Annotated in this window: 130 protein-coding genes, 1 tRNA gene and 2 pseudogenes (2 of these 133 only partly in view); 62 read left to right on the forward strand and 71 right to left on the reverse strand. The window is 28.8% G+C overall.

Annotated features, from left to right (window positions below):
• The 18 genes from ACIJYG_RS06515 to hspQ form a co-directional block, all read right to left on the reverse strand.
• Positions 1-1,076 carry the 5' portion of a TRAP transporter substrate-binding protein gene (locus ACIJYG_RS06515; protein ID WP_435088219.1) on the reverse strand. Its footprint begins 82 nt before the window's first position, so the window shows 1,076 of its 1,158 coding nt (coding positions 1-1,076); its start codon is at positions 1,074-1,076; its stop codon lies off the left edge, out of view.
• A gap of 188 nt (positions 1,077-1,264) precedes the next feature.
• Positions 1,265-1,684 carry a c-type cytochrome gene (locus tag ACIJYG_RS06520; protein WP_435088221.1) on the reverse strand — a complete coding sequence of 140 codons (420 nt, stop codon included), beginning with the start codon at positions 1,682-1,684 and terminating at the stop codon, positions 1,265-1,267.
• The gene (locus ACIJYG_RS06525; RefSeq protein ID WP_435096545.1) at positions 1,684-2,079 is read right to left on the reverse strand and encodes a hypothetical protein; all 396 of its coding nucleotides are present in this window, start codon (positions 2,077-2,079) and stop codon (positions 1,684-1,686) included. The genes ACIJYG_RS06520 and ACIJYG_RS06525 overlap by 1 nt, the downstream gene beginning before the upstream one ends.
• A 79-nt stretch (positions 2,080-2,158) precedes the next feature.
• Positions 2,159-3,445, reverse strand: a complete 1,287-nt coding sequence (locus ACIJYG_RS06530) for a PQQ-dependent sugar dehydrogenase (RefSeq protein ID WP_435088225.1) — start codon at positions 3,443-3,445, stop codon at positions 2,159-2,161.
• A gap of 127 nt (positions 3,446-3,572) precedes the next feature.
• On the reverse strand, positions 3,573-4,526 hold the full coding sequence (locus ACIJYG_RS06535) for a 2-hydroxyacid dehydrogenase (RefSeq protein ID WP_435088227.1): 954 nt from the start codon (positions 4,524-4,526) through the stop codon (positions 3,573-3,575).
• Between the two features lie 2 nt (positions 4,527-4,528).
• Complete coding sequence (glcF, locus tag ACIJYG_RS06540; protein WP_435088229.1) at positions 4,529-5,824, reverse strand: glycolate oxidase subunit GlcF; 1,296 nt, start codon at positions 5,822-5,824, stop codon at positions 4,529-4,531.
• A complete protein-coding gene (locus ACIJYG_RS06545) occupies positions 5,824-7,104 on the reverse strand; it encodes an FAD-binding protein (RefSeq protein ID WP_435096548.1) in 1,281 nt (426 codons plus the stop codon). Before ACIJYG_RS06545 ends, glcF begins: the two co-directional genes overlap by 1 nt.
• A complete protein-coding gene (locus tag ACIJYG_RS06550; RefSeq protein ID WP_435088233.1) occupies positions 7,058-8,554 on the reverse strand; it encodes an FAD-linked oxidase C-terminal domain-containing protein in 1,497 nt (498 codons plus the stop codon). Before ACIJYG_RS06550 ends, ACIJYG_RS06545 begins: the two co-directional genes overlap by 47 nt.
• 5 nt (positions 8,555-8,559) lie before the next feature.
• On the reverse strand, positions 8,560-9,723 hold the full coding sequence (locus ACIJYG_RS06555; protein WP_435096551.1) for a pyridoxal phosphate-dependent aminotransferase: 1,164 nt from the start codon (positions 9,721-9,723) through the stop codon (positions 8,560-8,562).
• Between the two features lie 21 nt (positions 9,724-9,744).
• Positions 9,745-10,896 carry an alpha-hydroxy acid oxidase gene (locus ACIJYG_RS06560; protein ID WP_435088237.1) on the reverse strand — a complete coding sequence of 384 codons (1,152 nt, stop codon included), beginning with the start codon at positions 10,894-10,896 and terminating at the stop codon, positions 9,745-9,747.
• An 8-nt stretch (positions 10,897-10,904) separates the two neighbouring features.
• Complete coding sequence (locus tag ACIJYG_RS06565; protein ID WP_435096554.1) at positions 10,905-11,405, reverse strand: acyloxyacyl hydrolase; 501 nt, start codon at positions 11,403-11,405, stop codon at positions 10,905-10,907.
• 19 nt (positions 11,406-11,424) lie between these two features.
• Positions 11,425-11,787, reverse strand: coding sequence for a cytochrome c-type biogenesis protein (locus tag ACIJYG_RS06570; RefSeq protein ID WP_435096557.1), 363 nt, complete (start codon positions 11,785-11,787; stop codon positions 11,425-11,427).
• Positions 11,784-12,302, reverse strand: a complete 519-nt coding sequence (locus ACIJYG_RS06575) for a DsbE family thiol:disulfide interchange protein (RefSeq protein ID WP_435096560.1) — start codon at positions 12,300-12,302, stop codon at positions 11,784-11,786. Before ACIJYG_RS06575 ends, ACIJYG_RS06570 begins: the two co-directional genes overlap by 4 nt.
• Complete coding sequence (locus ACIJYG_RS06580) at positions 12,292-14,172, reverse strand: heme lyase CcmF/NrfE family subunit (protein ID WP_435096563.1); 1,881 nt, start codon at positions 14,170-14,172, stop codon at positions 12,292-12,294. The genes ACIJYG_RS06575 and ACIJYG_RS06580 overlap by 11 nt, the downstream gene beginning before the upstream one ends.
• A gap of 1 nt (position 14,173) precedes the next feature.
• Positions 14,174-14,593, reverse strand: a complete 420-nt coding sequence (gene ccmE / locus ACIJYG_RS06585) for a cytochrome c maturation protein CcmE (protein WP_435096566.1) — start codon at positions 14,591-14,593, stop codon at positions 14,174-14,176.
• A gap of 10 nt (positions 14,594-14,603) precedes the next feature.
• Positions 14,604-14,831, reverse strand: coding sequence for a heme exporter protein CcmD (locus tag ACIJYG_RS06590; protein ID WP_435096568.1), 228 nt, complete (start codon positions 14,829-14,831; stop codon positions 14,604-14,606).
• Positions 14,828-15,535: a heme ABC transporter permease CcmC gene (gene ccmC, locus ACIJYG_RS06595; protein ID WP_435096571.1), complete on the reverse strand. Its 708-nt coding sequence runs from the start codon at positions 15,533-15,535 to the stop codon at positions 14,828-14,830. The genes ACIJYG_RS06590 and ccmC overlap by 4 nt, the downstream gene beginning before the upstream one ends.
• Positions 15,536-15,695: 160 nt before the next feature.
• Positions 15,696-16,016, reverse strand: a complete 321-nt coding sequence (hspQ, locus tag ACIJYG_RS06600; RefSeq protein ID WP_435088252.1) for a heat shock protein HspQ — start codon at positions 16,014-16,016, stop codon at positions 15,696-15,698.
• 87 nt (positions 16,017-16,103) lie between these two features.
• Between hspQ and ACIJYG_RS06605 the strand changes: the two genes are divergently transcribed.
• The gene (locus ACIJYG_RS06605; protein ID WP_435096574.1) at positions 16,104-16,655 is read left to right on the forward strand and encodes a septation protein A; all 552 of its coding nucleotides are present in this window, start codon (positions 16,104-16,106) and stop codon (positions 16,653-16,655) included.
• Positions 16,648-16,992: a DUF2794 domain-containing protein gene (locus ACIJYG_RS06610; RefSeq protein WP_435088254.1), complete on the forward strand. Its 345-nt coding sequence runs from the start codon at positions 16,648-16,650 to the stop codon at positions 16,990-16,992. The genes ACIJYG_RS06605 and ACIJYG_RS06610 overlap by 8 nt, the downstream gene beginning before the upstream one ends.
• A 2-nt stretch (positions 16,993-16,994) precedes the next feature.
• Here ACIJYG_RS06610 and ACIJYG_RS06615 read toward each other — a convergent pair whose 3' ends face one another.
• Positions 16,995-17,756 (reverse strand): Bax inhibitor-1/YccA family protein, encoded by a 762-nt coding sequence (locus tag ACIJYG_RS06615; RefSeq protein ID WP_435096577.1) that lies wholly within the window; start codon positions 17,754-17,756, stop codon positions 16,995-16,997.
• An 84-nt stretch (positions 17,757-17,840) separates the two neighbouring features.
• Between ACIJYG_RS06615 and ACIJYG_RS06620 the strand changes: the two genes are divergently transcribed.
• The 7 genes from ACIJYG_RS06620 to ACIJYG_RS06650 are packed head-to-tail and all read left to right on the forward strand — an operon-like array spanning position 17,841 to position 23,238.
• A complete protein-coding gene (locus tag ACIJYG_RS06620) occupies positions 17,841-18,878 on the forward strand; it encodes an NADP(H)-dependent aldo-keto reductase (protein WP_435096580.1) in 1,038 nt (345 codons plus the stop codon).
• Positions 18,869-19,381 carry an invasion associated locus B family protein gene (locus ACIJYG_RS06625; protein ID WP_435096583.1) on the forward strand — a complete coding sequence of 171 codons (513 nt, stop codon included), beginning with the start codon at positions 18,869-18,871 and terminating at the stop codon, positions 19,379-19,381. Before ACIJYG_RS06620 ends, ACIJYG_RS06625 begins: the two co-directional genes overlap by 10 nt.
• Positions 19,382-19,385: 4 nt before the next feature.
• Positions 19,386-20,573, forward strand: coding sequence for an argininosuccinate synthase (locus tag ACIJYG_RS06630; RefSeq protein WP_435096586.1), 1,188 nt, complete (start codon positions 19,386-19,388; stop codon positions 20,571-20,573).
• A 5-nt stretch (positions 20,574-20,578) separates the two neighbouring features.
• Positions 20,579-21,196 (forward strand): DsbA family oxidoreductase, encoded by a 618-nt coding sequence (locus tag ACIJYG_RS06635; RefSeq protein ID WP_435096589.1) that lies wholly within the window; start codon positions 20,579-20,581, stop codon positions 21,194-21,196.
• A gap of 54 nt (positions 21,197-21,250) precedes the next feature.
• Positions 21,251-21,709, forward strand: coding sequence for a UbiA family prenyltransferase (locus tag ACIJYG_RS06640; protein ID WP_435088265.1), 459 nt, complete (start codon positions 21,251-21,253; stop codon positions 21,707-21,709).
• On the forward strand, positions 21,709-22,089 hold the full coding sequence (locus ACIJYG_RS06645; protein WP_435096592.1) for a phosphate-starvation-inducible PsiE family protein: 381 nt from the start codon (positions 21,709-21,711) through the stop codon (positions 22,087-22,089). The genes ACIJYG_RS06640 and ACIJYG_RS06645 overlap by 1 nt, the downstream gene beginning before the upstream one ends.
• A 6-nt stretch (positions 22,090-22,095) precedes the next feature.
• Positions 22,096-23,238, forward strand: a complete 1,143-nt coding sequence (locus ACIJYG_RS06650) for an FAD-binding domain-containing protein (RefSeq protein WP_435096595.1) — start codon at positions 22,096-22,098, stop codon at positions 23,236-23,238.
• Here the strand turns inward: ACIJYG_RS06650 and ACIJYG_RS06655 are convergent.
• Genes ACIJYG_RS06655 through ACIJYG_RS06700 form a run of 10 tightly spaced genes read right to left on the reverse strand, consistent with a single transcriptional unit; the run spans position 23,235 to position 28,583 of the window.
• Positions 23,235-23,843: a MarC family protein gene (locus ACIJYG_RS06655; protein ID WP_435096598.1), complete on the reverse strand. Its 609-nt coding sequence runs from the start codon at positions 23,841-23,843 to the stop codon at positions 23,235-23,237. The genes ACIJYG_RS06650 and ACIJYG_RS06655 overlap by 4 nt on opposite strands.
• A gap of 40 nt (positions 23,844-23,883) precedes the next feature.
• The gene (locus tag ACIJYG_RS06660) at positions 23,884-24,105 is read right to left on the reverse strand and encodes a hypothetical protein (RefSeq protein ID WP_435096601.1); all 222 of its coding nucleotides are present in this window, start codon (positions 24,103-24,105) and stop codon (positions 23,884-23,886) included.
• A gap of 18 nt (positions 24,106-24,123) precedes the next feature.
• Positions 24,124-24,504, reverse strand: coding sequence for a GNAT family N-acetyltransferase (locus tag ACIJYG_RS06665; protein WP_435096604.1), 381 nt, complete (start codon positions 24,502-24,504; stop codon positions 24,124-24,126).
• Positions 24,489-24,794, reverse strand: a complete 306-nt coding sequence (locus ACIJYG_RS06670) for a hypothetical protein (protein WP_435096607.1) — start codon at positions 24,792-24,794, stop codon at positions 24,489-24,491. The genes ACIJYG_RS06665 and ACIJYG_RS06670 overlap by 16 nt, the downstream gene beginning before the upstream one ends.
• A complete protein-coding gene (locus tag ACIJYG_RS06675) occupies positions 24,791-25,510 on the reverse strand; it encodes a type 1 glutamine amidotransferase (protein WP_435096610.1) in 720 nt (239 codons plus the stop codon). Before ACIJYG_RS06675 ends, ACIJYG_RS06670 begins: the two co-directional genes overlap by 4 nt.
• Positions 25,511-25,516: 6 nt before the next feature.
• Positions 25,517-25,645: a DUF2256 domain-containing protein gene (locus ACIJYG_RS06680; protein WP_435096613.1), complete on the reverse strand. Its 129-nt coding sequence runs from the start codon at positions 25,643-25,645 to the stop codon at positions 25,517-25,519.
• A gap of 2 nt (positions 25,646-25,647) precedes the next feature.
• Positions 25,648-26,373 carry an LrgB family protein gene (locus tag ACIJYG_RS06685; RefSeq protein WP_435088278.1) on the reverse strand — a complete coding sequence of 242 codons (726 nt, stop codon included), beginning with the start codon at positions 26,371-26,373 and terminating at the stop codon, positions 25,648-25,650.
• Positions 26,357-26,737, reverse strand: coding sequence for a CidA/LrgA family protein (locus tag ACIJYG_RS06690; protein WP_435096616.1), 381 nt, complete (start codon positions 26,735-26,737; stop codon positions 26,357-26,359). Before ACIJYG_RS06690 ends, ACIJYG_RS06685 begins: the two co-directional genes overlap by 17 nt.
• Positions 26,738-26,763: 26 nt before the next feature.
• Positions 26,764-27,093, reverse strand: coding sequence for a hypothetical protein (locus tag ACIJYG_RS06695; protein WP_435096619.1), 330 nt, complete (start codon positions 27,091-27,093; stop codon positions 26,764-26,766).
• A complete protein-coding gene (locus tag ACIJYG_RS06700; RefSeq protein WP_435096622.1) occupies positions 27,093-28,583 on the reverse strand; it encodes a cryptochrome/photolyase family protein in 1,491 nt (496 codons plus the stop codon). Before ACIJYG_RS06700 ends, ACIJYG_RS06695 begins: the two co-directional genes overlap by 1 nt.
• 27 nt (positions 28,584-28,610) lie before the next feature.
• Between ACIJYG_RS06700 and ACIJYG_RS06705 the strand changes: the two genes are divergently transcribed.
• Complete coding sequence (locus ACIJYG_RS06705; RefSeq protein ID WP_435088286.1) at positions 28,611-29,321, forward strand: SDR family NAD(P)-dependent oxidoreductase; 711 nt, start codon at positions 28,611-28,613, stop codon at positions 29,319-29,321.
• A 47-nt stretch (positions 29,322-29,368) separates the two neighbouring features.
• Here the strand turns inward: ACIJYG_RS06705 and ACIJYG_RS06710 are convergent, their stop codons facing one another.
• The 7 genes from ACIJYG_RS06710 to hemC form a co-directional block, all read right to left on the reverse strand.
• Positions 29,369-29,629, reverse strand: coding sequence for an SHOCT domain-containing protein (locus ACIJYG_RS06710; RefSeq protein WP_435096625.1), 261 nt, complete (start codon positions 29,627-29,629; stop codon positions 29,369-29,371).
• A 3-nt stretch (positions 29,630-29,632) separates the two neighbouring features.
• Positions 29,633-29,836: a hypothetical protein gene (locus tag ACIJYG_RS06715; RefSeq protein WP_271483938.1), complete on the reverse strand. Its 204-nt coding sequence runs from the start codon at positions 29,834-29,836 to the stop codon at positions 29,633-29,635.
• Between the two features lie 81 nt (positions 29,837-29,917).
• Complete coding sequence (gene folD / locus ACIJYG_RS06720) at positions 29,918-30,763, reverse strand: bifunctional methylenetetrahydrofolate dehydrogenase/methenyltetrahydrofolate cyclohydrolase FolD (protein WP_435088289.1); 846 nt, start codon at positions 30,761-30,763, stop codon at positions 29,918-29,920.
• Between the two features lie 9 nt (positions 30,764-30,772).
• Positions 30,773-31,063 carry a YggT family protein gene (locus tag ACIJYG_RS06725; protein WP_435096628.1) on the reverse strand — a complete coding sequence of 97 codons (291 nt, stop codon included), beginning with the start codon at positions 31,061-31,063 and terminating at the stop codon, positions 30,773-30,775.
• Complete coding sequence (locus ACIJYG_RS06730) at positions 31,060-32,145, reverse strand: mechanosensitive ion channel family protein (RefSeq protein WP_435096631.1); 1,086 nt, start codon at positions 32,143-32,145, stop codon at positions 31,060-31,062. Before ACIJYG_RS06730 ends, ACIJYG_RS06725 begins: the two co-directional genes overlap by 4 nt.
• A 2-nt stretch (positions 32,146-32,147) precedes the next feature.
• The gene (locus ACIJYG_RS06735; RefSeq protein WP_435096634.1) at positions 32,148-32,846 is read right to left on the reverse strand and encodes a uroporphyrinogen-III synthase; all 699 of its coding nucleotides are present in this window, start codon (positions 32,844-32,846) and stop codon (positions 32,148-32,150) included.
• A 1-nt stretch (position 32,847) separates the two neighbouring features.
• Positions 32,848-33,765: a hydroxymethylbilane synthase gene (hemC, locus tag ACIJYG_RS06740; RefSeq protein WP_435096637.1), complete on the reverse strand. Its 918-nt coding sequence runs from the start codon at positions 33,763-33,765 to the stop codon at positions 32,848-32,850.
• A 54-nt stretch (positions 33,766-33,819) separates the two neighbouring features.
• Here hemC and tsaD point away from each other — a divergent pair, with 54 nt between their 5' ends.
• Genes tsaD through acs form a run of 3 tightly spaced genes read left to right on the forward strand, consistent with a single transcriptional unit; the run spans position 33,820 to position 37,370 of the window.
• A complete protein-coding gene (gene tsaD / locus ACIJYG_RS06745; RefSeq protein ID WP_435096640.1) occupies positions 33,820-34,893 on the forward strand; it encodes a tRNA (adenosine(37)-N6)-threonylcarbamoyltransferase complex transferase subunit TsaD in 1,074 nt (357 codons plus the stop codon).
• Positions 34,893-35,306, forward strand: a complete 414-nt coding sequence (locus tag ACIJYG_RS06750) for an EVE domain-containing protein (RefSeq protein WP_435096643.1) — start codon at positions 34,893-34,895, stop codon at positions 35,304-35,306. The genes tsaD and ACIJYG_RS06750 overlap by 1 nt, the downstream gene beginning before the upstream one ends.
• 15 nt (positions 35,307-35,321) lie before the next feature.
• Positions 35,322-37,370 (forward strand): acetate--CoA ligase, encoded by a 2,049-nt coding sequence (gene acs, locus ACIJYG_RS06755; RefSeq protein WP_435096646.1) that lies wholly within the window; start codon positions 35,322-35,324, stop codon positions 37,368-37,370.
• Here the strand turns inward: acs and ACIJYG_RS06760 are convergent.
• A complete protein-coding gene (locus ACIJYG_RS06760; protein WP_435096649.1) occupies positions 37,367-37,804 on the reverse strand; it encodes an esterase in 438 nt (145 codons plus the stop codon). The two genes, acs and ACIJYG_RS06760, sit on opposite strands and share 4 nt — an antisense overlap.
• Positions 37,805-38,121: 317 nt before the next feature.
• Here ACIJYG_RS06760 and ACIJYG_RS06765 point away from each other — a divergent pair, with 317 nt between their 5' ends.
• The 6 genes from ACIJYG_RS06765 (at position 38,122) to purH (ending at position 44,479) form a co-directional block, all read left to right on the forward strand.
• Positions 38,122-38,382, forward strand: a complete 261-nt coding sequence (locus ACIJYG_RS06765) for a DUF4212 domain-containing protein (RefSeq protein ID WP_435088309.1) — start codon at positions 38,122-38,124, stop codon at positions 38,380-38,382.
• Positions 38,382-40,190: a sodium:solute symporter family protein gene (locus ACIJYG_RS06770; RefSeq protein WP_435096652.1), complete on the forward strand. Its 1,809-nt coding sequence runs from the start codon at positions 38,382-38,384 to the stop codon at positions 40,188-40,190. Before ACIJYG_RS06765 ends, ACIJYG_RS06770 begins: the two co-directional genes overlap by 1 nt.
• Before the next feature lie 76 nt (positions 40,191-40,266).
• Entirely contained in the window at positions 40,267-40,623 is a 357-nt protein-coding gene (locus tag ACIJYG_RS06775; RefSeq protein WP_435088313.1) for a hypothetical protein, read from the forward strand.
• 28 nt (positions 40,624-40,651) lie between these two features.
• On the forward strand, positions 40,652-41,311 hold the full coding sequence (rpe, locus tag ACIJYG_RS06780) for a ribulose-phosphate 3-epimerase (protein WP_435096655.1): 660 nt from the start codon (positions 40,652-40,654) through the stop codon (positions 41,309-41,311).
• 4 nt (positions 41,312-41,315) lie between these two features.
• Positions 41,316-42,944: a heparinase II/III domain-containing protein gene (locus ACIJYG_RS06785; protein ID WP_435096658.1), complete on the forward strand. Its 1,629-nt coding sequence runs from the start codon at positions 41,316-41,318 to the stop codon at positions 42,942-42,944.
• The gene (gene purH, locus ACIJYG_RS06790; RefSeq protein ID WP_435096661.1) at positions 42,944-44,479 is read left to right on the forward strand and encodes a bifunctional phosphoribosylaminoimidazolecarboxamide formyltransferase/IMP cyclohydrolase; all 1,536 of its coding nucleotides are present in this window, start codon (positions 42,944-42,946) and stop codon (positions 44,477-44,479) included. Before ACIJYG_RS06785 ends, purH begins: the two co-directional genes overlap by 1 nt.
• Here the strand turns inward: purH and ACIJYG_RS06795 are convergent.
• The 3 genes from ACIJYG_RS06795 to ACIJYG_RS06805 all read right to left on the reverse strand — a co-directional run bounded on the left by ACIJYG_RS06795 (position 44,469) and on the right by ACIJYG_RS06805 (position 45,734).
• A complete protein-coding gene (locus ACIJYG_RS06795) occupies positions 44,469-44,816 on the reverse strand; it encodes a 4a-hydroxytetrahydrobiopterin dehydratase (protein ID WP_435096664.1) in 348 nt (115 codons plus the stop codon). The genes purH and ACIJYG_RS06795 overlap by 11 nt on opposite strands.
• On the reverse strand, positions 44,809-45,654 hold the full coding sequence (locus ACIJYG_RS06800; protein WP_435096667.1) for a sulfotransferase domain-containing protein: 846 nt from the start codon (positions 45,652-45,654) through the stop codon (positions 44,809-44,811). The genes ACIJYG_RS06795 and ACIJYG_RS06800 overlap by 8 nt, the downstream gene beginning before the upstream one ends.
• 5 nt (positions 45,655-45,659) lie before the next feature.
• Positions 45,660-45,734, reverse strand: a tRNA-Gly gene (locus tag ACIJYG_RS06805).
• Positions 45,735-45,830: 96 nt separating this feature from the next.
• On the opposite strand from ACIJYG_RS06805, the gene ACIJYG_RS06810 reads away from it, so the two are divergent.
• The 4 genes from ACIJYG_RS06810 to ACIJYG_RS06825 are packed head-to-tail and all read left to right on the forward strand — an operon-like array spanning position 45,831 to position 49,166.
• Positions 45,831-47,132, forward strand: a complete 1,302-nt coding sequence (locus ACIJYG_RS06810; RefSeq protein ID WP_435096670.1) for a tetratricopeptide repeat protein — start codon at positions 45,831-45,833, stop codon at positions 47,130-47,132.
• 15 nt (positions 47,133-47,147) lie between these two features.
• On the forward strand, positions 47,148-47,366 hold the full coding sequence (locus tag ACIJYG_RS06815) for a tetratricopeptide repeat protein (protein ID WP_435096673.1): 219 nt from the start codon (positions 47,148-47,150) through the stop codon (positions 47,364-47,366).
• 26 nt (positions 47,367-47,392) lie between these two features.
• Positions 47,393-48,475, forward strand: coding sequence for a sulfotransferase family protein (locus ACIJYG_RS06820; protein WP_435096676.1), 1,083 nt, complete (start codon positions 47,393-47,395; stop codon positions 48,473-48,475).
• A gap of 46 nt (positions 48,476-48,521) precedes the next feature.
• Positions 48,522-49,166, forward strand: coding sequence for an LON peptidase substrate-binding domain-containing protein (locus ACIJYG_RS06825; RefSeq protein WP_435096679.1), 645 nt, complete (start codon positions 48,522-48,524; stop codon positions 49,164-49,166).
• A 1-nt stretch (position 49,167) separates the two neighbouring features.
• Here the strand turns inward: ACIJYG_RS06825 and ACIJYG_RS06830 are convergent, their stop codons facing one another.
• Positions 49,168-50,247 carry an FAD-dependent monooxygenase gene (locus tag ACIJYG_RS06830; RefSeq protein WP_435096682.1) on the reverse strand — a complete coding sequence of 360 codons (1,080 nt, stop codon included), beginning with the start codon at positions 50,245-50,247 and terminating at the stop codon, positions 49,168-49,170.
• Positions 50,248-50,309: 62 nt separating this feature from the next.
• On the opposite strand from ACIJYG_RS06830, the gene ACIJYG_RS06835 reads away from it, so the two are divergent.
• Complete coding sequence (locus ACIJYG_RS06835) at positions 50,310-52,394, forward strand: DNA translocase FtsK (protein WP_435096685.1); 2,085 nt, start codon at positions 50,310-50,312, stop codon at positions 52,392-52,394.
• Positions 52,394-52,939, forward strand: coding sequence for a LolA family protein (locus ACIJYG_RS06840; protein ID WP_435096688.1), 546 nt, complete (start codon positions 52,394-52,396; stop codon positions 52,937-52,939). The genes ACIJYG_RS06835 and ACIJYG_RS06840 overlap by 1 nt, the downstream gene beginning before the upstream one ends.
• Here the strand turns inward: ACIJYG_RS06840 and ACIJYG_RS06845 are convergent.
• The 7 genes from ACIJYG_RS06845 to hisB are packed head-to-tail and all read right to left on the reverse strand — an operon-like array spanning position 52,936 to position 56,769.
• A complete protein-coding gene (locus ACIJYG_RS06845) occupies positions 52,936-53,439 on the reverse strand; it encodes a GNAT family N-acetyltransferase (RefSeq protein WP_435096691.1) in 504 nt (167 codons plus the stop codon). The genes ACIJYG_RS06840 and ACIJYG_RS06845 overlap by 4 nt on opposite strands.
• Entirely contained in the window at positions 53,436-53,801 is a 366-nt protein-coding gene (locus tag ACIJYG_RS06850) for a histidine triad nucleotide-binding protein (protein WP_435096694.1), read from the reverse strand. The genes ACIJYG_RS06845 and ACIJYG_RS06850 overlap by 4 nt, the downstream gene beginning before the upstream one ends.
• Positions 53,798-54,070: a phosphoribosyl-ATP diphosphatase gene (gene hisE / locus ACIJYG_RS06855; protein ID WP_435096697.1), complete on the reverse strand. Its 273-nt coding sequence runs from the start codon at positions 54,068-54,070 to the stop codon at positions 53,798-53,800. Before hisE ends, ACIJYG_RS06850 begins: the two co-directional genes overlap by 4 nt.
• Position 54,071: 1 nt before the next feature.
• The gene (gene hisF / locus ACIJYG_RS06860) at positions 54,072-54,827 is read right to left on the reverse strand and encodes an imidazole glycerol phosphate synthase subunit HisF (protein ID WP_435096700.1); all 756 of its coding nucleotides are present in this window, start codon (positions 54,825-54,827) and stop codon (positions 54,072-54,074) included.
• Positions 54,820-55,545, reverse strand: coding sequence for a 1-(5-phosphoribosyl)-5-[(5-phosphoribosylamino)methylideneamino]imidazole-4-carboxamide isomerase (gene hisA, locus ACIJYG_RS06865; protein WP_435096703.1), 726 nt, complete (start codon positions 55,543-55,545; stop codon positions 54,820-54,822). Before hisA ends, hisF begins: the two co-directional genes overlap by 8 nt.
• Position 55,546: 1 nt before the next feature.
• Positions 55,547-56,173 (reverse strand): imidazole glycerol phosphate synthase subunit HisH, encoded by a 627-nt coding sequence (gene hisH / locus ACIJYG_RS06870; RefSeq protein ID WP_435096706.1) that lies wholly within the window; start codon positions 56,171-56,173, stop codon positions 55,547-55,549.
• A gap of 5 nt (positions 56,174-56,178) precedes the next feature.
• Positions 56,179-56,769: an imidazoleglycerol-phosphate dehydratase HisB gene (hisB, locus tag ACIJYG_RS06875; RefSeq protein ID WP_271497201.1), complete on the reverse strand. Its 591-nt coding sequence runs from the start codon at positions 56,767-56,769 to the stop codon at positions 56,179-56,181.
• Between the two features lie 88 nt (positions 56,770-56,857).
• On the opposite strand from hisB, the gene hslV reads away from it, so the two are divergent.
• On the forward strand, positions 56,858-57,373 hold the full coding sequence (hslV, locus tag ACIJYG_RS06880; RefSeq protein WP_023649225.1) for an ATP-dependent protease subunit HslV: 516 nt from the start codon (positions 56,858-56,860) through the stop codon (positions 57,371-57,373).
• Positions 57,373-58,746, forward strand: coding sequence for an ATP-dependent protease ATPase subunit HslU (gene hslU, locus ACIJYG_RS06885; RefSeq protein WP_435096710.1), 1,374 nt, complete (start codon positions 57,373-57,375; stop codon positions 58,744-58,746). The genes hslV and hslU overlap by 1 nt, the downstream gene beginning before the upstream one ends.
• A 4-nt stretch (positions 58,747-58,750) precedes the next feature.
• On the opposite strand, the gene ACIJYG_RS06890 is transcribed toward hslU, so the two are convergent.
• From ACIJYG_RS06890 to ACIJYG_RS06900, 3 genes are read right to left on the reverse strand one after another with little or no spacing between them, the layout of a single operon-like run.
• Entirely contained in the window at positions 58,751-59,611 is an 861-nt protein-coding gene (locus tag ACIJYG_RS06890) for a sulfotransferase domain-containing protein (protein ID WP_435096713.1), read from the reverse strand.
• Positions 59,608-60,036, reverse strand: a complete 429-nt coding sequence (locus ACIJYG_RS06895) for a Smr/MutS family protein (protein WP_435096715.1) — start codon at positions 60,034-60,036, stop codon at positions 59,608-59,610. The genes ACIJYG_RS06890 and ACIJYG_RS06895 overlap by 4 nt, the downstream gene beginning before the upstream one ends.
• Complete coding sequence (locus tag ACIJYG_RS06900) at positions 60,037-60,633, reverse strand: Tim44/TimA family putative adaptor protein (protein ID WP_435096718.1); 597 nt, start codon at positions 60,631-60,633, stop codon at positions 60,037-60,039. It lies immediately after the preceding gene.
• 58 nt (positions 60,634-60,691) lie between these two features.
• Here ACIJYG_RS06900 and ACIJYG_RS06905 point away from each other — a divergent pair, with 58 nt between their 5' ends.
• On the forward strand, positions 60,692-61,117 hold the full coding sequence (locus ACIJYG_RS06905; protein ID WP_435096721.1) for an FxsA family protein: 426 nt from the start codon (positions 60,692-60,694) through the stop codon (positions 61,115-61,117).
• Positions 61,101-61,523: a protein-export chaperone SecB gene (locus ACIJYG_RS06910; RefSeq protein ID WP_435096724.1), complete on the forward strand. Its 423-nt coding sequence runs from the start codon at positions 61,101-61,103 to the stop codon at positions 61,521-61,523. Before ACIJYG_RS06905 ends, ACIJYG_RS06910 begins: the two co-directional genes overlap by 17 nt.
• Here the strand turns inward: ACIJYG_RS06910 and dnaQ are convergent.
• The 5 genes from dnaQ to ACIJYG_RS06935 are packed head-to-tail and all read right to left on the reverse strand — an operon-like array spanning position 61,516 to position 64,943.
• Positions 61,516-62,181, reverse strand: a complete 666-nt coding sequence (dnaQ, locus tag ACIJYG_RS06915; RefSeq protein ID WP_435096727.1) for a DNA polymerase III subunit epsilon — start codon at positions 62,179-62,181, stop codon at positions 61,516-61,518. The two genes, ACIJYG_RS06910 and dnaQ, sit on opposite strands and share 8 nt — an antisense overlap.
• The gene (coaE, locus tag ACIJYG_RS06920; protein ID WP_435096730.1) at positions 62,182-62,751 is read right to left on the reverse strand and encodes a dephospho-CoA kinase; all 570 of its coding nucleotides are present in this window, start codon (positions 62,749-62,751) and stop codon (positions 62,182-62,184) included.
• Positions 62,751-63,542, reverse strand: coding sequence for a shikimate dehydrogenase (aroE, locus tag ACIJYG_RS06925; protein WP_435096733.1), 792 nt, complete (start codon positions 63,540-63,542; stop codon positions 62,751-62,753). The genes coaE and aroE overlap by 1 nt, the downstream gene beginning before the upstream one ends.
• Entirely contained in the window at positions 63,539-64,126 is a 588-nt protein-coding gene (locus ACIJYG_RS06930; RefSeq protein ID WP_435096736.1) for a Maf family protein, read from the reverse strand. The genes aroE and ACIJYG_RS06930 overlap by 4 nt, the downstream gene beginning before the upstream one ends.
• The gene (locus tag ACIJYG_RS06935) at positions 64,116-64,943 is read right to left on the reverse strand and encodes a pyruvate, water dikinase regulatory protein (protein WP_435096739.1); all 828 of its coding nucleotides are present in this window, start codon (positions 64,941-64,943) and stop codon (positions 64,116-64,118) included. Before ACIJYG_RS06935 ends, ACIJYG_RS06930 begins: the two co-directional genes overlap by 11 nt.
• Positions 64,944-65,216: 273 nt before the next feature.
• Between ACIJYG_RS06935 and hemE the strand changes: the two genes are divergently transcribed.
• From hemE to ACIJYG_RS06985, 10 genes are all read left to right on the forward strand, one after another.
• Positions 65,217-66,218: a uroporphyrinogen decarboxylase gene (gene hemE / locus ACIJYG_RS06940; protein ID WP_435096742.1), complete on the forward strand. Its 1,002-nt coding sequence runs from the start codon at positions 65,217-65,219 to the stop codon at positions 66,216-66,218.
• Positions 66,218-67,252 carry a ferrochelatase gene (gene hemH / locus ACIJYG_RS06945; protein WP_435096745.1) on the forward strand — a complete coding sequence of 345 codons (1,035 nt, stop codon included), beginning with the start codon at positions 66,218-66,220 and terminating at the stop codon, positions 67,250-67,252. Before hemE ends, hemH begins: the two co-directional genes overlap by 1 nt.
• Complete coding sequence (gene hemJ / locus ACIJYG_RS06950) at positions 67,245-67,679, forward strand: protoporphyrinogen oxidase HemJ (RefSeq protein ID WP_435096748.1); 435 nt, start codon at positions 67,245-67,247, stop codon at positions 67,677-67,679. Before hemH ends, hemJ begins: the two co-directional genes overlap by 8 nt.
• Positions 67,680-67,743: 64 nt before the next feature.
• Positions 67,744-69,012 (forward strand): transcription termination factor Rho, encoded by a 1,269-nt coding sequence (gene rho, locus ACIJYG_RS06955; protein ID WP_435085929.1) that lies wholly within the window; start codon positions 67,744-67,746, stop codon positions 69,010-69,012.
• A gap of 30 nt (positions 69,013-69,042) precedes the next feature.
• Positions 69,043-70,608 carry a tetratricopeptide repeat-containing sulfotransferase family protein gene (locus ACIJYG_RS06960; RefSeq protein ID WP_435096751.1) on the forward strand — a complete coding sequence of 522 codons (1,566 nt, stop codon included), beginning with the start codon at positions 69,043-69,045 and terminating at the stop codon, positions 70,606-70,608.
• A gap of 21 nt (positions 70,609-70,629) precedes the next feature.
• Positions 70,630-71,961: a tRNA uridine-5-carboxymethylaminomethyl(34) synthesis GTPase MnmE gene (gene mnmE, locus ACIJYG_RS06965; protein WP_435096754.1), complete on the forward strand. Its 1,332-nt coding sequence runs from the start codon at positions 70,630-70,632 to the stop codon at positions 71,959-71,961.
• Between the two features lie 117 nt (positions 71,962-72,078).
• Positions 72,079-73,950, forward strand: a complete 1,872-nt coding sequence (gene mnmG / locus ACIJYG_RS06970) for a tRNA uridine-5-carboxymethylaminomethyl(34) synthesis enzyme MnmG (RefSeq protein ID WP_435096757.1) — start codon at positions 72,079-72,081, stop codon at positions 73,948-73,950.
• Positions 73,950-74,615 carry a 16S rRNA (guanine(527)-N(7))-methyltransferase RsmG gene (locus tag ACIJYG_RS06975; protein ID WP_435096760.1) on the forward strand — a complete coding sequence of 222 codons (666 nt, stop codon included), beginning with the start codon at positions 73,950-73,952 and terminating at the stop codon, positions 74,613-74,615. The genes mnmG and ACIJYG_RS06975 overlap by 1 nt, the downstream gene beginning before the upstream one ends.
• Positions 74,616-75,410: a ParA family protein gene (locus ACIJYG_RS06980; RefSeq protein ID WP_435096763.1), complete on the forward strand. Its 795-nt coding sequence runs from the start codon at positions 74,616-74,618 to the stop codon at positions 75,408-75,410.
• Positions 75,410-76,252 carry a ParB/RepB/Spo0J family partition protein gene (locus ACIJYG_RS06985; protein WP_435096766.1) on the forward strand — a complete coding sequence of 281 codons (843 nt, stop codon included), beginning with the start codon at positions 75,410-75,412 and terminating at the stop codon, positions 76,250-76,252. Before ACIJYG_RS06980 ends, ACIJYG_RS06985 begins: the two co-directional genes overlap by 1 nt.
• Here ACIJYG_RS06985 and holA read toward each other — a convergent pair.
• Genes holA through ACIJYG_RS07005 form a run of 4 tightly spaced genes read right to left on the reverse strand, consistent with a single transcriptional unit; the run spans position 76,242 to position 80,786 of the window.
• Entirely contained in the window at positions 76,242-77,234 is a 993-nt protein-coding gene (gene holA, locus ACIJYG_RS06990) for a DNA polymerase III subunit delta (RefSeq protein WP_435096769.1), read from the reverse strand. The two genes, ACIJYG_RS06985 and holA, sit on opposite strands and share 11 nt — an antisense overlap.
• Positions 77,234-77,683: a hypothetical protein gene (locus ACIJYG_RS06995; RefSeq protein ID WP_435096772.1), complete on the reverse strand. Its 450-nt coding sequence runs from the start codon at positions 77,681-77,683 to the stop codon at positions 77,234-77,236. The genes holA and ACIJYG_RS06995 overlap by 1 nt, the downstream gene beginning before the upstream one ends.
• A gap of 1 nt (position 77,684) precedes the next feature.
• A complete protein-coding gene (gene leuS, locus ACIJYG_RS07000) occupies positions 77,685-80,219 on the reverse strand; it encodes a leucine--tRNA ligase (RefSeq protein ID WP_435096775.1) in 2,535 nt (844 codons plus the stop codon).
• A gap of 18 nt (positions 80,220-80,237) precedes the next feature.
• Positions 80,238-80,786 carry a DUF3576 domain-containing protein gene (locus ACIJYG_RS07005; RefSeq protein ID WP_435096778.1) on the reverse strand — a complete coding sequence of 183 codons (549 nt, stop codon included), beginning with the start codon at positions 80,784-80,786 and terminating at the stop codon, positions 80,238-80,240.
• A 212-nt stretch (positions 80,787-80,998) separates the two neighbouring features.
• Here ACIJYG_RS07005 and ACIJYG_RS07010 point away from each other — a divergent pair, with 212 nt between their 5' ends.
• Complete coding sequence (locus ACIJYG_RS07010) at positions 80,999-81,946, forward strand: porin (RefSeq protein WP_435096781.1); 948 nt, start codon at positions 80,999-81,001, stop codon at positions 81,944-81,946.
• Between the two features lie 52 nt (positions 81,947-81,998).
• On the opposite strand, the gene ACIJYG_RS07015 is transcribed toward ACIJYG_RS07010, so the two are convergent.
• Complete coding sequence (locus ACIJYG_RS07015; RefSeq protein ID WP_435096784.1) at positions 81,999-82,517, reverse strand: thiamine phosphate synthase; 519 nt, start codon at positions 82,515-82,517, stop codon at positions 81,999-82,001.
• A 6-nt stretch (positions 82,518-82,523) separates the two neighbouring features.
• Here ACIJYG_RS07015 and ACIJYG_RS07020 point away from each other — a divergent pair, with 6 nt between their 5' ends.
• Positions 82,524-83,183 carry a YggS family pyridoxal phosphate-dependent enzyme gene (locus ACIJYG_RS07020; RefSeq protein ID WP_435096787.1) on the forward strand — a complete coding sequence of 220 codons (660 nt, stop codon included), beginning with the start codon at positions 82,524-82,526 and terminating at the stop codon, positions 83,181-83,183.
• Here ACIJYG_RS07020 and ACIJYG_RS07025 read toward each other — a convergent pair.
• On the reverse strand, positions 83,180-83,674 hold the full coding sequence (locus tag ACIJYG_RS07025) for a L,D-transpeptidase family protein (protein ID WP_435096790.1): 495 nt from the start codon (positions 83,672-83,674) through the stop codon (positions 83,180-83,182). The two genes, ACIJYG_RS07020 and ACIJYG_RS07025, sit on opposite strands and share 4 nt — an antisense overlap.
• A gap of 17 nt (positions 83,675-83,691) precedes the next feature.
• On the opposite strand from ACIJYG_RS07025, the gene ACIJYG_RS07030 reads away from it, so the two are divergent.
• The gene (locus tag ACIJYG_RS07030) at positions 83,692-84,249 is read left to right on the forward strand and encodes a winged helix-turn-helix domain-containing protein (RefSeq protein WP_435096793.1); all 558 of its coding nucleotides are present in this window, start codon (positions 83,692-83,694) and stop codon (positions 84,247-84,249) included.
• A gap of 102 nt (positions 84,250-84,351) precedes the next feature.
• On the opposite strand, the gene ACIJYG_RS07035 is transcribed toward ACIJYG_RS07030, so the two are convergent.
• The 6 genes from ACIJYG_RS07035 to ACIJYG_RS07060 all read right to left on the reverse strand — a co-directional run bounded on the left by ACIJYG_RS07035 (position 84,352) and on the right by ACIJYG_RS07060 (position 90,565).
• Positions 84,352-85,281, reverse strand: a complete 930-nt coding sequence (locus ACIJYG_RS07035; protein WP_435096796.1) for an adenosine kinase — start codon at positions 85,279-85,281, stop codon at positions 84,352-84,354.
• 1 nt (position 85,282) lies between these two features.
• Positions 85,283-85,936 carry an endonuclease III gene (nth, locus tag ACIJYG_RS07040; RefSeq protein WP_435096799.1) on the reverse strand — a complete coding sequence of 218 codons (654 nt, stop codon included), beginning with the start codon at positions 85,934-85,936 and terminating at the stop codon, positions 85,283-85,285.
• Complete coding sequence (gene dapB / locus ACIJYG_RS07045) at positions 85,936-86,712, reverse strand: 4-hydroxy-tetrahydrodipicolinate reductase (protein WP_435096802.1); 777 nt, start codon at positions 86,710-86,712, stop codon at positions 85,936-85,938. The genes nth and dapB overlap by 1 nt, the downstream gene beginning before the upstream one ends.
• Before the next feature lie 37 nt (positions 86,713-86,749).
• Positions 86,750-87,877 (reverse strand): molecular chaperone DnaJ, encoded by a 1,128-nt coding sequence (gene dnaJ / locus ACIJYG_RS07050; RefSeq protein WP_435096805.1) that lies wholly within the window; start codon positions 87,875-87,877, stop codon positions 86,750-86,752.
• Positions 87,878-87,909: 32 nt separating this feature from the next.
• Positions 87,910-89,868 (reverse strand): molecular chaperone DnaK, encoded by a 1,959-nt coding sequence (dnaK, locus tag ACIJYG_RS07055; RefSeq protein WP_435096808.1) that lies wholly within the window; start codon positions 89,866-89,868, stop codon positions 87,910-87,912.
• Positions 89,869-89,929: 61 nt separating this feature from the next.
• A complete protein-coding gene (locus tag ACIJYG_RS07060; RefSeq protein ID WP_435096811.1) occupies positions 89,930-90,565 on the reverse strand; it encodes a nucleotide exchange factor GrpE in 636 nt (211 codons plus the stop codon).
• Positions 90,566-90,607: 42 nt separating this feature from the next.
• Between ACIJYG_RS07060 and rdgB the strand changes: the two genes are divergently transcribed.
• A complete protein-coding gene (gene rdgB, locus ACIJYG_RS07065) occupies positions 90,608-91,204 on the forward strand; it encodes an RdgB/HAM1 family non-canonical purine NTP pyrophosphatase (RefSeq protein ID WP_435096814.1) in 597 nt (198 codons plus the stop codon).
• Here the strand turns inward: rdgB and ACIJYG_RS07070 are convergent.
• The gene (locus ACIJYG_RS07070) at positions 91,188-92,384 is read right to left on the reverse strand and encodes an ABC transporter substrate-binding protein (protein WP_435096817.1); all 1,197 of its coding nucleotides are present in this window, start codon (positions 92,382-92,384) and stop codon (positions 91,188-91,190) included. The two genes, rdgB and ACIJYG_RS07070, sit on opposite strands and share 17 nt — an antisense overlap.
• Here ACIJYG_RS07070 and rsmI point away from each other — a divergent pair.
• Together rsmI and ACIJYG_RS07080 are read left to right on the forward strand one after the other, a co-directional pair.
• A complete protein-coding gene (gene rsmI, locus ACIJYG_RS07075) occupies positions 92,377-93,240 on the forward strand; it encodes a 16S rRNA (cytidine(1402)-2'-O)-methyltransferase (protein WP_435096820.1) in 864 nt (287 codons plus the stop codon). The two genes, ACIJYG_RS07070 and rsmI, sit on opposite strands and share 8 nt — an antisense overlap.
• Positions 93,230-93,823, forward strand: a complete 594-nt coding sequence (locus tag ACIJYG_RS07080; protein ID WP_435096823.1) for a BON domain-containing protein — start codon at positions 93,230-93,232, stop codon at positions 93,821-93,823. The genes rsmI and ACIJYG_RS07080 overlap by 11 nt, the downstream gene beginning before the upstream one ends.
• On the opposite strand, the gene ACIJYG_RS07085 is transcribed toward ACIJYG_RS07080, so the two are convergent.
• Positions 93,824-96,109: an NADP-dependent malic enzyme gene (locus tag ACIJYG_RS07085; protein ID WP_435096826.1), complete on the reverse strand. Its 2,286-nt coding sequence runs from the start codon at positions 96,107-96,109 to the stop codon at positions 93,824-93,826.
• A 50-nt stretch (positions 96,110-96,159) separates the two neighbouring features.
• Between ACIJYG_RS07085 and murJ the strand changes: the two are divergent.
• The 4 genes and pseudogenes from murJ to ACIJYG_RS07105 all read left to right on the forward strand — a co-directional run bounded on the left by murJ (position 96,160) and on the right by ACIJYG_RS07105 (position 100,346).
• Positions 96,160-97,688 (forward strand): annotated as a pseudogene (gene murJ / locus ACIJYG_RS07090) (murein biosynthesis integral membrane protein MurJ).
• A 4-nt stretch (positions 97,689-97,692) separates the two neighbouring features.
• Positions 97,693-98,694 carry a tryptophan--tRNA ligase gene (gene trpS / locus ACIJYG_RS07095; protein WP_435096829.1) on the forward strand — a complete coding sequence of 334 codons (1,002 nt, stop codon included), beginning with the start codon at positions 97,693-97,695 and terminating at the stop codon, positions 98,692-98,694.
• A 52-nt stretch (positions 98,695-98,746) separates the two neighbouring features.
• Entirely contained in the window at positions 98,747-99,286 is a 540-nt protein-coding gene (locus ACIJYG_RS07100; protein ID WP_435096832.1) for a NifU family protein, read from the forward strand.
• A 4-nt stretch (positions 99,287-99,290) separates the two neighbouring features.
• Positions 99,291-100,346, forward strand: coding sequence for a glucosaminidase domain-containing protein (locus ACIJYG_RS07105; protein ID WP_435096835.1), 1,056 nt, complete (start codon positions 99,291-99,293; stop codon positions 100,344-100,346).
• Here ACIJYG_RS07105 and ACIJYG_RS07110 read toward each other — a convergent pair.
• Positions 100,343-101,197, reverse strand: coding sequence for a polysaccharide deacetylase family protein (locus ACIJYG_RS07110; RefSeq protein ID WP_435096838.1), 855 nt, complete (start codon positions 101,195-101,197; stop codon positions 100,343-100,345). The genes ACIJYG_RS07105 and ACIJYG_RS07110 overlap by 4 nt on opposite strands.
• A gap of 154 nt (positions 101,198-101,351) precedes the next feature.
• On the opposite strand from ACIJYG_RS07110, the gene ACIJYG_RS07115 reads away from it, so the two are divergent.
• The 13 genes and pseudogenes from ACIJYG_RS07115 to pnp form a co-directional block, all read left to right on the forward strand.
• Positions 101,352-101,738, forward strand: coding sequence for a peptidase M22 (locus tag ACIJYG_RS07115; protein WP_435096841.1), 387 nt, complete (start codon positions 101,352-101,354; stop codon positions 101,736-101,738).
• Between the two features lie 8 nt (positions 101,739-101,746).
• Entirely contained in the window at positions 101,747-102,154 is a 408-nt protein-coding gene (locus tag ACIJYG_RS07120) for a Fur family transcriptional regulator (RefSeq protein ID WP_435096844.1), read from the forward strand.
• Positions 102,155-102,156: 2 nt separating this feature from the next.
• Positions 102,157-102,780 carry a putative 2OG-Fe(II) oxygenase gene (locus tag ACIJYG_RS07125; RefSeq protein WP_435096847.1) on the forward strand — a complete coding sequence of 208 codons (624 nt, stop codon included), beginning with the start codon at positions 102,157-102,159 and terminating at the stop codon, positions 102,778-102,780.
• Positions 102,755-104,116, forward strand: coding sequence for a tRNA (N6-isopentenyl adenosine(37)-C2)-methylthiotransferase MiaB (miaB, locus tag ACIJYG_RS07130; protein ID WP_435096850.1), 1,362 nt, complete (start codon positions 102,755-102,757; stop codon positions 104,114-104,116). The genes ACIJYG_RS07125 and miaB overlap by 26 nt, the downstream gene beginning before the upstream one ends.
• Positions 104,117-104,119: 3 nt before the next feature.
• Positions 104,120-105,115, forward strand: coding sequence for a PhoH family protein (locus tag ACIJYG_RS07135; protein ID WP_435096853.1), 996 nt, complete (start codon positions 104,120-104,122; stop codon positions 105,113-105,115).
• Positions 105,108-105,569, forward strand: coding sequence for an rRNA maturation RNase YbeY (gene ybeY, locus ACIJYG_RS07140; RefSeq protein ID WP_435096856.1), 462 nt, complete (start codon positions 105,108-105,110; stop codon positions 105,567-105,569). Before ACIJYG_RS07135 ends, ybeY begins: the two co-directional genes overlap by 8 nt.
• 1 nt (position 105,570) lies before the next feature.
• A complete protein-coding gene (gene lnt / locus ACIJYG_RS07145; RefSeq protein ID WP_435096859.1) occupies positions 105,571-107,115 on the forward strand; it encodes an apolipoprotein N-acyltransferase in 1,545 nt (514 codons plus the stop codon).
• The gene (gene metK, locus ACIJYG_RS07150) at positions 107,108-108,277 is read left to right on the forward strand and encodes a methionine adenosyltransferase (protein WP_435096862.1); all 1,170 of its coding nucleotides are present in this window, start codon (positions 107,108-107,110) and stop codon (positions 108,275-108,277) included. The genes lnt and metK overlap by 8 nt, the downstream gene beginning before the upstream one ends.
• Positions 108,278-108,375: 98 nt before the next feature.
• Entirely contained in the window at positions 108,376-109,929 is a 1,554-nt protein-coding gene (nusA, locus tag ACIJYG_RS07155; RefSeq protein WP_435096865.1) for a transcription termination factor NusA, read from the forward strand.
• Between the two features lie 10 nt (positions 109,930-109,939).
• Positions 109,940-112,158 (forward strand): annotated as a pseudogene (infB, locus tag ACIJYG_RS07160) (translation initiation factor IF-2).
• A complete protein-coding gene (gene rbfA, locus ACIJYG_RS07165; RefSeq protein ID WP_435088435.1) occupies positions 112,158-112,526 on the forward strand; it encodes a 30S ribosome-binding factor RbfA in 369 nt (122 codons plus the stop codon). Before infB ends, rbfA begins: the two are co-directional and overlap by 1 nt.
• A 12-nt stretch (positions 112,527-112,538) precedes the next feature.
• Complete coding sequence (gene rpsO, locus ACIJYG_RS07170) at positions 112,539-112,787, forward strand: 30S ribosomal protein S15 (RefSeq protein WP_435088436.1); 249 nt, start codon at positions 112,539-112,541, stop codon at positions 112,785-112,787.
• A gap of 57 nt (positions 112,788-112,844) precedes the next feature.
• Positions 112,845-113,833 carry the beginning of a polyribonucleotide nucleotidyltransferase gene (gene pnp, locus ACIJYG_RS07175; protein WP_435096868.1) on the forward strand. 1,084 nt of this gene lie beyond the right edge of the window, so 989 of the gene's 2,073 nt are visible here — the first part of the coding sequence; it begins with the start codon at positions 112,845-112,847; its stop codon lies off the right edge, out of view.

Below are 113,833 nucleotides of genomic sequence, written 5' to 3' on the forward strand. Positions count from 1 at the left end.
ATTGTTCTCTTAGCGTATGCTTTTTGTGAGTCTACTACTTTCTTGAAGAAAGCATCTTTAGCAGAGAACTCACCAACGATTTTATCCCAACCTTTTAACTGTTCTGCTAGGATAGCATCAGATGTTTGGTAAACATTAACCTTATGCTCATTCATCAATTTAGCTAAGTCAGTAGAATATCTAACTAGCGCTTTGAAGTAGTTATCTGAGTTTGCAGCGTAAGCAGCATTCTTCAGAATAGCTTGATGAGCAGGTGAAAGGCTGTTTAGTCTCTTAGTATTCATAGGAATTTCAAACATTTCCTGAGATTGGTGGAAACTTCCTAAGTGATAGTGTTTAGAGACATCTTGCATTCCAAACTGTGAGTCTGATGTAGGGTTGTTAAACTCTGCAGCATCAATCAAACCAGTTTTCATAGCTGGTTGGATTTCACCACCTGGTAATTGTCTTACGACCATTCCCATAGCAGTTAAAACGTTAGTCGCAAGACCAACTGTTCTATACTTCATACCTTTAACATCAGATACTTTTGTTACATTCTTTTTAAACCAACCAAATGGTTGAGCTGGCATTGGCATATGAAAGAAACCAGTATAATTAAATCCTACACTTTTTACTGCTTCTTCGTATAATGCTCTTCCTCCACCATACTCCATCCATCCCATTACTTCTTGAGATGACATTCCGTATGAAGGACCAGTTCCAAAAAGTGAAGCTGCAGCATTTTTACCATACCAATATGCAGTCACCCAGTGACCCATATCAACTACGCCTGAACTTACTGCTTGTCCAATTTCTGAAGTTTTTACAATTGCTCCAACAGGCTGAAGATCAATTTTTAATTCTCCTCCTGACATGTCGCTAACCATTTTTGCATAATCTCCTGCCATTTCAAAAAAGATGTTAGCGCCTGATGGCCAAGCTGCTTGCATCTTTAAAGTTAATGGAGCACCAAAAGCTACATTTGGCATTGCCACAGCTGTTGCTGCTGCCGCACCTGTTGCTGCTGCTGCTTTGAAGAACTTACGTCTTGAAGGTGTTTTTGAACCCTTCAATGATTTCTTATCTTTAATCATTAGTATCTCCTCGTTTAGTTAATTAACTTTTAAAGTTAATTACATACAACGATTAGAGTCTATAACATTAACGGCACATGTTGATTTAGATACAATCCTTACTAGAATAGCTTGATTCATATCAATTTATTTTACAATCTTAGGTAGAATTAAATTCTGTATTTAATCAATTATATTAATCTTAATAATTATTTGCTTGGCTTAGCTAAAATTAAATTTGGATCAAAAATTCTTATCTTTATTCTTGAATACCATTCAGAAACATATTCAATTTCGTCATCAGTTAACATTTGAGCAATTATAGTCATTTGTGGATGGTTAACTTTACCTGATTTGTAATCTTTTAATTTGGCAATTAGATAATCCTTATGTTGTGCAGTTAAATTAGGTATTATAACCGAATTTCCACCAGAAGCTGCTACACCATCTAATCCATGACATGCCGAACATATAGTTTCAACTTTTTCTTTACCTCTTCTTAATTCTTCGGTCAAATTTTTTGAAACTGTAGCAGCAACCGATCCTGTTTCTGCTTGTTTTGTATCAGCATTAACTGATGAAAAAGTTAACAAAAAAAAACCAGTTAAAATAAAAAAAATCTTTTTCATTAATTCATTCTTGTGTGACTAATAATGGCAATTGCCTCTACCAATTTCAGCTCACCTTCTTTCAATTTTCCAGCTTCACACAAAGCTTTACCTTCAGCCTTAAGAGTATTAATTTTTGCTAAACTTTTTTCAGTATATTTATATTGTTTTTTTCCATAAGCTCTCTCAGATTCTTTCCAGATAGATTTTTGATAATATTTACATAGATAATCTGGTGCATTTAGTGATGCCTGGTATTCTTTTTCAGTAATACATTTGCTTCTAACGACTTTGTATTCGCCATCTTTTGTCCACTTACCAAATCCTGTACATATTTTTTTTTCCTCAGTGTCTGAAAAACTTGTTCCACTACAAACTACTAAAAAAGATACAATCAATATAATTTTTTTAATCATAATATTATTATTTATAAATTAATTTTAATTTAGTTAAAAAAAAAGGCCGGTTATCACACCGGCCTCTAATTTATATTATTTATCCTTCGTATTTTATTCTATAAACTATTCCAGCTTTATCATCTGAAACTAGAATTGAACCATCAAAGTATTGTTGAACGTCTACTGGTCTACCTAAGTAAGTACCCATTTCAGTCATCCAACCATCAGCAAAAGGCTCTGTTTTTTTTGCATTACCTTTTGAGTCTAGATAAGTAACCATTACTCTGGCACCTCTTGGTTTTACAGCATTCCAAGAACCATGTTGTGCACTAAATATTGCATTATGGTATTTTTTTGGAAACTGTTTTCCAGTGTAAAACATCATACCTAAGTCAGCAGCATGAGCAATCATCTCAACTTGAGGTTTTACATATCTGTCAGCATCTTTTTTAGGAATTGTTTTTCCTTTATACTCGTTAGTTCTCACTTCTCCACCACCAGTATACGGGTGACCATACCACATACCCATTTTAGGCATTTTATTCAGTTCACCTGGAGGAGTTTCATCTCCCATACCGTCAACCTGGTTATCAGTAAACCACAAAGATCCATCTTTTGGATTAAAAGCATGTCCAACTGAATTTCTTATTCCAGTTGCAACAACTTCTCTATCAAGATCTCCTGGGAATCGATTAAATCTAATCATTCCACCAATTCCAACTTCTTGATATAAGTCCAACTTATTAGCTGGAGCTACATTATGTGGTTGACCCAAACTAACGTAAAGTTTGTTATCTGCTTTACTAATAGCACAAACCCTAGCAGTATGGTTATACGACTCTTCTTCTACAGGTATCAAATTTCCCTGACCTATAATTGGCACTGCTACTGTATCTGGACTTTCCATAAAATATTCAGCAGCTGGAAACCATAAAACTCTATTTCTTTCTGCCACATATAAGTGTCCGTCATCGCTGAAACAAACACCATTAGGGATATCAAATTTAACTGTTGGAGCAAACTGCTCTACAGTATCTGCAATATCATCCATATCTCTATCTGTTGCTTGCCAAACTTTATCTTTTCTTGTTCCAATCCAAACAGTTGTTTTATTTCTTGCAACTGCCATGTGTCTTGCATCCGGCACTACTGCAAATACACTGATGCTAAATCCAGCAGGTAAATTAATATTTGGTAAAATATTTTTCTTTACATTTGCTGCAAATTTAGTGTCTTGTGGAATAACAATAGCTTGCGTGTCATCACCCGACTTGTACATACTACTCAATTTTTTAATAGTTGCCTCATCCCCAGCAGAAAAAACTTGTGTAGTTATTGAGCTTAGAAACAAAAAAGCACTTATTATTAAAAATGTTTTTTTCATTTTCCCCCCTCTTTTAAGTTATGTTTGGAGATATCCTCTCAGGATTTTTAGAACATGTATAGGTAATAATGCAAAAATGTCACAGGTAAAACGGCAATATTGAATTCTTATTCAATTTGAGATTGTATTAATTAACTTTATTTCTACAATTTCCTGTGTTGAAAAACTCATCAATATTATCTATCGCTAAGTTAGCCATTGCTGTTCTAGTATCTTTAGTTGCGCTACCAAGATGAGGTAAAATGAAAGCAGTTTTAATTTTTAGGTAACCAGGATTTAAATTTGGTTCCCCCTTATAAACATCTAAACCAGCTGCATAAATTTTTCTTCTATTTAAAGCATCAATTAAAGCTTCATCATCTACAATATCACCTCGTGCAACGTTTGTGATTACTGCACCTTTAGGAAAATATTCTACTGTTTCCTTGTTAATTAAATTTACAGTTTCTTTTGTAGCAGGGCAACAAATCGACAAAACATCTGATACTGAAAAAAGGCTTTTTAAACTATCATGATAAATAGCACCCTGTTCTTTTTCTTCACTTAATTTAGAACGATTATGATAATGAATTATCATTCCAAGTGACTTTGCAATTTTTGCAATTTTTTGTCCAATTCTTCCCATTCCCAAAATACCAAGTCTAGTACCTGTTAACTGCTTCCCAATTAAATAATCTGCAGACCATTTCCAGTTACTTTCTTTAGCAGCTTCAATTCCCTCCGCTGCTCTTCTGCATGCTCCTAAAATGAGAAGAATTCCTATTTCAGCAGTTGCATCTGACAAAACTTCTGGTGTGTTGGTTACAGCTATTCCTCTTTTTTTCGCGGCTTCTAAATCTATATTTCCAAATCCAACAGCAAAATTTGAAATTACTTTAACAGTATCGGGTAGTTTATTGATTGTTTCTTCATCCATTTTATCAGTCAAAGATGTCAACACAGCATCACAACCCTCACTTAGTTCAATTAATTTTGACTGTGAATAAAGTTCGTCATTTGAATTTAATTTTGCATCAAAAGTGTTTTGAGCTTTATCTTCGCAATCTTTAAGTAGTCTTCTTGTAACCAATATCTTCTTCATAATTAATTCCTTAGTAGTGCTTGTGGTTTTGGGCCTCCTGTATACCAATCTAAAACTTCAATTGTATGTACAATTGGAACTTTTGTACCATGAGAAATTTGGGTAATACAACCAATATTTCCTGTTGAAATAAAATCAGGTTTCAAACTTTCAATATTATTTACTTTTTTAGATAATAATTTTTTAGCTATTTCTGACTGTAAAATATTGTATGTCCCTGCAGAACCACAACAGATATGACCCTCTGGGATTTCAAGAATTTCATTATTTGTTTTTTCTAGAAGAGATATAGGTTGAGAGTGAATTTTTTGACCATGCTGCATAGAACACGCTGAATGATATGCAACTTTATATTTTTTATTTTTTTCTTTAAGGTCTAATTTTAAACTCTCAAATATATATTCTGATATATCTCTAGTCAGCTCAGAGATAACTCTCGCTTTTTTGCATAATTCTTTATCGTCTCTAAATATAAATCCATAATCCTTCATTGTCGTACCGCAGCCTGATGTATTAGATAAAATTGCATCTAAATTTCCTTTTTGGTGCTCATCATACCAAGTATTAATATTATTTTTAAAGTCTTGATGTGCATCTTCTTCTTTTCCCAAATGATGATTTAAAGATCCACAACATCTAATTTTTTTTGGAACTACAACTTCAACCCCATGCCTATTTAGCAATCTAATAGTTGCCTCATTAATTTGTGGAGATATTTCTTTTTGTACACAACCTGTCAATAAAGCAACTCTTGCTATTTTCTTTTTTCCTTTAGCTTTATAAATTTCTTTATTTGGAAGTTGTTTTTTTGGAAAATGAGTAGGCATAAGCTCTATCATGTCCTTAATCTTTGACGGAAATAAAAATTTGAAAGGTTTGCTTAATTTAACTAAGAAACTGGATAATCTAAAAATTTTTGTATTAGGTAAAGTGATTGATAAAAAATATCTAATCAGTTTGTCAAAAAAAGATCTTTCATAATTTTTTTCGATATATTTTTTACCATGATCTATAATGTGCATATAGTTCACTCCTGCAGGACATGTGGTCATGCAGCTATAACAAGATAGACATCTGTCAATATGCTTAACAACTTTACTTGTTGGTTTTTTATTATTTTCCAACATATCTTTAATCAAATAAATTCTACCTCTAGGTCCATCAAGTTCGTCTCCTAACAATTGATGAGTGGGGCACGTTGCATTACACATTCCGCAATGAACACATTGTTTGAAAATTTTTTCGGTAGCTAAATTATCTTTATTTTCTAACTGTTTTTTTGAAAAATTTGTTTGCATTAAACTCCTCTATACATCTTTCCAGGATTTAAAATTCTTTTTGGATCAAAACTTTGTTTAATCTTTTTAGAAATCATCAGCCTAACATCATCAATTGTAAAAATTGACTCTTCATAATCATATTCAGGAGATGCCTTAATAATTGTTAGGTATCCACCATGCTCTTTAGTAATTTTCTTAATTTCCTTAATTTTCATATTTTTTTTTGCAGGCATCTCAATCCAAAATAATGAACCACACCAATCGATATAATATTTAAATTTATTACTTAAATACCTCATCATTTTAGACCCGTTAGAAGGTTCAATAACTATTCTCACCAAATTATTTTTTGTCTTTTCAAAAAGCTCTAGATTATTTATTTTTTTCCAAAAAGGTTCAGATTGATAACTATCCAATAAAAATGTCTTATAAGTGTTTAATTGCAACTCTTCTGTCAAAGATTTTATTTTTTCATTAATAGAAATTTTATCTCCCTCAACTCTAAATGCTAAAAATGAGCCTTTAAAATCCAAATCATTGAATTTGAATATTTTATCTCTATTCTTTAAGTAACTGTCGTCCTTAGGTTCTTCAGGGATAAATACAGCGCCTGATACCTCGCTACTTGAACCAGATATTTTGTTAAATAGGTCATAAATCAATTGATTGTTTTTTGCGTCAATTACGATTGTATTAGAAAATTTTTTCTTTGGTAAAACTTTAAGAGTTATTTCAGTTAAAACGCATAAGGTTCCAAAAGAACCTGTAATTAATTTTGACAAGTCATAACCCGTTACATTTTTTACAACAGTTCCTCCAGATTTAATAATATCTCCTTTGCCATTTACTCCTTTAAACCCCAAGACATGGTCTCTTACACTTCCAACTTTAAATCTTCTTGAACCTGCATAATTACATGACAAATAGCCAGCAACAGTACCTTTGTTAGATTGTCCATTTTCTATAAAACCAAAATCAATTGGTTCAAAAGCTAATTCTTGATTGTTTTTTTCTAAAGCTTTCTCAACATCCTCTAATAGAGTACCAGCTTTTACTTTTATGTATAGTTCCTCTGGAAAATAATCAATGATACCCGTTAATTTGGAAAGTGAAATTTTATTAGATGTTTGTGTTTTATTTCCAATAAAATTTTTTGTATTAGTTCCAATAATTTCAGTTGGAAGATTTTTTTTATAAAATTCTTTAATTAAAATTGATACTTCTTCCTCATTTTTTGGGAAATAAGTGTTGTTAGAATCTTGGAAGATCTGGGAATTTATTTTCGACCTTATGGACATGAACCCTTCCTTCCTCTGTGCATTTTCTTAAGATAGGATAAACTTTTCCTGGATTTAATAAATTTTTTTCATCTAATGATTTTTTAATATCAAGCTGTTGTTGAATATCCTTGTCATTAAACATTTCACACATTAATTCTCTTTTTTCTATACCAACTCCATGTTCACCAGTAATAACCCCACCTAATTTCACACAAAGTTTAAGTATTTCTGCCCCAAACTCCTCTGTTTTTCTTAGTTGCTCTTTATCGCTTCCATCGAACATTATCAATGGATGAAGATTTCCATCTCCTGCATGAAAGCAATTAGCAACTAATAATTCATATTTTTGAGATAATTTTTTAATCTCTAATAAGGCTACTGCAAGCTTCCCTCTTGGAATAACACCATCCATACAATAATAATCAGGTGCCATCGCACCACAAGCTGGAAAAGCTGCCTTTCTTCCAGCCCAAAACGATAATCTTTCTTTTTCATTTTTACTCAACTTTAAACTTGAGCAATTATTTTTTTTTGAAATTTCACTTACTTTCTTCAATAATTCATTTACTTCTGACTCGGTCCCGTCTAACTCAACTATTAATAATAATTCTGCGTCACGTGGATATCCTGCTTTACTAAAATTATCAGTTGCTTCAATTAAAGCTTTGTCCATTATTTCCATTCCAGCTGGGACAATTCCATTAGATATAATATCTGAGGCTGCATTACCTCCTTCTTTAATTGATGGAAACCCTATCAATGCTGCTTTAACTACTTGAGGTTTTTTTAAAATTTTAACAGTTACCTCCGTCACAACTCCAAGCAATCCTTCAGAGCCACAAATCAAACCCATTAAATCATATCCCTCTTGATCTAATGTTTTTCCTCCAATTCTACAAATAGTTCCATCCATCAAAACCATTTCAACACCTAAAATATTATTCGTAGTTGTTCCATATTTTAAAGAGTGAACACCACCAGAATTTTCAGCAACATTTCCTCCAATAGAACAAGCTAATTGACTAGATGGATCTGGAGCATAATAAAAATCTTTATGTTGTACTGCATGAGTTATTCCTAAATTAGTAACACCTGGTTGAGTTACTACATATTTATTTTCATAATTAATGTCTAAAATTTTATTAAATTTTCCTAATCCTAATACGACCGCATCCTGCAGTGGTAAAGCACCTCCTGACAAGCCTGTACCTGCGCCTCTTGGTATTACTTTTATATTTTCTTCATAGCAATATTTTAAAATCTCACTAACTTCTTTTGTATCTTTTGGTAAAATTACAGTTAATGGACTTTGTGTGTAAGCTGCTAAAGCGTCTGTTTCATAAGGTTTAATTTCATCAGGATGACTTAACACATTTTCTGAACCAGAAATTTTAGATAAGTTTTTTACAATTTCATCTTTACGTTTGATTGTATTTTTATCAATTTTCGGCAGCACTAGATCAGTCATTAATACTAGCCTAGCATTTTTTTGATATTTTCCAATGCGTTAGAAATGTTATCTTGAGAGGCTGCAAAACTAAATCTTACATAATCTTTAGAAGTTTTACCAAAAGCAGTTCCTGGAACTATTGCAACTCCAGCTTCATGCATTGCTCTTTTACAAAATTCTGAACCATTCATTCCAGTTCCTATAACTTTAGGAAAAGCGTAAAATGCTCCACCTGGCAAACTACATTCAACACCTGGCAAACTATTTAGCCCTTCATGAATTAATTTTCTTCTTTGGGTAAATTTTTCCATCATTTCATTTATAGAGTCGTCAGGCCCATCTAAAGCCGCAATACCTGCAAACTGCGCTGCTGCATTAACACATGACACGCTATTAATTAACAATTTATTAATATGTTCAACTAATTCCTCTGGCCAAAAACTCCAACCCAATCTCCAACCAGTCATTGAATAGGCTTTACTCCAACCTTCAAGAACTATTAATCTATCTCTTAATTCTGGATAGTTAAAAAATGAAGGCATTTCTTTTCCATCAAAAATTTGTCTGCTATAAATTTCATCACTTAGAATTGTTACATGAGGATATTTTTTTAGTCCCTCTGCTAATTTGTCGATTTCTGATTTTTCTACAAAGCTTCCTGTGGGATTATTCGGATTAATTAAAATTAACAATCTAGTTTTATCAGTTATCAAAGACAAAATCTTTTCAGCACTAAATTTTAAATCTTTGTCTTCAGTCAAATCATAAGGGACTGATGTTGATCCAGTATAATTAATCATAGACTCATAAATTGGAAATGCAGGTGTTGGGTGAATAATTTCTGCCCCAGGTTCACCAAAACATTGAATGGCGTAATGCATTGTAGGTTTTCCACCTGGCATTATAATAATTCTCTCTGGATCTATATCTTGATTATAAAGTTTTTTAATTTTTCTAGTGACTGATTGTCTGCACTCAAGAATTCCATTTGAAAGAACATACCCATGATGACCATCATCTAGAGCTTTTTTAGCTGCTTCAACTATATGTTTTGGCGTTTTGAAATCAGGTTGACCAAGTCCTAGATGTATCATTGGGTTTCCTGCTGCTTCTAATTTTTTAGCTTCTGCTAAAACACTGAAAGCTGACTCGGTTCCCAAGCGATTTAAACTTGCTGCTAATTTCATTTTTTAATTCTCCTTAATTATTTATTTTCGATAAATTATTTTTGATCTATTCAATTCTTGAATAGTTTTGCATCCCATTAGTACCATATTTCGATTAATTTCATCGTGCATATTCTGCAATAGACGTTCTACTCCTGCTTGACCCCCAGCACCTAGAGAAAATAAGAACATTTTACCGAAACTGCACGCTGTAGCCCCTGCTGCTAAAGCCTTTAAAACGTGAGTACCTCTTCTAATTCCACCATCTAAAATAATTTCAAGTTTATCACCAACCGCATCTGAGATTTCTTTTACTTGATCAAAAGGTGATCTTGAGCCATCAAGCTGCCTTCCACCATGATTTGAGATCATTATAGCCGTACAACCAATATCAATTGCTCTCTTAGCATCCTCTACTGACATTACACCTTTCAATGCAAAAGGTTTGTTCCATTTTTTTGCACAATACTCAGCATCTTTCCAGTTCATTGCTGGATCATACTGTTCGTTAATATATTGTATTACTGATTTTGAAATATTAGTTCCTTTATCAGTCTTAGTTTTTACATTCGACAATTCAAATTTTCCATGCGTAAAATAATTAAATACCCATTCTGGATGCAATGCAAAACTCATTAAACTTTGTAGTGTAAGTTTTGGTGGTGTAGTAAATCCTGTTCTGTGATCTCGCTCTCTATTCCCAGCAACCAATGTGTCAACGGTTAAGCACATACCATCATAGCCTGATGTTCTACATCTCTCAATTAAATCATCCGTGATTGATTGATCTTTATGAACATAAAGTTGAAATAATTTTGGTCCTTTTGAAATTTCGGCAATTTCTTCAATTGTGTTGTTTGCCATTGTAGACATACTATAAAAAGTTCCAAACTTTTCAGCGGCTCGAGCTGAGGCTTTATCACCGTCGTGATGATAAAGTCTTTGCATAGCAGTTGGAGATAAAAATATAGGCATATCAATTTTTTTACCAAAAACAGTTGTTGATAAATCAGGTTTGCCTACACTTGCTAAAACATTGGGAACTAAATCACAGTCATTAAATGCTTCTGTATTTCTTTTAAGAGTAGCCTCATCATCTGCACCGCCATCAATGTAATGAAAGATGGGTGAAGGTAGTCTTTTTTTTGCTAACTTTCTAAAGTCACTAAAATTATAACAATCTTTTAAATTCATAGTCGTTATCAAAAATTTTTAATTAAATTAAACATATAACTATTCGCACCAGGATTTTTGTCTCCAATGCTTGCATTAGATACGTGATTGTAGGATATACCAATTTTAGAATTTTCAGATAAATCATAAGAAAACTGAATTTCAGATTTAAATTCAAGAACATGACCTAAGTCTTTTCCATCTCCTTTGAAGTACAAGCCAGGTGCAAAACTAGGTGTGAATGTTAAAGCACCCATATCAACGTTCCACTCAAATCCTGTATAAACATATGCAGCAGAATTTTCAGTTATGAAACCACCAGTAATTGGTGAAATATTTCCTAAAAAAGTATCTTTTTCTAAATTTTCATTCTGATGTTGAATACCAAACAACATTGCTGCTTGTTTATCATCACTAAAATCAAAATTGCCTGTAAAAAAATTATACTGATGACTGCTGTTTTCTGCTGCAAGCAATCTAGTGGCAGTAAAAAATATAGTTAAAATTATAATTAATTTTTTAAAACTCATTATTGTTAATAGCAGATTATTATGGTTTTTTTATAAATTTATTAAATATTATTGCACCACCAACAAAGAATATCAATAGAGGTAATAGCCAAAGAAAGTAGGTATTTCTATTAAACAAAGGATCATATAAAATCCATTCACCATATTTACTTTGAAAATAAGAATAAATTTGTTTTTCAGATAATCCTTCATCAATTTTACTATCAACTACAATTTTCAAACTATTTGCAAATTCTGAGTCAGAATCGTAAACTGATTGTCCCTGACAGATCAAACAACGTAAATTTTTTGTAATTTTATTTTTTAAAATTTCATTGTCGGCTTTCAAACTATTAATAGGAAAAATAAAAAAAATGATTAAAAATAATTTAAATATTTTCATTTTATAAATAATTTAATTTCTTCCATAGACTCTTTGCTAAGTGGCCCTATATATTTTTTAATAATTTTATTTTTATTGATTAGAAAAGACTCCGGAACACCATAAGCGCCCCATTCAATAGCATTGGTGCCATCATTATCAAAAATTATCTTATCATAAGGATTTCCAAGCTCTTCAAGGAATTTTTTTGCATTTTTTTTTGTGTCTTTGTAGTTAATGCCAATAATCTTTAAATTATCGTTTTTTATTAAATCCATTAAAATTAAATGTTCTTGCCTACAAGGAACACACCAAGATGACCAAATATTTAATAAATAAAATTTATCTGTATTAAAAATTTCAAGTGTATTAACTATTTTGCCTGAATCAAATAATTCGACTGAAACTGAAGGCACTTCATAATTTGTTTTTACTTCCGGGGTATAAATATTAGTGTCCTGCAAACCTTTATAAAAAATAATAAAAATTGTTATAAAAATTAAAACGATTGAAAATGGTAACAATTTATTTTTCATATTCTTTTTTAACAAAACTCACTAATCCACCAAAGCTGATCAAAATTACTGAAAGCCAAATCCACAACATAAATGGTTTAACCTGATACCTAACATTAAAAAAGTCCTGATTTTGAACCATGTTAATAACAATAAACTTATCTGACAATAGTGTCGTTTTAATATCAGCCTCACTAGTGGCAATATTTGGTTGATTATATATCCTCAGCTCTGGTGATAGATTTTCTATTTTACCTTTAGAATCTTGCACAATGAAATTACCTATAATCGATCTATAATTTTTTTCTTTTTTTTGACTAATACTTTTAAAAACTATTTTTGTTTTTGTGTTCTGAAAAATTTCTCCCACTCTTAAATTTGTAATAATTTCATTTGAAAATAAACTGTTAAAAAGAATACTTAAAATTAATAAACTAAAACCAAAATGAGCTATATTTTGTGCTAGATTTTTAAATCCTTTAATAAAAAAATCTCTTAAAGTAATAAAAAACAAATATAAAGCACTTGAAATTAAAATTGTGTTTATCAAAAAATTAGGGCTGAAGTTTTTAACAATTAAAATGGATAAAAAAATCGAAATGATTAATAATGAAATTAAATAAATTTTGTCATCTAAGTTTGATTTAATCCATTTCAACTTTGGTCCAATCGCCATAATCAGTAAAAAAGGAACTAAAAAAGGTATAATAAGCTTATGATAAAAAGGTGGTCCTACAGATATTTTTTGAGAAGACAAAACATCAAGAAAAATAGGATAAATAGTACCAATCAAAACAACTGATAAAAAATACATCATAAACCAATTGTTAACTATTATAGCTGTTTCTTTGCTTAACCAGAAAAAACTACTTAAATTATTTTTATCAGTTTTATGAAAAAAGAAAAAAATAAATAATGAAAGAAAAATTAAAGAAAATAAAAAAATTAAAATAAATAAACCTCTTTCTGGATCATTTGCAAAAGTATGTACAGAGTTAAGAATTCCTGATCTAACCAAAAATGTACCGCTCATGCTTAGTGCAAATGTTGATATTGATAATATTATAACCCAAGAAGTTAAGATTAATTTTTTCTCTAAAACCAAAATACAGTGTAAAAGTGTTGTTAATGCAAGCCATGGCATTAAAGAGACATTTTCGACTGGGTCCCAAAACCAAAAACCACCCCAACCTAACTCATAATACGCCCAAATGGATCCCAATAAAATTCCTAGAGTTAAAAAAATCCACGAACTTAAAGCCCATTTTTTTATATGAGACGCCCATTTTTGTGAGACAATATTTAAAGTTGTTGCAGCCAAAACTGAAGAAAAAATTATTGAAGAACCTACATAACCTAAATATAAAATTGGAGGGTGAATTGCTAAAGCTGGGTCTTGTAGTATTGGATTAAGCCCCAACCCTTCTGTTGGTATTGGATAAATATAATTAAAAGGGTTTGATGTTTTGATCAAAAAAATAAAAAAACCTATAATTATAATCTGCTGAAACATTAAAGTTAAAATTCTATACTTTATAGGTTGATTTTTAGTTCTTATTAAAAAAATAAGAATAAATAATGTTAAAACAAGTAACCACAATAATAAACTTCCTTCATGATTGCCCCAGGTTCCAGCAATTTTATAGAAAAATGGTTTTGTTGTATGTGAATTATTAAAAACAGTTTCGTTACTAAAGTCAGATAATACAAATGATAAAACTAAACATAAAAAACTAATTACAACTAAAAAAAATTGTAAAAATGTGAATGATAAAATCTTAGTATCTAATAATTTTGGATTTTTAAAATTTTTTACAGAAAGATAAATAAGAACCAATCCAAAAAAAAGTCCAAGAAATAATGAATAATTTCCTATAACACTAAATAGCATTTTATCTTTCTCCAAGCGCCTCTTTTACCTCTGGAGGCATATAATTTTCGTCATGTTTTGCTAAAATTTTTGTGGCAGAAAAAAAATTTCTGTCTTTTAAAAAACCTTCTGCAACCACTCCTTTATCTTCTGCAAAAAGATTTGGGATTGCGCCTGTGTAAGTGACATTAATTTCATTTTTGAAATCTGTAATTATGAACTTAACTTCACTGGCCTCTACTAAAATGGAATTTTTTTTTACCATTCCACCTATTCTAATTTTTTTTTTATCTAATTCTGATAAAGCTTTAATCTCCGAAGGTGATTGAAAATATACTACGTTTTCTTCAAGTGATTTTAAGACCAGAAATACCGTAAGTATTAAAGTAATTAGAATAAGAGCTACAAACAAAAATCTTAATTTAACTTTACGACCATACATGGTTTAAAAGTTAATTATTTGTGGCGTTAGCTAAAATTTCTTTATTTATTTTTTGTGATTTTGCAGATTTAGCTTTCTCAGAGTTTAGAGATCCAAATTTAGCTACAAATTTATTTTGTTCCTTAATAAATTGAACTTTTGTAATCAAGTATAGTGCTGAAAAACTTAAAAGTGTAAAACTGAAAGCAGACAATACGTAAGTCTCATATCCGTTCATAAAAAATAGTTCATTTATCATAGTCTATCTAGGCCTTTATTTTTAATTTTTATCAGTTCTGTATTATATTTCATTAAAAAAATTAGCAATGAAAAAAGAGCAAATGCCGCAGTCATTATTAGCAAAGGGAAAAGCATTGATGAATGAATTGAGCTTTTTGATAAAATATTGATTGATGCTGGTTGATGAAGTGTATTCCACCAATCTACTGAATATTTAGTAATAGGAACATTGACTATACCTATTATCGTTATAAATGTTGTAATCTTAAAAACCTTTTCTTCACTTTCATAAATTCTCCACGAAACTAGATACATTGCATAAAAAAGTGCCAATATTAACATCGATGTAATTCGAGCATCCCAAGCCCACCATGTTCCCCAGGTTGGTTTTCCCCAAATAGAACCAGTAACTAATGCAATTATATTAAAAACAAAACCAGACGGTGCCAAACTTTTAGAGATTAAAAAAAAATTTTTATTCTTAAAAATAAAACCACTAATAGATAATAAAGTAATAGATGAAAAAATTCCTAATGTTATCCAGGCAGCTGGAACATGTACATACATTATTCTAACAGCATCATTTTGTTTATAATCTTCTGGAGATAATATTAGGGCTTCAGTTAATCCAATAGAAAGCACAACCACAAATAAAAATAAAATATATTTCGGAGCTTTTGAGGTTATTCGAAAAATTCTATTTGGTTGAAAAAGTTTAAACATAATTAGTTAACGATGTTTATTACGAAAAGGATTTCTGATCAAGAATGCAGAGGGAGATAATAATTTTGAATTAAAATTTAACATCCTTGATCAGAATATAAGCTTTTACTCAATTTATATGGCTTAGATTTGAGCTAAATGTGTTTGAAAAATGATAGATTTAATTAGACATCTTAAAATAACTTGACCCTTTTTTTCCTGAAAAAATTTCCTCAATTAAAGGATGTTTTATTGGCTCGTCAGAGTCGTCCATTAATAGATTTTGTTCTGAAACGTAAGCTTCGTAAGTTATTTCCTCATTTTCAGCCAGCAAATGATAGAAAGGCTGATCTTTTCTTGGTCTAACATTTTTGGGAATAGACTGATACCACTCCTCAGAATTATTAAATTCAAAATCAACATCATATATAACCCCTCTAAATTCGAAATGTTTGTGTTTTACGATGTCCCCAATTGAGAACTTGGCTTTTTGAATTGGCATATTTATTAGTATGGGTATTTAAAAATAAAAATCAATGCTAAAAATATTAATGTTTTGTGATGTGGCAAATATGTTATTATATTTTAAGTGAATAAATCTTTTTTAAAATTTGTTACAGACTTTGGACCATTAGCTATATTTTTTTTTTATTATTATAATAATGATAAAAATTTATCAGTTGCTATTCCTCCACTTATAGTTGCAACTTTAATTGCATTAGCTGTTGTTTGGTTTTTTGAAAAAAAAATACCAATGATGCCCTTAATAAGTGGAATATTAATTACTTTTTTTGGTGGCTTAACTATTTATTTTAATGATCCAATATTTATTTATATTAAACCAACAATTATAAATATTTTATTTGCTTTAGCATTATTTTTTGGGAAATATTTTACTAAAGAGCCTGTTCTAAAAAAAATTATGGGTAAATCAATCCCACTAACAGATATTGGTTGGGAATTATTAAATAAAAGATGGATGTTTTTTTTCTTGGGACTTGCAATATTAAATGAATGTGTTTGGAGAACTCAAACGGAGGAGTTTTGGGTTAACTTTAAAGTATGGGGAATGTTGCCAATAACTATAATTTTTACCGGTTTCCAGATACCATTAATCAATAAGCATAAAATTGATGCCTAGTAATTTAAAACTAGTAGTCAATAATCCCCATAAACAAATAGAAGAAAGACAATTTTTTGAGCGAGATGAACTAAAGGTTATCTTAGATCTATATGCAAAAATGGTCTCTGAAGGATCATGGAAAGATTATGGTTTAAGTATCTCAAGTAAACAAGTAAGTTTTAGTGTTTTTAGAAATGCTGCTGAAAATGCTTTATATAAAATTTGTAAAAATTTTAAGCCTAAAAATCAAAATCTAAAATATTTAATAACAGATACCAGTGGAAAGATTTTAAAAAACTCTTTTGATCTAAAAATATTATTCAAAAATACTAACTGGAAAAAGTTACAAAAGTAAAACTATCTTCTTTGACCAAATAATCTTAGCAACATTATAAATAAATTTATAAAGTCTAGATAAAGAGTAAGAGCACCCATCACTGCTTTTTTACCCATGATCTCACCTGTATCACTTGCAGCATACATATTTTTAATTTTTTGAGTATCATATGCTGTTAAGCCTACAAAAATTAGAACACCTAGGATTGATATTACAAAATACATCATTGAAGATTTCATAAAAATGTTAACTATTGAAGCGATTATTATTCCAATTAAACCCATCATCAAAAATGAGCCAAGTTTTGTTAAATCTCTTTTTGTTGTATAACCATAAATGCTCATTACACCAAAAGTTGCTGAACATATAAAGAAAACCCTAGTAACACTCATTCCGGTATAAACTAATAAAATTGATGATAAAGATAAGCCCATTAATCCTGCAAAAACCCAGAAAGTCGTTTGAGCTTTTGAAGCACTCATTTTATTTATTCCAAAACTCATATAAAAAACTATTCCTAAAGGCGCCAGCATAACAAGCCATTTTAATCCAGACAAATATATTGCATTACCTATTGAGGTTAATGCTACAATAGATCCAGTATCATTAGTCACCACTGACATTTTAAATGTTAAAAGTGCAACTATTCCTGTTAATAAAATTCCAGTTGCCATGTAATTATATACTTTTAGCATGTAGGTTCTTAAACCTTCATCCATTACAACTGTTGACTGTTGAGCAGCTTTGGCTCTATTTAAGATTCCGTTTTTATCAAATTCCATAATAAGTAATATATAATAGTCTTTTACTAATTATTCAAGATACCTTAAAAAGATTAAAAATATCCAAATTAAACAAAAACCATTATGAATTATAAAAAACTAGGCAATACTAATCTCGAAGTAAGTACAATTTGTCTCGGTACTATGACTTGGGGTGAACAAAATACTCAAGAAGAAGGTTTTGAACAAATGGATCATGCTTTAGACCAAGGTATAAACTTTTGGGATACCGCTGAATTATACGCAGTTCCACCAAGGGAAGAAACTTATGGTCATACGGAAATCATAATAGGTAACTGGTTTAAAAAATCAAAAAAGAGAGACAAAGTTATTTTAGCATCAAAAGTTGCAGGCCCTATGAGAGCATATTTAAGAGGTGGAGGAAATAATTATGGAATAGATAAGATGACTCAAGCAATCAATGATAGCTTAAAGAGATTACAAACAGATTACATTGATCTTTATCAATTACACTGGCCTGAAAGAAATACAAATATGTTTGGACGTCTTGGATATGAGCATAAAGAAAATGGTGAGTGGAATAAATTTGAAGATGTCCTTGGCAATCTCAAAAGATTTATTGATGCGGGAAAAATAAGAGAAATAGGTTTATCAAATGAAACACCATGGGGTGTTTCTAAATATTTGGAATTATCTAAAGAAAAAGATTTACCAAGAATGATGTCTATTCAAAATCCTTACAGCTTATTAAATAGAACTTATGAGGTTGGATTAGCCGAAATATCAATTAGAGATGAGATTGGTCTATTGGCATATTCACCATTGGCAAGTGGATATTTATCAGGGAAATATAGAAATAATCAACTGCCTAAAAACTCAAGAATTGAAAGAGATCCTGATTTTTGGACAAGATATGCAAAGCCTAACACAGAAAAAGCTGTTGATGCTTATTATGAAATTGCTAATAAACATGGTCTTGATTTAGCTCAGATGTCTTTAAAATTTTTAGAAATTCAACCATTTGTAACTTCCGTTATTATTGGAGCAACTACGATGGAGCAGTTGAAAACAAATATAGAAAGTGTAAATATCAATCTACCTGATGATGTCATTAAAGAAATTAATAATGTTCAAACAATTTATCCTAACCCATGTCCATAATTAAAAAAATTCTATCAGTTGTATCAATATTATTTATTGGTTGTGTTAATCAATTGTCTGCAGAAGAAATAAAAAAAATTGGAAAATATAAAGACTGGGAATCAATGATTTTAACTGATGCGACTGGGAAAGTATGCTTTGCTCAATCATCTCCTATTTTACAGGCTCCAAAATCAAATAAAAGAGATGCAAAGTTATTTATTGCTTTTAGACCTGCAGAAAAAATAATTGATGAAGTAAGTGTTACAGGTGGTTATGAGTTTAATAAAAATAACTCTGTAGTTGCCCAGTCAGGAAAAAATAAATTTAAATTTGATATAAAAGAACAAGGTTTTGCGTGGATTGCTGATAATAAAATTGAGTTTAGAATGATTAAGAGAATGAAAAAAGGCTCTAGAATAATGATTACTGGATATAATCAAAAAGGCTCTCAAACAATTGATCACTACTCATTACTAGGATTTACTAAGGCTTACAACTCTACAAAAAAAGCCTGTAGTTAAATAAATGAAATCAAAAAAGAAAATTGTTCTAGCCTACTCAGGGGGCCTTGATACTTCTATTATCTTAAAATGGCTTCAAGAAAATTATGATGCTGAAGTAATTTGTTATACTGCAGATGTGGGACAAGAAATTGATAGAAAAAAAATTATCACAAATGCAAAGAAATTTGGCGTTAAAAATATAATCATAGAAGATTTAAAAGATATCTTTGTTAAAGATTATGTTTATCCAATGATTAGAGGTCACGCAATCTATGAAGGGGTTTATTTATTAGGTACATCAATAGCAAGACCACTCATCGCTAAAGATCAAATTAGAGTTGCTAAAAAATTTAAAGCTTATGCTGTATCACATGGTGCAACTGGAAAAGGGAATGACCAAGTTAGATTTGAATTAGGGTATCATTATTTTGGACCCAATATAAAGATTATCGCTCCATGGAGAATTTGGAAACTAAAATCTAGAACAGATCTAATTAATTATGCAAAAAAACATGGAATAACTATTCCAAAAGATAAAAAAGGAGCCCCTCCCTTTTCAATTGATGATAATTTATTTCATACATCAACAGAAGGTAAGGTTTTAGAAAATCCAAAAAATTCTGCTCCTGAATTTATTTTTCAAAGATCAATTTCACCTGAAAAAGCACCAAATAAACCAAGCTTTGTAACTATCAATTTTAAAAATGGTGACCCATTTGCAATTAATGGAAAAAAACTATCTCCTGCAAAATTATTAGAAAAACTTAATCAGCTTGCTGGTAAAAATGGAATTGGAAGAGTTGATTTAGTAGAAAATAGATTTATTGGAATAAAATCTAGAGGAGTATACGAAACTCCTGGTGGCACATTATTAATTCATGCACATAGAGCAATTGAGTCAGTGACACTTGATAAAGAAACTATGCATAAGAAAGATCAAATAATGCCTAGATATGCTGAATTAATTTATAATGGTTATTGGTATTCGAATGAAAGATTTAAACTTCAAAAAATTGTGGATCTCAAAAAAAATAAAGTTAACGGTTCTGTAAAACTTAAGCTTTATAAAGGAAATGTAATAATAGAATCTCGACAAACTAAAAGTTCTGCTTACTCAATGAAAAAAGTTTCATTTGAAGAAAACAAAACATTTAATAAATCTAATGTTGAAAGATTTATTAATTTTCATAAGAAAAAACTTCGTTTTTAAATAAAATGCAAATAAACGTTTTTGCAGATACCATTTGTGGGTGGTGTTTTATTGGACATAAAAATTTAAACAAAGCCTTAAAAAATTTTCCAAATATAAAATTTGATATTAGACATATTCCATTTCAATTAAATCCAGATATGCCAACCGAAGGTATTCATAGAGATAAGTATTTAGAAATAAAATTTGGTGGAAAAGATTATGCAGCACCCATGTATGAAAATATGAAATTAAAAGCAAAGGAATCTGGGATAAATTTAAATTTAGATAAAATTAAAATTACTCCCAACACTGTTCTTTCTCATTTACTAATTATTCTTAGTGAACAATTAAATTTACAAAATGAAATTAAAGAAAAAATATATCAGTCTTATTTTATTGATGGGCTCGATATTGGAGATATTGATGTTTTAATTGGTATTGCTAAAGAAAATAATATTACAGAAAATATTTTTAAAGAATTTATTAATGAAAAAAATATTCAAAATGTGACTTCAAAAATTTTAATTGCTAAAGAGAGGAATATTAGTGGAGTTCCATTTTTTGAGATAGGAAAAGATTTTATTTCCGGTGCTCAAAGCTCAATTCAATTAGAAAACGCTATTAAAGCCAATTTAAAATAAGATTTAGGACAATTTGACATTTGTTATAATTACTAAAAATTATAACTTCACACCATGGAATCGTTAAAAAACTGGATGATGGATGCAGCAAATATCTTATTTGATGATAGTAAAAATGATCTTAGATCTCTTCCTAAAACTGTAAGATTACAAATCCTTTTAGTTTTAAGTTTTATTTGGACTACAGTTTTTAGTTTATACATTTTTTCTTATACAACTTTTGCCTTTGGTTGGGCGGGTCTTTATGTGGCTCACATTGGTTTAATATTTGCCGTCTATATGACTTTTAAAAATTTTCATAAAGCAGAGGAAAAATCTAGTAGTGTTTTTAAAACAAAAAACTTTGACCCATTTAAAATAATGGTGATTGTTTTTGTGGTAGTATTTATTTTTGTATTTTCAAAAGGAATTGAGGTTTTAACTAGTCCTAATCCAAGTTCATATTCTATTCCTTATGATGGGCCATCTAAATCAGTATTTGAAAAATGGTTACCGTTCAGTAAAAACAAATAATGGAAAAAATAGCAAAAAATTTACAGTTAGCATTAATGTGTATTATTTTGATAAGCACAGTAATTGCTGTTGGTATAGAAATTAAATATATGATTCTAAATCAGTCTGTAACATTAGCCGATTTATTATTAATGTTCCTTTATTTGGAAGTATTAGCAATGGTAAGGGTTTTTTGGGATCAACAATCAATAAGCATAACTTTACCTCTTTTAATTGCGATTACTGCTCTTGCTCGATTTATTATATTGCAGGGTAAAGAAATGGATCCAACAGCATTAGTTTATGAGGCTGTTGCAATAGTTCTTATTGCGACTGCAATTGTAATTTTAAGATTAAGACACAGTGATAAATTGGGTCTAAAAAGAAAAAAATCTAAATAATTTAATATGATGTTTGAAGCCTCAAGGGCTAAAGCCGTTGAAAAATTAAACAATTTTGTCGAAAAAAATTTAAATGATTATTCAAAATTAAGAAATTTTGATTTTGGACCTAATAACAGATCAAATATTTCCTGTTTGTCACCATACATAACTCATGGAGCAATCAATGAATTAGAAGTAATTGATAAATCTCTCAAAAAATATTCATTTTCAAAGAATGAAAAGTTTGTTCAAGAGGTTTTATGGCGCGTTTATTGGAAAGGTTGGCTTGAGTTAAGACCAAATGTTTGGTCAGACTATTTAATAGAATTAGATAAAATCAAAAATGAATTTAAAGACAATCAGTATTATTTAAATGCCATTGAAGGAAAAACAGACATAGAATGCTTTAATCAATGGGTAACCGAACTTAAAGAGAATAATTACCTTCATAACCATGCCAGAATGTGGTTTGCAAGTATTTGGATATTCACACTAGAATTACCGTGGCAGCTTGGTGCAGAATTTTTTATGCAACATCTTTATGATGGTGATGCTGCATCGAATACACTTGGTTGGAGATGGGTAGCTGGGGTTCAAACTCAAGGTAAACATTATCTAGCAAGTGAATGGAATATAAATAAATTTACTAACAATAGATTTCAAAACATAAAGCTTAATGAAAATGCCACACCAATATTCAGTGATAAAACTTATCAAGTAAATAAAAAAGAATTTTTAAATTCTGAAATTTTAAAGGATCAAACTTTATTAATATTTGAAAATAATATGACTTTCGAATTTTCCGACTTTAAAGAACACAAATTTAAAAAAATTTTGTTAGTCTCAAATGAAACAAATAGAACTATTAAATTAAGTGAAAAAGTGTTGAAATTTAAAGCTAATCTTTTAGAGGATCAAAAAATAAGATTAGAAGAAAAATTAATTAATTGTGAAACTATTAACATCAGTGATTTAGAGAATATTACTGAAAAAGTTTATGCTCTTTATCCAACTGTTGGTGAAAATTTAGATTTTATTCAAAACAATAATTTAAAAAATATCAAATTATTATATAGAAAGTTAGATCAGTTTTCTTGGCAATATTGCAATAAAGGTTTTTTTAACTTTAAAAATTATATCCCAAAAATTATTGCTAAATTTAATTAAGCTAAAAAGGTTTTAATACCATCTAAAATATACTGAACACTTAATCCTACAAGAATGATAGCTACCACTCTTGAGATAACCCCAATTATTTTTTTATTTATTAAATTAGAAAACTTTGAAGCTATAAAAAAGATTATAAAAGTTAAAGATAGTACAATTGCCAATGAAAACATTCCTACTGTTTGATTTGTAAAATTAGTTCCAATATCTGAAACAGAAACAATTACTGAAGTAATGGCTGCTGGTCCTGCAATAATAGGTGTTGCTAAAGGAAACACACTCACGTTATCAGAATTTAAATCTATATCTTCTCCTTTCCTTTGCTGACGCTTGTCAAATAACATCTCTATCGCAATTATTAATAATATAATTCCTCCTCCTATTGTAAAAGCTGGGTACGAAATATGTAGGTAGCTTAACAGTGAGCTTCCAAGTAACGCAAAAAATAACAATATAATAGTTGCAATTATAGTTGCACTAAATGCAACTTTAATTTTTTGTTTTGTCTCCATGTGTTGAGTGATACTTAAAAATAGTGGAGTATTTCCTAATGGGTCAATTACTATAAAATATAGGAAGAAAGTTTGAATAAATATCTCTGACATCAGGTTTATCTATCTCTTTAAAAAGATTTTACAATTTAAATTAAAACCAACGTATCATTCCAATAATACCAGCTGTTGCATAAAAAAATTGCAACAAAAGTATTCCTTTATGGTCTCCTCTATAGGCCCAAATTCCAATCAATATCGCTGATAAAAGCAATAAGCAGAAACCAAAAAATTCTATTCCAATATTTAATGCAACAAACAAGGAATATAAAATAGCAGTAATCACACCTGCCCATTCAAAAAATTTATTGTTCATTTTGGTGATTAATACGTATTACAATTTTTTTATTTGTTTAAAATTCTTATCAAAATTTATTTTTTTTAAATAATTTAAAAATCTTTTTTTGTTTTGAAGCCACTCTTTATCTAAAATCGAAAACCAAGCTGAGTCTCTACTTCTACCTTTAAAAACAAACATCTGCCTAAATACTCCCTCAAATCTAAAACCTAGTCTAAAAGCTGCTTTTTTAGAGGCTGAATTTAAATTATTACATTTCCACTCGTATCTTCTATTACCTAAAATCTCGAAAGCATTTTTCATCATTAAATACATCGTTTCAGTTCCCTCAACTGAATTCTGTAGAAGTAGTGAATAATTTATGTGTCCAACTTCAATTGAACCGTGAACTGGTTCAATTCTTAAATAACTAGCCATTCCACAATATTTCTTATGTCTCTTAGAATAAATTGCATAAAAAAAGGATCCTTGTTTAGACAAAATGATTTAAGCCAATTTCTAAAACTTAAATAAGTTTTAAATGGACCGTAAGGCAAGTATGTCCAAATTATATTCTTTTTATCATTTGAATATTGTAAGTATAAATCTTTTGAATGTTTGCTAATGTTTAAAGGTTCAAGAATTGTATAATTACCAACTAATTTTTTTTTTTCTGGTAACTTTGCTTTTTTAAATTTTACTTTAGGGCCTAGTTTTAATTTGATCATATCATCTCTTTAAAATTATCATAAAGTATCTTAGAATAATTGTTCATATCAGACATATTATCTTTTGCAACTTCATCAAATTTTTCTAAGGCGCCATCCCCTAATTGTTCTTCAAGGGCTGTTTTATACTCAGGCACACATCCCCATTCATTAACTGTGGTATCTTTAATTTCAATATGAAATTGAATTCCATATGCATGATTTTGGTATTTAAAAATTTGATATTTTGTTACAGGCGATGATGCCAATAAGGTTACATCCTTATTGTTTTCTATTCCTTGCACCTCATAAGAATGCCATTGTAAGCTTTTTATTTTTTCTGGAAATTTAGAAAATAATTTATCTTTATTTTTTTCTTTGGTGAAATTAATATCCATAATACCAATTTCTGCAGGATTTGATTTAACCACCTTGCCACCCACTACTTCACCTAGTAACTGACAACCAAGACAAAAACCTAAATAAGGTTTTTTTAAATTGATAACAAATTCTTTAATTACTTTTTTTTCTTCAATTAACCAAGGATATTCTTTTTCCATGTAGGTATCCATTGGGCCACCCATACAAAACATTCCATCAAATTTACTAAGATCATTTGGAATTTTTTCACCCTCATCTAATTCGATGGTGGTTAATTTAATACCATCAGCTAACATCAAATCTTTAATGTAACCCGGGTCTTCTATCTTAATGTGTTGTAAAACAATTATGTTCACTAAATTTTAGCTTAACGTAGAGCACTTCTTGGAGCAATATTTTACTTTATCCCAATTTAACTTCCATTTTTTACGCCAAATAAAGGGTCTTTTGCAAACAGGACAAATTTTTGAAGGTAGATTTTCTTTTTTCATTATTAAATAATAAATTTAATAATAATTAAGACAAAAATTGAAGTTGCAATTCCACTTAAACCCATGGCGAGTGCAGCAAAAACTCCTGCTGTTTTGTTTTTACTCATTGCTCTTGCAGTTCCAATACCGTGACTTGCAAGACCAAAACCAAACCCTCGTGCACTCATATCTTTTATATTAAAAATATTTAATGCAAAAGTTCCAAGGGAAGCACCCACAATTCCCGTAATAATTGTTATAATAGCTGTTAAAGAGGGAATTCCACCTATTAACTCAGCTATACCCATAGCTATAGGTGCAGTAACATTTCTCGGAACCATGGTTAGAATAATTTCCTGATCTAAATTAAAAAAAGAAGCTAAGTAATAAGTGATCAATATCGCAAAAGGAATTCCTAAAAAAATTGAAAATACAATTGGTTTAATTTCTTTTAAAATTAGGTTTTTTTTTTCGTAAATAGGTATTGCTAAAGCTACTGTTGCGGGACCTAACATAAAATGAATGAACTTAGCTCCATTAAAGTATCGATCATAAGTGACATCCATCGTCAATAGAACAGATGAAACAATTAAAATACTAATTGCCACTGGATTTACTAGAGGATTGAGTTTTGATTTTTTGTATAAATAATCTCCCAACAAAAAAGCGCCAAGAGTTAGAGTTATCCAAAACAAAGGCTCTGCTTGCAAGTATACCCAAATTTTATAAAGTTTATCTTCTTTTGACATTTTTTTTCTCTAATTTAATAATCTTTTCCATAACGAAAGCGGTAAATACTAAGCTTGCTAAAGTACCTATGACAATAATTGCTAAAATTTTAAATAAATTATCTCCAAGATAATTAATGTGCATCACAACACCTACTCCTATTGGAACAAATAATAATGATAGATAGTTAATTATTTGATGACTAGTTTCTGATATTTCCTGTTTAATTTTTTTATAGGGCGTTGGTGATTTAAGAAAAAATATAAATACTAATAATAATAAAATAAGTCCAATGACAGGTCCTGGAATATTTATTTCAAAAAATTTTTGTATTGTCTCTCCAAAAAGTTGAAAAGAAAATATAATGAACAGACTTTTTAACATTTAATAATACCCTTTATTTAATAAAACTAAATTTCTCTAAAATTTTCTTTCCATTTTTTTATTGCTTCTTCCCAACTTGGCACATTATTATCCTCATACCCATAAACAGAACCTGTTCCAATAAATCTAAAATTCTTCATTGCCAAAGCATGGTGTTTACCCCTTAAATAATCTAACATTTTGTTCTTATTTTCCCAAGCTGTTAGGGTATGATGATATTTGCTTATCTTTTTTGAGTCACAAAACAAATTTCCATTTGCTTTTCTTGCTGCAGCAAAACTTGGTATTGTATACCTCATGAATTTTAACATTCCAAAAAAACCTTTTACTTTAATGCCTGTTATAGAAATATACATTATGCAGTATTTAATTTTATAAATTTATCTGCTTCAGATAAAATCATTTTTTTTCTTTCATCTTTCATTTTATCAAAAATTCTAACCATCATCGAAAGTCTTGGGTTCTTTAAAAAAAATTTTCTATTTCGATCTATAAACCTCCAATAAAGACCATCCATCGTATTACACCACTCCCCTTTTTTAAAATCCATCATCTTCATGAAATAAGCAGATCCACAAATGTATGGTTTAGTTGCAAAAATCCCTCCATCACTAAATAAACCCATGCCATAAACATTTGGAACCATCACCCAGTCAGATGAGTCAACAAACATTTCCATAAACCATTTATAAACATAAGTTGGTTTTACTTCACAGAGGTTCATTATATTTGATAAAATCATTAATCTTTCAATGTGATGAGACCACCCATGATCAACGGCATTTTTAATTGCATGATCTAATGGAGGCAAACCCGTAGTTCCTTCGTACCAAGATTTTTTCATTTTTCTATTTTGTTTAAAAAAATTTCCTACCTCCATTTCATCAGAATAGCCTTGATAAATACCTCTCATGAACTCTCTCCAACCTATTATCTGACGTATATATCCTTCAAGTGAATTCATTCTTATTTTGTATTTTTTATGGAACTCTAAAACTTTTTGAATAATAAATTCTGGTGTTATTAAACCCAGGTTAATATATGGACTTAAAGCACTATGAAATAAGATGTTATCTTTTTGATTTACAGCATCCTCATAATCGCCAAATAAATTAGATTTTTCTTTAATAAAAAAATTTAAAAGTTTAACAACATCATCATATTCTGTTGCAAACCAAAAATTATTTGTACTTCCGGGATGATCTTTGAATAATTTTTCAATAATTGGTTTTAATTTTTTTGTATGATTGGTTTCATTGATCTTTGGAAATTTTGGAATGGATATATCTTTAGGTAATTTATTTCTATTATCTTCATCAAAGCTCCACTTTCCGCCGATTGGATTGCCATCAGCACCCATTAATATTCCAGACTTTCTTCTAACTTCCTTATAAAATGTTGCCATGAAAGGCTTTTTTGATTTTCTCAAATAATTTTTAAATTCATCTCTAGAATTTAAAAACATAGGCGTTTGTATAACATTCCAATTAACTTTTTCTTTTTTTGAAAACTGAGAAATTTTTTTCTCAAAAAACTTATCTTCTATTTCAAAGCTTGTAATTTCAGTTATCTTATTTCTGGTAATTATTTTTTTAAGCTTTTTAAAATAATCATCTTTGAAATCTTTATCTTCAATTTTTAGGTAATCTAATTTATATTTATTTTTCTTTAAACTATCCGCATAAGAACGCATAGAAGATAAGAATAATAGGATTTTTTGCTTATGATGTTTTTCATAAGTGCATAATCCGTTATCTTCTGCCATAAAGAACACATGGTCCTTTTTGAAGCGGTCTATGTATTTTAATGGAAATAATTGATTACCAAGTATAAAAAATAATTTCATAACTAAATATAACTAATAAAAAAATTTATGTCAGAAAAATATCTAATCTTTGGTGCGACAGGTTCAATTGGTTCAAGTCTAGCTGAACAATTAAAAAATGCAGGAAATGATATTCACTTAATTGCAAGAAATGAAAGTGAAGTAAGTGCAATTGCAGATAAATTAGGTTGCAAATTTACAGTTGCTGATGTTTTAGAAGATGGTTTTATTGAAAAAGTCAAAGCTGATGTTCCTGAGATAAAGGGAATTGCTTATTGTGTAGGTTCAATTGATCTTAAACCATTAAGAATGGTTACTGAACAAGATTTTAATAAATGTATGAAATTAAATCTTTATTCAGCTGTAGAGGCTATAAAAGGATATCAAGAAAGTTTAAAAAAAAATAAAGGCTCTATAGTTTTATTTTCAACAGTTGCGGCTCAAAGAGGTTTTACAAATCATGCTATTATTGCTTCAGCTAAAGCTGCTGTCGAAGGTTTAACAGTGTCACTAGCAGCAGAATTCGCACCAAATATAAGAGTTAACTGTATTGCTCCAAGTTTGACAAAATCAAAAATTGCTGAGCCTATGTTGAAGAATACTACAATCGCTGAAGGTATCGCTAAAGCTCACCCATTGAAAAGATTAGGTGAGGGTAAAGACTCTGCATCATTAGCTAAGTTTTTAATATCTGAAGATAGTTCTTGGGTAACAGGTCAAATTATAGCAGTGGACGGTGGTCGATCAAAACTTTCTTAAAGTAAAAAATTTATTTTTATACAAAAATCACTTATGATTAATAAAAATTAAGTATCTAATATTTTCTTTTTTGCTTTTTCAAACTCCTCTTGAGTTAATACTCCACTTTGTAGCAAATCATTTAGTTTTGTAATTTCATTACTCAGATGCTCACCTTCAGATTGTGAAATTACTGGTTCTTTTTCTTCTTGTTCCTCTGGCCTATTTTCTACTTTTGCTTTGAAGCCTTTCATTATAGCTGTTCCACCTAAATAAAAAACAAAACCTAATATAGGAATTGCAAGTCCAAAAAATATTATTTTTTCCATAAATTAATCTTCATCCTCATCACGCCAACCTTTTTGATACATCAAGTATCCAGCTAAAATTACTGAAAAGGTACCAGCTATCATCCCAAAGTCAAAACCAACTTGTTTTCCATATAGATACCAGCCTAATTGTGTTGCTCCAATTGGAACTGCCGTTAACAATATCATTATTAATCCAATTCGATATTCATAGGGTGGCTTTTTCATTTAGAAACTTTATCAAATTAGAGAGGAAATTAATTAAGTTTTATCAATTTGAGACAATAAAACTTATAAATGAAAAAGTGTTTATTTTTGTGATCTTTTAAAACAATCTATTGTATTTTTTAATAAACAAGCAATAGTCATTGGTCCTACTCCACCTGGCACAGGTGTTAAAGCCTTGGCAACTTTTGAAACCTCATCAAATGCAACATCACCCACTAAACCATTCTCAGTTTTATTTATTCCAACATCAATTACAATTGCATCTTTTTTAACCCAATCGCCTTTTACAAGCTCGGGGATACCAACTGCTGCAACAATAATATCTGCTTCTAGGCATTCAGCTTTTAAATCTTTTGTTCTTGAATGTGTAATTGTCACCGTACAGTTTTCTTTAAGAAGAAGTTGCGTCATTGGTTTACCATTTAAATTTGATCTTCCAACTACAACTGCTTTTTTACCACTTAAATTTGGTTCAATTTTTTTAATCATCAAATAACATCCAAGGGGAGTGCATGGTACTGAACTTTCATAACCTGAAGATAAATTTCCTACATTCATTGGATGAAAACCATCTACATCTTTTGAGGGTGTAATTGTTTCAATTACTTTTTGCTTATCTATATGTTTTGGAAGTGGAAGTTGAACTAAAATTCCTGAAACACTCTCATCATTATTTAATTCTTCAATTTTTTCTAAAACAGTTTTTTCCTCAACTGTATCAGGGTATTTTATAACCTCAGATTTTAAACCTACTTCATTTGCTGATTTTTCTTTGTTTCGGACATAAATTTGGCTTGGAGCCATATCTCCAATTAAAATTACAGTTAACCCTGGGACTTTATTGTATTTTGTCTTTAGCTCAGTTACTTCTTGTTTTAATTCTTCTCTAAGTTCTGCTGCTGCTTTTTTTCCATCTATTAAAATCATATTTCTTCCTTAAAAAATCATTGGTGCGATGTAAAGCTTCATACACATTTCAATAAACCAAATCAATAAAAGAAGAATTATTGGTGATATATCTAATGAGCCTAAATTAGGCAAAAAACGTCTAATTCTATATAAAACCGGATCCGTTAAACGATAAGTTAGTTCTAAAACAGAGTAAACAAATCTGTTTTGGGTGTTTAAAATATTAAATGATATTAGCCAACTAATGACAACGTTTGCAATAACAACATAAGAATAAAGTTTCAAAATTTGAAGTGCTAAATAAAAGATGGCTATCATTTTTTTTCAATATAAATCGACTGACTTGGAAAAGCAAAAGAAGCTCCATTTTTTTCAACAATCTGTTTAATTTCAATAGCCAGCCTCTCTTTAACTTCTAATGAATTACTCCAACTATTAGAATTAGTAAAACATCTTACCAATATATCTATTGAACTATCAGAAAATTTTTCAATTCTTACTGCCACTCCCGCTGATTGATTATAATCATCACTTGAATTTATATAACTTTCAATTTCTTCTCTTACTTTTTTTAATTGCTCTATAGTTGAGTCATATTGAAGGGTAATAATCCATCTAATCCGCCAGTTAGAAGTTTCACTTACATTGACAACTGCATTTTCAGCAAATTGAAAATTTGGAATTATAGCAAGGGACTTATCAAATTTTCTTATTGAAGTTGATCTAAATCCAATATTTTCAACTGTACCTTCAATAATTCCTTCAACAGCAATCCAATCTCCAATTTTAAATCTTTTTTCCACTAAAACTAAAATACCTGAGATTAAATTTTTGAATAAATCTTGTGCACCTAATGCAACGGCCACACCAAACAAACCAAGTCCTGCAATAATTGGCCCTATCTTTATTCCCCATAATTCTAAAACTGCCGCAAGCCCTAAAATAAAAATTAAAATTTTAAGTGACTTTATGATCCATCCAATTAACTCTCTGGTTAAAAGTTTATCTAGTCCACTTAAAATATAAGAAATTGGCTCAATAATTTGATGGATGACCCAAAAAATCAATATTGTAATTAATGTTCTATTTATAGTGTCAACAATTTCACGGCCATCACTTGAAAAAGTCATGTAATAACTTGCAATAAAAAAACCAAGAACAATCGGTAGAAATCTAGCAGGACCTTCTAAAGAATGAACAAATGTATCATCTAATTTATTGCTAGTTCTTTTAGAAATTATTTCTAACTTTTTAATAATAAGTTTGCTTATTAAACCTCTAAAAATTAAGAAAATAAAAAAAATCCCAATACCAATTAATATTTGAAAAATATCAACACCTAGAATTCCTTTTTTCCAAACTGACAAAAATATATCAGAAAAATTATTTATTATTTCCATAGCTAAATTTTATATAACAAAAACTCTTCATCTCCAGGATTAAAAAGAAATATCTTCTTCCACTTAATTTCATTCAGTATTGACGAGGTTTTTTCACCAATGCACATTAAATTTGTATTCATCCAAAGACTTTCGGATTGATGCATCTTAATAAAATTTATCAAACTTAAGGCACTATTTTGAGAGTAAACATAAACCATGTCAGGTATTTTAAGCTTTAATTCGTTTACAAATTCATCATCAAAATTTTGATTATGAGTAGTCCGATAATTAACTACTCTTTTAATATTATATCCTTCTTTTAAAAGTTGTTGGTCAAGATCAACTGAAACTATTTCACCACTTATATAAATTAAATTTCCATCTTTCTGATTGAAATTTTGTAAAACTAATTCTTTTAAATTTTCAACATTTCCCTCAGCAGCAATCACATTTTGAAAACCAACACTTCTAGCTTTTTTTTCAGTAGCATTTCCTACACAGAAACATAAAAGATTTTTGTCAATATTTTTTAGATCTAAAAAACTTACAGCATTTGCGCTTGTAAAAATAATCCCCTTAAAATCTGAAAAATTTATCTGATCATAATCAACCTTATCTATTCTTAATAAAGGAAGGTGAGAAACTTGATGTCCTAATGATTTAAATTTTATAATCATGTCAGAACAATCTTCTAGTGGTCTAGTAAGTAAAATATGCATATTATCTTTTGTAAGAATTGTTTGATTTAGTTTTTAAAATCTGCCCCACTTCTTTACCAAGTAATTTTGCATTTTCAATTTTTGAAGATTTTTTTTCATAAAATCTTTGACTACCATCTAGAGAAAAGAGCTCAGCTTCTAAAAGAATTTCATCACCTTCAATAATGGCATGAGCTGCAACGGCTGTTTCACAATCACCTTCTAAAACTTTGAGAACATTTCTTTCAGCATTGGCTCTTTGGGATGTTTCTTGGTCATTAATTTTATCTAAAACTGAAATAACCTCATCATCATTATTTCGGCATTGAAGTGAGATAATTCCTTGTCCTGCACTTGGAATTATTTCCTTTGTTGAAAATACTTCTGTAATCTTATCTTCTATTGATAAAGATTTAATTCCTGCATATGACAATATTATTGCATCATACAAACCATCATTAAGTTTTTTAATTCTTGTATCAACATTTCCTCTTATAAGTTTATAATTAAGATCAGATCTAATATTTTTGATTTGAAATTCTCTTCGATAGGATGATGTTCCAATTATAGCTTCAGCTTTTAATTCTTTAAGTTTTTTTTTATCTTTAGTTATTAATATTTCCCTTGGATCGTTTCTTTCTAAAAATGTATCAGTTCTTAAACCATCAGTTTCAACAGCTGGCATATCCTTTAATGCATGAACTGCTATATCAATTTTTTTATCTTGAAGTTCTTTTTCTATATTTGTTGAAAATAAACCTTTTCCACCTACTTCTGATAATCTAATATTTTGAACCTGATCTCCTTTTGTTGTTATTTCTTTAATTACGATATCTTCATCATTTAAATTTGTAGTTTGAACAATCTTATCTTTGGCGTTTTGAGCATAAACTAACGCTAACTTGCTTCCTCTCGATCCAATGACAATTTTCTTATTCATAAAAATATATTTCTTACTTGTATTGAGATTGTACAATTAATAAAAACTATTTGAATGAGTAAAAAACCCTTAATTCTAGGAATTGAATCTAGCTGTGATGAAACAGCAGCGTCAATAATTACTGAAAATGAACAAGGAATACCAGTAGTTTTATCCAATATTGTTTCTAGCCAGGTTGATGTCCACAAAGAATTTGGAGGTGTTGTTCCTGAATTAGCAGCAAGATCACATATAGAAAAAATTGATTGGATTGTTCAAAAAGCAATAGATGACAGTGGTAGAAAAATTGAAGAGATAGATGCTGTTGCTTCCACGGCTGGTCCAGGCTTGATAGTATGCTTGTCTGTTGGTTTAAGTTTTGGAAAAGCGTTCGCCTCTGCCTTGGATAAACCATTCATTGCTATTAATCATTTGGAAGGCCATGCTCTAAGCCCAAAACTAAATTCAAACCTAGATTATCCATATTTGCTTTTATTAATTTCTGGAGGACATTCACAATTTTTAAATGTTCAGGGCTTAGGTAAATATAAGAGATTGGGAACAACTATTGATGATGCTTTGGGAGAGGCGTTTGATAAAACTGCAAAACTTTTAGGAATTGAATTTCCTGGCGGACCACAAATAGAAATTTTAGCAAAAAAAGGTGATCCAAATAAATATGATCTGCCTAAGCCAATTTTTAATAAGGGGGGATGCAACTTATCTTTCGCAGGTTTAAAAACAGCAATTTTGAGAATAACAAAAAATATTAAAACAGATCAGGAAAAATTTGATCTTGCAGCTTCTTTTCAAAAAACAGTGGAACAGATTTTATATAAAAAAACTAAGATTGCATTTACAGAATTTGAAAAACAAAATAATTTAAAAGAAAAAATATTTGTAGTTGCTGGGGGAGTAGCAGCTAATAAAAGAATTAGATCAATGTTAATTAATTTATGTAATGAAGAAAATTATCAAAATATTTTTCCACCAATTGAATTTTGTGGAGATAATGCTGCTATGATCGCTATGGTTGGTTTAGAAAAATTTAAATTAAAACAATTTAACAATCTAGATCATCCAGCAAAACCAAGATGGCCTTTAGATGAAAATGCTGCCTTTCTTAAAGGAGCAGGAGTACAATTATAATGAAATATTGGTTAATGAAATCTGAGCCTGATGTTTGGTCTATTGATCAACAAAAAAAAACAGGCTCTAAAGGAGCTCCCTGGGATGGTGTAAGAAATTATCAAGCAGCAAAAAATTTAAAAAGTATGAAAAAAGGTGACCTTTGTTTTTTTTATCACTCAAATATTGGAAAAGAAATTGTTGGAATTGTAGAAGTAATAAAAGAAGCTTACTTAGATAAAACTGATAAATCAGGACGTTTTGTAGCTGTTACAGTAAAATTTAGGAATAAATTACCATCGCCCATAACTCTTGAAACTATCAAAAAGTCCAAGGAATTAAGCCATTTAGCTCTTATTAAGCAAAGCAGACTATCAGTAATGCCAATAGATTCTAAAAGCTGGAAAATATTAAATAACATGAGTAAAATTTAATTATAAAATAATTTCATGCCTTTGAAAAAAAAGAAAAAAACTAAAGTTAAAAAGAAAGTTACTAAAAAAGTAACAAAAAAAACTAAAGTTAAAAGAAAAATTGTTAGCAAAGTTGCTAAAGAAGATTCAAAAGAACTTGTAATTAAAACTAAACCTCAGTGGGTTAAAAACAGTCTAGCTACAAAAAGTAAATATCAAGAGAAATACTCTAAATCTATTAAAAATAACGATGAGTTTTGGAGAGAAGAAGGAAAAAGAATTACTTGGATAAAACCATACAAAAAAATTAAAGATGTAAAATACAGTACTAAAGAAGTTAAGATCAAATGGTTTCAAGATGGTACCTTAAATGCTTCAGCAAATTGCATTGATAGACATTTAAAAGATAAAAAAGACAAAACTGCAATAATTTGGGTTGGAGATAATCCAAAAGATAACCAAAAAATATCTTACAAACAGCTTCACGAAAAAGTTTCAAAAGCAGCTAATGGTTTAAAAAAATTAGGAATTAAAAAAGGAGACAGAGTTACTATTTATTTAACCATGATCCCTGAACTTGCTATTTTAATGCTTGCTTGTGTTCGAATTGGTGCAGTTCACTCAATTATTTTTGGTGGATTTTCAGCAGACTCTATTTCTGGAAGAGTTAATGATTGTGAGTCTGAATATATAATCACAGCTGATGAAGGTGTTAGAGGAGGAAAAACTATTCCTCTTAAATATACTACTGATGAAGCATTAGAGAGTTGTCCTAATATTAAAAAATGCATCGTTGTTCAACGAACAGGAAATTATATCAATTGGGATAAAGAAAGAGATGTTTGGTATCATGATTTAATTAAAGATGTTTCAAAACACTGTGAACCTGAAGAAATGAATGCTGAAGATCCTTTGTTTATTTTATACACCTCAGGTTCAACCGGTAAGCCCAAGGGAGTATTGCATACAACAGGTGGTTATATGGTGTATGCTTCTATGACTCATCAATACATTTTTAATTATAAACCAAAAGATATTTACTGGTGCACTGCTGATATTGGTTGGGTTACAGGTCATAGCTATATAATTTATGGACCTTTAGCAAATGGGGCAACAACAATAATGTTTGAAGGTATTCCAAACTATCCAACCACCTCAAGATGGTGGCAGATTATCGACAAATACAAAGTAAATACTTTTTATACAGCTCCCACAGCAATTAGAGCTTTGATGCGTGAAGGAGATAGGCCTGTTAAAAAAACTTCAAGAAAATCATTAAAATTATTAGGTACAGTTGGTGAACCAATTAATCCAGAAGCTTGGATGTGGTATTATAAAACTATTGGAAATTCTAAGTGCCCAATTGTTGATACATGGTGGCAAACTGAAACAGGTGGAATAATGATTGCTCCTCAAACTGGAGCAATTGACTTGAAGCCTGGCTCAGCCACTAAACCATTTTATGGAATTGAACCTGTACTTGTTGATAAAAAAGGTAAGGAAATAAAAGGTCAAGGAGAAGGTAGATTGTGCATTGCTAAATCATGGCCTGGACAAATGAGAACTGTCTATGGAGATCACCAAAGATTTATTGATACTTATTTTTCACAGTTTGACGGTAAATATTTTACTGGGGATGGATGTAGAAGAGACAAAGATGGATACTATTGGATTACAGGTCGAGTAGATGATGTAATTATTGTATCCGGACACAATCTTGGGACTGCCGAAATAGAAAGTGCATTTGTTGCTCATCCAAAAGTTGCTGAAGCAGCTGTAGTTGGATATCCGCATGACATAAAAGGTAATGGACTTTATTGTTACGTAACTTTAAATGTAGGCGAGAGAGAAAATGGTGACCTTGAGAGAGAGTTGAAACTTTGGGTCAGAAAACAAATTGGGCCCTTGGCTACACCGGATTTAATACATTTCACACCTGGTCTTCCAAAAACTAGATCAGGAAAAATTATGAGAAGAATTTTGAGAAAAATCGCAGCTAATGAACATGATCAATTAGGTGACACAACTACTTTGGCTGATCCAAGTGTTGTTAATAGTTTAGTTGATAATAGAAAAAATATTTAAAATTGAATTAAATCCTTAAATTCTTTTTTTATAATATCCCATTTTAAAATCATAGAGTTTAAAACAATTTTTCGATCTAAAGTTTTTAATTCTTCTGCAATTGGAGCCCATTTATATAATGATAAAGCACTAGGATTAAATGGAAGATCTTTATAATAAATTTCCCAGTCTAAATTTTCAAATCTTTCGTTAAAACTTTTTTTTGCTTCTTCAATTATGTCAGATGGCATCTTGTTTGAAGTTTCATCATCTAAAATTTTAGAAAAAATTTCTTTAGCCTGATCAATATTTTGATAGTTAAAGTTTACTTTTAAATATGAGAAAGTAAAAAAAGTTAAGTCTTGCAAAGCAATAGAATAAATATTCCACTTAGCTTGATTTACAGAGGACATAAAAACATCATTATCAAAATGAAGAACATACTTTGTCCCCATTCTTGTTTTTAAATAGCTATACAGAGTAACCTGAGTGACCCAAGCTGACTTCGTTTGAATGAAGTGTTCTAGATCATCTAAATCTTTGATTTTTTTTTTGGAATAAATGCTTTAAACAATGCAAACAAATAAATTTTAAAATCTTTAAATGATAAATCTTTCCAAGAAAGTTTATATTTTTGCATATAATTGTTGTTTTTACACACTATAGCTTAAAAAGTAACTAATAGACTGCCTATTATGGTCAATTTTGATCTTTTAAAAACTCTTATAATGGTTATGGTTTTAATTAGTTATAACTAAAAAGAGAGGTATAAATGTCAAACGCACAAAAACACTGGGAAAAAACCAGATCATTGTTATTCGTAACATTGGCAATCTGGTTTGTTTTCTCAATTGGCATCTTCCTTTTCGCAGCTGAAATGAATGAGGTTACTGGACCTTTCGGATATCCATGGACATATTGGTTTACATGTCAAGGATCTCTTGGAATTTTCGTAATCTTGGTTTTCTGGTTTGCTAATAGGCAAGAGAAAATCGATGAAGAGTTCGGCTTCAACGAAAGAGGAGATAATTAATGATTAAAGGTAAATTTATAGACAATTTGCCAAAAGTTTACGGAATCTATACTGGAGGATTTATAGGTTTCATAATCTTAATGGCAATTGGTGAGCAGATGGGTATGACTGCAAAGGCAATAGGTATTGGCTTTGTAGCATTTACTATATTCATCTATGCTTTAATTGGTTATCTATCAAGAACAGCTCAAGCAGAAGCGTATTACGTAGCCGGAAGGCAAGTTCCAACTGTATTCAACGGTATGGCGACAGCAGCAGACTGGATGTCTGGTGCTTCATTCGTTGCAATGGCAGGTGGTATTTACTTTAAAGGTTATGGGTATATGGCTTTACTTGTAGGTTGGACAGGTGGATATGTATTAGTTGCATCTTTGTTAGCACCATACTTAAGAAAATTTGGCTGTTACACAGTTCCAGATTTCATAGGTACAAGATACGGTGGTAATTTAGCAAGATTGCTTGCAGTAATAGTTTTAACTGTTGCTTCATTCACTTATGTGACTGCACAAATTAACGCTACGGGTACTATTGCGTCTGTTGCTTTAGATATCGACTTTAAATACGCTGTATATATTGGACTTATAAGTATTTTACTTTGTTCAATGTTAGGGGGTATGAGAGCGGTAACTTGGACACAGGTTGCACAATATATCGTACTAATTATAGCTTACATGCTTCCAATTTTTTGGATCAGTAACAAAATGGGTGCAGGTTTCTTCCCTCACTTTATGTTAGCTGATGAAGTAGCTAGAATTGGTGAGTTAGAATCACAGTTTGGTTTTGTTAAAAACTCTGCTGCTGATCTAGCAACGGTACCTAAAGGGTTGGCTGGAATAACTAAAGCTCACTCTGCTGTAAATGCAACGCCTTGGGCATTTATTTCGTTAGCATTAGCGATGATGATGGGAACAGCTTCATTACCGCACGTGATGATGAGATACTTTACTACTCCAAGCGTAAAAGCAGCTAGAAAATCAGTTGGTTGGTCTTTATTCTTTATCTTCCTTCTGTATTCTTCTGCACCAATGTTAGCAACACTATCTAAACTATCGTTGATTGATCCGACTTTACCAACAGGTATTATCGGTAAATCATTTGCTGAAGTTCAATCAATAGATTGGTTTCAAAACTGGAACCAGGCAAACTTGATGTTCATCAGTGACTTTAACGGCAATGGAACTCTTGAATTAAATGAGTTTTTCATGGGCGGTAAAGCGGTTGTATTAGCAACTCCAGAAATAGCTGGATTACCTTATGTAATCTCAGGTCTGGTTGCTGCTGGAGGTATGGCTGCTGCCATGTCAACTGCGGATGGTTTAATTCTAGCAATTGCAAATGCAATCTCTCATGATGTTTATTACAAAATGATAGATCCAAAAGCGGAGACTGCAAAAAGACTACTTGTTGCAAGGGTATTACTTGTAGTGATTGGTTTTGCTGGAGCAACTATTGCTGCAATGGAAATCCAAGGTATCTTAGGTTCAGTTATCTGGGCTTTTGACTTTGCGATGTCTGGTTTGTTCTTCCCACTTGTACTTGGTGTATGGTGGAAGAGAGCTAACAGAGAAGGTGCTATTGCTGGTATGGCTTTAGGTCTTGCATCATCAATTTGGTACCTGGTTTGGGTACGAACTGGTGGAAGCGGATTCTTAGGTATTACTCAGTTAACGTTTGGTATCTTCGGAGCAGCTGTTAGTTTAGTTGCTATGGTTGTAGTGAGTTTAATGACTCAAGAGCCAGATAAAGCAACTCAAAAAATGGTTGACGAAGTCCGTGTACCAAGCGGTAGAACCGTTACTGGTAAATAGAGCTAATAAATCTTAATTATGGGGGCGATTAATTTCGCCCCTTTTAATTTAATCTTTTTTCCAATATAAATTTTAAATGTCAGCTAATTTTCATCCTATAGTTTATTTTATTGACTACCTACTTGGTGTTATTATGTGGACTTTAATAGGAAGGGTTGCGATGAATATTTTCCAAAAAGAAGACTCTGAGTTTTTTTTCATGAAAATATTTGTCAAATATACTAATCCACTAATAAAGATTTTTAAGCCTTTAACACCATCTTTCATTATAGCCCCTCTAGTTCCTTTATATGTTGCTTGGTTCTTCTATATGATTAGATTTTACTTTATGCCCTGGGTCTTAGGCTATTCTGTAATGGGCATGTTATCATTTCCGCTGGAAAGTGAAATTTCTACACAAATTTACCAATTATTTAATTCAATTAAATTTTAAAAATTGATACTAGTAGATCTGGCAATCAATGAAAAAAATACAAATATCACCATCAATATTATCTGCTGATTTTAGTCAATTAGGTAATGAAATTAAGAGGCTTGAAGAAGGTGGGGCAGATATGATTCATGTAGATGTTATGGATGGTCATTTTGTTCCAAATCTTACTATTGGACCGCCAGTTATTAAAGCATTGAGAAAACAGTGTTCAGTTAAATTTGATGTTCATTTAATGATATCTCCTGTTCATAAGTATATTGAAGCCTATTCGGATGCTGGTGCTGATATTATTACAATCCATCCTGAAGCAACTGACAATTTAGAGGAATCTATTTTAAAGATTAAAAGTTTAAACAAAAAAGTTGGGGTTTCACTTAATCCTGAAACTAAAATTGATTTAATTGTCAATTACCTTGAAAAAATAGATTTAGTTTTAATAATGAGTGTACATCCAGGATTTGGAGGTCAAAAGTTTATACCTGAAGTTTTAGATAAAATTGAACAACTTAAAAAAATTCAATCTAAAAAAAATATCGACTTTGATATTGAAATCGATGGAGGGATTAATTTTGATAATTGTCAATCAGCAATTAAAGCTGGTGCCAATATACTTGTTTCTGGAACAACTATATTTAAAAGTAATAATGGAGATATAAAAAAAAATATTGATTTATTAAAATCAAAATAAGTTAATGATCACAAAAAATTTTGCAGTTAATTTAAGTCAATATTATTTAAATCTAAAATTAAGTTTTAAACAATTTTATCAAAACTCTAATTTTTACGATAAAAAAATATCTAAAACTAAAGATATTACCTTTGACTATAAACCTAGTCCCTACTTGCTATCTTCAATAGTAAAATATCAAAAAAAAAAATATAAAATTGAAGATTTTGCCCTAGAAACTATTTGGCAAAACAACTTGAATAATGAAGAATTCAAAAAATTAAACAATTTTTTTTGGTTTTTTAGTTTAGATCTAAAATCGTCAAAAAAGACCACTCAAGCAGTTATCAATAATTGGATAAACAAGAATAATCACTATAATAATAAAGGTTGGGATTTTGATATCACCTCTAAAAGAATAATTTCCTGGTTATCAAATCATCAATTGACTTATGAAGGTTGTGAAGAAGAATTTAAAAAAAAATTTAATCAAAGTATTCAAAAACAAGCAAATCATCTTTTAAATGAAATAAAAAATTTATCAGAAGTTGAAAATAAAATTATTGGGTGTGCTGCAATTATTTTAACAGGACTGGTTTATAAAAATGATAATAAATATCTTACTACTGGGTTAAATTTTTTAAAAAAGATAATTAAATCATCAATTAATAATCAAGGTTTTCCAAAATCAAGAGATATAAAACAACTAGTCTTATACTTAAAATATTTTATTATAATTAGAGAATGGTTCAAAGAGTCTCAAAATACAATTCCCGAATATATAGATGAAACAATATATTATCTTGGTCAAAGTTATGCTTTTATTTGGCAAAATATTAATCAAGATCTATTATTTAACGGCAATTACAATTCTAATAATGATGAGTTTGATCAATATCTAAAAAGATTTGGATATGTATTTAAAAATGAAAATAAAGAACTTGCAGGTTATGCTGTTCTTAAAAATAAGAAAGTTATATTATCTATGGATATAGGAAATAGCCCAAGTGAAAATTTTTCAAGATTTTATCAATCTGGAGCTCTTTCATTCGAAGTTATATCAAGTGGAAAAAAACTAATAACTAATTCAGGTTACTTTGCTAATAAGCAAAGCAGGTTAAATAAACTTTCAAAAAGTACAGCTTTACAAAGTACTTTATCAGTTGAAGATCATTCTTCTTGTGATTATAAAAAATTAGATAAATCTAACCAAATTGTTAAAAAAGGCATTCATATAATAAAAAAAAACGTAGTATTTGAAAAAAACTATTGGAAAATATCTGGCTCACATGATGGCTACCTAAGGAAATTTAAGACCATACATGAAAGAGAAATTGAATTTTATCCAGAACAAATGAAATTTATTGGTCTTGATAAATTACTAAGGAAAGATAATTCTAAACATATTAAGTTTGATATTAGGTTCCATTTAAACCCTGCAACAAAAGTGATGAAAACTCAGGATAATAAATCAATTCTGATAGAATTAGAGGATGAAGGTTGGAAATTTAATTGTGATAATTTTGATATAAATATTGATAATGGAATATATTTAGGTATTAAAAATTCATACAAAGAAAATCAAAACATTTGTATATCAGGGATATGTCAAGATGAAACTCAAACTATAAAATGGGAAATTACTAAGATATAATGAAAATAATAAAAACAGCTCTAATTTCTGTATCTGATAAAAAAAATCTAAAACCACTCCTAAATTCATTAAAAAAAAATAATATAAAAATTATTAGTTCAGGTGGTACCTTTAAAGAAATTAAAAAATTAAGATTTAAATGTTTAGAAGTTTCAGAATTTACAAATTCACCTGAAATTTTAGAAGGACGAGTAAAAACCCTCCATCCCAAAATTCATGCTGGAATTTTAAACAAAAGAAAAAATAAAACTCATCTTAAAGATTTAAAAAATAATAATTTTGAAAATATAGATTTAGTTATTGTAAACTTTTACCCATTTGAAGAAACCTTAAAAAAAACTAAAAATCATAAAAAAATAATTGAAAACATTGATGTGGGTGGGCCAACAATGGTCAGATCAGCAGCTAAAAATTATCGTGATGTAACTGTTATTACTGCATCAGATCAATATAAAGAGCTTATTGAAGAATTGAATAAAAATAAAGGCTCAACATCATTAGAGTTTAGAGAAAGATTATCTAGAATTGCTTTTACTGAAACTGCTTACTATGACTCAGTTATTTCTGATTATTTTAATAAAAAAAATGATGTAATTTTTCCAAAAAAAAAGGTTTTTCATTCAAATCTTGTTGAAACTCCACGTTATGGAGAAAATCCACATCAACAAAGTGCAATTTATTCAAAAAATAACTCTATGAAAATAAATCAAATTCATGGAAAACAATTAAGCTATAATAATTATAATGATATATTTTCAGCTTTAACTATTTCAAAGTCACTACCCAAAAACAAAGGGACTGTCATAGTAAAACATGCTAATCCATGTGGAGTTTCGATTAACAGCGATCATCTAATGAGCTATAAATTAGCACTAACATGTGATCCAATTAGTGCTTTTGGAGGAATAGTATCATGTAATTTTAAAATTAGTAAAAATCTAGCAATAGAATTACATAAATTATTTCTTGAAGTTATTATTGCAAATGGCTTTGACAAAGATGCACTAAAATTATTAAAAAAGAAAAAGAATTTAAGATTAATTGATGCAACGAATTATTCTTTTAAAGAAATATTAAGGTTTATATCTTCAAACGAAGAATTATTAGTACAAACAGAAGACCTAAAAAAGTTTAGCAATAAAGATTTTAAAGTTGTTTCAAAAAAAAAACCAAGTCCGAAACAAATGAAAAATCTAATTTTTGCATTTAATATTTGTCGATATGTAAAATCTAATGCAATAGTACTTGCTTCAAATGAGACAACTGCAGGAATTGGATCTGGTCAGCCAAGTCGTTTAGACAGCTGCCAAATTGCAATTGATAAAATGAAAAAGTTTATGAGCACAAATGATGATGTTGTGGCTGCATCTGATGCATTTTTCCCGTTTGTTGATGGAATTGAAAAATTAGTTCAATCAGGTGTTACTGCGGTCATACAACCTTCCGGATCTATCAGAGACAAAGAAATTATAACATTTGCAAACGAAACTGACACAATTCTAGTCTTTTCTAAAACTAGACATTTTAGACATTAATTAATTGGTCTATTTTTGCAGCTAAAATAAAATCATTTTTAGATAACCCTTCTATTGCATGAGTCGTAATTTTTATTTCTGCATAACCCCATCCAAATAATATATCTGGATGATGCCCTTCATTTTCTGAGATTTCTCCAACTTTATTGATAAAAATTTGACTTTCTAAAAAATTTTTAAATTCATATTTTTTGTAAAGGTGAAAGATTTTTTTTTCATTTTTTAAGATATCCCAACCATCAACTTTTTTTTGATATTTATGAATTTCAGAAATATCAAAAGGAATTACTCCACCCTCACAAGGAACACATTTTTTTTTTGTAAGATCTTCAGTCATTTAAATAATTTAGTTCCTCAAGGTTTTTTTTAAATTTTTCATTAACTTTATTTTTTATATCGACTGGTAATAATTTTTGCCAACGGTTACTAAATCCTAAATTAAAAAAATTTATTTTTTTTCCAATCTTACTTGAATATACACTTTCTTCAAATCCTTCGTTTAATTCTTTATTTTTTAGATTTGAGAAATTCGTAGATTTTATTGAATTTAAAAATTTTTTTTCATTCAATTTAGAATTTTTTTTTGTAATTTTTTCAACAAATAAAATTATTTTTTTAAAAGTATCTTCTTTATTTTTTTTAATGTCTTCATATTTTATAAAAAGTATTTGAAAATTTTTATTATTTTTCCATGATCTGTAATGATTCGACCATGAATTAAGATAAGTAAAATTGCTATAATCTTGATCAAAAGATTTTTCTAACAAAGAACAGTCATTATCCAACATATAATCTAGGGCTTTTTCATAATTTATAGAATAATGATGTGTTATTGAAGTAATTACATTTCTTGGATCTCTAACTATATATATAGCCCCTAACGTTTCATTTCTTGAGGTAAATTCATTTCCTTTAAAAGGTAATAAACAATTATGTGTTTTAACAAAATTTAATCTATTTTTATCAAAAAAATTATTTTGATTAAAGATCCATTGCCTGCTTGCCTCTTCTTTTGATGTGGGTTTTATTTTTGAAAACTTTATATTGGGAAATTGATGAATTTTAAGCAGTTGGTCAAAATCAAATTTACCATTATTTGAATAGTAGTAGCTTGCAAGAAAAGATCTTAAATAGGTATTTCCACTTTTTGGGTATGAAGCAATCCAAATTATCATATTTTTGGAGCGGGCAAAGGGGGTCGAACCCTCGACCTTCTCGTTGGCAACGAGACGCTCTACCACTGAGCTATGCCCGCTTGTTCTATAAGTGTTGAAGTTAGTACCTTTCTTAAAATTTGCAAGAAATAGTTACAACCTGTATTTAAAATAATAAATGCATATGATCTTATATTATGAAAAATAATAAAGACAAATTCTCCAAAGAATTATTTGTTCCTATAGTAAATTGTATCCAAAATAAAAAATATAACGAAGCTTTGATCTTACTGGACAAGCTTTCAAATCAAGACCCAAATATAATCAATAGATTTAAAGGTTCTATTTATTTCAGTATAGGTGATTGGGAAAATTCAATTTTTTATTATCAAAAATTGAGTGAAAAAGAAAAAAATTTTAAAATTTTAAATAATATAGGATATGCTTTATTTAAACTTGGAAGATTTTTAGAGGCATCTATAAAATTCAAACAATCATTAGAAAATAATAATACTTTTATATCTGCTTATGAAAATTATATTATTAGTCTTAAATTAATTGGTAATTATGAATTGTCTATTAAATATATTTTATTAGCTATGAATTTATCACCCATAAACCAAAAATTTAAAAATTCATTAATTGATATTTTCAATTATTACAAACCAAAAGATAATAAAGATATAATTATTAATGCTAATTATAAAATTAATAAATTATATGATGTAAAAAAAAATTCATTAATTCAAAACTTATTAATTAAAAAAATTTTAAAAGAGTCAGAAGAAATTCTAAAAAAAGAAAATCTAAATTTTATTTATCCTGAAACTCAAATTTATAGAAAAAATAAACTAAACTTAAATTGCGACCGACATTTTGGTATTTTTAATAAATATAAAATAATTCCTAAATATTGTTTTAGTTGTTATAAAGTACAAATCACATTGGATACTGTCCTTAAATTAATAAATTTATATTTTTACTTTAATAAAATTAATTTAAAAAATAATAATATAAGAAAGTGTATGATTGAATTACGTGAAAATGTCATTGGGAATTATAAGGGATATTTATATGCTAGCTCTTTAAAAGAAGCTGAAGACATAAAAAAAATAATTGAAAGAGATCTAATAAATGAAAAAATCAGATCAGAAAAGGTTGAGATAAAACATGGATGTACCGAATTCTATGATCAGTACAAATTATATAAGGAAGTTGATGTTAATATCACAGACAAAATTTATAATAAAGAATGGGCTAATATTGAAAAAGAATTTGATCAGAAAAATTTAATTACAGAAAAAAATAAAGAGAAAATTTATAATAACACTTTGAATGAATTTAATCTTCCAGATTTTTTAATAATTAAAAATTGGCTTTTATATGCAAAAATAATTGGAGATAATAGTTATAAGGAGATTTTTGATTTTACTATCAAAGATAATCAATTATCAAAAATTGATATACAAAAAATCCAATCAAGAAAAAAAGATAATTAAACTGGCACATAATTTATGTCTTATGAATTAGGAAAAATATCAATTAGAAAAAAGCATTATAATAAAGCTTTTTTTATTTTTAAAAATATACTTAAGCAAAAGCCAAATGATTTAAGGGCAAATTTTCAAATAGGTAAAATTTACTATGAATTAAATGATCTAGAGAAAAGTATTTTTTTTTTAAAAAATGTAATCAAATACAAGCAAATACACCTGGCATACTTTTTAATTTAGCTCTAGCATTACAAAGTATTGGAAAAGTGAACGAAGCAAAAAAACAATATTTAAAATTGATTTCGAACAATCCTAATGATGTTAAATCCTATTATGGATTATTTATTTTAGATGATAAAAATATAAATTCTACTTACTATGATAAATTACAATCTTTAATTAGTAATGACAAAATTTCTCTTTTTGAAAAAAGTTTGATAAATTTTATTTTTTCAAAATTAGAAAAAAAGAAAGGTAATTTTAAAAACGAAATTAACTTTTTAAATATTTCACACCAACAGTGTTTGAATTCAAATTTTATATTTAATAAACAATCTGATTTTTATTATAAAGAAATAATCCCTAATTTTTTTAATAAAATTAAATTTGAAGAAAATTTCAAAGAACTTAAAAATTTCAATAAAAATGAACATATTTTTATACTTGGCCTACCAAGATCTGGATCAACACTAGTTGAAACTATAATATCTCATAATTCAAAAAATATAATTTCTGTTGGTGAATTTCATGGAATAAATACTTCAATTTTAGACCAAATAAGTAAAATTATATACTCTGAAAATTTTAAATTAGAGAATTATCAATTAGTGATCAATAGGAAAATATTTCAGGATTCATTATTTCAAAAATACTACAACTTTGAAAAGAGCGTTTATCTAGACAAATCTTTAGAGAATTTCTTTAATATAGATATTATATTAGAGTTTTTTCCTAATGCCAAATTCATACACACTTATAGAAATTATAATGACTCAATATTGGCAATATACCAATCAATGTTGCCTGAATTATCATGGTGTCATGACATAAAACATATAATCAATTATATTAAAAATTACAAAAAAACTATTAATTATTATAAAGATAAATATCCCAATAAAATAATTGATGTAGATTTAATTAAATTAACTGATGATCAAGAAAGTGAAGTTAAAAGAATTTTGAAATTTTGTAATATTTCGGTAAATGATAATTTTCTGAATTTTCATAAAAATAAAAAACTATTTAATAAAACAAATAGTTTTTTACAGGTCAGAAATAGGATTAGAAAATATGAAAATGAAAAATATAAACCGTATTATTATCTACTAAAGAATTTAGAGGAATGACAAATTTAACAATTTAATTTACGTTTATTTGTTATATAAATAAGCTATGAATATTATTGATTTGCCAAAAATTATACCCTTATTTCCTTTGAGCAATTTTATAATTTTTCCAAAAACTACTATTCCATTGAACATTTTTGAGCCACGCTATATTGACATGATTAATGATGCTATGAAATCTCACAAACTTATAGGCATGATCCAACCTAAAAACTCAAAAAATAACCAAAATCTAGATGAATTATATAACATTGGTTGTTTGGGGAAAATAACAAGATTTGAGGAAACTGAGGATGGACGTTATATGATTGATTTAAAAGGCTTGATTAGATTTAAGTTAATTCAAAAAGTAAAGTTAAGCAAAAAATACATGGAATATAAAGTTGATTTTAATGATTTTTATCATGACCTAAATAAAAAAGAGGAGCAACTTAAATTTTCTGACTTAGAATTAATTTTTAAAGATTTAAAATCATTATTTGAAAAAAGAGGTTTTATAATAAATTGGAAAGAACTTGAAAAACAAAGTTTAGATGAATCAATAAATGCTTTGGCGATGGCATCACCATTTTCTCTAGAAGAAAAACAAGTTTTGTTAGAAGCAGAAAATCTTAATATAAGAAAGAATAAAATAGCTGAAATTTTAAGCACTTATACATACGATGTTTTCAACAATACAACACTTCAATAAACTAAAATAAAACACCTCTATCAGCAATTTTAGCAAACATCTTATTAATAAATGGATAATTACTAACTAGTTTAACAGACTTACTTAAAAAGCTAAATTTCATTTTTCTTTCAATGTTAAAGAATTCATGAACTAAATCTACTCCATTTGAGAAAATAACATTTTTATGCTTTTGTTGTTTTTGAAATTCCAGGTTTACAGAATTGTCTAATGATAACCCAACATCGATTTTTTTTTTTATAATCTCTAAAAGAATTTTAATATCTCTAATAGTCATATTAAAACCTTGACCCGCTAAGGGATGAACCTTGTGCAACAAATCTCCAAATGCCAATATATTTTTATAGTGATAAGATCTTAAGTTTAATGATTTTAATTCAAAACTATCTATTTTTTTTATATTTCTAATTTTATACTTAAAGTTTTTATCTTTTATTAATTGTTCAATGTTTTCATTTTTTTTGTTAGTTGAATTATGGATAGAGTATACAATAGAAGTTTCTCTATTGGAAATTGGTAAAAAGGCTATAGGTCCTTTTTTTGTAAAAATTTGAAAAGCTGTGTCATTAAAAATTTGATCATGTTTTATAATAGTCGTATACGCATAACTATTGTATTTTTTAATTATTTTTTTACTAAAATATCGATTTGTGATGAAATTAGATGGGTCACAATTTATTATAAGTTCGTATTTATTTAAAAAAGAAAATTTTTTTTCATTTGAAAACTTTGATCTAAAAAATTTATTTTTTGATAAATCTTTCTCCAACAATTGATATAATTTTTTATTTTTAACAATTGAAAAAAGGTGATCGTTATTTGCTTTAAAGTTTATTAATCTTTCTTTTTTTAGATTATCTGAAAAAATTTCTATTCTTTTTAACTTCCAAATTATTTTTTCAATATTAATTATATTGTTATTAAAAAAATCAATATTGTTCTTTGTAATTCCAATTGTCCTTGAGCTACTTATTTTATAATTTTTTTTATTGTAGAGTATCTCAACATTTATTTCACAATTAACAAGCGCCTTTGCCAAAGTTAAAGCTGTTAAACCGTTACCAAGTATACAAACTGTCATAATATTTTTAATTTTAACAATAAAAATTAGATGATACAAAGTGATTAAACCGACTCATTTATATGAATATTAAAAAAACAGCTGATTTATTGCTTAATTTCACCACTAAAAGATTGGCTGAAATATTTGGAATTTTAATTTCTTTTGCAGGTGCAATGTTATTCCTGTCACTACTAACATACTCACCTAGCGATCCAAATTTCATTTTTCCTGAAAATACAAAAATTGAAAATTTGATGGGTTTTCAAGGTAGCTTTATATCAGATTTATTTTTTCAATCTGTTGGCTTAATAGCTTATTTAATTCCATTTACGCTAATAATTACAGGAATTAATATTATAAGATCAAAAAATTTTTTTTTATTTATTGAAAATAATTTCTTTACAATTTTATATTTAATATTTGGAGCACTTTTTTTTGAACATTATTATTCTGATACATATTCTCTATATATAAATGGTAACAGCGGGTTTATTGGAAAATATCTAAATCAATCGTTTCTTGGGCCATTAATATCAATAAATGAGAGTATATTTTTTTATATTTTAATTTTAATTACTATAATCTTTTTTCTTGTCAGTATTAATTTTAACCCAAAAAAGTTTTTTGAATTTATTAAAAAAATCTTTGATTTAATTAATAAAAAAAATAACAAAAATTATACAGATAAAAGTGAAATAATTAATGAATACATTCCACAAGATGAGATTAAAAACCTTATTCAAGAAGATTTACCCTTTATTAAAAGTGAAAATAAGTCTGAAACTAAAATAAAATTTAAATTACCAAGTATTGATTTATTAAAAATTTCAACAAAAAAAGAAAGAGAGAATTTTGAAAAAAATGAAACTCACGATCCAGAATTTTTAGAAAAAATACTAATGGATTTTGGCGTTAGTGGAAATATAAAAAAAGTTAGTCACGGACCTGTAGTTACTCTCAATGAGTTTGAGCCTGCAGCTGGTGTTAAAGTTTCTAAAATAATTAATCTAGCTGATGATATAGCAAGAAATACGAGTTCAGAGTCTGCAAGAATAGCCACTATACCTGGAAGTAATACTGTTGGAATAGAGCTTCCAAATAATATAAGAGAAAATGTTTATTTAAGTGAAATTTTAGCTAACGCTGACTTTAAGAAAAAAGAAATTAAATTACCAATAGCACTTGGTAAAAATATTTCTGGCAAACCTGTTGTTGGTGACTTAGCTTCTATGCCTCATCTTCTTATAGCTGGAACTACAGGATCTGGAAAATCAGTTTGCATTAACACTATTATTCTATCACTACTTTACCGACATACACCGGACAAATGTAAGTTTATTTTGATCGATCCTAAAATGCTTGAACTATCAACGTATGAAGGTATTCCACATTTACTTTGTCCAGTAATTACTGAGGCTAAAAAAGCAGCTTCTGTTCTTGGCTGGGTCGTTAAAGAAATGGAAAGTAGATATAGATTGATGACAAAAGAAGGAGTGAGAAATATTGACGGATATAATGCTAAGCATAAACTTCCAATGCCTTACATAGTTGTTGTGGTTGATGAGATGTCAGATTTAATGTTAGTTGCAGGTAAAGAAATTGAAAACTACATTCAAAAATTATCCCAGATGGCTCGTGCAGCAGGAATTCATATAATAATGGCCACACAAAGACCAAGTGTTGACGTAATTACTGGTACTATTAAAGCTAATTTCCCCACTAGGATATCCTTTCAGGTTACCTCAAAAATAGATAGCAGAACTATTCTTGGTGAGCAGGGAGCTGAACAATTGCTGGGTAAGGGAGATATGCTTTATATGTCTTCTGCTAATAGAATAGTTAGAATACATGCACCATTTGTGTCTGATAATGAGATTGAGAAAATTAATAATTCTCTAAGAACTCAAGCTGAGCCAGATTATATAGATGAAATATTAAACTTTGCTGATGATAAAGAAATTGGTGATAGTCAAAGTCAGGGTGATAAAGACGAACTATATCCGCAAGCATTAGAAATTATTCGATCAGAGGGAAAAGCATCAACTTCTTTTTTACAAAGAAAACTTCAAATTGGCTACAATCGTGCAGCAAGAATTATTGACATGATGGAAGCTGATGGAATTGTCAGTAAAGCAAATCATGTTGGTAAAAGAGATGTGCTTTAATGTTTAAACAATTTCTTATTTACATTTTTTTAGTTTTAATTTCAAATGCACATGCAAGTAATAAAGATAAAATAATAGAAAATTTAAAAAATACCAAAAACTTAAATTTTGATTTTGAACAAAATATAAATGGAAAAGTAGAAATTGGAAATTGTTCAATTAAATATCCAAAAAAAATTTATTGTAAATATCAAAAAAATAATAAAATTTTAGTTTCTAATGGCAAATCACTAGTAATTAAAACTATAACAAGCTTTTACAGATACCCTTTAAATAAAACACCTCTGAACTTAATATTAGATAAAAATTTTTTAATTAGAAAAATTCAAAATTTAAATGAAAGAATAATAGATAAAACTTACATAAATTTTGAAATAGTAGAAAATGACAGTGAAATAAATATTTTTTTTGATGATAAAAACTTTAATTTGGTTGGCTGGCAGACCAAAGATATCTATCAAAATGTAAATATAACTTATCTTTCCTCAATTAAGATAAATCAACAAGTTAATGAAGATTTATTTAAACTGCCAGCTCAAAACTAGACTCTTATAGTTTCAGTTTTAAATATTTTCATGCCTCTAGCAATATAATTATTTAAAGCATTTTTGTGATCTAGAGAGCATGTATGAACCCAAACTCTATTAACACTTCCTTTAAAAGATTTCTGAATTGCTTGAGTTAATAAATATGATCCCAATTTTTTATTTTGAAATTCTTCTAGCAATCCAAAGTAGGCAATTTCAACTTCTTTTTTTTCACTGTGAGATATCAGTTCAAAGAAGCCAGCTAAATCATCTCTAAATTTAAACACATATGTTTCAACATTCTTTCTAGAAACATAATCTATCCATTGAGTTTCTGTCCAAACTAATCGATCAATCCATTTATGTTTTTTTCCAATATTTTTATAAAAAAATTTATTAAGTTGAAAATTTATTGGTTCTAATAAATTTAAAGAATAATCTCCATTAGGTTCGATAACCTCATTAAGATCTTGAATTGAATTTATTTCTAAATAATTTCTATTAACTTCTTGTGTCACTCAACCATTTTTCCAACTTTTTCTCCCCCAAATAAATGAAAGTGTAAGTGTGAAACCTCTTGACCGCCATCATCACCTATATTGGCGAGTGCTCTGTAGCCTTTGCCTACTTCTGTTGAAATACCTAGTTTTTTAGCAACTATATTTATACCCTTAAGCAACCCAACCATCTCTTCTGGAGAGGCACTTAAACTAAAATTATCAAGATCTGCATATTTTCCTTTAGGGATGACTAAAGCATGAATTTTTTTTTGAGGATTAATGTCATAAAAAGACAAAACAAAGTCATCTTCATAAATTTTATTACAAGGTATTTCTCCCCTTAAAATTTTTGCAAAGATATTGTTATCATCATAACTCATTTTTTTCTATTTTCTAATTCCTGCATCACTTCTTCAATTTTCACATCATTAGCTTCTAAGTACATCAATAAATGATAAAATACATCTGCCGCTTCATGTATTTTATTTGTATCTTCTTCAATCGCTTCAATTAACTCATTAACTTCCTCTAAAACTTTAGCTTTACTTAGAGCTTTATCTGTAAGTAACTTGTTTGTGTAAGACCCTTCTACAGGTGCTGATTTTCTTTCTCTTGCGAGTTTTATTAAATTTTCTAGTGTACTAAGCATACTAAATTCTAACAGGAATTCCTTTTGAATCCAGATATTCCTTGGCCTCTTTTACTGAATGTTTTCCATAATGAAATATGGATGCAGCTAAAACTGCACTTGCATTTCCTAATTTAATTCCGTCAACTAAATGATCAAGATTTCCAACTCCACCAGAAGCAATCACAGGAATATTTACTTTAGATGATATCTTTAACATTAGTTCGATGTCATAACCAACTTGGGTGCCATCTCTATCCATTGATGTTACTAATAATTCTCCTGCTCCACTATCCTCCATTTTTTTGGCAAATTCTATTGCATCAATTCCAGTATTATTTCTTCCTCCATGAGTAAAAATTTCCCAATTATCTCCATTTTTTTTTGCATCTATTGCAACAACAATACATTGTGAACCAAATTTCTTAGAACTTTCAACTACTACTTCTAAATTTTGAACCGCCGCAGTATTTATAGATATTTTGTCAGCACCACAGTTTAATAATTTATTAATATCATCAACACTTCTAATTCCTCCTCCAACAGTTAAAGGAACAAAACATTTCTTGGAAGTTTTCTCCACTACTTCGTAAATAGTGTTTCTATTTTCATTGGAAGCAGTAATATCAAGAAAACAAATTTCATCTGCCCCGCCCTCAGAATAAATTTTAGCTTGCTCAACTGGATCTCCAGCATCTTTTAAATCAACAAAATTAATACCTTTTACAACTCGTCCATTTTTTACATCTAAACAAGGTATTATTCTGTTTTTAAGCATCTAATTCCTTCACTAATTCTTCTAATTTAATATCACCATCGTATATTGCTTTACCAACTATAATACCCTCGATATTCTCATTATTTAATTCTTTAGCTTTTTTAATATCATCAATTGAAGACACTCCGCCAGATATGATTACAGGACAATTTGAATTATTAGCAACTTTTGATGTTTCATCAAAATTAGGGCTTTGCTTCATCCCATCTTTATTTATATCTGTATAAATCAACCTGCTTGCACCAAAATCATTTACTTCTTTTAAATAATCTAAAGTTAATTGATTAGAATTTTCTTTCCAGCCTGAAACAGATAGATATCCATCTTTAGCATCTAAGCCTAAAGCAATTTTATTTGGAAATTTTTCACAAGCTTCTTTTAGAAAGATTTTATCTTTTATAGCAGCACTTCCTAAAATTACTTTCTCAACACCAGCTTCGGTATATTTCTTGATACTTTCAAAATTTCTAATACCTCCACCAATTTCAATTTTAATATCAAATTTACTCACTATTTCTTGAATAATATCAAGATTAATGGTTTCTCCAGTTAAAGCCCCGTCCAAATCAACTATGTGTAAGTTTTTAAAACCATGATCCTTGTATTTTCTAGCTTGTTCCACAGGTGACATTTCATATTCAGTTTTGTTGTCAAAGTCCCCTTTAACTAATCGCACACACTTTTTATCTTTAATATCAATTGCAGGAAATATTTTCATTTTATAGATTTATAAAGTTATCAATTATTTTCAATCCAGTTTTATCACTTTTTTCAGGGTGAAATTGAGTTCCAAAAATATTTTCCTTTTCAACAGAACATACAATATTTGATGAATAATCTGTTGTTGCTGAAATTACACTGTTATCTTCAGGTATAAATTCATAACTATGAACAAAATACATGTGAGAGTTATTTTCTATATTTTTAAAAATCTTACTATCTTTAACAATATTTATTTCATTCCAGCCAATGTGTGGAAGTTTGTAATTATTATTTTGATTATCAATTTTAGAAACTTTTCCAGGTATCCAGCCTAAACCATTAGTTTCTGTTTCTTCATAACCAATATCTGCAAACATTTGTAGCCCAACACAAATTCCAAGAAGAGGTTTTTTGTTATTAATTGCAAATTCATTTAATGTATCCACTAAACCATTAATGTTATTAAGCGCATCAACACAGCTCTTGAACGAACCCTGGCCTGGTAATACCACTTTATCTGAGGATTTAATCTTATTTAAATTTGATGTTACCTCGATATTTACTTTATCTTTAGCAACCTCCTTAAAAGAGTTTATTACTGAGCTTATGTTCCCCGAATTATAATCAACAATTGTGACGTTCATTAAACTTATAATGAGCCTTTAGTCGATGGTATACTTTTCTTGCTTCTAGGATCCATCTCCAATGCTTCTCTCAATGACCTTGCTAATGCTTTATAGCAAGACTCGATGATGTGGTGGCTATTATCTCCATAAATATTTTCAACGTGCATTGTAATACCAGCTGATTGTGAAAATGCTTGAAACCACTCTTTGAATAGTTCTGTGTCCATCTCACCAAGCTTCTCAACTTTTAATTTTACTTTCCAGATCAAATAAGGTCTGTTCGAAACATCTATTGCAACTCTAGTTAAAGTTTCATCCATTGGAATTACTCTGTGTGCGTATCTTTTGATCCCAACAAATTTTTTAGCAGCTTTTTTTAAAGCTTCACCAATAGCTATACCTGTATCTTCCGTGGTATGGTGAAGATCAATGTGAGTATCACCTTTTGCTTTTACCTTTAAATCTATAAGAGAATGCTTTGATAATTGCTCAAGCATATGATCTAAGAAACCTATACCGGTATCAATTTGGTATTTGCCTTTTCCATCAATATTAACTTCAACACTAATGCTTGTTTCTTTAGTTTTTCTGGATACTTTTCCTTTTCTAGCCATATATTTCAAAGGTATACATACATAATTACCCTATATCAATATTAGTATGAACACTTGAAGTATCAAAAATAGTTACCATTTATTAAGCATGACAACGATTGTACTAGTAAGAAAAAATAATGAAGTAGTAGTAGCTGGTGACGGACAAGTCAGTATGGGAAATACTGTAGTTAAAAGTACTGCTTCAAAAATTAGAAAAATTGAAAAAAGAGATGTGGTAGCAGGTTTTGCAGGATCAACTGCTGATGCACTTACATTATTTGAAAGATTAGAAGCTAAAATTGAAAAACATGCAGGAAACTTATCAAGAGCAGCTGTTGAATTGGCCAAAGATTGGCGAACAGACAAATATCTTAGAAGATTAGAAGCACTGATGGCCATAGGCGACAAAGACAACAGTTATATTATTTCTGGAACTGGAGATGTTTTAGAACCTGAAGGCGATGTAATCGGAATTGGCTCAGGTGGAAACTATGCTTTAGCTGCTGGAAAGGTTTTGATGGAAACAGACAAAAGTGCAGAAGAAATCGCAAAGAAAGCAATCAAAGTTGCTTCTGAAATTTGTGTTTTTACAAATGATAATATTAAGGTTTTAAAAATTTAATGGAAAATTCAAACGTAACTCCGTTAGTTCCTAAAGATAAAAACACTAAAGAAGAAAATTCTCTAGTAAGCTCACTATCTCCTAGAGAAATAGTGTCTGAACTAGATAGGTTCGTTGTAGGACAAAATAAAGCAAAAAAAGCAGTCGCTATTGCATTAAGAAATAGATGGCGAAGACAAGCGCTTAAAGGTGAAATGAAAAATGAAGTTTTGCCAAAAAATATTTTGATGATTGGACCAACAGGTGTTGGTAAAACTGAGATTTCTAGAAGACTATCTAAACTTGCAGAAGCACCATTTGTAAAAGTTGAAGCTACAAGATTTACTGAAGTGGGATATGTTGGAAGAGATGTTGAACAAATAGTAAGAGATTTGATTGAGATAGCTATTGGCATGGAAAAAATCAAAATGAGAAAAGAAGTTCACGCTCAGGCTCAAAAATCTGCTGAAGAAAAAGTATTAGATGCATTAGTTGGTAAAAAAGCTAGTTTAGCAACTAGAGAAAGTTTTAGAAAAAGACTTAGGAATGGTGATCTTGATGATAATGAAATTGAGATTGCTGTAAGTGATAGCGGATCAAGTAATACTTCTTTTGAAATTCCTGGCATGCCTGGTGCTAATGTTGGAATGATTAACATTGGTGAAATGATTGGCAAATCAATGGGAAATAAAGAAAAGAAGAAGAAAATGACTGTAAAAGAGTCTCACGAAATATTAATCAATGATGAGTCGGATAAATTAATTGAACAAGATAAAATTGTAAAAGCTGCAAAATTATCAACTGAAAATAATGGAATAGTTTTTTTAGATGAAATAGATAAAATTTCTGCAAGAACAGATAGAGTTGGAGGAGATGTTTCTCGTGAGGGTGTCCAAAGAGATTTATTACCTTTGATTGAGGGTACTACAGTTAATACTAAACATGGTCCAATTAAAACAGATCATATTTTATTTATTGCATCAGGAGCATTTCAACTCGCCAAACCATCTGATCTTCTTCCTGAGCTTCAAGGGCGGCTACCTATAAGAGTTGAGTTAGAAGCGTTGACTAGTGACGATTTTAAACGAATTTTAAGAGAACCAGATTTTAGTTTAATTAAACAATATGTAGCTTTATTAAAAACTGAAAATGTAGATCTTGAATTTTCAGAAGATGGTATTGACACTATTGCAAACATTGCGTCTGAAGTAAATGCGACTGTTGAAAATATTGGTGCTAGAAGACTTCACACAATAATTGAAAAAATTTTAGACGAAATAAGCTTTACTGCCACAGATCGTGCAGGTGAAAAAATTATTATTAATAAAGAATATATTAATAAAAATCTAGACAACCTGGTTAAAGATACCGATCTTTCTAAATTTATTTTATAAAAAGCTATATATAATTAAGTTCTTTAAGTTCATCTTTAAATTCTTCTTGTATTTTATCATTTAAATTTTTTGGAAAAAGATTTGGATCATTTTTTTTTAATCCGTATTTAAAGAACGTAATTTTATTACCATCAATATCTTTTATTGCCTCTTTAAATCCTTTTCCTTTTTCTAACTTTTGCATTTCGCTAAAAGTAGTACTTTTGAGGGTATTTTTTAATTTATTATTATCTATTTTAGGTTTTGAATTTCCCAACATATAAATAAATTTAAGAATCTCTATAAAAGTTTGTTCTGTATTAGAAACTAAGTCTTCATATTTTACTAAGAAATATCTATTTAATTTTTTAAATTCTTTCCAAGTATTGTAGTTTGATGACCACGATCCCATATGTGTTATAACCTGATTTTTTATTGTTTGAGAATGCTTTGTTTCTCCTGTTAATGTGCCAAATTCCAATAATTTATCTGTAGCTGATTCTAAAGACATCTGATTATGATTGGCAAATGACTTAGCTACACTTCTAGGATCTCTAACAATATAGATTACTCCTAGGGTATTGTTTAAATCAGTAAACTTGTAACCATTAATATCATAAAAACTGCTGTGTGTTTTTAAAAATCTAATAGTTTTTGAATTTTGTGAATTTATTTTTTTTTGGACATTAATATAATTTTTAACAATTTCTAAATCATTTGAAGTATCGAAACCAAATTTTTTAAATATATTTGTGTGTGGGAATTGTGTTATTTTATCTAAAGAATCTAGTTGAAAATTACCATCTTTGGTAAAAAAGTATGCTGATAATAAAGATCTTATAAAAGTGTTACCGCTTTTGGGGTAAGAAGCTAACCAAATTATCATTTGGTATTTTTATCATATTTTTTTTTTAAAAAAATATAAAAAGCTCCACTGCCACCATCCTCAATTTTTGCATCTTTCATTTCATAAATAATTTTCATTAAATTTTTATTATTTGAAATAAATTCAGGAACTGAATATTTTAAAATACTTAAATCTTTTGATACATAAGGATCTTTTTCATTTTGAGAATGAATTCCTTTGCCAGTAACAACTATTAATTTGTTTATATTTTCTTGGAAAGATTTTATTATAAAACTCTCAATGGATTTGTTAGCCTTCTCAAGAGTATATCCGTGAAGATCTATTGATCTTGTTTTAAAAGATGATTTTTTATTAATTTTAATATCTTTATTTGGCAATTTTTCATTTTTAGAGAGAAAATTTTCCCAATCTTTTTTATCTTTTTCTGAAATATTATTGGTCAATTAAGTTAAAGTATTAACTAGTTGCCAATTAGGATTGGCCGAAGTTATATCTCTTGAAAATACCCAAGTATCATAGATTTTTTTTATTTTCTCTGGATCACCTGAAACAACCTTTGTATCTTTATCTTTAATACAAGTTATAACCTCAGCTATAAAATCTACTGTAACATTTAAAATTTTATCTATTCTTTTATGTTCTTTAATGGTTGCAGAATTAACTCCTATAAAAGTTATTTCTGCATAGTGTCCTCTTTTACTTCTTTGTTTTAGTGCTTCGTTAAATTGATTAAATATTTCCTTGCTAAGAAGAGGTTTGCTAGCTACTATTTTGTTATCATTATCACTGAAATCTGTAATAATAGTTTCATAAGCAACTTTTGCTCCTTTTAAAAATTCTTTTTGTGCAGAATCATCAAAATTTTCTTTAATTTTTTCAACTTTTTCCATCCTCGCTTTGTTCAAAGCTTCTTCAAATTGTGGAGGCACTTTTCCTTCAAAACCAGTCCTTTTTCCAAGAATTCCCCTTAATCTTAAAAAAATAAACCCAGCAATCATTGCTAATAAAATTATATCGATGTATTCAAAACTGTAGTTCATGTACTTATAGTAATTACTATGTTGATTAATTTCAACTAGCAATTTAGATTAAAGACAAATGAACCCAATTTTATTATCGATATTATTAGTCCCGGCAGTTGAAATTTATCTTCTAATTAAAATAGGCTCTCAAATTGGAGCTATTACTACAATTTTATTAATTTTTACTACAGCTATAGTTGGAATTTATTATGCAAAATATGAGGGTTTGAATACTCTAAAATCAGGATTTGCAGAATTAAGTAAAAATAAACCACCAACCTATGAAATGATATCAGGTGCTGCAATTGCTTTTGCTGCATTACTTTTAATTATCCCCGGATTTGCAACTGATGTTTTGGGATTTTTGCTCATTTTTCCAATAAGTCGAAGGTTTTTTTTTAGTATACTTTCAAAAAAATTTACACATAAACAACCCAATGAAAATAACTTTATAGATGGAGACTATGAAGATATAGAAAATGACGATGACAGAAAAATATAAGATTTTAGGAAAGTATATTAAGGATATGTCTAGTGAAACTAAAGACATAGAAACATATTTGTTTGTTAAAGATAGAATTGCAAAATATCAACTTGGGATCGACATAACTTCAAAACCATTAAAAAATAAATTAATTGAAGTTAATACTAACTTGAGATTTGAGGACAAAGAAAAGAGTAATAAAAAATCATATTTTGAAATAATTTACTCTACAATTATTAAAATTGACGAAGAGATAAAAGATAAGAAAGAATTGGAAAGAATTATATTGTGTGATGTTCAAACTAAAATTTACCCTGATTTAGAAAAATCTCTTTTGGACCTTTTACATAATTCTGGTTATGAGGAAATTAAATTTGAAAAAAAAGTAGACTTTGAAGCCCTATATAACAACAGATTTAATTAAAAAAGTTTTTTTTTAAATCACTTTTTAAATATTCTTTATGTTTCTTAAGTTCATCGGTGGTTGGTAAAATGATTTTTTTAAAATATTCGGTTACAGTATTATTATTTACTTTTATTTGAGAATCTTGATTTTGAAAATTAAGAGTTGGTTCTTTTTGATCTATTAAATTTATATACACTTTTGCCAGCAGATCACAGTCTATTAATGCTGTGTGGTTTGTTCTTTTTGAATTATCTACTCTATACCTTTTACAAAGAGCATCTAAACTAACTGGAGAACCGGGGAATTTATCTCTGGCTAGGGTTAGTGTATCTACTACTTCATTTTTAATTTTATTTTTCCCAAGCAAAGACAATTCATTATTTAAATGCCCTAAATCAAATTCTGCATTATGTATTATAAGTCTTTTGTCTTTAATAAATTCCAAAAATTGGTCACCAACATCAATAAATTTTTTTTGGGAAGCTAAAAATTCGTCAGTATATCCGTGAACTTCGAGAGCTTTTTCTGATACTTTCCTTTCAGGGTTTAAATAACAATGAAATTTATTCTTAGTTGAGATTAAATTATCTAATTCTATACAGCCTATCTCGACAATTCTGTGTCCTTCTTTAATTGAAATTCCAGTTGTTTCTGTATCTAGTACTACTTCTTTCATTTATTCAATTTTATTTAAGATACTTCTTATACCATCTTTAATCGATTTTTTTGTAAAATTATTTTTAACAATAAAATGGGATTTTTTCTTTTTATACCTAATCGGTAGCTGTATTGCCTTAAATTTTTGCAAAAGTTTTTCATTAAAGTTTTTTCTTTTTTTCAAACTTTTTGCAATTAATGATTTTTTAGATTGTACATAAACCAATATATCTCCCTTTTTATTAATTTTATTTTCTAACAAAAGTGGGATATCTAAAATCACAATTTTTTTATTTTTATTTTTTTTTAAAAAATCATTCAATTTTTTTCCTATTTCAGTATGAACAATTTTAACTATTTTATTTAGATTATTTTTATTAGCTAAAATTGCATTGGAAATTTCTAATTTGTCTATGGGGAATGAATAAATATATTTTGGTAATTTTATTTTTAATTTTTTAAAAATAATTTTGTTTTGTTGATATAATTTAGTTACCTCATAATCTGCATTAAAGACTGGGTAACCAAAATTTTTGGCCACGTAACTTTTGCCAGAACCTATATCACCTAAAATTCCAATTTTAATCATTAATCTAAAAGTTTAATAACGTTTTCATCAACATCAGGTTCAAATTTATGCCAAATATTAAATGCTGAAAGAGCCTGATAAATAAACATTAATTTGCCATTTAAGGTTACGTTACCTAAACTTTGTCCAGTTTTTAAAAAATTCGTCTCTTTAGGATTATAAATAACATCATAAAAAATTTTGTTTTTAGAAATTAATGAAAAATCAAGATTTATATTATCTTCTTTTTTCAAACCTATACTTGTAGCATTTATAATCACATCAAAATTTGGAACCTCGCCCCACTCTATTATTTCTATATTTTCAAAAAGTTTTTTTAAATTTTCAACTTTCTCTTTTGTTCTATTGCTTATTTTAATTTTAGAAACTTTCATTTGGTTTAAAGCAAAGATTATTGATGGAACCACTCCCCCAGCTCCTAAGATCAAAACCTCTTTGTTAATAAAATTATATTTTGATTTTTTAATACTAGTTTCAAAACCAACTATATCAGTATTATGACCCATCACCTTATTGTCTTCTAAATAAATGGTGTTAACTGATTGTGTGCTCTTAGCTTCGATGCTTAATTTATCTAAAAAGGGAATAATAGCTTTTTTGAATGGTACTGTAACATTAATACCATTAATCTCTTTTTTTTTAACTTGCAAAATAAGCTGCCCTAATTGATCTTCATTTAATTTCTGTTTTTCATAAACAGCATCGATACCATTTTTTTTTATCCAATAATTATGTAATATTGGGGACAAGGAGTGTTCAATAGGATTTCCTATTACTAAAAATTTTTTCATTGGTAGTTTTTTAAATACTCCTTAATTTTTAAAACAGGTAGTCCCATTATTGTGTCTTCATCTCCAGTAATACTTGAAAATAGGTGTCTTCCATCACCCTCGATTTGGTACACGTTATAAGCGTATAAAGTTTCATCTGAAATTTTAGATAGATAAATTTTTAAGTCTTTTTCTGAAAAATTTTTCATTATTAATTCAGCCTTATCAGTATAATTCCATATCATTGAACCGTTCCTTGAAATACAGACAGAGCTTACTAATTTATGTTTTTTTCCATTAAGTTTTTTTAGTATAGTTAAAGCCTCTTCTCTACTCTCAGGTTTAGATATTAGCTCACCATCTAAATCTATTACGCTATCTGCCCCTAAAACCATTCTTTCTTTTTGATTTAAACTTACTTTGTTAGCCTTTAATTCGGCTAAATTTTTTGAGATAATTTCTGGAGATGCTTGTTCGCTTATAAGGCTTTCTTTAACGAAATCTTCATCTACATTTGACGGTATAACTTCACAGCATAAATTATTTCTATCTAGAATTTCTTTCCTAACCTTGCTTTTAGATGCAAGAATAATTTTATTTAACATTATTTAAATATATTTCATGTATTTTTATTATTGATGCGGCCGTTTCTTCAACAGATTTTCTTGTAACATCAATTGACGGCCATCTATATTTTTGGAATGTCTTTTTTGCGTCTGTTATCTCTTTTTTAATATTTTCTATATCTGTATATTTTATGTTTTCAGTTTCTTTTAAAGAACTCATCCTATTTTTTCTTAAATCAACCAAGCGTTCTGGCTCGGTATTCAAGCCCACTACACAGGTTAATTGTGGGTTATCTCTTAGTTTACTTGGTAAGGAATTTTCATTTACAAGCGGTATGTTTGAAGTTTTGAAGCCTTTATTTGCAAGATAAATTGATGTTGGTGTTTTACTTGTTCTACTTACACCAACTAAAATTATATCTGATTTTTCTATATCATTAACTAAGTTTCCATCATCATGGTTCATCGTAAATTGAATGGCTTCTATTCTTTCATAATATTCATCATTAAGAGCGTGTTGACCGCTTGGTTCGTGTGACGCTTTTTGATTAAGAATTTTGGAAAAATTTAAAATTAAATTTCCAAGAACACCAAAACAAGGAATTTTTTTTTCATCACTTACATTGGCCAAATACTTAGCTAAATTATTATCAACTATTGTATAAAGAATTACTGAATTTTCATTTTTTTTTGCATCTTCTAAAATTTTGAGAATTTGATTTTCTGTTCTCGTAAAAGAATAAGAGTGTATTTTATATTCAATGTTTTTAAATTGGGCTTTTAAAGCTAAAAAAATTCGATCCAGTGTCTCGCCGGTCGAATCTGATATTAGATAAATTTCGTATGTATTGCTCATGAATAAATTGTTAATAAATTTGTATTGTTTTAATCAAATTACTCAATTTAATTATTGGTTAATTATTATTGTAAAATAAGGGTTTTATTAACATTAATAAATTTATAGATAAAATTATACAATATATTGAATAAAAATATAAAAAGCTTCAATTTTAACAATAGTATTAATTATTAACTGTTATTAAGTTGTTAATAAAATGTTAAAAAAAACTTATCATCACTATTCACAGTACATAATACTAATACAATAATTATATATAACTATTTTAATATGACCCCTCTACACAAAGTAATAATAAATAAAGAAACAAAAATTAATCCTATCTGGATAATGAGGCAAGCTGGAAGATACCTACCTGAATTTAGAGAGATAAGAAAATTAAATCCAAACTTTATAAATTTATGCTTAAATGAAAATCTATCAACAGAGATTACTTTACAACCTTTAAAAAGATTTAATTTAGATGCTGCAATAATTTTTTCTGATATTTTAATGCTTCCTTATGGGCTGAATCAAAAAGTTGAGTTTGAAAAAGGTTTTGGACCCAAATTGGGCAAAGTTAATATCGATGAAATGTCTAGATTAGACGAGGTTGATTTTGTTCAGAAGATTTATCCAGTTTATAAAGCTATTAATAAAGTAAGCACAAATGATCTGGTAAAAAATAAAAATACAATCGGTTTTGTAGGAGCACCCTGGACTTTACTAGTTTATATTATTAATCAACAATCACCTAAAAAAAACTTAAAAGAAAATTTTTTTAAAGACAACTTTTTAATAAACAGAATTTTATTGATTTTAGAAAAATTTTTAAAAATACATATTAAAAACCAAATCGATAATGGTGCAAATGTAATACAAATATTTGATAGTTGGGCAGGTTTATTAGAAGAAAAAGATATACCTAATTATATTTATTCACCCACTCTAAACTTGGTGAATTATGTTAAATCTTTAAACATACCTGTTATTTGCTTTCCTAGGGAAATTAAAAATTATAAAGAATTTTGTGAAATCATCAAACCAGATGCGGTCGGCATTGATTATAATGTAGATCCAAAAAAAATTTTGAAAAATATAAAAATTCCAGTCCAAGGTGGACTAGACCCTAAAATATTACTTACTGAAAAAGAAACGATAAAAAAAGAAGCAACAAAATATTTAGACATTTTTAAAGATCATCCATATATCTTTAATCTAGGACATGGTGTTTTACCTGAAACAGATCCCAACATGTTTGAATATTTAGTTAACACTGTAAAAAATTATTAATGAAAAAGGCTGTAATTCTTTTTAATTTAGGGGGGCCTGATAAATTAGAAAACGTTCAACCATTCTTGTTTAATTTATTTAATGATCCTGCAATACTAAATTTACCTAGTATTTTTAGATATCCTCTAGCCAAATTAATTTCCTACAGAAGAACACCAACCGCTAAAAAAATATACCAGGAGCTTGGTGGGTCATCACCTATTTTGGAATTAACAGAAGAACAGTCAAAAAGCCTAGAATTAAGACTTAATAATGATGATCAGAATTCAGAGTATAAATGTTTTATTGTTATGAGGTGCTGGCACCCAAGGGCGGAAGAAGTTATAAATCATGTAAAAAATTTTAATCCTGATGAGATTATATTAATGCCTCTATACCCACAATATTCTGCAGCAACATCAGGCTCTTCAATTAAGGAATGGAAAGATATTTGTAAAAAGAATAATATCAAAATTAAAACAAGTACAATTTGTTGTTATCCTACAGATGATAATTTTGTTTTAGCACATAAAGAAGAAATATTAAAAAAAATTAATAATTTAGAAAATTTTAAACTAATATTTTCTGCACACGGTTTGCCAGAAAAGAATATAAAAAAAGGTGACCCCTATCAATGGCAAGTAGAGCAATCAGTTGATAAAATTGTTAAATCTATAAATATTGAAAATTTAGATTGGATATTAAGTTATCAAAGTCGTGTTGGACCTTTAAAATGGATTGGTCCATCCACAGAAGATATTATTGTAGAAAACTCAAGAACAGGTAAACATATTGTCTTAGTTCCTATAGCATTTGTATCCGAACACTCAGAAACATTGGTTGAATTAGATATAGAATATAAAGAATTGGCAGATAAAAATGGATGTAAGAATTATACAAGAGTTCCGGCTTTAGGTACTAATGAAAATTATATAAAAGCCATGTCTAATTTAATTATTAAAAAACAGGATTATAATTTTAATGGAGAACTTTTTCCTCCAAAAACACAATGCCCAAACAAATTTGTTAAATGTCCGTGCTTAAATTATGAATAGTTATTTAGTATTTAAAAGTTTACATCTAATAGCCGTAATTTCGTGGATGGCCGGTCTATTGTATCTTCCAAGAATTTTTGTCTATCATGTTGAGAATAAAGAAAAAAAAGAAGTGACTGATATCTTTGAAGTAATGGAAAAAAAACTTTTCTATTACATAATGCGTCCCGCAATGATTTTCACTTGGATCTTTGGTCTGGCTCTGATTTATTTAAATGGGTTAGAAATATTTTCTCAATTATGGATGCAAATCAAAATAATCTTAGTTATTTTATTATCAGCTTATAATGATTATCTTGGTAAATGCCTTTTATCTTTAAAAAATAAATCTAACAATAAATCTTCAAAATTCTTCAGATTAATTAATGAAATTCCAACGGTGGTACTTATTTTAGTAGTATTTCTTGTAATTTTTAAGCCAATCTAGGGTTGAAATAACTGCTATAGCATATATATTAATCTAATCTTTACAGTCCTAAAAAATTTAAATCATGAACATCCAAGAGTTAAAATTAAAATCATCTGAACAACTTATTACGCAAGCTGAAGAGCTGGGTATTGAGAATGCGAGCACATTAAGAAAACAAGAAATTCTTTTTGCAATTTTAAAAAAAGTTGCAGAAAAAGAAGAAATTACTGGAGCAGGTGTTTTACAATTATTACAAGACGGATTTGGTTTTTTAAGAGCAATGGAATCAAACTATTTACCTGGACCAGATGATATTTATGTTAGCCCAAGTCAAATTAGAAAATTTGGTTTAAGAACTGGAGACACTGTTGAAGGACCAGTTAGAGCCCCCAAAGAAGGTGAAAGATATTTTGCCTTACTTCAAGTTAGTAAAATTAATTTTGAAGAACCGGAAAAAGCGAGGCACAAAATTGCATTTGATAATTTAACACCTCTTTATCCAGACCAACAAATGGTGATGGAAGTGGAGACAACTAAAATAGAAAAAAAACCAGATTTAACACCTAGATTAATCGATCTTGTAAGCCCAATTGGAAAAGGACAAAGGTCTATTATCATTTCACCACCTAAGGCTGGTAAGACAATGATATTACAAAGTATTGCAAACTCAATTGCTAAAAATTATCCAAAAAGCTATTTGATGGTTTTGTTGATCGATGAACGACCAGAAGAAGTTACTGACATGCAAAGAACAGTAAAAGGTGAAGTTATTAGCTCTACTTTTGATGAACCAGCTCAACGCCACGTTGCTGTTGCTGAGATGGTTATTGAAAAAGCAAAAAGATTAACAGAGCATAAAAAAGATGTTGTTATATTATTAGACTCAATCACAAGACTGGGGAGGGCTTATAATGCTGTTATTCCAAGTTCTGGAAAAGTTTTAACTGGAGGTGTAGATGCAAACGCCCTTCAAAGACCCAAAAGATTTTTTGGTGCTGCAAGAAATATTGAAGAGGGTGGATCTCTAACAATCATTTCAACTGCTTTGATCGATACCGGAAGTAGAATGGATGAAGTAATTTTTGAAGAATTTAAAGGAACTGGAAACAGTGAAACTGTACTTGATAGAAAAATAGCCGATAAGAGAATATATCCAGCAATTGATATTACTAAATCAGGAACTAGAAGAGAAGAATTATTATTTGATAAAAATGATCTTCAAAAAATGAATGTATTAAGAAGGATAATAGCACCAATGGGCACAATGGATGCTATCGAGTTTATTAATTCTAAATTAAAAGACACAAAAAATAATGCTGAATTCTTTAATTCGATGAATAAACCAGCATAAAATTTCAATGATTTTTTATTTCATAAATTTATGGATATAAAAAACAGAGTATTAGAAATTCAAAAATTAATCAGCATTAATAAATTTTCCCAAGCTATCTTGGACTGTGAAAAACTGATTAAAAAATTCCCTGAAAATTCTTATTTTTATAATTTATGTGGTCTGGCACTACAAAAGAGTGACCAAACAAATAAATCAATAAAATATTTTAAAAAAGCTATATCTCTTGAACCAACAAATTTCGCTGCAATGAATAATTTAGCAAATTCTTATAAAGGTTTGTTTGAATACAAAAAGGCTGAAGATTTATACATAGAAATTAAAAAGAAAGACCCAACAAATATTAAAGTTTTGAATAATTATGCAAATTTAAAAAAGGAATTTAATAAATATCATGATGCAATAAATCTTTTGTTAGATGCAATAAAAGTAAATGCGAAGGATGTAAATGTATTATCTAATATTGCTGCCTGTTTTCAAAGCATTGGCGATATGAATAAAGCCAAAGAATATGCTTTAAAAGTGTTAGATTTAGAGCCTAACAACACGCACATCCATAAATTTATTAGTGACATGTTAAATTATAGAAAAGATAAAAATCATCTGAATACTATGAGGGAATTATTACATAACAGTAGTTTTAAAAATTTTGCATCAAAAGAAAAAGCAGATTTATATTTTGCGTTAGGAAAAGCACATGAGGATATCGGAGATTTTGAAAACTCGTACTATTTTTTGAATAAAGCAAATTTAAATATGAAAGAAAATAAAAATTATAATTTTTTTCACATTCAAAAATTATTTAATAATATTTTTAAACTTTTTAATAGCTTAGACGATAAAATTTTAAAAAAGAAACAATCTAAAAAACGTGTAATTTTTATTTGTGGTATGCCAAGATCAGGAACTACATTAGTTGAGCAAATAATAGCTTCTCATAGCAAAGTAAGTGGAGCAGGTGAACTTCAATATTTGGAAAAAGTAATTAATGAAAATTTTTTAGAGGATGCAAAGTTTAATAAACAAAAAATTATTGAGGAGTTGTCAAATGAAAAAAATATTATTTTTGAGAGATATTTTGAACTTTTAAATTTTCATAACTTTGATACAGATATTGTTACTGATAAAGCACCACAAAATTTTATATGGATTGGGTTTATAAAATTTTTCTTTCCTAATAGTAAAATTATTCATTGTTCACGGAATCCTAAGGATAATTGTTTATCAATATTTAAAAATCAATTTTCATCTAACACTATGTCTTGGTCGTACGATCAAACTTTAGTTGCAAAATATTATAATCTATATTTGGAAATGATGAATTTTTGGAAATTAAAATATAACGATTTTATTTTTGATGCAAATTATGAAAAAATTGTAACCTCTCCAGAATCAGAAGTTAAGAAGATGCTTTTATTTTGTGATTTAAATTGGGAGTCAGAGTGCTTAAACTTCTACCAAAATAAAAAAACTCCCGTTCAAACTGCTAGTGTTTCTCAAGCAAGTAAACCAATTTATAAATCTTCAATAAATACAAGTAGTGGATTTTCCAAATATTTATCAGAAATGTTTGAGATTCTTGATACCAAGTCATAAAAAACAAAGTATAATTGGTGGATGACCATTTATGCTTTATCCAGTGGACCAGGAATTTCCGGTATTGCCATAATAAGAATATCAGGATCTGAAACATCAAAAGCAATCAAATTATTGACTGGTAAAAGTGTTCCAAAACCGCGGGTAGCAACTCTCAGAAAAATTAATAAAATCAGCACTTCCGAGCTTATTGATGAGGGTATAATATTATGGTTTCCTGGCCCTGAGAGCTACACAGGTGAAGATATGGCCGAAATACAGGTACATGGAAGCAAAGCTGTAATTGATACTTTACACAGCTCTATCTCAGAAATCGAAAATTGTCGTTTAGCAGAACCTGGCGAGTTTACAAAACTTGCGTTTCAAAATGGAAAAATAAATTTACTTAAAGCTGAGAGCATTGCCGATTTAATTTCGTCCGAAACTGAAATTCAAAGACAGCAAGCGATTAAAATTATGAATGGAAAATCTGCTGATCAATTTAATTTTCTAAGAGAAAAACTTTTAAAAATATTATCTCACGTTGAAGCAAAAATAGATTTTCCAGATGAAGATTTACCAAATGATATTTTGAAAGAAATTAAAAAAAATTCAGATGAAATTTTAATAAATATCGAAAAGATTTTAGATGATCAAAAAGTTGGAGAAAGAATTAGAGAAGGTTTTAAAATTGCAATTCTTGGACCTACCAATGCAGGTAAGTCTAGTCTTCTTAATTATCTGTCTAATAGAGATGTCGCAATAGTTTCAGAGATTGCAGGAACAACAAGAGATGTAATAGAAACACATCTTAACATAGATGGTTATCCAGTAATTGTTTCTGACACTGCCGGTATAAGAGAGTCTAAAAACGAAATTGAAAAGAAAGGTATTAAATTATCTTTAAATAGAGCAGAAGAAGCCGATTTAAAGTTGGTAGTTGTTGATGCAAAAAACCTTGATTTTAATGATGTTTTGAAGGGTTTATTAGATGAAAATGCAATCTTAGTAATAAATAAATCAGATCTTTTAAAGGGAAATATTGACCCAGAGATCAAAAAATTAAATCATGTATTAATTTCAATTAAGGAAAATTTAAACATTGATGAATTAATTTTAAAAATAAAAAATAATCTAAAAAATAAATTTATAACAAGTGATGATATTTTAATTACCAGAGAACGACATAGACAACATCTTGAACAATGTTTAGAGCATCTTAATAATTTTAATAAAAAAAATGAAGTTGAAGATTTTGATAAAGCCGCAGAAGATTTAAGATTAGCTACCAGACATCTTGGTATGATTGTTGGAAAAGTTGATGTTGAAGAGATATTAGGTAGTATTTTTAACGACTTTTGTATAGGTAAATAATAGTCTATTTTCATTATTTTAAGCCTCTTTTTTTATAGAAAACATTGATAATTAATGCTTATTTGAGCAAAACTATACGTACCTTGTAAATATAATAATCAGTTATAAATTTAGCTTATGAAAAATGATTTATCATTCGATGTTGTAGTAATAGGTGGTGGACATGCTGGTTGTGAGGCTGCAGCAGCTTCTGCACGACTAGGAGTTAACACTGCCCTATTCACTCATAAGAAAGAAACTATTGGAGAGATGTCTTGTAACCCGGCAATTGGTGGTTTAGGTAAAGGTCATTTAGTAAGAGAAATAGATGCCCTTGATGGTGTCATGGGTGAGGTTGCAGATAAATCGGGTATACAATTTAGATTATTAAATAGAAGTAGAGGTCCAGCAGTGAGAGGACCTAGAACTCAATCTGATAGATCATTATATCGTAAATATATGCAAGAAAAACTTGCAAACTACTGTAATTTAAGCATTTTTTCTGATCCTGTAATAAAGTTTATTTTTGATAAAAATACAATAAATGGCCTCATAACTAAAGAAGGTAAAAAAGTTTTATGTTCTAAGCTAATACTAACAACGGGCACTTTTTTAAATGGTTTGATACATATAGGCGATGAAAGAACACCTGCAGGTAGGTATGATGAGAAACCTTCAACAGGATTAAGTGAACAATTAGAAAAATACAATTTTAAAATAGGAAGATTAAAAACAGGAACCCCTCCCCGACTTGACTCGAGAACAATTAATTATGAAAATTTAGAAGAACAGTTCGCAGATGATGATCCTTATTTTTTTTCTTTCTTAACTAAAAAAAATATTAATAAACAAGTTTCATGTCGTATGACTTACACTAACGATAAGGTTCATAAAATTATTGAAAAAAATTTATCTAAGAGTGCTATGTACTCTGGTAGCATACAAGGTGTTGGACCTAGATACTGCCCATCTATCGAAGACAAGATAGTAAAATTTGCTGATAAGGGTCGACATCAGATATTTTTAGAGCCTGAAGGGCTAAATGATCATACAATTTACCCAAATGGTATCTCAACATCACTTCCAGCTGACGTACAACAAGAAATATGTAACAATATCAATGGTTTAGAGAATGTATCTATTATAAGACCAGGATATGCCATAGAATATGACTATATAGATCCAAGAGAACTGTTTTTAACACTTGAAACTAAGAAGATTAGTAATCTTTACCTTGCAGGTCAGATTAACGGTACAACAGGATATGAAGAAGCAGCAGCCCAAGGTCTGATAGCTGGGATAAATGCTGCTTTATCTCATAAAAAATTAGAACCCTTTATATTAGACAGATCTGATGCTTACATAGGTGTAATGATTGATGATTTAGTGACTAAAGGTGTGGCCGAACCATACAGAATGTTTACATCAAGAGCTGAATATAGATTAAGCTTGAGATCTGATAATGCAGATCAAAGATTAACTGCAAAAGGAATAGAAATTGGATTAATTGGTGATGTAAGAAAAGTTCTTTATCTAGATAAATTCGACAAAATTAGTCAAATTAATGCAAAAATGGGTCAATCAACTATATCACCTAATAAAGCTGATGAATTTGGTGTAAAAATAGCAAAAGATGGTGTTTTAAGATCTTCTAATGAAATATTAACACAAAAAGGGGTTGATATGAATAAAATTAGGGAAATTTGGACTGATATACCTTTTTTTAGCAAAGAAATTGATGAACAGGTTGAAATTAATGCTCATTATAGGGGTTATTTGAAGAAGCAAAAAGCTGATATTCAGGCCTTTAAGAGAGATGAAAACCTTATAATACCCGATAAAATCAACTATGATGGCCTTTCAGGATTGTCAAATGAGGTAAAAGCTAAATTCAAGCAAATAAAACCAAAAACAATGGGTCAAGCACTGAGAATTGATGGAATTACTCCAGCTGCTGTATATATTTTGTTGTCACATGTCAAAAGAAAGTCTATTAAGCATATAGCTTAATGGATCAAGAAATTTTAAAATCATATTCAAGATTAAATGGTTTAAATGTTTCACGTGAAACATTTTTGGACTTTGAAAACTATATATCCATGATTATTGAAAAAAATAAAAAAATTAACATAATCAGCCAAAATACATCATTCAAAAAGACTATATTTGAACGTCATATTATTGATTCTGCACAAATTATTGATTTTGTTGACTTTAATAGTAATACAACCACAGATTTAGGATCTGGTGCAGGTTTTCCGGGGATTGTAATAGCAATTATGCTCAAAAATATGAAAAATAATATGGACGTGCATCTTTATGAAAAAAGCTACCATAAAAGCCGTTTTTTAGAGGAAGTTTCTGAAAAACTAAATTTAAATACAAAAGTTTTTCAAAAAAATATTTTTGAAATAAAAAATTTAGAAACAGGTACGGTTATGTCAAGAGCATTCAAGCCAATGCCAGTGGTTCTAGATTTAGTTTATGAAAATTTTTCCAGATATAAAAATTTAATATTTTTTATGGGCAAGAGTGGAAAAAAAATATTTCAAAAATCTAAAGATGATTGGAGTTTGGAATATGTAGAAAAAAAAAGTTTAACTAATGAGGATTCATTTTTATTAAATATAAAAAAAATTAGTAAGAAAAATAAAAAAAGATATAAGAAAAACTAAATGCAAATTATTTCAGTAATAAATCAAAAGGGTGGGGTAGGAAAAACAACAACCGTTATAAATTTAGCTGCTGGATTAACTCAACTTAATAAAAAAATTTTAGTTATTGATTTAGATCCTCAAGGAAATGCCACTACGGGTCTTGGATTATCTAACGTAGACAACTCAAGTGACACAATTTATGGTGTACTGAATGGAACTAGACAGATTAATGAGATAATCAAGAAGACACAGTTTGAAAATTTAGATATTATCACCTCTAATGTAGATCTGTCAGGACTTGAGGTAGAAACGGCTGACGATAGTAATAGAGCATTCATATTAAAGGTAAAATTAACCGCTTATTTAAACAATTCTAGAGGATTATACGACTATGTGCTGATTGATTGTCCGCCTTCCTTAAGTCTTCTGACGGTTATGGCGCTTGTCTGCTCAAACTCACTTCTGGTACCTTTACAAACAGAATTCTTTGCTCTTGAGGGACTAACCCAACTCATGAAAACTATTGAGAGGATAAAAGTAAGTTTAAACCCTGATTTAAAAATTAGAGGGATCCTTTTAACTATGTATGACAAAAGAAATAAGCTTTCTTCACAAGTTGAAAAAGAAGCTAGAGATTATTTCAATGAAAAAGTTTACTCAACAGTAATTCCAAGAAATGTGAGACTATCAGAAGCACCTTCACATGGAATGCCAGTTTTAATTTATGATAAATCCTGTCCTGGAAGTAAGTCCTATTTTAATTTTACTGATGAATTTATTAATCAAGAGTCAACAATCGGGAGTGCTGCATAATGGATAAAATTAAAAAGGGACTTGGAAGAGGGCTATCATCATTAATTGGCGAAACTCAAGTTGAAGTACAAAAAAATCAGCTACCAGTAAGTGACTTAATACCAAACAAATACCAACCAAGAAAAAATTTTGATGAGTCAAACTTAGAAGACTTAACAAACTCCATAAAACAGAGGGGAATGATACAGCCAATCATAGTTAGAAAATCAAATGACGAAAATTCAAAATTTGAAATAATTGCAGGTGAGAGAAGGTGGCTGGCGGCACAAAGAGCAGGTATTCATGATGTTCCCGTGGTAATCACAGAGGCTGATGATTTAAAATCTTTAGAATTTGCAATAGTTGAAAATGTTCAAAGACATGATTTAAGCCCTCTTGAAGAGGCGCAAGGTTATAAACGTTTAATAGATGAATTTTCATATGATCAAGAAAAGGTATCAAAATTTATAGGTAAAAGTAGAAGTTATATAACAAACTCTTTGAGAATACTTACTCTACCTCCAGAAGTTATTAAATTAATAGAGTCCAAAAGGTTATCAACAGGACATGCCAAAATTTTAGTAGGTCTAGACAATGCAAGTTTTGTGGCAAATAAAATTGTAGAGAATAAATTATCAGTAAGGCAAGCAGAAAACTTTGTTCAATTATTTAAAAAGAAAAGACAAAAATCAAAGATCACAAAAGATAGCAATATTTTAGCTCTTGAGCTTTCGATATCAAATAAAATAGGATTAAATGTAGAAATACAAAATAATAAGAGGAATAAAGGAAAAATTTCTTTTGAATATAAAGACCTAGATCAGTTAAATAAAATCATAGATATAATTAAATCTAACTATTAATTTTAGAAGAAGACTGGTTTAAAATAAAATCAGTAATTAAATTAATTGAATTATGTATATTTTTCTTAATTTGTAATTCAATTTCACTGAGTTCAAAAATAAGTTTTTTAATATTTTTTGGGTTCCTTTTTTGAATCTGCTGTTTTGTAATTTCTTTTTCTTTCCAAAAAATTGGTGGTTTTGCTGATGAGATGGTTAAATCTATATTTTTGTTTGTTTCAAATGTTTTTGATAAGTTAAGTAATTTTTTCGCTTTGATTAAAAAAGACCTAGCGATTATAATACAGTCTTCATTATTATAATTATTTTCATTTAAAATAGTTATTATTTTCTTTTTGTTTTGAGCAAGACAATTATCAATAAGTTCTGATACGCTGTGGTTCTCACTTAAATTGATCAATTTTGTTAAATTCTCATCGTTAATCTTTTTTCCTTTTTTGCTAAAATACTCAATTTTTTGAAGCTCATTAATAAGTATTTCTCTATCACCATTGCATCTGTTCACTATTAGGTTAATATTTGAAGGTGAAATTGAAATCTTTCTATCCCTTAAAAAACCATATGTTAATTTAGATAATGCTTGATCATTATCAGGATAGAAGGGAATACAAACTAATTTTTTATCTTTTTCAAACAAAGATCTTAATTTTGATTTCTTTTCTAAATTATCTGAATTTAAAATTATTATGGTTTCATCTAGATTTTTTAAATGTAAAGTTTCAATAATCTTCAAAATTTTATCAGAAGCTCTTTTAATGACAATAAATTTTTCTTGTTCAAATAGAGATTTAGATAAAATATTTTCAATAAAATCATTCTCATTATCTAAAATTTCTTTTTCTTCATAGTTTGAGATTTTATTTTTATCTTTAATTAGAATTCTAAGAGTTTCATTTTTTAAACCTTCATTTTTTCCATAAAAAAGTATTGAACGGTTAATATCTAGATTAATCTTATTAATTTCAAACGATTTTAGAATCATCAATTGATATTTAATTCTGAGACTAGTTTTTTAGAAATTGAAGAAGCAAAGTTTTGCTTGATGGATCTTTCATATTTTGATTCTTCAAACTTGTCATCCATACTATCCATATTTTTTTTTTCAGTAATTATAATTTCTTGATTAGTTGGTTTTATTATAAATATTGTTTTAGCATTTAGTTGGTAGTTGGTTACCTTCCCAGTTCCATCTTTACTAAAAATAATTTTTTCATATTTACTTTCTGCTTCTATAAAAATTTTATTATCAATTTTATCATTTTTATATTTATTTAAGTTTATTTTTAAAAAATTACCTAGTTCTCTGTCTCCAGTGTAATTAACTTGTTCTATTGAAAAGTTTGCATTACTAATATTCAAATAAATTGGTGTAAAACCACAATTAGTCAGAAAAAATACTAAAGATAAGGTTATTATATTTTTTTTTATCATTTTAATTTATTATTATATTTATAAGTTTGTTAGGGATAAATATTTTATTTTGAATTTTTTTGTTATTTAAATATTCATTAAGTTTCTTGTCTTTTTTTATTTCATCTAATAAAGAATTTTCATTTGTATCTTTTTTTGTCTCAATAATTTTTCTAGTTTTACCGTTAAATTGAACAATGAATTTAATTTTATCTTCGAATAAAAAAAATTCATCTACTTTTGGCCATAATATTTCATTTTTAATATTCATCATTTCTATGCATTCACTAGAAAAGTGAGGTATTACAGGACTAATAGCTATTAAAATTTTTTTATAGTTTTCAATTAATTTTTTTTTTTCAATTTTATTCAAAATTACCTTGTTAAGTGCTGAATAAGTTTCATAAAAATTAGCAACTATTTTATTATAAGAAAAATTTTCAATGTTTAATGTAATTTCTTTTATAAATTTATTAGTTATTTTTTCTAAATCATTATTTGGGCTAGATGGATGATTAGCTTTTATCTCTTGAGCTATCTTTTGATTCAAAACCCACAACTTTTGAATAAATTTGTATGCTGATTTTATTCCTTCATTCGACCATTGAACATCTTTTTCAGGTGGGCTATCGGATAAAATAAATAATCTGACCGCGTCGGCCCCATAGTCTTTTATTATTTTTTCAGGATCTATCGTATTTTTTTTTGATTTTGACATAGATTCTAAGGGACCAACTTTTACTGGCTCTTTAGTGTCCTTTAAAAATTTTTTTCCATCAATAGTAACCAACTCATCGGGACTGACCCAATTATTGTTAGTGTCTTTATATGTTTCATGGCAAACCATACCTTGTGTAAATAAACCACTGAAAGGCTCTTTTATTTCAAAGGATTTATTTTGATATGATAATGCATGCATAAAAAATCTTGAATATAAAAGATGGAGAATAGCATGTTCTACACCTCCAATATATTGGTCTACAGGCATCCAATATTTCACTTCATCAGAGTTAAATCCATAATCATTATTATGAGGAGAGCAAAACCTCAAAAAATACCAAGAAGAGTCGACAAATGTGTCGAGTGTATCTGTTTCTCTAGTGCATTTTTTTCCATTAATAGTGATATTTTTCCACTCAGTTATTTTATCGAGTGGATTGCCGGTAGAACTTAATCGTTCTATTTTTGGTAACACGACAGGAAGCATATCTGTTGGAATTTTAACTGGATTACCGTTTTCATCATACGCAATTGGTATAGGGCATCCCCAATACCTTTGACGCGAGATACCCCAGTCTTTTAATCTATAGTTTGTTTTTTTTTGACCAATATCATTTTTTTCCAAGTAACCAATAGTTTTGGAAATTGATTCATCTGGAACTTTAAGATTATCTAAAAATTTTGAATTAAATAAATAACCAGGTTCAGTATAGGCTTTATCATCAATTGAAAAATTCTTATCTTTTTCTGGTCTAACAACTGGTGTAATTTTTAAATCATATTTTCTTGCAAAATCTAAATCTCTTTGATCGTGTGCTGGACAACCAAATACTGCACCTAACCCATAATCCATCAAAACAAAATTAGCAAAATAAACGGGTACTTTAATATTTTCATCCAGAGGATTTATTGCTAACAAATCAGTTTTAAAACCAAGTTTATCAGCAGCTGCAATTGATTCTTCTGTAGTGCCAGTTTTAGAACATTCTTTTTTAAAATTAATAAATTCTGGGTCGTTGATATAAAATTTTGCAACTGGATGATCTACTGAAACTGCCAGAAAAGACATGCCAAATAAAGTATCTGGCCTAGTGGTGTAACATTTTATTTCATTAATCTTTTTTTTAGACTCAATTTTAAACTTAATTTCGCAGCCATAAGATTTTCCAATCCAATTTTTTTGCATCACTTTTACTTTATTGGGCCAATTTTCTAAAGAATCTAGGCTCTCCAGAAGTTCTTTGGAAAATTTTGTAATTTTAAAAAACCATTGATTGAGTTTTTTTCTTTCAACAATTGCACCAGATCGCCATCCTTTACCATCTATAACTTGCTCATTAGCTAAGACTGTGTTGTCTACAGGATCCCAATTTACGTAACTTTCTTTTCTATAGACTAGTCCTTTATCATAAAGTTCCAGGAAAAATTCTTGTTGATGTTTATAATAATCAGGTGAACAGGTAGAAATTTCTTTATCCCAATCAATTGATAGACCTAGTTTTTTTAATTGACCTTTCATCACTGAAATATTTTTTTCAGTCCATGTTTTTGGGTCTAATTTATTTTGTCTTGCCGCATTTTCAGCTGGCATACCAAAAGAATCCCATCCCATAGGATGAAGCACATTAAAATTTTGTAAAGTTTTGTATCTTGCTAGCACATCTCCGATTGTATAGTTTCTTACATGTCCCATATGAATTTTTCCAGATGGATATGGAAACATTTCTAAACAATAAAATTTTTTTTTATTCCTATCAACTTTAGTTGAGAATTTTTTTTCACTTTGCCAAGTCTTTTGCCATTTTCGTTCAACCTGTTTAAAATTATATCTTTCCACGAATATTAATTTAGTGATTTATTTTGTTTTTAGGCCTGTGTAGGGTTTAAAATCTTTGTTCTCTTTTTGGGTTTCATAAATTTTCGCTGTTTTTAAAATTTTCTTTTTTAGTTCTAATTTTAGTTCGTCATATCCTTCTGAAATTTTACAATTAAAATTATTCTCACAAATTTTTTTAAAAATTTTTATATCTAGGGCATCACTTCTTATTTCATTTGTTAAAAATCTTATTGAAATTTTGACATTCTCATTTGAATTTTGATCATTACTGTACCAATCTGTTATAATTACTCCGCCACTGTAATTTACAGATGTTAATGGCATAAAATCAATTGCATCCAATGAAGCTCTCCATAGCTCATTTGAGCTAGCAAATTCATAAGTTGTAGATTTACCACCAAAAGTTTCACTCAATCGAAAACCCCTACCTTCTTCCATATTTTTTTTAACTCTTAATTCAGGATTAGGAGGAAATTTTCTCGCATCAGCACCTGATCCACAAGAGCTAAGTAAAAGAGGTAAAAAAGTAATAAAAACTATTAATTTTAGAATATTTTTTGAAAACATTGTAAAAAGCTAAATATTGTTAAATTTAATCCTGGTATATTGCAAAAATGTTAAAAAATACAGTAAATTAGGGAAAAAATTGAGTGATAAATTTGCAACACTAATTAATTAAATTAGTAAAAATAACAAAAATAGAAAATAATTTCAGCCAATTAAAGTAAAAAACTAATGTTTATTATTAATAATAACAATTTACTAAAGGAGTAATTAATATGAACAATTTAAAAAAAGTAGGGTTAACTGCATTAGCAGGTGCTCTTGTATCTGTTTCAGCTAACGCTGCAGATCTTTCTGTAACTGGTGGAGTTTCATTAAACTTTGCTGGTGAAGAAAAACAAACAACTGGTAACGGTTGGTCTATGAACGATGGTATTACATTCAAAGCAACTGGAGAATTAGACAATGGTTGGAATGTAACTGCTACTCAAATAATCGATTCAAGTGATGGTGCTTCAGGTGTAATCATGGATACTAGAATCTTAGCAATCGACATGGGTGATTCTGGAACATTAACTTTCTCAGGTACTGGTGGAAGTTCTGTACTAGCTGCAATCGATGACGTAACACCTACTGCTGGTGAAGAGTCATGGGATGACGTAACAGGTGCAAGTGCAATTCCTGGAGGAACTGGTGGAGACAATATGTTCCATTACAGTAACTCATCTTTAATGGATGGCATGACTATTTCAGCATCTTACACTCCATCTAATGCTGCTACTGAAGTTGAGAGTTCATCTGACTACGGTATCAAATACACAGGTGTTGATGGTTTAACTATTGGTCTTGCACAAGGAACTGATGAAACAGATCCAACTGCAACTTTAGATCTAAGTAATATGTATGTTACATACGCAATGGACGCGTTCACAGTAGGATACCAAGCATCTGAAAGTGATTCAGAAGCTACTAATGCTGATAAAGACTTTACAGCTTTAGGTTTATCTTATGCTGTAAGCGAAGAAATGTCAGTATCTGTAAATACTTCAACTGTTGATTATGAAAATGCTACATTATCAGATCAAGAAGCTACAGGTGTTTCAGTATCTTACGTAATGGGATCTATGACACTTAAAGCTAATCACAACTCTGTAGATAATATCGCTGGTACTTCTACAGATGACAGATCTGGTTACGCTCTAGGTTTAACATTTGCATTCTAATTTAATTTAGACACTAATTATATTAAAGGGCCCCTTTTTAGGGGCCTTTTTTTTATTCAAAATAAGATATTCCAGCAAAGTCAGAATGTTCTAAAAGAGAGAGTTTTTTTATTTTTTTTTTTGAAATTCCACCAAGCACAACAATATCTCTTTTGGTAAGTTTAGAAAGTAACTTAAATTTATTTATTCCTAAAAAGTTTTTATTTTTTTTAAATAAAGAGGATAAAAAAATTTTTGTCACATTTTGACTTTCTTTTATTCTAACTTCTTTAAGATTGTGAGCTGATCCAACAATTTTAAAGTTCTTTTTATAAGAATAAGCTAAATGTTTTAAGCTTTTATTGAAAGCTGGAATATAAGCACCATCTAAATTTAGCTTAATAGCCAATTTAATATTATTTGATAAATAAAATTTAATTGATTTTTTTTCACAATATCTTTTAATTTTTAAAAGAAACGTTTCATCAATTGTTTTTGCTGAATAGTTTCTGTAAATTATTGTTGTTTGTTTATCTTGTTTATCGATATTATTTGTGTCAAATTTATTAATAAAGTAATATTTTCTCATCATATTTATATGCATAATACTGTTAAAAATTTATTAGACATTGAAAATAATACTAAAATTTATCTTAATAAATTAAATATTAATAATAATCCTAAAATTATTGCAGTATCAAAGACCTTTAAAATTGATAAAATTTTACCCCTTATAGAGTATGGTCACATAGATTATGGTGAAAATAAAGTCCAGGAAGCAGTTGAAAAGTGGACAGATATTAAAGAAATAAATTCCAAGGTAAAATTGCATATGATTGGAAAACTACAAACCAATAAAGTAAAATTTGCAGTTCAAATATTTGATTATATTCATTCAGTAGATAGTGAAAAACTTGCAAAAAAAATTGCAGATGAGCAAAATAAAATAAATAAAAAAATTAAAATATTTTTGCAGGTTAATATTGGTGACGAGGATCAAAAATCAGGGGTTAGCAAAAAAGATGTGTATCGATTAGCCTCTTACTGTAAAAAAATTGATTTGGATTTAATTGGTTTGATGTGCATCCCTCCGGCAGATATTAATCCAGAAAGTTATTTTGAAGAGATGAATAAATTAAATAAAACTTTAGATCTTACTGAATTAAGTATGGGAATGTCCTCAGATTTTCTTGTAGCTGCAAAATGTTTCTCAACATATGTTAGAGTTGGTTCTAGTATTTTTGGTAAAAGACTCTAAAAGATTTTAATTTTTGAATTTTTTTTAATTAATTTAAGCATTATTAAAAAATCTTTTTCTTTTAAGGCAACACATCCAGCTGTGGGTTTATAATCTTTGGTTAGATGAATAAAAATACAACTACCTTGACCAATAATAGGTTTTTTGAAGTTGTGCTTAATTGGAATTAGCAAGTCATATTTAGAATCTTTTCTTTTTAATTTTTCATGTTTTATTTTTTTTTCTATTTTAATAAGTTTATTATATTTTTTTTGAAAACGTATATCATCGCACCATCCCATATCTTTTGTAATTTTGATGCATTTTAATAGGGTTGATGGTTTTTTTTTACGATCTTCCCTGAAATAAAGATTTTCAATTTCAAAGATTCCTTTAGGTGTTTTTTTATCCCCCTCTTTCTTATTCTTTATTGATCCCTTTTTGCCAATAGAGCACCTAAATTTAAATTCATCTATTTGAAGAGTGTGTTTATTTTTTACAAAAATTGTCATATTCTCTTTTTGTCAGCATGCAAAATTTAATAATTTATAAGTTTACACAATTGTATCATATTCTTGAAGAACTTAGTTTAGATTTAAATTTTAAGATTACTTTTGCAGATAGTGAAAATTCTTTAAATGATATAATAAAAAATCAAAATAATTATTTAATTATATCAAATAAAAAATATTCAGATATCGGTAATGAATTTGTTTTAGAAAACACTCCAATTAAAATCTTCAAATTAGTAGAAAAAATAAATATTGAATTTTTAAAACTACAATTTAACAGTCAATCTCATATTAAAGTAAACAAATATACTATAGATCTAAATTCAAGAGAGATGCTAATAAATGACAGGAAGCTTAAACTGACCGAAAAAGAAATTAATACAATTACTTATTTGTCCAAATCAAACAAACCAATTAATATTGATGAACTACTAGAAAAGGTATGGAGCTATCAATCTAATATAGAAACCCATACTGTTGAGACGCATATTTATCGATTAAGAAAAAAAATTTTAAGTACTTTTAATGATAATGAATTTATCATTAGTAAAAAAAATGGTTATCAAATCAAATAAGAAAAATCTCATAGTCAAGGATTTATTTACAAAAAAATATAAACAAAAAATAGTTAAACCTAAAAAAGGTAAAGGAAGTTTTAAAAGAAAGAAAAGCCAAACCTAAAGTCTGGCTCCAATTTGCTGTATTACTCTTGATGACATTTCAGTACCTTTTTCTAGACACTCTTTTGTTGATAATTTATTAATATATCCATGTAAAAATCCAGCAGCGAAAAGATCACCAGCACCTGTAAGATCTACAATTTTTAGATTTTTTTTTATATCACTTTCAAAAATCTTTTCTCCGTTAATTGCAACTGCACCTTTTTCACTTCTAGTTACAACCACTAACTTATTAAGTTGTTTCGAAAAGTTTATAACTTCATTAAAATTTTTTGCTTTAATTAATGAAGTAATTTCTTGTTCATTAGCAAAAGTTATATCGAGTTTGTTTTTTACTAAATTTAAAAAATGAGGTTTATGTCTATCTACACAAAACAGATCAGATAGAGACATAGCTACTTTATTTGCATTATTAATAGCTTTATCAAATGCTTTTTTGGGTTCTCCCTCATCCCACAAGTAACCTTCTAAAAATATAATTTCACTTTTTTTAATAGCTTCAGAGCTAACATCATTTTCATTAATTTTTCCTGCTGTTCCAAGAAATGTACACATTGTCCTTTCAGAGTCTGGTGTGACCAATATCAAACAAGTACCTGTTGGCAATACTTCTCTCTTTTTTGAGTAAAAATATTCTACGTTTTCTTTTTTTAAACCTTCTTCGTATTTGCTACCAAAGTGATCATCGGAAACTTTTCCAATAAAACCTACCTGGTCACCAAGTTGAGATAACCCAACTATAGAATTTGCCACAGAACCTCCAGAAACAGTTTTTTCTATTTTGAGATTTGTTAATAAATTTTTAAATTCGTTTTTATCAAAAAATAGTTTCATTGTGCTTTTTGTAAGATTATTCTTTTCAATAAAACTGTCATTTACTTTACAAATGACATCGACTATTGCATTTCCTATTCCTAAAATTTTCATATTATGCTTTTAGGGTAATAACAGGTTTTTTTCTATTTGGGTAGCAAGTAGAGCATATTTTGCATGACAAACCATAACAATCTCTTGCCTTACAATATTCTCTTCCATAAAAAATTATTTGTAAATGAAGTTTAGACCAAGTTCTTTTTGGAAATATTCGTTTTAAATCTTTTTCAGTTTGAACTACATTTTTTCCATTTGTTAATCCCCATCTTTGTGCAAGTCTATGAATATGAGTATCAACAGCAAAAGCTGGATATCCAAAACCTTGGGACATTACAACACTAGCTGTTTTATGGCCTACACCAGGTAATTTTTCTAGTTCATCAAAGGATTTAGGTACTTTTCCGTTGTGTTTATTTAAAATTTGTTTTGACATTAAATAAATACTTTTAGCTTTAACTCTAAAAATTCCAATTTTTTTTATTAATTTTTCAATTTTTTTTCTTCCTAATTTTACGAAGTGTTCTGGTTTAAAATATTTGGGATATATATCTTTTGTTACATTGTTAACATTTACATCAGTACATTGAGCTGAAAGAAGCACAGAAATTAATAATGTAAAAATATTTTTACTTTTAAGAGGAATTGGCGCCTTGGGATAAATTTTATTTAATGTATTAATTATAATTTTTGCTTTTTGCTTTTCATTCATTATGAAAAGTTAAGTAAATCTCTCATAGAATATAATCCTGGTCTTTTTTTCATTAACCATTTTGAAGCTGTTAATGCTCCATCAGAGTAAAGTGCTCTATCAAAAGCCTCATGATTTAATGTAATTATCTCTTTTCCACTTGAAAATTTTACCTCATGTTCTCCAATAATTTCACTTTTTCTAATTGAGTTAAAATTAATTTTTTTTCCATAGGGAAAAGATTTTTTATTTAAAAATTTCTTTCCCATTAAATTATATAAATCTTTATTCTTTCCATCTGCGATTCCTTTTCCAAGCATCAAAGCTGTACCTGATGGGTAGTCTTTTTTGTGTTTATGATGCATCTCAAATATTTTACTTAAATATTCGTCATTTAATGATTTTGAAGCAATTTCAGTTAAATACATCAATAAATTTACGCCTAAGCTCATATTGCCAGCCTTTAAAATGGGTATTTTTTTTGAAAACTTTTTAATTTGGTTTTCTTGATTTCTGTTAAATCCAGTTGTTCCAATAACAACCTTTTTTTTTAGTTTAGATGCTATTTTTAATATCTCTAGAGTGCAATCAGGAACAGTAAAATCAATAATTATATCTGTTTTTTTAAATGCTTTTTCAGAATTTAACCCTGGTTTTATTCCATTAAATTTTTTATTTACTGATCTATTTTCTGTGAGTGAAACAAGTTTAAAATTTTTATTTTTTTTAGATGATTTGATTAGTTGTTGGCCCATTCTACCCATACACCCAGAAATTGATAAATTAATTTTTTTCATTTCACTAAATATTAACCTTTTTTAAAAGATTAGTCTTTTAATTTTTCCAAAAGTCCTTTGCTTTTTGAAAAAATTTTTTAATACTTGGATTTGATTTATCGTTTTCAATTTCTCTAAATTGTTCAAGTAATTCTTTTTGTTTTTTATTTAGGTATACGGGCACTTCTGTTTTTACCTGAACATATAAGTCACCAAAATCACCTCTTCTCATATAGGGCATTCCTTTACCCTTTAATCTGAATTGTTTACCATTTTGAGTTCCATCAGGAATTTTTATTTTAGCTTTACCTCCATCAATAGTTGGAATTTCAATGGTAGTTCCTAAAGCAGCATCCGCAAGAGAAATTGGAAATTCAAAAAATAAATTTTCATCTGATCTTTTAAATAAGTCATGAGAGTGAACATTTATAAACAAATATAGATCACCTGTTGCTCCACCTCTACTTCCAGCCTCACCTTTTCCAGCTAATCTTATTCTTGTACCATCATCAACACCTTTAGGAATTGTAACTGATATTTTTTTAGAGGCTTGTTTTTTTCCTTGACCATTACAGTCGTTACAAGGATTAGTGATTTCTTCACCATTACCATTACACTGGGGACATGTTTGTTGAACAGTGAAAAAGCCCTGATTAGATCTAATTTTACCGTTTCCCCCACAATAAGTACATCTATCTGGAGAATGACCAGGTTTTGAGCCATTTCCTTTACAAGTATTACATTTTTCAGTAGTTGAAAATTTTATATCTTGTTTTTTGCCTTGGTAAGCTTCTTCAAGTGAAATTGATAGATCGTATCTTAGATCTGACCCTCTATTGTTGGAGCTTCTATTTCTTGATCTTCCACCACCACCAAAATCTCCAAAAAAATCCTCAAAAATATCTGAAAAATCTGCACCACCGAAACCACCAAAACCACCACTTTGTCTTCCACCACCATTTTCAAAGGCTGCATGACCAAAGTTATCATAATTTTGTTTTTTTTCTTTATCTGAAAGAATGCCATAAGCTTCACTGGCTTCTTTAAACTTATCTTCTGCTTTTTTATCGCCAGGATTTTTATCAGGATGGTATTTGACAGCAAGTTTTCTGTAAGCTGATTTTAGTTCATCAGGAGATGCACTTTTTCCAATACCTAAAACTTCATAGAAATCTCTTTTAGCCATAAATTACTTTGAGATAATGGTTGTTGATAGTCTTAAGCGCTTTTTTCTTTATCTTCTTCTTTACCTTCTTCTTTACCTTCTTCTTTACCTTCTTCTTTTACTTCCTCAAAATCTGCATCAACTACGTTATCGTCTTTTTTTCCTTCATCAGTATTTTTATTATCATCAGGTGTATCTGGTTTCTTTTCTTGAGCTTTATATATAGCCTCACCCAATTTCATTGATGCCTGAACTAACGCTTCCGTTTTTTTCTTAATATCTTCATTATCAGTTCCTTTAAGAGCTTCTTTTAAGCTGGATGATGCATCTTCAATTGCTTTCTTCTCAGCATCAGTAATTTTAGACCCATGCTCTTTAAGATTCTTTTCAGTTGAATGAATTAAAGTGTCAGCTTGATTTCTTGTGTCTACAGTCTCTCTTTTCTTTTTGTCTTCTTCCTTATTAGCTTCTGCATCTTTAACCATTTTTTCAATTTCATCTTCACTTAGTCCGCCCGAAGCTTGGATTTGAATTTTTTGTTCTTTACCAGTTCCTTTATCTTTTGCTGAAACACTCACTATGCCATTAGCATCAATATCAAAAGTAACTTCAATTTGAGGAACTCCTCTTGGTGCTGGAGCAATACCGACTAACTCAAAGTTTCCTAACATTTTATTATCAGTTGCCATTTCTCTTTCACCCTGAAGTACTCTAATAGAAACTGCAGGCTGATTGTCTTCTGCTGTAGAAAATACTTGGCTCTTTTTTGTTGGTATTGTTGTGTTTTTCTCAATAAGCTTAGTTGATACACCACCTAAAGTTTCAATACCAAGAGATAAAGGTGTAACATCTAAAAGAAGTACATCTTTAACATCACCTTGAAGTACACCCGCTTGAATAGCTGCACCCATTGCAACAACTTCATCTGGATTAACACTTTTATTTGGGTCTTTTCCAAAAAAGTTTTTAACTTCTGCTAGAACTTTCGGCATTCTGGTCATTCCACCAACCATAACAATCTCATCTATGTCACTTGCTGATATGCCAGCATCACTCAATGCTGTTTTGCAAGGTGGTAGTGTTCTAGTGATTAAATCTTCAACAAGAGCTTCAAGTTTGGCTCTTGTCATTTTTAAATTAATATGTTTCGGGCCTGTTTTATCAGCAGTGATAAATGGTAAATTAATATCTGTTTGTTCTGCTGAAGATAGTTCAATTTTAGCTTTTTCTGCAGCTTCTTTTAATCTTTGAAGGGCAAGTTTATCTGATGTTAAATCTATACCATTGTCTTTTTTAAACTCTGCAGTTAAGTAATCAACAATTGCGTTGTCAAAGTCTTCACCACCCAAAAAAGTATCTCCATTTGTGGATTTAACTTCAAATACACCATCTCCCAATTCAAGAATAGAAACATCAAATGTTCCTCCACCTAAATCGTAAACTGCAATTTTCTTATTTTGTTTTTTATCTAAACCGTATGCAAGTGATGCTGCAGTAGGTTCATTAATAATTCTTAAAACTTCTAGGCCTGCAATTTTACCAGCATCTTTTGTTGCTTGTCTTTGAGCATCATTAAAATACGCAGGAACAGTTATTACTGCCTTAGTTACTTCTTGACCCAAATATTTCTCAGCCGTTTCCTTCATTTTTTGAAGAATGAAAGCAGATATCTGTGAAGGTGAATATTTTTCACCCTTTGCTTCAATCCAAGCATCACCTTTTTCAGAGTTAACTATTTTAAAAGGAGCCGCAGCTATATCTTTTTTTACTGTTGGGTCTTCAAAATTTCTTCCAATAAGTCTTTTAACAGCAAAAATTGTATTTTCAGGATTTGTTACAGCTTGTCTTTTAGCAGGTTGGCCGACTAGTTTTTCTCCATCGTCAGTAAAAGCTACAACTGAAGGGGTTGTTCTAGCACCCTCAGCATTTTCCAATACTTTAGGTTGGCTTCCTTCCATTATTGATACACATGAGTTTGTTGTACCAAGATCTATTCCAATAATTTTGCTCATAATTTAAATTCTCTCTTTCATATATGTGTTAATATTAATTCTACAAGTTCAACAAATGTAATTATTTGTCTAAATTCTCTCTATTTTCCTCACTTTTATTATCTTTATTTTCTGTCTTTTTAGACACACCAACTAAAGAGGGTCTTAGCAATCTATCTTTTATCATAAAACCCTTTTGAACCTCTTGAACAATAGTTCCAGGTTCTTTTTGATCATCTTCAATTTCCATCATTGCTTGATGTAAATTTGGGTCTAATTTTTTATTAAGACAATCAATTGGTTTAATATTATTTTTAGTAAAAATAGAGATTAAATCTTTATTAATTATATCGAAATGCTCTAGGGTTTTTTTTAATGCCTCAGTGTCCTTAAGGGCTTCATCGCTCTCTAAAATTAATTTTGACCTTTCAAGGTTATCAATTAAATTTAAAGCCTCTTTTGCAAATGTAAAACCTCCATAATCAAATGCATCATCTTTTTCCTTTTCAAATCTTCTTCTTTGATTTTCCATTTCAGCAAAAGTTCTTGCTAATTTATCTTCTAATTCTTTTGTTTTTTCCTCTGGAGATAATTCTACTTTTTCTTCTACACCATTGTTATCATCATGCTTATCGTCTGATTGTTTACCAGCTTCATTGCTCTCATTTAACGTTTCTGCTTTAGTATTCTTTTGGTTTAGGTTTTCCTCTTTTTCCATGAGAGCATATATGGTAAGAAATCTCAAAATTGCTAGGTATTAATGAAAAAAATTTCAAAATTGCTCGTAGGCACTAATAACAAGGGAAAATATAAGGAAATTAAAGATTTATTGCCAAAATATATTAAAACCCACTCAACATCTGAATTTAAACTTAAGAGTCCAAGAGAAGATGGACTGACATTCACAGAAAACTCAATCATTAAATCTAAGTATTACTCAAAAAAAACAAAAAAATTTTGTCTTGCTGATGATTCAGGGCTTGAGATTGATATTCTAGATAAAAGTCCAGGAATTTATTCGGCCAGATGGGGTGGAAAAAAAGGTGATTTTAAAAAAGCAATAAATAGAGTGTACAGAGAATTATCAAAAAAGGATAAAAACTGGAAATATAAAAAAGTTAAAGCTAGATTTATTTGTGCGTTATCAATTTGTTACTTAGATAAAAAAATAGCATCTGTTTTGGGTAAAGTTGAAGGATATATTTCAGCAAAACCAAAAGGGAAAAATGGTTTTGGTTATGATCCAATTTTTATTCCAAAAAATAAAAGAAAAACTTTTGGTGAGATGAGTTCTATACAAAAATATAAAATAGACCATCGTTTTGTTGCATTTCAAAAAATTAAAAAATTTCTATGATTTTTTTATCTTCAATTTTATAAAAGTTTAAACGGTGATTAATTTTGTTGTCTTTTATATCAAAAATACCAATCTTGCCTTTAAAAGAATTCTTTTTTTTAAAAAGTTTGTTTAAATTAGATAGGTTAGTTTTTAATGACAAATAATAGACAAGTCCAACAAGATCGTAGCTTAATAAAGCTAAGTGTGAAGGGTATTCTTTAAACTCGTTAAAAAACTTATCTTTGTAATTTTCAAAATTATTTTTATTTATTGAAGGATAATATAAAGGTTGGATGTCTATTTCATTTAATAAACTTTTATCAAACCACTGGTTTAATGTAATAAAATACTTATTTTTAGGAGAAACATCAGTGTATAAAAGTGATGTAGATACACTTTTTAAACTTTCGTCAAAATCTGCAATAATGACTGCCTCAAAATTTAAACCTCCTAACGTATATCTCTGTTCAAGTTTTTTAATTTTTTTTTCATTATTTGACTGATTTGATTTTTTTAATCTTAAAATTTCATCCTCTAAGTTTTGTTTTCTAATTCTATAATTAGTAATTTCTTCAATTTGTTTAGTTAATTTTGTAGGTTCTGTACTATAGTCGTAATCTTTATATATTTTGATTTTAGAATCTTTAATTCCTTTTTTAACTTCAAATTCATAATCTTGAATAGGTGTCAAAAATATTGTCCTCTTTATTTTTTTTGTTTTAATAAATTTTTTTATGGTATTGAATTGAGAAGTAGAGTTTATTCCTGCAGAAATTACATTTTTTGGAAGATCTAATGTTTTGTTTGTTAAAGATAAAAAAGTTATATCTTTGATTTCATCTAAATAAGATATGCTTTCATAAAAAACAGGCCCAATTACAACCTTCACACCCATTTGTTTTAATTCAAATGCTGACTTAAGTGCTTTGTTTGCCTTAGAAGCTGTATCTTTGGGAATAATTTCTATGGAATTGTTATTAATATCTTTCACGGCTAGTCTTACAGCTTTAATAATTGATTGCCCAAGCTCTTTATTAGAACCAGTCAAAGGTACCATGAGACCAATCTTAATTTTTTCGGAGGCTTTTGTGGAAAATGAAAATAATAATGAAAAATTTAATATTACAAAAAAAATAATTTTAATAAATTTACTCATTTTAATGTTAGTATAATGTTTTTTAAGCTCAATTATGATCATAAAATCACAATCTCAAATAAAAGATAACGAAAATAGTCTTTATTTGGTGTCAACACCAATAGGTAATTTAAAAGATATTACTTTAAGAGCTATAGAAATATTAAAAAAATCAACTTATATTCTTTGTGAAGATACGAGAGTTTCCAGAATTCTATTAAATAGATATGAAATAAAATCACGTCTGATTTCAAATCATAAATTTAATGAATCAAAAAATTTAAATAAGATTATAGATCTTCTTAAATCTGGAGAAACAATTTCATTAATTTCAGACGCTGGAACACCTAGTATTTCTGATCCAGGTGCAATATTGGTGAATGAATGCGTTAGAAATAATATTAGGATTATTCCAATTCCAGGACCTTCAGCTGTTGCAACAGCAGTATCAATAAGTGGTTTTTCAGAAAAATTTATTTTTTATGGATTTTTACCTGAAAAAAAACAGGCGCTTGTGAACGTCTTTAATAAAATATCAAAATTTGATGAAACATGTGTTTTTTTTGTATCTTCAAAAAAAGTGAATAAAATTATTCCCGAATTAAAAAAAAACTTTAGTGGAAGAAAAATAATATTTTGTAGAGAAATTTCAAAAATATATGAAGAATTTATAAGAAAAAATGTGGATGATTTAGAAATATTTAACAAGGAGTTAAAAGGAGAGCTAACAGTAGTAATTTCTGAAAAAAAAATTGATAGAATTCATTCACAAGAATTAAGTGAATCAGATATGATTATCATTAAAAAAATGATTAACAAATTGACTATAAAAGAAATTACAGAAATTATTAGTCACAATAAAGATATTTCAAAAAAAGAAATTTATAACTATTGTTTAAAGATAAAAAATGAAATTTAAATTTATATTAATTATTTTGTTTGGTGTAATTTTATCTAGTTGTGTTGGTGTTTCCTCAAAAGGTATTTTGGGTACAGGAGTAAGTGTTGCTTTTGATCCACGAACTGTTGGCACTCAAATGGATGACTCAATTATGCAAAAAAATTTAGCTGCACGAATTCTTGTTAAAGATAAAAAATATCTATTATCAGTAAAATCTAAAGTTTTAGATGGAAGAATTTTTTTAACAGGAAAAGTTGATAGTCCTGAGGAAAAATTATTATTAACAAAAGTAGCTTGGGAGACAAAAGGTGCTAGATCTGTTCGTAATGATATCAAAATAAAAGAAGAATTTAATTTTAAAAGATCAGCAAAAGATATTTTGATAACCTCTCAACTTAGAACAGCTATAATTTTAAATAAGAATATTAAGGCAACTAATTATCAAATAGACACTTATAAGAAAAAAATTTATGTTTATGGAATTGCGTTAACCTCTGAAGAGAAAGATCTAGTGATTAGTGAAGCTAAAGAGATATTGGATGTAGAAGATGTTATTGCGAGTATTATCCTTGTAGAAGATCTAAGAATTCAAAAAGAGTAATTATTTTTTGTAATCAATTACATCTGCTGAATAAGCAGCAATAGATGCTAAATTAATAAGTTCTGATGTTGAAGATCTTAAAGGGGCAATTTCTAATGGTAATCCAAGTCCAATTAGCAAAGGCCCTATAACTTTAGTGTCTCCTAATGTTTTCATCATCTTATAAGATATTGCTGCACTGTGTTGTCCTGGCATAATTAGAATATTTGCTTTACCAACAATTTTTGAGAAAGGATACAGTTCTTCATATTCTGGATTTAGAGCAACATCTGGTTGCATATCTCCATCAAATTCAAAATCTACTTTTTTTTCTTTTAATATATCTACTGCTTTTCTGATGTGTTTTGTTCTGCTTGTAAGAGGTTGGCCAAACGTAGAGTGAGAAACAAATGCTACTTTAGGGTCAAAACCAAATAATCTTACTACTCTCGCTGTAGAAATTGCCATTTCAGCCATTTGTTCTGATGTTGGATATTCATGAACGCTAGTGTCACCTACAAAAATGGTTTTACCTTTGTGAACAACCATATTTAGGCCAAACATGATCTCTCCATCTCTTACATCCACTACCTGTTTAATTTTCTCTAAAGAAGCACCAAATCTCCTTGTGTTTCCAGTAACAGCGCCATCAGCATCACCACAAGCAACCATGCTAGTTGCCCATATAACCCTATCATTTCTAACAAGTCTATCACAATCTCTTTCCAGCAAACCTTGTTCTCTTTGAAGTTTTTGAAACAAATGATTTACATATTTAATTCTTTTCTCTTCATCTTTAGAATTAACTATTTCAATATCAAAATTATCACTGTAACCAATATTTTTAATTTGTTCTTTTATCTTATCTTCTTTTCCAACTAGAATTGGAATACCTAACTTAGAATTCTTAAATGCAATTGCAGCTTTAAGTGTATTTTTATCTTCACCATCTGCGAATACAATTCTTTTTTGATTTTTTTTTATGTAAGAATTTATTCCCTGCATTATTGTCACTGTAGGGTCTAATCTCTGTTTAAGTTGATCTTTATATATCTCCAAGTCTTCAATATTTTTTCTTGCAACACCACTATCCATCGCAGCTTTTGCAACAGCTGCTGGGATTATACTGATTAATCTGGGGTCAAATGTAGAGGGAATAATATACTCTTTACCATAATGTGGTCTTTCACCTCCCATAGCAGCAACAACTTCATCAGGAACATCTTCTCTTGCAAGCTTTGCAATAGCCTGTGCTGCAGCAACTTTCATTTCCTCATTTATTGTCTTTGATCTAACATCAAGAGCACCTCTAAAAATATAGGGAAAGCCAATTAAATTATTTACCTGATTTGGATAATCTGATCTACCAGTTGCAATAATTGCATCATCTCTTACCTCGTTTATTTCTTCAGGAGTAATTTCTGGATCAGGATTTGCACAGGCAAAAATTATAGGATTTTTTGCCATTGTTTTTACAAATTCTTTTTTTAGAGCACCCTTTGCAGACAAACCTAGAAAAACATCCGCACCTTTGATTGCCTCCTCTAAACTCCTTAAATTAGTTTCAATTGCAAACCTAGATTTCCATTGATCTATGCCATCAGGCCTTCCTTTGTAGATTACGCCTTTTCTATCCAGCATAATTATGTTTTCATTTGGTACACCAGAATTTTTAAATAATTCTGTACATGCTTGTGCAGAAGCGCCAGCTCCATTAACAACTACTTTTATTTCTTTTATTGATTTACCACTTATATCTAGTGCATTTATTAAAGCTGCTGTTGTTATGATAGCGGTTCCATGTTGGTCATCATGAAAAACAGGAATATCTAAAATTTCTTTTAATTTTTGTTCAATTATAAAGCAATCAGGAGCAGCTATGTCTTCTAAGTTTATTCCTCCAAAACTTGGAGCAAAATTTTTAATCGAGTTAATAATTTCTTCAGCATCAGAGCAGTCTATTTCAAGATCAATAGAGTCAATATCTGCAAACCTTTTAAAAAGTACTGCTTTACCTTCCATTACAGGTTTTGATGCAAGTGCCCCTAAGTTACCCATTCCTAAAATTGCCGAACCATTACTGATGACAGCTACCAAATTACCTTTACTGGTATAATCGTATGCTGTTTCTGGGTTTTCACTAATCATTCTAACAGGAGCTGCAACACCTGGAGAATATGCTAAAGCAAGATCTCTCTTAGTAGTCATATTTTTTGATGAAATAATCTCGATCTTCCCAGGTTTTTTATATTTATGAAAATCTAGAGCTTCTTTATCGGTGTAATGATCAATGTTAGTTTTTTTCATTTTTGATAATTAGGTATACAATTAGGGTAAAATTAAGACTAATATGATTTATGAACATAGTTAAGTCAACAGGCACATTTGGTTTTTTTACAATAATAAGCAGGTTGCTTGGCTACTTAAGGGATATTTTTATTGCAGTATTTCTTGGTACAGGAGCATTAGCCGATGTTTTTTTTGTAGCATTTAGAATTCCAAACACATTCAGAAGATTATTTGCTGAAGGTACTTTTAATGCAGCATTTGTCCCAAGTTATTCATCAGAAATAAATAAGGGTAAAAAACAATCAAATAAATTTGCCAATGATATTTTTAATCTTCTTTTTTTAGGTTTGTTATTTTTAACAATAATAATTGAAATTTTTATGCCTACATTTGTTTCAATTATTGCCCCAGGATTTGTTGGTGATTTAGAAAAAATGACAGTAGCAATAAATTTAACAAGGATTACTTTTCCTTTCTTATTTTTCATTTGTTTAGCATCTTTTTTTTCTGCAATTTTAAATTCACATAATAAGTTTGCAGCGGCAGCTGCAGCCCCAATAATTTTAAACATTGTTTTAATTTTAGTATTAATTTTTTCGAAATCTTTAGGTGATCAGTTGGTTTATTATTTATCTTATGGTGTTTCTTTGGCTGGTTTTTTACAATTAATATTTTTATATAGATTTGTATCAAAACATTACACGCTTAAATTTAATTTCAAATTTAAAGCTAGTAACAAAGTTAAGTTTTTTTTTAAAAAACTTTTACCAAGCATTTTTTCCTCTGGAGTTACTCAAATTAATATTTTAATTGGAACAATAATTGCATCTTTTCAAGCAAGTGCAGTTTCTTATTTATATTATGCAGATAGAATTTATCAAATTAACCTAGCTATAGCTGGTATCGCTATTGGTGTTGTTATACTTCCGCAACTTTCAAAACACATCCAATCTAGAAAAAAAAAAAGATTTTGCTCATACAAAATAAAGCCCTTGAATTAAGTTTATTTTTAAGTCTTCCAGCGACTATTGGTCTAGTTATTGGATCAGAAGAAATTATTTCAGCTTTATTTGGATATGGATCTTTTAATGAGAATTCGGTAAATAACTCAAGTTTAGCTTTGTATTATTTTGCATTAGGTTTGCCTGCTTTTGCTTTAATAAAAGTTTTTTCAAGCTTTTTCTTTGCTAATCATGATACCAAAACGCCATTTTACATTTCTTTAATTTCAGTATTGCTTAATATTTTTTTAAGTGTTTATTATTTTAGTGAAATTGGTTTTATAATAATTCCAATAGCAACATCTATTTCATCATGGTTTAATTCAATAATGTTATTTATATTTTTAAAAAATCGACAATTATTTAATTTCAATCAAATATTTTTTATCAAATTTATTAAAATAGTTTTTGCATCAATTATGATGGGATTATTTTTCAACTTTTTATTAAATTTTTTTCAAAACGAATTAGCATTTAATCAGTCGATTAAATCTTTATATCTAGTTTTATCTGTTATATTCGGCTTAGCATTTTATTTAATTTTGTGTTATTTCATCAAAGCTTTTCAAATGAATGATATTAAATTAAAGTACTAATTTTATGAGTAAAAAAATATTCTCTGGTGTTCAGCCTACTGGTAATCTTCATTTAGGAAATTACCTAGGTGCTATTAAAAATTTTGTAGATTTAAACAATGATAATTCAAATGAGTGCATATTTTGTGTTGTAGATTTGCATGCAATTACTGTCAAACAAAACGCTAAGGAGCTAAGAAGCAATATTCAAGAGACTATAGCTACATTTATTGCAAGTGGGATAGACCCAAAAAAAAGTATAATTTTTAATCAATCACAAGTACCTGCTCATGCAGAGGGCGCATGGATATTAAGCTGTGTTGCTAGAATGGGATGGTTAAATAGAATGACTCAATTCAAGGAAAAAGCTGGTAAAGATAAGGAAAAAGCTAGTGTGGGTCTTTATTCTTACCCAGTTCTAATGGCGGCTGATATTCTGCTGTATGACGCAACCCACGTTCCAGTTGGAGATGATCAAAAACAACATTTAGAGTTATGTAGAGATATTGCTCAAAAGTTTAATAGTGATTTTGAAATAGAAAATTTTTTACAAGTTCCAGAGCCTTTAATACAAAAAGAATTTTCAAGAATTATGAGTCTTAAAGATGGCTCAAGAAAAATGAGTAAATCTGAGTTATCAGATTTAAGCAGAATAAATTTAACTGATGATAAAGATCTAATTATTAATAAAATTAAAAAAGCAAAAACAGATCCATTACCAATGCCTAATACCACAAAAGATCTTGATGAAAGGTTAGAAGCAAAAAATCTTTTAGGGATATATGCAAGCTTAACAAATTCTACTTTAGAAAAAAGTGTAGAGATTTTTGCCGGAAAAAATTTTTCAGAATTTAAGGAAAAATTATCTGAAGTTCTTGTAGATAAAATTCAACCTATTTCATTAGAAATTAAAAAATTACTAGATGACAAATTGTATTTAGATAATACGCTTCTAGAAGGAGTTGAAAGAGCCAATAAAATAGCTTCAAAAAAGATTAAAAGAATTAAGGAAATAGTAGGTTTTTAGTTAAAATTTATTATCGAGTGTTAATTTTTTAAATATTCATTATATATAATCTATGTTCGTTCAAACAGAAGTAACGCCGAACCCTAATTCACTTAAGTTTCTACCTGGAAAAAAAGTGTCTAATAGTGGTCCATATGAAATTATTAATAAAGATGATACACAAAATGTACTAGTTAGAAATATACTATCTATAAATGGAGTAGAAGGAATTTTTTTAGGAGAAGATTTCATCTCTGTAAACAAAACAGATATAACTAAATGGGATGATGTAAAACATATCGTAATTTCATTTATCAATGATTTTTATTCTGAAGGAAAAGAGTTTGTAATTGACGAAAGTTTAGCTGAGCAAAATACAAATTTAGATGAAATTGAACAAAGAATAGTAAAAATTTTAGATCAAAAGATAAGACCTGCAGTGGCAAGAGATGGTGGAGATATTAAATTCAAAGAGTTTAAAGACGGTGTGGTTAAAGTTCAATTACAGGGAAGTTGCTCGGGATGTCCAAGTTCCACAATGACATTAAAGCAAGGAGTTCAAAATCTTTTATGTCATTATTTGCCAGAAGTTAAAGAAGTTGTTGCAGTTTAAAAATATGAAAAATAACCAAAATTTATTTGAACAAAAAAGTAAAAATACTTTAGTAAGATTTTTTCTAAGTAGCTTGTTTACTATCTCTTTTTTCTACATCACTCCAATATTTATTAATTTTGCTGATAAAAATTTTTATACAAAAGAATTTACAAATAATTCAAAAAAAATATTAACTTATACACTTAATTCAAATGAGGAAAAAATAGATAAAAATTCATCTATAAATGAAAAAGATATATTAATTGATATTGTTAGCTTAAATAATATTGAGTCTGATTCAGTTTATTTAAATGCAGCAACAATAACAAAATTATTTAAAGAAACTAACTATAATCTTAATGATGTTAGGGCAAATAAATTAGTCAAGCCAGTTGCATTAACTTTGTTGCCTAATGAATTAAAAAAGATTGAGAATACGAAAAAAAGGAAAGAATTTTTTATACAAATTATTTTGCCTTTAATTATTGTAGAAAACAATATTATTAAAAAAGATAGAAGAATACTTTTTAATATTATTAATAAAAGCAATAACACAATCTCAGAAATAAATTGGCTTGAAAAAAAATATAAACAATATGGAGTAAAAACTAAAGATTTATCAACATTAAAAATAAGAATGGACGTAATACCAGTATCACTAACAATTGCACAGGCAGCTAAAGAAACAGGGTGGGGAACTTCAAGATTTGCACAAGAAGGTAACGCTTTATTTGGACAGTGGACTTGGTCAGGAGAGGGTCTTAAACCTAAAGATGCTGAAAAAGGTAAAGATCATAAAGTTATGAAATTTAATATCCTTCAAGCATCAGTTAGAGCTTACCAAAGAAATTTAAATACTCATTCTACTTACAAAGCTTTTAGAAAAGCGAGAGCAGAGTTTAGAGATTCTAATAAATCGTTAGACAGCATGGAACTTTCTAAATATTTAAATAAATATGCAGAGACAGGCAATCAATATGTTGAGGTCCTACAGAAAATAATAGAACAAAATAAACTACAAGATTTTGATGATGCAAAATTAATGCCCTCAAGTGTTGATCTTGAAAGTCTAATTTAGTTTTCTTTAATTGGAAATTGAATACCAAACCACCGCCATTTGCCTTTGTCATTTAAGGAGCAATTTATTCTGCCTCTTCTTGGTATAAATGGACCCCTAAACTTTATGGTTAATACCCTGTTGTTCAAACTTGTATTCGATTTTTCCCATTTATCTAACTCATTAGAGTAACAGCTAATACTTTTGATATTTTTTTGTTCGTTAAAAAATTTAACCCGAAAATTAGGTGGATTATTTTCTACTGATAAATTTTTTTCTAAAGGAAGTAATTGCTCATATTCAAGCGGAAAAGAATTTATAATGGAACTAAATCTTTTTAGGTCTCCATAATTTTCATTAATTGGGAATCTGGGTAATTCAAATTTATCTTTATTTAAGTCAATTACACCCGAATGTTGACCAAAAGCATAATCAAAATTTTGAGAAATATAGTCCCTCATGAATTTTGAATATTCACCAAATGGATAAGAAAATAAGTTTGGTACATAGCCTAAATTTTTTAAAAATATTTTGTTTGCTTTCTCTATATCTAAGCTGAATAAATCATTATCACCATCAATAAGATATCCATGAGAATGTGAATGATGTCCTATTGAGGTAAATTTTTCAGCTTCAACTTCTTTAATCTGATCCCAGGTCATATACCCATTTTTCCCAACAGGTTCTGTTGAAACAAATAAGATAAAAGGAATTTTATTTTTTTTTAAATATGGCCAAGCTTCTTGATAAAATGACTGAAAAGCATCATCAATTGTTATAAGAATTCTTTTATTTGTTTTTGGTATATTAAAATTTTTTTCAAATTGTTTAGGATTTGAAAAAATATAATTAGAGTTTCTGATTATTTCCATTTGCTTCTTAAAAATATTCATTTGAATATTAGTTGAGGGATATTTATGCTCATTAAACCGGTGATACATTAACGACAAAATACCTTCATCGTCAGAATAGTATTTGATATTATTTTCATCTGAAATAGAATTTGTGTTTATAAACAGGATAAAAATGAACAAACTTATTATAGATATTACTAATGAAAAATTTTTTTTAATGATCATCACTACTGGTAGTACTTATAATATTACATGTGAGAATACTAAAATTAATTATGAAAAATTAACTATAATTATTAATGATTTCCTCTTATCAAAAAATCTTAAAATCAGTGATATTAATACAATTTATATCAATAAAGGACCAGGAAGCTTTGCTGGTATAAGAAACTCTCTATCTATAGTTAAAGCTTTTAATGTAGCAAAAAATATTGATTATTACAGTTATAATTTGGATGATTTTAAAGATGAGAAAGATTTGAGTTATGAAAATGTTCCTAATTTATGTAAAAAATATAAAATTAAAAAAAATTTGATTAATCCTATTTATATAAGTTAAAATTAAATATGACAGAAACTATCGAAGAAAAATGCTTATCAAAAGGTGTAAAGTTAACTGATCAACGTAAAGTAATTGCGCAAGTAATGTCTCAATCATCTGACCATCCTGATGTGGATGAATTATACAATAGAGTTTCCAAAATTGACCCAAAGATAAGTATTGCAACAGTTTACAGAACCGTAAAATTATTTGAAGAGTCGGGAATTTTGGCTAAGCATGAATTTAAAGGTGGAAAAGCAAGATATGAAGAATTAAATGAAGGACACCACGATCATTTAATAGATGTTAAGTCAGGTGAAATTATTGAATTCGTAGATGAGGAAATTGAAAAACTTCAAAAAAAAGTAGCAGAAAAATATGGCTATAAATTAATTGATCATAAATTAGAGTTATATGGAATTAAAAAAAAATAATTATGAGTATTGAAATTAACAAACCATTTGGTCCTTCTATTGCAAAAATTACTATACCTGACGAAATTATTTCTGCTATGAATAAATATGTTGAAGAAATAGTATCAGATAAAAAAAAATCTGAAGATCTTGATTTTGGATATAATCTAGCGGGAAATGTTCAGCAAGAATTTCGCTTGGATTTTGAATTCATGAAAAAAAATAATTGGGCTGAGTTTTTAGGTAAGTCATGTCAAAAATGGTTATCTGAAGGTCACAATATTTCTATAAAAAAATTTGAAATAATTTCATCATGGATTGTTAGACAATTTAAAAATGAATATAACCCTATTCACTATCATGGGGGACATATTTCAGGTGTTGGTTATTTAAAGGTCCCAATGGATATGGGATCAACTGTTCAAAAAGAAAAAAAAGTTCAACACAATGGAAAGTTAGTGCTTATAGATGGGTCAAAAAAATTTTTGTGTAATCCAACTTATGTTATTACCCCAAAAGTAGGAGACTTTTATCTTTTTCCAAGCTACATGATGCACACTGTTTATCCATTTTCAGACACATTAGAGGAAAGAAGATCCGTATCTTTTAACGCAAAAATTGATGATGACTCAGCAAAACTTAGATAAATCAAATAATAAAAAAAAAATTTATATCAAAACATTTGGTTGTCAAATGAATGAGTATGACTCAAATAGAATATATGATGCTGTTAATAAAATTGGCTTTGAAAAAACAGATAATTATGAAGATGCAAGTTGTTATTTATTAAATACATGTCACATTAGAGATAAGGCAAAAGAGAAAGTTTATCATGAAATAGGAAGAGTAAAAAAAATTTTTAGATTCAAGAAAAAGCCATTAGTAATAATTGCTGGATGTGTTGCACAGGCAGAAAACCAAGAAATGCTTAGAAGAGAACCTTATATCGACCTAGTTATTGGACCACAGGCATATCATAAAATTAATGATACAATTTTAAATCATATAGAAAAAACCAAAAAAATTGAAGAAACAGAGTTTGATGCAATTTCAAAATTTGAATATTTCAATAAAATTAAAAATGGTTCTGGAAAAATTTCTTCATTTTTAACAATCCAAGAAGGTTGTGATAAGTTCTGCCATTTTTGTGTGGTGCCGTACACAAGAGGCCCAGAATATTCTAGACCATTTAAACAAATTTTAGATGAGGCTAAATATTTGGCAGAGACAGGTACTAAAGAAATAATTTTGCTTGGACAAAATGTAAATGCCTATAATAATGAAAAGTATAGATTGTCTAATTTAATATTAGAGATCGAAAAATATTCTGACATCAAAAGGATTAGATACACAACATCCCATCCAAAAGATATGTCTGATGATTTAATTGAAGTTTATAAATATTCAAAAAAACTTATGCCACTAGTTCATTTACCAGTTCAAAGTGGGTCTAATAAAGTTTTAGATCTTATGAATAGAAAACATACTATTGCTGAATATTATAAAATATATAACCGATTAAAAGAAATTAACTCTAATATACAATTCTCTAGTGATTTTATAATAGGTTATCCAGGTGAGGAAGAAGAGGATTTTAGTGCTACCTTTAAACTAATTCAAAAGATTAAGTTTATAAACTCATATTCTTTTATTTTTAGTCCAAGACCTGGTACAGTGGCAGCAGATCTAAAGTTGATTGAAAAAAAAATTTCTATGGAAAGATTAGAAATAATTCAAAGTCAGCTATATGATAATCAAATGAATATGAATAAATCATTAGAGAATAAAACAATTAACGTTTTAGTCGAGAATTTAACAGATGATAAAACCCAAGTTTTTGGCCGATCTGAATATATGACATCAGTTATTTTTAATGGTAAAAAAGAAGATATTGGAAAAATTGTGGCAGTAAAAATTAATAAAAGTAATCGAAGTACTTTATTTGGCGAAAGAGATTTTAGCTCTAATCAAAAGGTAGCATAAAAATTGGGTAGTTTAACAAAAAAAAATAGCGATACTTCACTAAAGTTTGTTTATTCTGACAATAATTCTCTAAGTGTTATTTTTCACGACAATGAACTTTTGATTGGTGTAGTAGGTGAGTTTAATACAAATTTAAAAGAATTAGAAAAAATTACTAAAACAAGTTTATATTCTAGAGGCAACTCTATTCTAATTAAATCTAATCCTGAAAAAAATGAAATAGTTAAAAATGCTATAAAATTCCTAGCAAATCAATTTATTAATAATGGTAGTATTGAAAACAAGGATATACATTCATCAGTAGATAGCTTTATGATTAATGAAAAAGTTAAAAATAATAATGTTACAGATATTATTAAGACTCCAAAAAAATCAATTATTCCAAGATCAGAAAAACAGAAAGATTATGTAAGAGCTTTAAGACAAAGTGACATAATAATTTCAGCAGGCCCAGCAGGAACTGGAAAAACATTTTTAGCAGTAGCTGTAGGTCTCACAATGTTATTGGAAAAAAAAATTGAAAGAATAATATTATCTAGACCTGCTGTTGAGGCTGGTGAAAGGTTGGGATTTTTACCTGGTGATATGAAGGAAAAAGTTGATCCTTATTTAAGACCTTTGTATGATTCTTTGTATGACCTTTTTGATTTTGAAAAAATTCAAAGAATGATTGAAATAGGTGATATTGAAATTGCGCCACTTGCTTTTATGAGAGGAAGAACTCTTAAAAATTCATTTGCAATTTTAGACGAGTCTCAGAATGCAACTGACACTCAAATTAAAATGTTTTTAACTAGAATTGGAGAAAATTCTAAAATAGTTGTTAACGGTGACCCAACCCAAATTGATTTACCAAATAAAAATATGTCTGGCTTAGTTAGATCAAAAGAGCTATTGGGCCATTTAAATGAAATATCAGTAGTTGATTTTGATCACGCAGATGTTGTTAGACACCCACTTGTCTCTAAAATAGTTAAAGCCTACTCAAAAAATGATTAATATTGAGGTTTTCTCAGAGGAGAAAGCTTGGTCTAAAAAACTAGGAAAAAAAAAACTTTTCTTTCAAAAAATTTGTAGCCTGTTTCCAAAAAAATATCAATTTCCCAACAAGAGAGTTAGCCTTACTTTACTTCTTTCCAACAATAGATGTATTAAAAAATTAAATAAAGATTTTAGAAACGAAAATAAGTCTACTGATATCTTGTCATTTCCTTTTACTAAAAAAAAATTAATAGCTAAAAAAACTTATATTGGGGACATTATAATTAGTTATAATTTTATGAATAAACCAAAATCACAAAATATTAAAAATTTTAAAGAAAAACTAATTAAAATTTTTATACATGGATTTCTTCATTTACTTGGTTTTGATCATATTAAAGATAAAGATTATAAAAAAATGCTAAATGAGGAAGAAAAAATTTATAAATCAGTAATTTCAAAGATTAATTAGATTGAAAAAAAAAAATTACATTGAAATAATATTTTTAATTTCTCTGGGTGTGACCTCATCTTTTAGTTTACCACCATATAACTATTTAATAATAAACTTTTTCACCTTTAGTGCTTTTTTTATATTTTTATTCAAAAAATCTAAGATTATCCAAAATAAAAAAACTTTCTTTTTATATGGATGGTTATTTGGATTTGGCTTTTTTTTATCAAGTTTATATTGGATATCGATATCTTTAACATTTGATCAAAATTTTAAATTCTTAATTCCTATAACTGTTGTTCTAATACCAACTTTTTTGGGCATTTTTTACGGATTTGTTACCTTGTGTTTTATAATTTCAAAGCCTAAAAAAATCGTAAGTTCCTTTTTTTCTTTTTCATTATTTTTTGGAATTTTTGAATTTATAAGAGGATCAATTTTAACTGGTTTCCCCTGGAATTTAATTGCTTATAGTTTTTCAAATCATCTAGAAATTTTAAGTATCACTTCCTTTATTGGAACCTATGGATTTAATTTATTCTGTATTTCGTTATTTACTAGTCCTGCAGTTTTTATATTAAGGGATACAAAAAAAGATATAGGCGTATGTATTGCTTTTTTATTCATGCCGTTATTATTTTATATGCATGGATCATCTTATAAAGAAAAATTTAATACATCAGATGTTGTATCTTATAATCACCAAATAAGAGTAATTGGTTCAAATATTAGTCTTGATAGATTTTATTTAAATATTGATCCAGTGTCAGTAATAAACGATTTAATTGAAATAAGTGAACCTACAAAAAATGAAAAAACCATTTTTTTGTGGCCAGAGGGAATTTTTCCAGAAATTTCACAAAAAGAATTGTTTGAATATAAATGGTTATTTGAAAAAAGATTTGATAAAAATCACTTATTATTAATTGGTATTAATAATCAAACAACCAATAAAGAAAGTATCAATTATTTTAATTCTCTTTCTATTTATGATCATAATTTAGAATTATTAAATTTTTACAATAAGGTAAATCTTGTCCCCTTTGGTGAATTTTTACCTTTCGAAAATAAATTAAAAGCTCTTGGTTTAAGGTCAATTACAAATAATTATCAATCATTTTCAAAGGGAAATAGAAGAGAAATTATGGAGATTAATAGAGAGGATTTTTCTATAAAAATATTACCATTGATTTGTTATGAGATAATTTATTCGGGTAAAATTTTTACTAATTCAAATTTTGATCTAATAATTAATATTTCTGAAGATGGATGGTTTGGTAACTCAATAGGCCCCAAGCAACATTTTACACATAGCATTTTTAGAGCAATAGAAAGTGGAAAATATTTGTTGCGTTCAGCAAACAATGGAATTGCAGCTATTATTAATCCATTAGGTATTGTTGAACAAAAAGTTGAATATGGTAAATCAGGTTATGTTGATTTTAAGGAGACTAAAAAAATGCAACCAACTTTATTTGCTAAATATGGAAATAAAATCTTCATAACTTTAATTTTATTATATATTTTTATAATTTTTTCATTTAATAGAATAAAAAATGAGTAATTTAAAAAATTATCTTTTCACAAGTGAATCAGTATCCGAAGGTCATCCAGATAAAGTCTCTGATAGAATTTCAGATATGGTTGTCGATAGTTACCTTTCTGGAGATCCTTTCTCAAGAGTTGCGTGTGAAACGCTTACAACAACTAATAAAGTAGTTTTAGCGGGTGAAGTTAGAGGACCTGAAATAAAACAAGATGAATTAATTGAAAAAGTTAGAAATTGCATAAAAGATATTGGTTACGATCAAGATGGATTTACCTGGAGAGAAGCAACTAAAATAGAAAGTCATCTTCATTCACAATCTGCTGATATTGCAATGGGTGTGGACTCGGCTGGAAATAAAGATGAAGGAGCTGGAGACCAAGGTATTATGTTTGGTTATGCTTGTAATGAAACAGATGTTTTAATGCCCGCACCTATTCATTACTCTCATAAAATTTTACGATTAATGGCAGAAGATAGAAAGTCAGGAAAGTTAAAAAACATAGAGCCAGATAGTAAAAGCCAAGTTACTTTTGAATATGTAGATGGAAAACCTACAAAAGTAAAATCAGTAGTAATATCTTCTCAACACTCAAAAGATGTTAATCAAGCACAAGTTAGAGATTTGTTGAGACCTTATATGTTACAATCTATTCCATCAAATTTTCTTGAAGGTTTTAATGAAGATGAATTTTATGTTAATCCTACAGGTAATTTTGTAATTGGTGGTCCTGATGGAGATTGTGGATTAACTGGAAGGAAAATTATAGTAGATACTTATGGTGGTGCAGCGCCTCATGGTGGTGGTGCGTTTTCTGGAAAAGACCCAACCAAAGTGGATAGATCTGCTGCATATGCAGCAAGATATATCGCAAAAAACGTTGTTTCTTCAAAAATTGCTGACAAGTGTTTAATTCAATTAGCTTATGCAATTGGTGTGTCAAAACCATTGTCAATTTATGTTGATTTATTTGATAATGATTTGGATAAGAATAAATTTGTTGCAGATAAGATAAATAAAAATTTTGATCTGAGTCCTCGAGGAATTAGAGAGATGCTAAATTTAAATAAGCCAATATATGAGAAAACAGCTGCATACGGCCACTTTGGAAGAATACCAGATGACAATGGTTCATTTTCTTGGGAAAAAACAGATAAAACAAGTCATTTTTCTAAATAGTTTCTGTTGAATTAAAAAAAAACTTTACTATATTGCCCTTACATTATTGAATTTACAAAATGGGCATTAGCCCATTTTTTTTTGGAGCAAATAAAGACATGTTAAATAAAAGAGCAGATAAACTAGAATTATTAAGAATTGCTGAAGCTGTTGCTTTGGAAAAATCCATCGATAAAGAACTAATCATTAGTTCTATGGAAACTGGTATAGCAAAAGCAGCAAAATCTAAATTTGGTCAAGAAAATGAAATTAAAGTTTCTATTAATAGAGATAATGGAGATATAGAAATTTTTAGAAAATTGGTTGTTGCTGAAAATCCTGAAAATTCTAATACAGAAATTAAGCTTGAGGATGCTATTAATCTTAATGAAATTAATAAAGATAAAGCAATTGGAGATGAAGTATTACAACCATTACCATCATTTGATTTTGGTAGAATTGCAGCCCAAACAGCAAAACAAGTAATTAGTTTTAATGTCAGAGAGGCTGAAAGAGAAAGACAGTACAACGACTTTATTGATAAAAAGGATTCAATTTTAAGCGGTATTGTTAAACGATTAGAATTTGGAAATGTGATAGCAGATCTTGGGCGCACAGAAGCAATAATCCAAAAAAATGAAATGATACCAAGAGAAAATATTAAGGCTGGAGATAGAATTAAAGCTTATTGTTATGATGTCAGAAGAGAGCCAAGAGGACAGCAAATTTTCTTATCAAGAGCACACCCTAAATTTATGGAGAAACTTTTTGTTCAAGAAGTACCAGAAATTTACGATGGATTAATTGAAATTAAGTCATCATCAAGAGATCCAGGCAGTAGAGCAAAAATTTGTGTAAAAGCTGTTGATACTTCTCTTGATCCAGTTGGAGCTTGTGTTGGAATGAGAGGTTCTAGAGTTCAAGCTGTTGTAAATGAATTACAAGGGGAAAAAATTGATATTGTAAACTGGTCAGAAGATCCAGCAATTTTAGTTTCAAACGCTTTATCTCCAGCAGAAGTTCAAAGAGTAAATGTTGATTCAGAAAGAAAAAAATTAGATGTAATTTTAACAGAAGAAAATTTGAGTAAAGCAATTGGACGAAGAGGTCAAAATGTAAGACTTGCAACAAAGTTATTAAATTATGAAATTAACATAATGACTGATGCAGAAGACTCAGAAAGAAGACAATCTGAATTTAAAGAAAAAACAGAAAACTTTGTAAAAAATTTAGAACTAGATGAAACATTGGGTCAACTACTTGTTGCTGAAGGTTTTTCTTCAATAGATGATATTAAAGATACTACTAGTGAAAATTTGATGAAAATAGAAGGTATTGAAGAAGATACTGCTAAAGCTCTTATAGAAAGAGCAAAAGAGTTTCACCTAAAAGATCAAGAAGATATTTCAGAAAGAATAAAAGAATTAGGTCTTCAAGACGTATTAATAAATTTAAAAGGACTAACACCGGGTATGTTAATGACTTTAGGTGAACAAAAAATTCTTACGTTAGAAGACTTTGCTGATTTAGCATCAGATGAGCTAACAGGTGGATACGATATTGTAAAAGGTGAAAGAGTAAAAATCCAAGGTTACCTTGAAGATTTTGCTTTATCAAAAGAAGAAGCAGATGAATTGATTATGTCTGCGAGAAACATCGTCTACAAAGATTGAGTGATGAGCTATGGAAAAAAAAACAAAACTAACAATATCTGGCACAGCCAAAAAATCGTTCAAAAATATTGAAATTGCGAAAACTCAAGGAAAAAATTCTGTAGTAATTGAAAAACAACCAAGTAAATTTTCAAGTAGAGGTGGATCATCTAAACCTGGAAGTTTCAAGCCAAAAACTGCCTCAACATTAAGCAGAGGTACTCCTGCAAAATCATCATTTGCATCTAAATCACCCCCAATAACAAACGATTTTGAGCGAAGAAAGCTTGCTGAGCAAAGGGCAACAAAAAGACTGAAAAGTGATAATGAAAGTAAAGATAAAAAAAATTTAAAAACAGGCAAAAAAAAAGAGAATTAAAACTAACAGTTTCAAGAGCTTTAAGTGATGAAATTGAGGCAAGAGAAAGAAGCTTAGCTTCTGTTAAGAGAGCACGACAAAAAGAAAATAAAAGTTTAACTAAAGAAGAAGCTCAAGAGAGTTTAAAACCAGTTAAACGAGATATAAATATTCCAGAAGCTATTACGGTAAGAGAGCTTGCCAATAGAATGGCTGAACAAACAAGTAATGTAATCAAATTTTTATTTGGAATGGGTGTTTCTGTAACTATAAACCAAACATTAGCAGCTGATACTGCTGAATACTTAGTAAAAGAGTTTGGACACAACCCGATAAGAGAAGAAAAAGCTGAAGAAATAATTCAAAAAATTAAAGCTACTAGAGTTGAAAATTTAAAAAATAGACCACCAATCATAACTGTAATGGGTCATGTTGATCATGGTAAAACCTCAGTGCTAGATGTTTTAAGAAGTGCAAATGTTGTGTCAGGTGAATTTGGTGGAATTACACAACACATTGGAGCTTATCAAATAGAAAGCCAATCTAATAAGCTAACATTCATTGATACTCCTGGTCATGCAGCTTTCACAGAAATGAGAGCAAGAGGATCAAAACTAACTGATGTAGTAGTTTTAGTTGTTGCAGCTGATGATGGTGTCAAACCACAAACAGTAGAATCTATAAAACATGCAAAAGCCGCAAATGTTCCAATTGTTGTAGCGATTAATAAATGTGATTTGCCAGATGCGGACCCGCAAAAAATTAAGAACCAATTATTAGAACATGAACTAATAGCAGAGGATTTGTCAGGAGATACTTTAATGGTTGAAATTTCGGCTACAACTAAATTAAATTTAGATAAATTAGTTGAAGCGATAATTTTACAAGCTGAAATATTAGACTTAAAAACTGATTTTGAATCAAAAGCTACAGGAATTGTATTAGAATCTAAAATTGATGTTGGAAGAGGACCTGTTGCAACAATCATAGTAACCACAGGAACTTTAAAAAAAGGTGACTTTTTTGTAAGTGGTTTAAAATGGGGAAAAGTTAGAGCAATAATTGATGACAAAGGAAAAAATATTAATGAAGCACCTCCTTCAGCACCAGTTGAGATTTTAGGGATTAACGGCGCAGCTAAATCTGGAGATGATTTTATTGTTGTTGATAATGAAAAAGAAGCAAAAACTTTAAGTGAAAATAGAGCTCAAGAAAGTAAAGAAGCTAAAAATCCACTAACATTTGCCACTCAAGACTCAGCTTTTTCAGATAGTTCAGCAGAAGAATTAAATTTAATAATTAAATCAGATGTTCATGGATCATCAGAAGCAATTAAGAATGCAATTATTCAAATTAAACATGATGAAGTTAAACCTAAAATAATTTTAGCAGATATTGGAATGGTAACCGAAACAGATGTTACATTAGCAAAAGCTTCAAATGCAGTTTTAATAGCGTTTAATGTTAAACCAAGCAAGGAAGCAAAAAAATTAGCAGAAAACGAAAAAATAAAGATTTCATCATATAATATTATTTATGAAGTCCTAGATTATATAAAACAAAAAATGTCAGGATTGTTATCACCCTATATTCAGGAGACAGTTACAGGTACAGCTCAAATTTTAGAAATATTTAAAGTTTCAGGAGCTGGAAAGGTGGCAGGATCAAAAGTGATGGAGGGTGAAATTACTACTGCTTCAGATGTTAGAATAATTAGAGATGGAGCAATCATTTATACAGGAAAAGTTGGAACTCTATTTAGAGAAAAAAACCAAGTAAAACAGGTCAGTAATGGTCAAGAATGTGGAATTACGGTAAAAGATTATATGGATTTCCAAAAAAACGATACAATAGAGGCGTTTAGTGTAACATCCACTGAGAGAATGATCTAATGAGTGATAGAATTGGAAAACCAATATCCCAAAGACAGCTAAGAGTTGGAGAAATGATCAGGCAGTCTTTAAGCATGATTTTTATAAAAAATGAGGCTAAAGTCCCCAATTTAGAAACTAACACTATAACGGTTACAGAGGTAAGAATGAGTCAGGACTTAAAAATAGCTAAAGCATATGTGCTTCCACTTGGAGGTAAAAATGCTGAAGAAGCAATCAATGTTTTAAAAAAATACTCATTTTTAATTAGAAAAATATTATCACAGAAAGTGGTTATGAAATTTTTACCAAAATTACTTTTTAGAAAAGACGAGTCTTTTGAGTATGCGGAAAAAATAGAAAATTTAATAAAACAAACAAATAAATAGGAAAAAAGAGGCATGAACAAAAAGGCACAAGAATTAGCAACGCATGATAAAGATACTGGATCTTCAGAGGTTCAGATTGCTTTGCTAACAGAGAAAATTGAAACTCTCTCTACACATATTAAGCAATTCAAAAAAGACAAACACTCATCTGTTGGATTGTTGAGAGCGGTAAATAGAAGAAAAAAATTGTTAGAATACCTAAAAAACACAAAAATGGATTCTTACAAAAATGTACTGTCGAAATTGGGTTTAAGAAAATAAAGATCAAGATAGATAGAACGGAATGGAACGAAACGAACGAAACGAAATGGAAATGAAATGTTTAAAGTATACAAGAAAGAAATAGAAGTAGCAGGAAAGAAGATAGGTTTAGAAACAGGTAAAGTAGCAAGACAAGCAGACGGAGCAATCATCGCTTCATGTGGTGAAACAGTTATTTTAGCAACAGTAGTAGGTGCAAAAAAAGTTAATCCTGACATGGATTATTTTCCTCTATCTGTAAATTATCAAGAAAAGTATTACGCAGGTGGGAAAATTCCAGGTGGATTTTTTAAGAGAGAAGCAAGACCAACTGAAAGCGAACAATTAATTTCAAGATTAATTGATAGACCTATCAGACCTTTGTTTCCTGGTGAATTTAAAAATGAAGTGCAGTTGTTACCAACAGTAATTTCATATGATAAAGAAAATCAACCAGATATCCTAGCAATCACTGCATCATCAGCAGCATTAGCAATCTCAGGAATGCCATTTATGGGTCCTGTAGGAGCGTCTAGAGTTGGTTATGTTGATGGTAAGTATATTCTTAACCCATCAAAAGCTGAATTAGAAAACTCAAGTTTAGATTTAGTTGTAGCAGGAACTAAAGATGCCGTGCTAATGGTTGAGTCAGAAACATCAGGCTTATCTGAAGAAATAATGTTAGCCGCAGTTAAATTTGGTCATGAGGGATTTGTTCCAGTAATTGAAATGATTGAGGAACTTGCAAAAGAATGTAGAAAACCCGAGTGGACTGTTGAAAAGAAAGATTTATCTGAAGTTAAGCAAAAACTTGAGAGTGAATTCACTGAAGGTCTAACCAAAGCTTTTGGAACAATAGATAAGCAAGATAGATCAAATCAAATTTCAGAAATATCTGAAAAAGCCAAGCAGCTTTTTGCTGATAATGAAAATTATTCTGATTTTAATGTTAATGATGAGTTAAAAAATCTTGAAAAGAAAATTGTTAGAACTGATATTCTTAAAAACAAAAAAAGAATTGATGGCAGAGGTTTAGCTGATGTAAGAGCTATTGAGTGTGAAGTTGG

The organism is Candidatus Pelagibacter bacterium nBUS_27, assembly GCF_051200985.1.
Classification (GTDB): domain Bacteria; phylum Pseudomonadota; class Alphaproteobacteria; order Pelagibacterales; family Pelagibacteraceae; genus Pelagibacter.

Bases quoted from the DNA above. Each gene is read 5' to 3' on its own strand.
- ACIJYG_RS06520 (WP_435088221.1), bottom strand. From the start codon at position 1,684: ATGAAAAAGATTTTTTTTATTTTAACTGGTTTTTTTTTGTTAACTTTT.
- ACIJYG_RS06525 (WP_435096545.1), bottom strand. From the start codon at position 2,079: ATGATTAAAAAAATTATATTGATTGTATCTTTTTTAGTAGTTTGTAGT.
- ACIJYG_RS06530 (WP_435088225.1), bottom strand. From the start codon at position 3,445: ATGAAAAAAACATTTTTAATAATAAGTGCTTTTTTGTTTCTAAGCTCA.
- ACIJYG_RS06535 (WP_435088227.1), bottom strand. From the start codon at position 4,526: ATGAAGAAGATATTGGTTACAAGAAGACTACTTAAAGATTGCGAAGAT.
- glcF (WP_435088229.1), bottom strand. From the start codon at position 5,824: ATGCAAACAAATTTTTCAAAAAAACAGTTAGAAAATAAAGATAATTTA.
- ACIJYG_RS06545 (WP_435096548.1), bottom strand. From the start codon at position 7,104: ATGTCCATAAGGTCGAAAATAAATTCCCAGATCTTCCAAGATTCTAAC.
- ACIJYG_RS06550 (WP_435088233.1), bottom strand. From the start codon at position 8,554: ATGACTGATCTAGTGCTGCCGAAAATTGATAAAAATACAATCAAACGT.
- ACIJYG_RS06555 (WP_435096551.1), bottom strand. From the start codon at position 9,723: ATGAAATTAGCAGCAAGTTTAAATCGCTTGGGAACCGAGTCAGCTTTC.
- ACIJYG_RS06560 (WP_435088237.1), bottom strand. From the start codon at position 10,896: ATGAATTTAAAAGATTGTTATAATTTTAGTGACTTTAGAAAGTTAGCA.
- ACIJYG_RS06565 (WP_435096554.1), bottom strand. From the start codon at position 11,405: ATGAGTTTTAAAAAATTAATTATAATTTTAACTATATTTTTTACTGCC.
- ACIJYG_RS06570 (WP_435096557.1), bottom strand. From the start codon at position 11,787: ATGAAAATATTTAAATTATTTTTAATCATTTTTTTTATTTTTCCTATT.
- ACIJYG_RS06575 (WP_435096560.1), bottom strand. From the start codon at position 12,302: ATGAAAAATAAATTGTTACCATTTTCAATCGTTTTAATTTTTATAACA.
- ACIJYG_RS06580 (WP_435096563.1), bottom strand. From the start codon at position 14,172: ATGCTATTTAGTGTTATAGGAAATTATTCATTATTTCTTGGACTTTTT.
- ccmE (WP_435096566.1), bottom strand. From the start codon at position 14,593: ATGTATGGTCGTAAAGTTAAATTAAGATTTTTGTTTGTAGCTCTTATT.
- ACIJYG_RS06590 (WP_435096568.1), bottom strand. From the start codon at position 14,831: ATGATAAATGAACTATTTTTTATGAACGGATATGAGACTTACGTATTG.
- ccmC (WP_435096571.1), bottom strand. From the start codon at position 15,535: ATGTTTAAACTTTTTCAACCAAATAGAATTTTTCGAATAACCTCAAAA.
- hspQ (WP_435088252.1), bottom strand. From the start codon at position 16,016: ATGCCAATTCAAAAAGCCAAGTTCTCAATTGGGGACATCGTAAAACAC.
- ACIJYG_RS06610 (WP_435088254.1), top strand. From the start codon at position 16,648: ATGCCTAGTAATTTAAAACTAGTAGTCAATAATCCCCATAAACAAATA.
- ACIJYG_RS06615 (WP_435096577.1), bottom strand. From the start codon at position 17,756: ATGGAATTTGATAAAAACGGAATCTTAAATAGAGCCAAAGCTGCTCAA.
- ACIJYG_RS06620 (WP_435096580.1), top strand. From the start codon at position 17,841: ATGAATTATAAAAAACTAGGCAATACTAATCTCGAAGTAAGTACAATT.
- ACIJYG_RS06625 (WP_435096583.1), top strand. From the start codon at position 18,869: ATGTCCATAATTAAAAAAATTCTATCAGTTGTATCAATATTATTTATT.
- ACIJYG_RS06630 (WP_435096586.1), top strand. From the start codon at position 19,386: ATGAAATCAAAAAAGAAAATTGTTCTAGCCTACTCAGGGGGCCTTGAT.
- ACIJYG_RS06635 (WP_435096589.1), top strand. From the start codon at position 20,579: ATGCAAATAAACGTTTTTGCAGATACCATTTGTGGGTGGTGTTTTATT.
- ACIJYG_RS06640 (WP_435088265.1), top strand. From the start codon at position 21,251: ATGGAATCGTTAAAAAACTGGATGATGGATGCAGCAAATATCTTATTT.
- ACIJYG_RS06645 (WP_435096592.1), top strand. From the start codon at position 21,709: ATGGAAAAAATAGCAAAAAATTTACAGTTAGCATTAATGTGTATTATT.
- ACIJYG_RS06650 (WP_435096595.1), top strand. From the start codon at position 22,096: ATGATGTTTGAAGCCTCAAGGGCTAAAGCCGTTGAAAAATTAAACAAT.
- ACIJYG_RS06655 (WP_435096598.1), bottom strand. From the start codon at position 23,843: ATGTCAGAGATATTTATTCAAACTTTCTTCCTATATTTTATAGTAATT.
- ACIJYG_RS06660 (WP_435096601.1), bottom strand. From the start codon at position 24,105: ATGAACAATAAATTTTTTGAATGGGCAGGTGTGATTACTGCTATTTTA.
- ACIJYG_RS06665 (WP_435096604.1), bottom strand. From the start codon at position 24,504: ATGGCTAGTTATTTAAGAATTGAACCAGTTCACGGTTCAATTGAAGTT.
- ACIJYG_RS06670 (WP_435096607.1), bottom strand. From the start codon at position 24,794: ATGATCAAATTAAAACTAGGCCCTAAAGTAAAATTTAAAAAAGCAAAG.
- ACIJYG_RS06680 (WP_435096613.1), bottom strand. From the start codon at position 25,645: ATGAAAAAAGAAAATCTACCTTCAAAAATTTGTCCTGTTTGCAAAAGA.
- ACIJYG_RS06685 (WP_435088278.1), bottom strand. From the start codon at position 26,373: ATGTCAAAAGAAGATAAACTTTATAAAATTTGGGTATACTTGCAAGCA.
- ACIJYG_RS06690 (WP_435096616.1), bottom strand. From the start codon at position 26,737: ATGTTAAAAAGTCTGTTCATTATATTTTCTTTTCAACTTTTTGGAGAG.
- ACIJYG_RS06695 (WP_435096619.1), bottom strand. From the start codon at position 27,093: ATGTATATTTCTATAACAGGCATTAAAGTAAAAGGTTTTTTTGGAATG.
- ACIJYG_RS06700 (WP_435096622.1), bottom strand. From the start codon at position 28,583: ATGAAATTATTTTTTATACTTGGTAATCAATTATTTCCATTAAAATAC.
- ACIJYG_RS06705 (WP_435088286.1), top strand. From the start codon at position 28,611: ATGTCAGAAAAATATCTAATCTTTGGTGCGACAGGTTCAATTGGTTCA.
- ACIJYG_RS06710 (WP_435096625.1), bottom strand. From the start codon at position 29,629: ATGGAAAAAATAATATTTTTTGGACTTGCAATTCCTATATTAGGTTTT.
- ACIJYG_RS06715 (WP_271483938.1), bottom strand. From the start codon at position 29,836: ATGAAAAAGCCACCCTATGAATATCGAATTGGATTAATAATGATATTG.
- folD (WP_435088289.1), bottom strand. From the start codon at position 30,763: ATGATTTTAATAGATGGAAAAAAAGCAGCAGCAGAACTTAGAGAAGAA.
- ACIJYG_RS06725 (WP_435096628.1), bottom strand. From the start codon at position 31,063: ATGATAGCCATCTTTTATTTAGCACTTCAAATTTTGAAACTTTATTCT.
- ACIJYG_RS06730 (WP_435096631.1), bottom strand. From the start codon at position 32,145: ATGGAAATAATAAATAATTTTTCTGATATATTTTTGTCAGTTTGGAAA.
- ACIJYG_RS06735 (WP_435096634.1), bottom strand. From the start codon at position 32,846: ATGCATATTTTACTTACTAGACCACTAGAAGATTGTTCTGACATGATT.
- hemC (WP_435096637.1), bottom strand. From the start codon at position 33,765: ATGAATAAGAAAATTGTCATTGGATCGAGAGGAAGCAAGTTAGCGTTA.
- tsaD (WP_435096640.1), top strand. From the start codon at position 33,820: ATGAGTAAAAAACCCTTAATTCTAGGAATTGAATCTAGCTGTGATGAA.
- ACIJYG_RS06750 (WP_435096643.1), top strand. From the start codon at position 34,893: ATGAAATATTGGTTAATGAAATCTGAGCCTGATGTTTGGTCTATTGAT.
- acs (WP_435096646.1), top strand. From the start codon at position 35,322: ATGCCTTTGAAAAAAAAGAAAAAAACTAAAGTTAAAAAGAAAGTTACT.
- ACIJYG_RS06760 (WP_435096649.1), bottom strand. From the start codon at position 37,804: ATGGGGACAAAGTATGTTCTTCATTTTGATAATGATGTTTTTATGTCC.
- ACIJYG_RS06765 (WP_435088309.1), top strand. From the start codon at position 38,122: ATGTCAAACGCACAAAAACACTGGGAAAAAACCAGATCATTGTTATTC.
- ACIJYG_RS06770 (WP_435096652.1), top strand. From the start codon at position 38,382: ATGATTAAAGGTAAATTTATAGACAATTTGCCAAAAGTTTACGGAATC.
- ACIJYG_RS06775 (WP_435088313.1), top strand. From the start codon at position 40,267: ATGTCAGCTAATTTTCATCCTATAGTTTATTTTATTGACTACCTACTT.
- rpe (WP_435096655.1), top strand. From the start codon at position 40,652: ATGAAAAAAATACAAATATCACCATCAATATTATCTGCTGATTTTAGT.
- ACIJYG_RS06785 (WP_435096658.1), top strand. From the start codon at position 41,316: ATGATCACAAAAAATTTTGCAGTTAATTTAAGTCAATATTATTTAAAT.
- purH (WP_435096661.1), top strand. From the start codon at position 42,944: ATGAAAATAATAAAAACAGCTCTAATTTCTGTATCTGATAAAAAAAAT.
- ACIJYG_RS06795 (WP_435096664.1), bottom strand. From the start codon at position 44,816: ATGACTGAAGATCTTACAAAAAAAAAATGTGTTCCTTGTGAGGGTGGA.
- ACIJYG_RS06800 (WP_435096667.1), bottom strand. From the start codon at position 45,654: ATGATAATTTGGATTGCTTCATACCCAAAAAGTGGAAATACCTATTTA.
- ACIJYG_RS06810 (WP_435096670.1), top strand. From the start codon at position 45,831: ATGAAAAATAATAAAGACAAATTCTCCAAAGAATTATTTGTTCCTATA.
- ACIJYG_RS06815 (WP_435096673.1), top strand. From the start codon at position 47,148: ATGTCTTATGAATTAGGAAAAATATCAATTAGAAAAAAGCATTATAAT.
- ACIJYG_RS06825 (WP_435096679.1), top strand. From the start codon at position 48,522: ATGAATATTATTGATTTGCCAAAAATTATACCCTTATTTCCTTTGAGC.
- ACIJYG_RS06830 (WP_435096682.1), bottom strand. From the start codon at position 50,247: ATGACAGTTTGTATACTTGGTAACGGTTTAACAGCTTTAACTTTGGCA.
- ACIJYG_RS06835 (WP_435096685.1), top strand. From the start codon at position 50,310: ATGAATATTAAAAAAACAGCTGATTTATTGCTTAATTTCACCACTAAA.
- ACIJYG_RS06840 (WP_435096688.1), top strand. From the start codon at position 52,394: ATGTTTAAACAATTTCTTATTTACATTTTTTTAGTTTTAATTTCAAAT.
- ACIJYG_RS06850 (WP_435096694.1), bottom strand. From the start codon at position 53,801: ATGAGTTATGATGATAACAATATCTTTGCAAAAATTTTAAGGGGAGAA.
- hisE (WP_435096697.1), bottom strand. From the start codon at position 54,070: ATGCTTAGTACACTAGAAAATTTAATAAAACTCGCAAGAGAAAGAAAA.
- hisF (WP_435096700.1), bottom strand. From the start codon at position 54,827: ATGCTTAAAAACAGAATAATACCTTGTTTAGATGTAAAAAATGGACGA.
- hisA (WP_435096703.1), bottom strand. From the start codon at position 55,545: ATGAAAATATTTCCTGCAATTGATATTAAAGATAAAAAGTGTGTGCGA.
- hisH (WP_435096706.1), bottom strand. From the start codon at position 56,173: ATGAACGTCACAATTGTTGATTATAATTCGGGGAACATAAGCTCAGTA.
- hisB (WP_271497201.1), bottom strand. From the start codon at position 56,769: ATGGCTAGAAAAGGAAAAGTATCCAGAAAAACTAAAGAAACAAGCATT.
- hslV (WP_023649225.1), top strand. From the start codon at position 56,858: ATGACAACGATTGTACTAGTAAGAAAAAATAATGAAGTAGTAGTAGCT.
- hslU (WP_435096710.1), top strand. From the start codon at position 57,373: ATGGAAAATTCAAACGTAACTCCGTTAGTTCCTAAAGATAAAAACACT.
- ACIJYG_RS06890 (WP_435096713.1), bottom strand. From the start codon at position 59,611: ATGATAATTTGGTTAGCTTCTTACCCCAAAAGCGGTAACACTTTTATA.
- ACIJYG_RS06900 (WP_435096718.1), bottom strand. From the start codon at position 60,633: ATGAACTACAGTTTTGAATACATCGATATAATTTTATTAGCAATGATT.
- ACIJYG_RS06905 (WP_435096721.1), top strand. From the start codon at position 60,692: ATGAACCCAATTTTATTATCGATATTATTAGTCCCGGCAGTTGAAATT.
- ACIJYG_RS06910 (WP_435096724.1), top strand. From the start codon at position 61,101: ATGACAGAAAAATATAAGATTTTAGGAAAGTATATTAAGGATATGTCT.
- dnaQ (WP_435096727.1), bottom strand. From the start codon at position 62,181: ATGAAAGAAGTAGTACTAGATACAGAAACAACTGGAATTTCAATTAAA.
- coaE (WP_435096730.1), bottom strand. From the start codon at position 62,751: ATGATTAAAATTGGAATTTTAGGTGATATAGGTTCTGGCAAAAGTTAC.
- aroE (WP_435096733.1), bottom strand. From the start codon at position 63,542: ATGAAAAAATTTTTAGTAATAGGAAATCCTATTGAACACTCCTTGTCC.
- ACIJYG_RS06930 (WP_435096736.1), bottom strand. From the start codon at position 64,126: ATGTTAAATAAAATTATTCTTGCATCTAAAAGCAAGGTTAGGAAAGAA.
- ACIJYG_RS06935 (WP_435096739.1), bottom strand. From the start codon at position 64,943: ATGAGCAATACATACGAAATTTATCTAATATCAGATTCGACCGGCGAG.
- hemE (WP_435096742.1), top strand. From the start codon at position 65,217: ATGACCCCTCTACACAAAGTAATAATAAATAAAGAAACAAAAATTAAT.
- hemH (WP_435096745.1), top strand. From the start codon at position 66,218: ATGAAAAAGGCTGTAATTCTTTTTAATTTAGGGGGGCCTGATAAATTA.
- hemJ (WP_435096748.1), top strand. From the start codon at position 67,245: ATGAATAGTTATTTAGTATTTAAAAGTTTACATCTAATAGCCGTAATT.
- rho (WP_435085929.1), top strand. From the start codon at position 67,744: ATGAACATCCAAGAGTTAAAATTAAAATCATCTGAACAACTTATTACG.
- ACIJYG_RS06960 (WP_435096751.1), top strand. From the start codon at position 69,043: ATGGATATAAAAAACAGAGTATTAGAAATTCAAAAATTAATCAGCATT.
- mnmE (WP_435096754.1), top strand. From the start codon at position 70,630: ATGACCATTTATGCTTTATCCAGTGGACCAGGAATTTCCGGTATTGCC.
- mnmG (WP_435096757.1), top strand. From the start codon at position 72,079: ATGAAAAATGATTTATCATTCGATGTTGTAGTAATAGGTGGTGGACAT.
- ACIJYG_RS06975 (WP_435096760.1), top strand. From the start codon at position 73,950: ATGGATCAAGAAATTTTAAAATCATATTCAAGATTAAATGGTTTAAAT.
- ACIJYG_RS06980 (WP_435096763.1), top strand. From the start codon at position 74,616: ATGCAAATTATTTCAGTAATAAATCAAAAGGGTGGGGTAGGAAAAACA.
- ACIJYG_RS06985 (WP_435096766.1), top strand. From the start codon at position 75,410: ATGGATAAAATTAAAAAGGGACTTGGAAGAGGGCTATCATCATTAATT.
- holA (WP_435096769.1), bottom strand. From the start codon at position 77,234: ATGATTCTAAAATCGTTTGAAATTAATAAGATTAATCTAGATATTAAC.
- ACIJYG_RS06995 (WP_435096772.1), bottom strand. From the start codon at position 77,683: ATGATAAAAAAAAATATAATAACCTTATCTTTAGTATTTTTTCTGACT.
- ACIJYG_RS07005 (WP_435096778.1), bottom strand. From the start codon at position 80,786: ATGTTTTCAAAAAATATTCTAAAATTAATAGTTTTTATTACTTTTTTA.
- ACIJYG_RS07010 (WP_435096781.1), top strand. From the start codon at position 80,999: ATGAACAATTTAAAAAAAGTAGGGTTAACTGCATTAGCAGGTGCTCTT.
- ACIJYG_RS07015 (WP_435096784.1), bottom strand. From the start codon at position 82,517: ATGATGAGAAAATATTACTTTATTAATAAATTTGACACAAATAATATC.
- ACIJYG_RS07020 (WP_435096787.1), top strand. From the start codon at position 82,524: ATGCATAATACTGTTAAAAATTTATTAGACATTGAAAATAATACTAAA.
- ACIJYG_RS07025 (WP_435096790.1), bottom strand. From the start codon at position 83,674: ATGACAATTTTTGTAAAAAATAAACACACTCTTCAAATAGATGAATTT.
- ACIJYG_RS07030 (WP_435096793.1), top strand. From the start codon at position 83,692: ATGCAAAATTTAATAATTTATAAGTTTACACAATTGTATCATATTCTT.
- ACIJYG_RS07035 (WP_435096796.1), bottom strand. From the start codon at position 85,281: ATGAAAATTTTAGGAATAGGAAATGCAATAGTCGATGTCATTTGTAAA.
- nth (WP_435096799.1), bottom strand. From the start codon at position 85,936: ATGAATGAAAAGCAAAAAGCAAAAATTATAATTAATACATTAAATAAA.
- dapB (WP_435096802.1), bottom strand. From the start codon at position 86,712: ATGAAAAAAATTAATTTATCAATTTCTGGGTGTATGGGTAGAATGGGC.
- dnaJ (WP_435096805.1), bottom strand. From the start codon at position 87,877: ATGGCTAAAAGAGATTTCTATGAAGTTTTAGGTATTGGAAAAAGTGCA.
- dnaK (WP_435096808.1), bottom strand. From the start codon at position 89,868: ATGAGCAAAATTATTGGAATAGATCTTGGTACAACAAACTCATGTGTA.
- ACIJYG_RS07060 (WP_435096811.1), bottom strand. From the start codon at position 90,565: ATGGAAAAAGAGGAAAACCTAAACCAAAAGAATACTAAAGCAGAAACG.
- rdgB (WP_435096814.1), top strand. From the start codon at position 90,608: ATGAAAAAAATTTCAAAATTGCTCGTAGGCACTAATAACAAGGGAAAA.
- rsmI (WP_435096820.1), top strand. From the start codon at position 92,377: ATGATCATAAAATCACAATCTCAAATAAAAGATAACGAAAATAGTCTT.
- ACIJYG_RS07070 (WP_435096817.1), bottom strand. From the start codon at position 92,384: ATGATCATAATTGAGCTTAAAAAACATTATACTAACATTAAAATGAGT.
- ACIJYG_RS07080 (WP_435096823.1), top strand. From the start codon at position 93,230: ATGAAATTTAAATTTATATTAATTATTTTGTTTGGTGTAATTTTATCT.
- ACIJYG_RS07085 (WP_435096826.1), bottom strand. From the start codon at position 96,109: ATGAAAAAAACTAACATTGATCATTACACCGATAAAGAAGCTCTAGAT.
- trpS (WP_435096829.1), top strand. From the start codon at position 97,693: ATGAGTAAAAAAATATTCTCTGGTGTTCAGCCTACTGGTAATCTTCAT.
- ACIJYG_RS07100 (WP_435096832.1), top strand. From the start codon at position 98,747: ATGTTCGTTCAAACAGAAGTAACGCCGAACCCTAATTCACTTAAGTTT.
- ACIJYG_RS07105 (WP_435096835.1), top strand. From the start codon at position 99,291: ATGAAAAATAACCAAAATTTATTTGAACAAAAAAGTAAAAATACTTTA.
- ACIJYG_RS07110 (WP_435096838.1), bottom strand. From the start codon at position 101,197: ATGGAAATAATCAGAAACTCTAATTATATTTTTTCAAATCCTAAACAA.
- ACIJYG_RS07115 (WP_435096841.1), top strand. From the start codon at position 101,352: ATGAACAAACTTATTATAGATATTACTAATGAAAAATTTTTTTTAATG.
- ACIJYG_RS07120 (WP_435096844.1), top strand. From the start codon at position 101,747: ATGACAGAAACTATCGAAGAAAAATGCTTATCAAAAGGTGTAAAGTTA.
- ACIJYG_RS07125 (WP_435096847.1), top strand. From the start codon at position 102,157: ATGAGTATTGAAATTAACAAACCATTTGGTCCTTCTATTGCAAAAATT.
- miaB (WP_435096850.1), top strand. From the start codon at position 102,755: ATGATGACTCAGCAAAACTTAGATAAATCAAATAATAAAAAAAAAATT.
- ybeY (WP_435096856.1), top strand. From the start codon at position 105,108: ATGATTAATATTGAGGTTTTCTCAGAGGAGAAAGCTTGGTCTAAAAAA.
- metK (WP_435096862.1), top strand. From the start codon at position 107,108: ATGAGTAATTTAAAAAATTATCTTTTCACAAGTGAATCAGTATCCGAA.
- nusA (WP_435096865.1), top strand. From the start codon at position 108,376: ATGTTAAATAAAAGAGCAGATAAACTAGAATTATTAAGAATTGCTGAA.
- rbfA (WP_435088435.1), top strand. From the start codon at position 112,158: ATGAGTGATAGAATTGGAAAACCAATATCCCAAAGACAGCTAAGAGTT.
- rpsO (WP_435088436.1), top strand. From the start codon at position 112,539: ATGAACAAAAAGGCACAAGAATTAGCAACGCATGATAAAGATACTGGA.